Source organism: uncultured Sunxiuqinia sp., from assembly GCF_947495665.1.
Lineage (GTDB): Bacteria > Bacteroidota > Bacteroidia > Bacteroidales > Prolixibacteraceae > Sunxiuqinia > Sunxiuqinia rutila.
This window is the reverse complement of record NZ_CANLZV010000010.1, coordinates 57672-159991: the sequence shown is the minus strand read 5'-3', so window position 1 is coordinate 159991 and position 102320 is coordinate 57672. Positions and strand designations below refer to the sequence as shown.

General features: G+C 44.7%; 74 protein-coding genes and 1 tRNA gene (1 of these 75 only partly in view). 50 read left to right on the top strand and 25 right to left on the bottom strand.

The genetic code is table 11. From position 1 onward, the window contains the following. Both Q1A18_RS13355 and Q1A18_RS13350 read left to right on the top strand, forming a co-directional pair. Positions 1–4911, top strand: a 4911-nt coding sequence (locus Q1A18_RS13355; protein ID WP_299581062.1) for an HYR domain-containing protein, incomplete at its 5' end; no start/stop codon positions are given. A gap of 384 nt (positions 4912–5295) precedes the next feature. Next, positions 5296–6426, top strand: a complete 1131-nt coding sequence (locus Q1A18_RS13350; RefSeq protein WP_299581059.1) for a hypothetical protein — start codon at positions 5296–5298, stop codon at positions 6424–6426. 191 nt (positions 6427–6617) lie between these two features. Here Q1A18_RS13350 and Q1A18_RS13345 read toward each other — a convergent pair whose 3' ends face one another. Further along, positions 6618–6740 carry a hypothetical protein gene (locus tag Q1A18_RS13345; RefSeq protein WP_299581056.1) on the bottom strand — a complete coding sequence of 41 codons (123 nt, stop codon included), beginning with the start codon at positions 6738–6740 and terminating at the stop codon, positions 6618–6620. Between the two features lie 57 nt (positions 6741–6797). On the opposite strand from Q1A18_RS13345, the gene Q1A18_RS13340 reads away from it, so the two are divergent. The 6 genes from Q1A18_RS13340 to Q1A18_RS13315 all read left to right on the top strand — a co-directional run bounded on the left by Q1A18_RS13340 (position 6798) and on the right by Q1A18_RS13315 (position 13148). After that, on the top strand, positions 6798–7880 hold the full coding sequence (locus Q1A18_RS13340) for a hypothetical protein (protein ID WP_299581053.1): 1083 nt from the start codon (positions 6798–6800) through the stop codon (positions 7878–7880). Positions 7881–8079: 199 nt separating this feature from the next. Next, positions 8080–8286: a hypothetical protein gene (locus Q1A18_RS13335; protein ID WP_299581050.1), complete on the top strand. Its 207-nt coding sequence runs from the start codon at positions 8080–8082 to the stop codon at positions 8284–8286. A gap of 51 nt (positions 8287–8337) precedes the next feature. Beyond that, entirely contained in the window at positions 8338–8589 is a 252-nt protein-coding gene (locus Q1A18_RS13330; RefSeq protein WP_299581047.1) for a hypothetical protein, read from the top strand. Between the two features lie 332 nt (positions 8590–8921). Further along, positions 8922–9608, top strand: a complete 687-nt coding sequence (locus tag Q1A18_RS13325; RefSeq protein WP_299581044.1) for a hypothetical protein — start codon at positions 8922–8924, stop codon at positions 9606–9608. Between the two features lie 373 nt (positions 9609–9981). Continuing rightward, positions 9982–12156: an Ig-like domain-containing protein gene (locus tag Q1A18_RS13320; protein WP_299581041.1), complete on the top strand. Its 2175-nt coding sequence runs from the start codon at positions 9982–9984 to the stop codon at positions 12154–12156. Positions 12157–12179: 23 nt separating this feature from the next. Next, positions 12180–13148: a PorP/SprF family type IX secretion system membrane protein gene (locus Q1A18_RS13315; RefSeq protein WP_299581038.1), complete on the top strand. Its 969-nt coding sequence runs from the start codon at positions 12180–12182 to the stop codon at positions 13146–13148. A gap of 300 nt (positions 13149–13448) precedes the next feature. Here the strand turns inward: Q1A18_RS13315 and Q1A18_RS13310 are convergent, their stop codons facing one another. After that, complete coding sequence (locus tag Q1A18_RS13310) at positions 13449–23486, bottom strand: PKD-like domain-containing protein (RefSeq protein ID WP_299581035.1); 10038 nt, start codon at positions 23484–23486, stop codon at positions 13449–13451. 863 nt (positions 23487–24349) lie between these two features. Between Q1A18_RS13310 and Q1A18_RS13305 the strand changes: the two genes are divergently transcribed. From Q1A18_RS13305 to Q1A18_RS13280, 6 genes are all read left to right on the top strand, one after another. Continuing rightward, entirely contained in the window at positions 24350–25765 is a 1416-nt protein-coding gene (locus Q1A18_RS13305) for a Gfo/Idh/MocA family oxidoreductase (protein WP_299581032.1), read from the top strand. A gap of 432 nt (positions 25766–26197) precedes the next feature. Beyond that, positions 26198–27271, top strand: coding sequence for a DUF4855 domain-containing protein (locus Q1A18_RS13300; protein WP_299581029.1), 1074 nt, complete (start codon positions 26198–26200; stop codon positions 27269–27271). Further along, positions 27264–28307, top strand: a complete 1044-nt coding sequence (locus Q1A18_RS13295; RefSeq protein ID WP_133464624.1) for a DUF4434 domain-containing protein — start codon at positions 27264–27266, stop codon at positions 28305–28307. Before Q1A18_RS13300 ends, Q1A18_RS13295 begins: the two co-directional genes overlap by 8 nt. A gap of 10 nt (positions 28308–28317) precedes the next feature. Further along, positions 28318–29325, top strand: a complete 1008-nt coding sequence (locus Q1A18_RS13290; RefSeq protein WP_299581011.1) for a hypothetical protein — start codon at positions 28318–28320, stop codon at positions 29323–29325. A gap of 53 nt (positions 29326–29378) precedes the next feature. Further along, complete coding sequence (locus Q1A18_RS13285) at positions 29379–30788, top strand: sugar porter family MFS transporter (protein WP_299581008.1); 1410 nt, start codon at positions 29379–29381, stop codon at positions 30786–30788. Between the two features lie 9 nt (positions 30789–30797). Continuing rightward, positions 30798–31544 (top strand): GDSL-type esterase/lipase family protein, encoded by a 747-nt coding sequence (locus Q1A18_RS13280; RefSeq protein ID WP_299581005.1) that lies wholly within the window; start codon positions 30798–30800, stop codon positions 31542–31544. Between the two features lie 141 nt (positions 31545–31685). Here the strand turns inward: Q1A18_RS13280 and Q1A18_RS13275 are convergent. After that, positions 31686–31759: transfer RNA gene (locus Q1A18_RS13275), tRNA-Cys, on the bottom strand. Between the two features lie 367 nt (positions 31760–32126). On the opposite strand from Q1A18_RS13275, the gene Q1A18_RS13270 reads away from it, so the two are divergent. The 4 genes from Q1A18_RS13270 (at position 32127) to Q1A18_RS13255 (ending at position 39552) form a co-directional block, all read left to right on the top strand. Then, positions 32127–33203: a FecR domain-containing protein gene (locus Q1A18_RS13270; RefSeq protein WP_299581002.1), complete on the top strand. Its 1077-nt coding sequence runs from the start codon at positions 32127–32129 to the stop codon at positions 33201–33203. 193 nt (positions 33204–33396) lie between these two features. Further along, positions 33397–36771 carry a SusC/RagA family TonB-linked outer membrane protein gene (locus tag Q1A18_RS13265; protein ID WP_299580998.1) on the top strand — a complete coding sequence of 1125 codons (3375 nt, stop codon included), beginning with the start codon at positions 33397–33399 and terminating at the stop codon, positions 36769–36771. 13 nt (positions 36772–36784) lie between these two features. Beyond that, positions 36785–38305 carry a SusD/RagB family nutrient-binding outer membrane lipoprotein gene (locus Q1A18_RS13260; protein WP_299580995.1) on the top strand — a complete coding sequence of 507 codons (1521 nt, stop codon included), beginning with the start codon at positions 36785–36787 and terminating at the stop codon, positions 38303–38305. Positions 38306–38316: 11 nt separating this feature from the next. After that, positions 38317–39552, top strand: a complete 1236-nt coding sequence (locus tag Q1A18_RS13255; protein WP_299580992.1) for an alkaline phosphatase family protein — start codon at positions 38317–38319, stop codon at positions 39550–39552. Positions 39553–39812: 260 nt separating this feature from the next. Here the strand turns inward: Q1A18_RS13255 and Q1A18_RS13250 are convergent, their stop codons facing one another. After that, positions 39813–40454 carry a sigma-70 family RNA polymerase sigma factor gene (locus Q1A18_RS13250; RefSeq protein ID WP_299580989.1) on the bottom strand — a complete coding sequence of 214 codons (642 nt, stop codon included), beginning with the start codon at positions 40452–40454 and terminating at the stop codon, positions 39813–39815. 135 nt (positions 40455–40589) lie between these two features. Between Q1A18_RS13250 and Q1A18_RS13245 the strand changes: the two genes are divergently transcribed. Together Q1A18_RS13245 and Q1A18_RS13240 are read left to right on the top strand one after the other, a co-directional pair. After that, a complete protein-coding gene (locus tag Q1A18_RS13245; RefSeq protein ID WP_299580986.1) occupies positions 40590–40847 on the top strand; it encodes a hypothetical protein in 258 nt (85 codons plus the stop codon). Positions 40848–40994: 147 nt separating this feature from the next. Continuing rightward, positions 40995–42443: a GDSL-type esterase/lipase family protein gene (locus Q1A18_RS13240; protein WP_299580983.1), complete on the top strand. Its 1449-nt coding sequence runs from the start codon at positions 40995–40997 to the stop codon at positions 42441–42443. 22 nt (positions 42444–42465) lie between these two features. Here Q1A18_RS13240 and folB read toward each other — a convergent pair whose 3' ends face one another. Next, positions 42466–42816, bottom strand: a complete 351-nt coding sequence (gene folB / locus Q1A18_RS13235) for a dihydroneopterin aldolase (RefSeq protein ID WP_299580980.1) — start codon at positions 42814–42816, stop codon at positions 42466–42468. Positions 42817–43044: 228 nt separating this feature from the next. On the opposite strand from folB, the gene Q1A18_RS13230 reads away from it, so the two are divergent. From Q1A18_RS13230 to pulA, 7 genes are all read left to right on the top strand, one after another. Beyond that, positions 43045–44742, top strand: coding sequence for a glutamine--tRNA ligase/YqeY domain fusion protein (locus tag Q1A18_RS13230; protein WP_299580977.1), 1698 nt, complete (start codon positions 43045–43047; stop codon positions 44740–44742). A 162-nt stretch (positions 44743–44904) separates the two neighbouring features. Next, a complete protein-coding gene (locus tag Q1A18_RS13225; RefSeq protein WP_299580974.1) occupies positions 44905–45303 on the top strand; it encodes a hypothetical protein in 399 nt (132 codons plus the stop codon). 99 nt (positions 45304–45402) lie between these two features. Continuing rightward, complete coding sequence (locus tag Q1A18_RS13220) at positions 45403–46104, top strand: DUF5668 domain-containing protein (protein WP_299580971.1); 702 nt, start codon at positions 45403–45405, stop codon at positions 46102–46104. 41 nt (positions 46105–46145) lie between these two features. Beyond that, on the top strand, positions 46146–47162 hold the full coding sequence (locus Q1A18_RS13215; protein WP_299580968.1) for a histidine kinase: 1017 nt from the start codon (positions 46146–46148) through the stop codon (positions 47160–47162). Then, the gene (locus Q1A18_RS13210; RefSeq protein ID WP_299580965.1) at positions 47159–47908 is read left to right on the top strand and encodes a response regulator; all 750 of its coding nucleotides are present in this window, start codon (positions 47159–47161) and stop codon (positions 47906–47908) included. Before Q1A18_RS13215 ends, Q1A18_RS13210 begins: the two co-directional genes overlap by 4 nt. A gap of 207 nt (positions 47909–48115) precedes the next feature. Next, on the top strand, positions 48116–48661 hold the full coding sequence (locus tag Q1A18_RS13205; RefSeq protein WP_299580962.1) for a hypothetical protein: 546 nt from the start codon (positions 48116–48118) through the stop codon (positions 48659–48661). After that, positions 48662–50599 (top strand): type I pullulanase, encoded by a 1938-nt coding sequence (gene pulA, locus Q1A18_RS13200; protein ID WP_299580959.1) that lies wholly within the window; start codon positions 48662–48664, stop codon positions 50597–50599. Here pulA and Q1A18_RS13195 read toward each other — a convergent pair. Beyond that, positions 50596–51804, bottom strand: a complete 1209-nt coding sequence (locus Q1A18_RS13195; RefSeq protein ID WP_299580956.1) for an alanine dehydrogenase — start codon at positions 51802–51804, stop codon at positions 50596–50598. The genes pulA and Q1A18_RS13195 overlap by 4 nt on opposite strands. 55 nt (positions 51805–51859) lie before the next feature. After that, positions 51860–52282: a tRNA (adenosine(37)-N6)-threonylcarbamoyltransferase complex ATPase subunit type 1 TsaE gene (tsaE, locus tag Q1A18_RS13190; RefSeq protein WP_299580953.1), complete on the bottom strand. Its 423-nt coding sequence runs from the start codon at positions 52280–52282 to the stop codon at positions 51860–51862. Between the two features lie 130 nt (positions 52283–52412). Here tsaE and gcvH point away from each other — a divergent pair, with 130 nt between their 5' ends. Then, entirely contained in the window at positions 52413–52793 is a 381-nt protein-coding gene (gcvH, locus tag Q1A18_RS13185; protein ID WP_299580950.1) for a glycine cleavage system protein GcvH, read from the top strand. A 194-nt stretch (positions 52794–52987) separates the two neighbouring features. Here the strand turns inward: gcvH and infB are convergent, their stop codons facing one another. From infB to rimP, 3 genes are all read right to left on the bottom strand, one after another. Continuing rightward, positions 52988–56017: a translation initiation factor IF-2 gene (gene infB, locus Q1A18_RS13180; protein ID WP_299580947.1), complete on the bottom strand. Its 3030-nt coding sequence runs from the start codon at positions 56015–56017 to the stop codon at positions 52988–52990. 104 nt (positions 56018–56121) lie between these two features. Next, the gene (gene nusA, locus Q1A18_RS13175; protein WP_299580944.1) at positions 56122–57357 is read right to left on the bottom strand and encodes a transcription termination factor NusA; all 1236 of its coding nucleotides are present in this window, start codon (positions 57355–57357) and stop codon (positions 56122–56124) included. A 12-nt stretch (positions 57358–57369) separates the two neighbouring features. Continuing rightward, a complete protein-coding gene (rimP, locus tag Q1A18_RS13170) occupies positions 57370–57831 on the bottom strand; it encodes a ribosome assembly cofactor RimP (protein ID WP_299580941.1) in 462 nt (153 codons plus the stop codon). Positions 57832–58000: 169 nt separating this feature from the next. On the opposite strand from rimP, the gene Q1A18_RS13165 reads away from it, so the two are divergent. The 5 genes from Q1A18_RS13165 (at position 58001) to Q1A18_RS13145 (ending at position 63190) form a co-directional block, all read left to right on the top strand. Then, positions 58001–59308, top strand: a complete 1308-nt coding sequence (locus Q1A18_RS13165; RefSeq protein WP_299580938.1) for an HD domain-containing protein — start codon at positions 58001–58003, stop codon at positions 59306–59308. Positions 59309–59345: 37 nt separating this feature from the next. Continuing rightward, positions 59346–60392, top strand: coding sequence for a UDP-3-O-(3-hydroxymyristoyl)glucosamine N-acyltransferase (lpxD, locus tag Q1A18_RS13160; protein WP_299580935.1), 1047 nt, complete (start codon positions 59346–59348; stop codon positions 60390–60392). A 20-nt stretch (positions 60393–60412) separates the two neighbouring features. Continuing rightward, positions 60413–61801, top strand: coding sequence for a bifunctional UDP-3-O-[3-hydroxymyristoyl] N-acetylglucosamine deacetylase/3-hydroxyacyl-ACP dehydratase (locus tag Q1A18_RS13155; protein ID WP_299580932.1), 1389 nt, complete (start codon positions 60413–60415; stop codon positions 61799–61801). 27 nt (positions 61802–61828) lie between these two features. Beyond that, a complete protein-coding gene (lpxA, locus tag Q1A18_RS13150; RefSeq protein WP_299580929.1) occupies positions 61829–62611 on the top strand; it encodes an acyl-ACP--UDP-N-acetylglucosamine O-acyltransferase in 783 nt (260 codons plus the stop codon). A 108-nt stretch (positions 62612–62719) separates the two neighbouring features. Continuing rightward, entirely contained in the window at positions 62720–63190 is a 471-nt protein-coding gene (locus tag Q1A18_RS13145; protein ID WP_299580926.1) for a hypothetical protein, read from the top strand. Between the two features lie 98 nt (positions 63191–63288). Here Q1A18_RS13145 and Q1A18_RS13140 read toward each other — a convergent pair whose 3' ends face one another. Genes Q1A18_RS13140 through Q1A18_RS13130 form a run of 3 tightly spaced genes read right to left on the bottom strand, consistent with a single transcriptional unit; the run spans position 63289 to position 67862 of the window. After that, complete coding sequence (locus Q1A18_RS13140) at positions 63289–64257, bottom strand: glycoside hydrolase family 130 protein (protein WP_299580923.1); 969 nt, start codon at positions 64255–64257, stop codon at positions 63289–63291. A gap of 27 nt (positions 64258–64284) precedes the next feature. Then, positions 64285–65589: an MFS transporter gene (locus Q1A18_RS13135; protein ID WP_299580920.1), complete on the bottom strand. Its 1305-nt coding sequence runs from the start codon at positions 65587–65589 to the stop codon at positions 64285–64287. Positions 65590–65612: 23 nt separating this feature from the next. Then, a complete protein-coding gene (locus Q1A18_RS13130) occupies positions 65613–67862 on the bottom strand; it encodes a GH92 family glycosyl hydrolase (protein WP_299580917.1) in 2250 nt (749 codons plus the stop codon). Between the two features lie 316 nt (positions 67863–68178). Here Q1A18_RS13130 and Q1A18_RS13125 point away from each other — a divergent pair, with 316 nt between their 5' ends. The 9 genes from Q1A18_RS13125 (at position 68179) to Q1A18_RS13085 (ending at position 81494) form a co-directional block, all read left to right on the top strand. Beyond that, the gene (locus tag Q1A18_RS13125) at positions 68179–69111 is read left to right on the top strand and encodes a lytic transglycosylase domain-containing protein (RefSeq protein WP_299580914.1); all 933 of its coding nucleotides are present in this window, start codon (positions 68179–68181) and stop codon (positions 69109–69111) included. A gap of 5 nt (positions 69112–69116) precedes the next feature. Then, complete coding sequence (uvrA, locus tag Q1A18_RS13120) at positions 69117–71981, top strand: excinuclease ABC subunit UvrA (RefSeq protein WP_299580911.1); 2865 nt, start codon at positions 69117–69119, stop codon at positions 71979–71981. A gap of 452 nt (positions 71982–72433) precedes the next feature. Next, positions 72434–74098 (top strand): nucleoside kinase, encoded by a 1665-nt coding sequence (locus Q1A18_RS13115; protein ID WP_299580908.1) that lies wholly within the window; start codon positions 72434–72436, stop codon positions 74096–74098. Positions 74099–74342: 244 nt separating this feature from the next. After that, positions 74343–74942, top strand: coding sequence for a TetR/AcrR family transcriptional regulator (locus Q1A18_RS13110; protein ID WP_299580905.1), 600 nt, complete (start codon positions 74343–74345; stop codon positions 74940–74942). Between the two features lie 51 nt (positions 74943–74993). Further along, entirely contained in the window at positions 74994–75647 is a 654-nt protein-coding gene (locus Q1A18_RS13105) for a TetR/AcrR family transcriptional regulator (protein WP_299580902.1), read from the top strand. 12 nt (positions 75648–75659) lie between these two features. Next, complete coding sequence (locus Q1A18_RS13100; protein WP_299580899.1) at positions 75660–76958, top strand: TolC family protein; 1299 nt, start codon at positions 75660–75662, stop codon at positions 76956–76958. Positions 76959–76979: 21 nt separating this feature from the next. Beyond that, positions 76980–78029 (top strand): efflux RND transporter periplasmic adaptor subunit, encoded by a 1050-nt coding sequence (locus Q1A18_RS13095; protein WP_299580896.1) that lies wholly within the window; start codon positions 76980–76982, stop codon positions 78027–78029. A 39-nt stretch (positions 78030–78068) separates the two neighbouring features. Beyond that, positions 78069–81188 carry an efflux RND transporter permease subunit gene (locus tag Q1A18_RS13090; RefSeq protein ID WP_299580893.1) on the top strand — a complete coding sequence of 1040 codons (3120 nt, stop codon included), beginning with the start codon at positions 78069–78071 and terminating at the stop codon, positions 81186–81188. A gap of 12 nt (positions 81189–81200) precedes the next feature. Further along, entirely contained in the window at positions 81201–81494 is a 294-nt protein-coding gene (locus Q1A18_RS13085; RefSeq protein ID WP_299580890.1) for a PG0541 family transporter-associated protein, read from the top strand. A 92-nt stretch (positions 81495–81586) separates the two neighbouring features. Here the strand turns inward: Q1A18_RS13085 and Q1A18_RS13080 are convergent, their stop codons facing one another. After that, positions 81587–82894, bottom strand: a complete 1308-nt coding sequence (locus Q1A18_RS13080) for an MATE family efflux transporter (RefSeq protein ID WP_299580887.1) — start codon at positions 82892–82894, stop codon at positions 81587–81589. A 267-nt stretch (positions 82895–83161) separates the two neighbouring features. Between Q1A18_RS13080 and Q1A18_RS13075 the strand changes: the two genes are divergently transcribed. Next, entirely contained in the window at positions 83162–83761 is a 600-nt protein-coding gene (locus Q1A18_RS13075; RefSeq protein ID WP_299580884.1) for a superoxide dismutase, read from the top strand. 292 nt (positions 83762–84053) lie between these two features. Here the strand turns inward: Q1A18_RS13075 and Q1A18_RS13070 are convergent, their stop codons facing one another. Continuing rightward, complete coding sequence (locus tag Q1A18_RS13070; protein WP_299580881.1) at positions 84054–85313, bottom strand: metallophosphoesterase; 1260 nt, start codon at positions 85311–85313, stop codon at positions 84054–84056. Positions 85314–85701: 388 nt separating this feature from the next. Here Q1A18_RS13070 and Q1A18_RS13065 point away from each other — a divergent pair, with 388 nt between their 5' ends. Next, positions 85702–86280, top strand: coding sequence for a superoxide dismutase (locus Q1A18_RS13065; protein ID WP_363322891.1), 579 nt, complete (start codon positions 85702–85704; stop codon positions 86278–86280). Between the two features lie 10 nt (positions 86281–86290). After that, positions 86291–86467, top strand: a complete 177-nt coding sequence (locus Q1A18_RS13060) for a helix-turn-helix domain-containing protein (RefSeq protein ID WP_299580874.1) — start codon at positions 86291–86293, stop codon at positions 86465–86467. 106 nt (positions 86468–86573) lie between these two features. Here the strand turns inward: Q1A18_RS13060 and xylE are convergent, their stop codons facing one another. The 5 genes from xylE to Q1A18_RS13035 all read right to left on the bottom strand — a co-directional run bounded on the left by xylE (position 86574) and on the right by Q1A18_RS13035 (position 93353). Beyond that, the gene (gene xylE, locus Q1A18_RS13055) at positions 86574–87953 is read right to left on the bottom strand and encodes a D-xylose transporter XylE (protein ID WP_299580871.1); all 1380 of its coding nucleotides are present in this window, start codon (positions 87951–87953) and stop codon (positions 86574–86576) included. A 5-nt stretch (positions 87954–87958) separates the two neighbouring features. Next, on the bottom strand, positions 87959–89284 hold the full coding sequence (gene xylA, locus Q1A18_RS13050) for a xylose isomerase (RefSeq protein ID WP_299580868.1): 1326 nt from the start codon (positions 89282–89284) through the stop codon (positions 87959–87961). Between the two features lie 81 nt (positions 89285–89365). Beyond that, positions 89366–90718, bottom strand: coding sequence for a Gfo/Idh/MocA family oxidoreductase (locus Q1A18_RS13045; RefSeq protein ID WP_299580865.1), 1353 nt, complete (start codon positions 90716–90718; stop codon positions 89366–89368). A gap of 32 nt (positions 90719–90750) precedes the next feature. Continuing rightward, entirely contained in the window at positions 90751–92235 is a 1485-nt protein-coding gene (locus Q1A18_RS13040; RefSeq protein ID WP_299580862.1) for an FGGY family carbohydrate kinase, read from the bottom strand. A 122-nt stretch (positions 92236–92357) separates the two neighbouring features. Beyond that, positions 92358–93353, bottom strand: a complete 996-nt coding sequence (locus tag Q1A18_RS13035) for a GntR family transcriptional regulator (RefSeq protein WP_299580859.1) — start codon at positions 93351–93353, stop codon at positions 92358–92360. 213 nt (positions 93354–93566) lie between these two features. On the opposite strand from Q1A18_RS13035, the gene Q1A18_RS13030 reads away from it, so the two are divergent. Beyond that, positions 93567–94133, top strand: a complete 567-nt coding sequence (locus tag Q1A18_RS13030) for a nitroreductase family protein (protein ID WP_299580856.1) — start codon at positions 93567–93569, stop codon at positions 94131–94133. A 52-nt stretch (positions 94134–94185) separates the two neighbouring features. Here the strand turns inward: Q1A18_RS13030 and Q1A18_RS13025 are convergent, their stop codons facing one another. Next, positions 94186–95097 (bottom strand): proline dehydrogenase family protein, encoded by a 912-nt coding sequence (locus Q1A18_RS13025; RefSeq protein ID WP_299580853.1) that lies wholly within the window; start codon positions 95095–95097, stop codon positions 94186–94188. A 317-nt stretch (positions 95098–95414) separates the two neighbouring features. Here Q1A18_RS13025 and Q1A18_RS13020 point away from each other — a divergent pair, with 317 nt between their 5' ends. Then, positions 95415–96005 (top strand): OmpH family outer membrane protein, encoded by a 591-nt coding sequence (locus Q1A18_RS13020; protein ID WP_299580850.1) that lies wholly within the window; start codon positions 95415–95417, stop codon positions 96003–96005. Between the two features lie 74 nt (positions 96006–96079). After that, positions 96080–97261, top strand: coding sequence for a glycosyltransferase (locus Q1A18_RS13015; protein WP_299580847.1), 1182 nt, complete (start codon positions 96080–96082; stop codon positions 97259–97261). 49 nt (positions 97262–97310) lie between these two features. Here Q1A18_RS13015 and Q1A18_RS13010 read toward each other — a convergent pair whose 3' ends face one another. Genes Q1A18_RS13010 through Q1A18_RS13000 form a run of 3 tightly spaced genes read right to left on the bottom strand, consistent with a single transcriptional unit; the run spans position 97311 to position 99404 of the window. Next, on the bottom strand, positions 97311–98744 hold the full coding sequence (locus tag Q1A18_RS13010) for a pyridoxal-dependent decarboxylase (RefSeq protein WP_299580844.1): 1434 nt from the start codon (positions 98742–98744) through the stop codon (positions 97311–97313). 2 nt (positions 98745–98746) lie between these two features. Beyond that, a complete protein-coding gene (locus Q1A18_RS13005) occupies positions 98747–99025 on the bottom strand; it encodes an acylphosphatase (RefSeq protein ID WP_299580841.1) in 279 nt (92 codons plus the stop codon). After that, positions 99018–99404: a hypothetical protein gene (locus Q1A18_RS13000; RefSeq protein ID WP_299580838.1), complete on the bottom strand. Its 387-nt coding sequence runs from the start codon at positions 99402–99404 to the stop codon at positions 99018–99020. The genes Q1A18_RS13005 and Q1A18_RS13000 overlap by 8 nt, the downstream gene beginning before the upstream one ends. 485 nt (positions 99405–99889) lie before the next feature. Between Q1A18_RS13000 and Q1A18_RS12995 the strand changes: the two genes are divergently transcribed. Continuing rightward, positions 99890–100819, top strand: a complete 930-nt coding sequence (locus Q1A18_RS12995) for a hypothetical protein (protein WP_299580836.1) — start codon at positions 99890–99892, stop codon at positions 100817–100819. A gap of 765 nt (positions 100820–101584) precedes the next feature. After that, a complete protein-coding gene (locus Q1A18_RS12990; protein ID WP_299580833.1) occupies positions 101585–101833 on the top strand; it encodes a hypothetical protein in 249 nt (82 codons plus the stop codon). Positions 101834–102027: 194 nt separating this feature from the next. Here the strand turns inward: Q1A18_RS12990 and Q1A18_RS12985 are convergent, their stop codons facing one another. Further along, a protein-coding gene (locus tag Q1A18_RS12985; protein ID WP_299580830.1) for an FAD:protein FMN transferase crosses the window boundary here: on the bottom strand, positions 102028–102320 show its end. Its footprint extends 712 nt past the window's final position; the window shows 293 of its 1005 coding nt (coding positions 713–1005); the start codon falls outside the window, past its right edge — the gene reads right to left on this strand; the stop codon is at positions 102028–102030.

Sequence of the window (102320 nt, the reverse complement as noted above, 5' to 3'; positions counted from 1 at the left end):
ACCCTGCAAGCATTAACTGAACGATTTGAGGTAGGTACACATACGGTAAGCTGGACCATTGTTGATGCTTCGGATAATGTGTATACCTGCGATATTAATATTGCTGTAATTGATGATCAGTTGCCAACCATTACCTGTCCTCCGGATGTGGAAGATGAAATTACCGATGGTGGTTGTGATATGGTAAGCGATGAAATTGCTGAACCTGAATTCTACGATAATTGCCCTGATCCAAGCTTAAGTTATCAGTTAACGTTTGAGGATGGAACAACAAGTGCTATCATAGCTGGTTCGGCCAGTGGTTATGCGTTCCCGGTAGGAAAAACCCAGGTGCGGTATATTGTTACCGATGCTTCGGGTAACCAGAACGATTGCAGCTTCCAGGTATGGATTAAAAACATTGATGATCCTCGTTTTGAAGTTATTTGTCCTGATGCCGCAGCATCAACCATCAGTGTTTCTGCCGAAGCTGGTTTATGCGATGCCGAGGTAACGGTACCAGCTCCGGTAATCGACAATTTCTGTGTGGAAAGCTTCACTGTTTCTTACCAGATTGATGGAGGCGCTTCGGTTTCGGTTACTCCGCCTGCTGCGGTAGGAACGGTTACAACCCTGCAAGCATTAACTGAACGATTTGAGGTAGGTACACATACGGTAAGCTGGACCATTGTTGATGCTTCGGATAATGTGTATACCTGCGATATTAACATAGAGGTTACGGATCTTCCACCGTATGTTGAATGCCCTGATCCGTATACTTATCAGGCTGATTTTAACCTTCCATACAAAGAGGATATTACTGTCGCTGATCCAACTTTCGGGGATAACTGTCCGAATCCAGTTTTGGAATGGACATTGGTTGAACCGGATGGAACAACCTACACCAGTGCAAATACCGGAATCAATATTCTGCCAAATCCAAGGAGATATTTTATTGGTGTTACCACGATAAGCTATAAGATTACTGATTCTTCCGGATTGACAGACGAATGCTCTTTCACGGTTACCGTAACCGGTCCGCCGGTTATTAACTGTCCTGCGGATTATCCGACAAACACCGATCCGAATGTCTGTACAGCAACCAGAAGCTCCGACAATTTTGGATTGCCAACGCTTCAGGAAGGTATTCAACCCATAACCTGGACCTGGACTATTTTTGATCCGGATGGTTCAGTCGGTGCTACGAATAGTAGTAGTCCTTTTGTTGGAAGTGCTGCTAATCCAGGGCCGCCTGCAATTCCTGATTATGCTTTTGAACCTGGGACATCAATCATTATATGGCGTGCGCAGAATATTTCGGGCTTCGATGAATGTTCACATCAGGTCAATGTAACAGATATAGAACCACCCGTTGTGTCGAGTACTGTACGTAACCTTGAAAGTTGTGATACCGATGTCATTACGGGACCTGCTATTTCAACGACGACAGCAAGTTCATCTTATGCTGAATTTACCAATGCAACAAATCAGGGCACAGCTACCGACAATTGTGCGATTGATGCGGTTGAATATATTGATGTGGTGAACGGTAGCTGTCCGATCGTTGTTATCCGAACCTGGACGGTTTATGATGTCAGTGGAAACAGCGCAAGTTGTGATCAGGAGATAAGGATTGATGATACGACGCCCCCAACTGTGACGCCTCCAACCGCGATTACTCTGGAAGGCTGCGATGAGGCGGATATAACAGCAGACGGAACATCTGCATTGTCCTATAGTGTTAGCGAAGTAACCATCAACCTGGCTCAGTTTCAGGCAGAAGGCGGAGATGCTTCTGATAACTGCAATATTAAGTCAATTACTTACTTTGATGGAACTCCTACAGGTATATGTCCTGTTGTTGTTGAGCGCACCTTCACCGTAACCGACGATTGTGATAATAGCACGCAGGTGACTCAATCCATTACGATTGACGATACTACCAATCCGACAGCCAGCAACCCGGCACCAGTCACTGTTGAATGTGCCGGCGATGTACCTGCTGTTGATATTGCGGTTGTTACCGATGAAGCCGACAACTGTACTGCTAACCCGGTTGTGGCTTGGGTAAGCGATGTGTCGGATAACCAAAGATGTCCGGAAACGATTACCCGGACCTATAGTGTAACGGATGACTGCGGAAACTCAATTAACGTTACGCAGACCATTACCATTGACGATACTACCAATCCGACAGCCAGCAACCCGGCACCAGTTACTGTTGAATGTGCCGGTGATGTACCTGCTGTTGATATTACGGTTGTTACCGATGAAGCCGACAACTGCACCGCTAATCCGGTTGTGGCTTGGGTAGGTGATGTGTCGGATAACCAAACATGTCCGGAAACGATCACCCGAACCTATAGTCTAACGGATGACTGCGGAAACTCAATTAACGTTACACAGACCATTATCATTGACGATACTACTAATCCAACAGCCAGCAACCCGGCACCAGTTACTGTTGAATGTGCCGGCGATGTACCTGCTGTTGATATTGCGGTTGTTACCGACGAAGCCGACAACTGCACCGCTAACCCGGTTGTGGCTTGGGTAAGCGATGTGTCGGATAACCAAAGATGTCCGGAAACGATTACCCGGACGTACAGCGTGACGGATGACTGCGGAAACTCAATTAACGTTAATCAGACCATTACTATTGACGATACCACTAATCCAACAGCCAGCAACCCGGCACCAGTTACTGTTGAATGTGCCGGTGATGTACCTGCTGTTGATATTACGGTTGTTACCGATGAAGCCGACAACTGTACTGCTAATCCGGTTGTGGCTTGGGTAAGCGATGTGTCGGATAACCAAAGATGTCCGGAAACGATTACCCGGACCTATAGTGTAACGGATGACTGCGGAAACTCAATTAACGTTACGCAGACCATTACCATTGACGATATCACTAATCCAACAGCCAGCAACCCGGCACCAGTTACTGTTGAATGTGCCGGCGATGTACCTGCTGTTGATATTACGGTTGTTACCGATGAAGCCGACAACTGTACTGCTAATCCGGTTGTGGCTTGGGTAAGCGATGTGTCGGATAACCAAAGATGTCCGGAAACGATTACCCGGACGTACAGCGTGACGGATGACTGCGGAAACTCAATTAACGTTAATCAGACCATTACTATTGACGATACCACTAATCCAACAGCCAGCAACCCGGCACCAGTCACTGTTGAATGTGCCGGTGATGTACCTGCTGTTGATATTACGGTTGTTACCGATGAAGCCGACAACTGTACTGCTAATCCGGTTGTGGCTTGGGTAAGCGATGTGTCGGATAACCAAAGATGTCCGGAAACGATTACCCGGACCTATAGTGTAACGGATGACTGCGGAAACTCAATTAACGTTACGCAGACCATTACCATTGACGATATCACTAATCCAACAGCCAGCAACCCGGCACCAGTTACTGTTGAATGTGCCGGCGATGTACCTGCTGTTGATATTACGGTTGTTACCGATGAAGCCGACAACTGTACGGCTAATCCGGTTGTGGCTTGGGTAAGCGATGTGTCGGATAACCAAACATGTCCGGAAACGATCATCCGGACGTACAGCGTAACGGATGATTGTGATAACCAAATCCTGGTTACACAAACCATTACAATAGATGATACAGAACTTCCGACCATCAGTTGTCCGGGCAACATGAACGATATTACCTGTGATGTTTCAGGACTGGAAGCCTTGAGTGGCTTTGCATTTTCATCGATACCGCAACCAATTGACATAGATGCATTTATTACGGTGGGTGGAACGGCATCTGATAATTGTGGTATTCAATCGTTGAGTTATCAGGACAGCCAAAGTGGCCCTTGTCCAACAGTGGTGACCAGGACCTTTACGGTTGTTGATTTGTGTAATAATTCAAGTAGCTGTGTTCAGACGATGACATTAAACGCACCAGCGGTCACCTTTAACGAACCATCCGGCTTAACGGTCGATGCCTGCGACTTCGCCGATCAGTCGGCTCTTGACCAGGCCATTTCAAATTGGGTTGACACTCAGACTACCACGCTGACCAACAGCATTGGCAATGGCTGTGATCCACAGGTTGCTCACGACTATGTAGCACAAAGCATCACGCTATGCGATGGCGGTAGTGTAAGCATAAACTGGACGATCACTGACTTGTGTGAGACCATCAACACATCGGCAACATTTACGCTCACGGCAGCTGATGCGATTACCTTTACCTGCCCTGCGCCGGTTAACATCCCCGCCTGCGAAACCCAAACAAATATTGAAACAGCATACAATGCTTGGGTTGCCGGTTTCGGCTTCGCTGGGGGGTGCAGTCCTATGGATAATCTAGCATCCATGCCGGCGCTTCCGGCTGATGCTTACGACAACGGAGCAGATTTGACTTTTACCTATACGGTGAATGATTTGTGTGCTACGGAAAGCTGTACATCAACATTTAGCGTCGAGCCGGATCTTATTGCGCCCACCTTCACATCACAGCCTTACGAGAATTGTGTGGATCGGTTGCACTGGGCGATTTATGACGAAGCTAACCCAATTCCGGTTTACAATCATAAGGATCCGAACCTGGAAAAATCGCCGGTGGATTACCGGACCATGCTTGCGGGCGAAACGTTCCTGGATGTGCAGGATCTGGCGGATAATTGTTGTGATTCGGATGACCTGACGATATACTGGCGCATTGACTTTGCCGATACGCCTGATCCAATTGACGGAACTCCGGTTAGTCATCTTTCCATTAGCGGAACCGGGCAACCTTCAGCTTACGGAAGCGAGATCCTGCTGTGGGGCGATGGGGTGACCTTTACAACAATTGTGCATACGATAAGCTATTGGGTGGAAGATTGCAACGGTAATGTATCGGAAACCCAAACTCAAAATATTACGATAACACCTAGACCTAAAATTATAAAAATGAACTAAAACGAGTGCTTATGAGATAAAACCAATGAATGAATTCGCCGAAAAGGATTTCGGTTTTCTGCCCGTCTCTTTCACAACCAGAGACCACCCGACCATCAAGCCGCTTAGGACCCGGCTTGATGGCCAAGGCCGAAGACAGAAAACCAGATCCGGACCGGTAAACCAGAAGCTAACTTCCCAACCAGGTTGGGAAGTTAGCTTGGCCTAACGAACGATTTCTTTTTGGAATTTCAGAGGGCAAGAAAAATTAATGAACCAAACATCCGACGGGATCGGCCGCAAGGCGTTTTCCCGGGATTAATAAACATTTTCACGAATGAAAAACACACAAATTAACAAACAATTAGATCGTAAAACTTAGTATTCATTTTAAATTTTGATACGATGAAAAAGCAAATTTTATTTCTAACCTTTTTGGTGCTGGCAGTTTTTGCCGGAACTAATTCTTTTGGGCAGTTGGTGTTGAATACAGAAGAGGACTATCTTGACGCAGCACCTACATGTACTCCAGCTATTCCGCTTACCTGTCTTTCAACTACTGACGAGTTATCCCCGGTCGCTGGTGTGCCATATACTTATGAAATCACCGTTAGTTCATCCGAATCTATCCATTGGTTTGTTACAGATGATACTAATATTATGACAGGGCAGGAAACGTTCACCGGGCAAATTGATCTCGGTGATGCGTCAGGTAATTATCTTCTAAGCTCAGATGCCAGTTATAACGATCCTGCCAATACGAGTGCATCAGTCACTTTGACTTGGAAATCTTTCGACGCTGCGACAAATACGGTACTGCTGGTCGCTTATGCCGTTGATGCAGCCGGGTGTACTGATAATATTGAAGTATATCGTATTGTACCTCAATACTCATTTACGCTTGACATCGCGGGGTTACTTGATGATGGTACAATAGGTGCAACAGAATGTGTCGCTCCGGTTCAAGATGCAACATACGATGCTGCTAATGACTTGTTGACCGTCACATATGGTACCAACTACGTCTTCTTTACCGTTAATGCCGCAAACTGGCAGACTTCATGGATGCCTGATAATTTCATTGCAACATCAACAGATGCTAATAGTACTTTGGGGACTCCGGAATGGGCTTATCCTGATGAAGCTACTACAGGAGGAACTTGGCGTGCAACAGACGGAACAGCCCAAGTCGAGGCATCACATTATGACGAGACAACGGGTATTGGAGGGTCTGTAGATGGATTTGTAGGTCAGGATGGGGCTTGTATTGTCGTTAGGGTACAGGTTGATCATGGCTCTACAACTGAAACTCTTACCGATGAAACAATTAACCTGGTTGTGAATGGTGAAATGATTAACCCTGCGACCAGTGCTTATGACGGAGAGTATCCCGATCTGGAAGAGCTTAACGACGCTAATGTTGCGTGCGAAAGTGATTTAACTTCTGATAACGCGGACTATACGATTACTGCACGACCTGATATTGACGAGGTAGATCCTACTCCATTTGAAGATAAAACTCCGAATGGTGACTAATGATTTAATAGGTTTTGCTTTTTCATAAATCAAGATATCCTCGCTCCGGTCCTTTAGGGGGCCGGGGCAGAGGCTTCGGTAAAAATGGAAAGGCAAAAGCAACAAAGAAGCTTTTTAGACTGTTGCGATCTTTGTGGTTGAAACACGCTTAGGACTTTGGGGCATCCGGGAGGATACGCCAACTGAAGGTGTCAGCTGAAAAGAAGCTGGTAGAAGGCCAGTAATAGGAACGAGTCCTGATTGGACGACTGATCGAACTTGTTAAATAAGACAATGATTTGAATACCATACACACGAACTAAAATTTTACGCATGATTATGCAACGATTATTGACATGACTTTTTTTCTTAAAAATTAAAAACGATTCATTATGAAAAAGCAATTTTTAATTCAGACTTTTTTGGCACTGGCACTGTTGGCCGGTGTGAATGATGCACTTGGGCAGGCAGTAGCCGGTAGTGCTACACGAGGTATCGTCTGTACAGATGGGCCACTAAGCCCCATTGCGGGGAAAGAGTACACCTATCAGGCCACCTCAAACCAAACGGGGGATTATACCTTTTGGTCGACCCAGGATATGAGCTTCATATCCACTGATGCGGCAGGAGTAACCACGACGAATATTGCAACCATGTTTACTTCGCCACAAACGACTCCAACAGGGACTGACTTGATCGCCACCAGTGCCAACTACGGTGTGGCCAATGCTGCCGACAATGTTCAGATTACCTGGTCGGATGCCACCTTAGCCAAGGCCACCGCTGCGACCCCCATCTTTGTAGCGGTGAATCAGCAGGGTACTTGTACCAATAATTTTGAAGCCTGGGCTATCCAGCCAATTAAGGCTTTCATCGTGGATATCAAGAACATTGATCCTGCTGATGGTACAACATCACTGGATTATGATACCGATGCTGAGACTTGTTTCGATGAGGTGCGCGGGGCAACTTATAATCCGGCAACGGGGGGGATCGAATACGACTTTGGTACACAGGTGCTGTATTTTGAAGTTGTTGCGGCCAACTTTACCGGGCACTGGGTACCAACTTTTACCCTGTCGGCACTGGGCACTGGCCAAACGGCAACCATTGAATGGGACTATGATTTGAATTTTAATGCTCCCAATGTGGCAACCTCAGGTGTAGAAAGTACGGTAAATGTTACTACCAACGAGGGAAGTACAACGAACGGGGTTTCCATTTATGTGCGGGTTACGATTTCCAACAATACCTATGAAGGTTTAGTTGCAGAGGATATTACGCTTACAGTAGATGGTGTCAATTCAGTCGGTGACTGGGATATTGAAAACAACAACCTTGCTGATGCAGGTCCGTTATGTAATCCTGGAACTCTGAATGATGGTATGGATGCGGCTACGCAAACGCTGACTCCACGTCCGGATGTACAAGAAGTTGCTCCTACTCCGCTTGTTCCGGGTAACGAAACAAACTAGGAGGGATCTGTTTTTATAGTGCTTTTTCATAACCAAGATATCTCGTCCCGGTCCGCCTTAGGATCGGGGCAGAGACCCTGGGGTGGAAAATGAAAAGGCAAAAAGATTGAAGGATTGTGAGTAGTGAGTAGTGAGTAGTGAGAAAGATAGACGGATTGATGGATAGAAGGAGTATACGTATCAAGGAAAGGAGGACAACATGAGTCGTAAGGAACCAAAGAACTGTGACAAGGAACAGGAATTTGATGTTAAGGAACAGGAAAAGTATGGGAAGGAATGGCTCAGGCGTCAAAAGGAATCCGAATCCCGTGAGAAAGAACATGGAAGAAGTGAAAAGGATAGAAGAACTTTATACGAAGGCACGACTGGAGGAAAGAGTCGTGAGTTACGAGTATCTGATATCTGACAACTGTGAACTCTAAACTGATAACTGATTTAAAATGAAAAACAAATGCCTATGAAACCTTTAGGAGCCAGGCCTCCGGCACGGAACACCGGAGCTTCGAACAAAGATGGGCCGCCTGTCTTTCGGCCGCCAACCGGTTGGGCGCACATTCGGGGCAAACCGCGCACACGCGAACCCGTGGCAGACCATCTGCCGGACAGCAATCACCCGCCATCCCATTCCCGGACCAGCACCGCTGGCTACCGAACAGGAGAGGAATGGTTGAAGGGGAGAAGGCGAGGCAGGCAGAAGGCAGTAGTGTGAAGGATAGAAGGACTTTATACGAAGGCACGAACACACGAAGGCAGGAAGGCATGACAGGAGGAAAGAGTCGTGAGTTACGAGTCGTGAGTCGCGAGAATCCAAGAATCAGAAATTATGGAACATGGAGGAAGGATATGATTAGCGAGAAGTGAGAAGGTCCGAGCATCTGAAAATCTGAATAAAAATTGAAAAATGGTCAAAGAAAAACAACAGTTCACCACCTCCCCCTCGCACACTCGGGGACTCCTCCTCAACAAGGAGGAGAAATGGGCAAGGCAGAACTGTCAACTGATAACTGTAAACCGATAACTGACAATTGACAACTGATTGACGTGAAACGATTGATGTACCATATAATCCGTCTGGCGCTGGCACTCTTGCCGGTGATGCTGACTGTGGCTTCTGCTACGGCCCAGATGCGTACGGTATATCAAGGCGAAACCACGGAACTGAGTATCGAACAACAGGCTGGCGACAGCTACACCTGGGATTTGTATAACGATCCGAGTGTCAACTTTGCGACAGTGGACGGCAATGCGTTTGACTCCGAAGCGTTCTTTGTAGCAGGCAACACCGGGCCAACCGTAAATGTTACCTGGCTTAAACCCGGTATCTATTTCTACCGCGTACTGGCGGTGGATGAGGAAGGCTGTACCAACAACCTGAAAGTGGGGCGGATTGAAGTGCTGGAAGCGCTGCCAACCGCCGAGCTGGCAACCAACGAAATCTGTATTGGCGATGCCGGCTTTATCTCCGTTACCTTAACCGGAACACCGGTTTGGGAGATTACACTTGAAGCAACAAACGAAGCCGGCGATGTCACGGATGTTTTAACCTACACGGTAGGCGAAAATGATTCGAATCCGTTCGATATTCAAGTTAACCCGACTGAAACAACCATTTACCGGGTTACCGGACTTAAAGACAAGTATGGCAATAACCTGGATCCATCGGAAAGTGTCACTTTAACGGTGCATCCATTGCCAGTGAATTCAAAAATTTATCGGGTAACGCAGTAAGACGGAAGAACGAAGGCACGAGGGCACGAAGACAATAGGAAGAAGGAGAAAGGTTAAAGGATAAAGGATAAAGGATAAAGGATAAAGGGAGAAGGCAGAAGTAAGAAGGAGAGAGTGTGAGAATAGGAGAGTGCGAGAATTTGGGAAACTGTGAATTGATAACTGACAACTGATAATAAAGGTATGAAGAGCGAGAAGAAAAACAGGCAGAAGGAAAGACAGGGAGAAGCGAGAAGGATTGAGGGATTGAAAGAGTCGTGAGTAGCTGGAAATCCGAGTATCTGATAATTGACAACTGAAGACTGATAATGAAGACACGAAAACACAAAGGCACGACAACTGACAACTGTGAACTGATAACTGATAACTAAATATGAACAGGCTGAAATACATACTAATGCTGCTGATGCTGACTGCTACCGTCCAGGTAATGGCCCAGGGAAGCTATGTCATTGATGAAGTATGTATTGGAGCCGAACGAACCTACCGTATCGAAGGAGAAGAAGGTTCTACCTGGGAATGGCAACTAACTGCTGCGGATGGCACCAATCAGCCATTGAGCAATCCGTCAGGAACCGGCTTTGCCGATAAAGCACAGGATGGCAGCCCCGTTTATGGCAGCGAGGTCTCGATCGACTGGAACGTGGCTCCCGGTATTTACAGCCTGTGGGTTCAGCAAACCAGCATCTTTACTTGTCAGGATCATGAGCTGGGAACCATCGAAGTCTTTCCGATTCCTCTGGCGAATGCCGGAGAAGACCTCACGGCTTGTCCAAATGAAACCATTGAACTAAGCAATGCCACGGCCAGCCATTACAGCAGCCTGCAATGGAACACCTCGGGCGATGGTACATTCACCGATGCCACGATACTGAATCCGGGCTACACCCCAGGCCCTAACGACTTGCAAAGAGGAAGCGTACGGTTAACTTTAAGTGCTATGGGACTGGCAAGTACCTGTCCTTCACGCATGAATGACATCACCATCACAATTCTGCCTCAAAACCTGCCTCCGGTAGCTATGGCTGATCAGGCTTCAACAGAGCACGCCACAGAAGTCATGATTGATGTACTGGCCAACGACTCGGATCCGGAAGGCAGCCTGGACGGCACAAGCTTGCAGGTAACCGCCGAACCCGCACACGGAACCTGGCTGGTGAATGACGACCACACCATTACCTATATTCCGGAGACCGGCTACGTAGGAGACGACCAGTTTACCTACCGCATTTACGACACCGACCCTTGCGAACCGCTTTACGACGAGGCTGTGGTGAGCATCTCCATTGCTTCGCCCAACCAGGCGCCTATTGCTGATGTGGATCGGTTTGTGGGGGCCTGCGAAAGTATTTTTGGTGATCTGCTGCAAAATGACTACGATCCGGACGGCGACCAGCTGGTCATTAACACCACGCCAATCACACAACCCGTGAATGGAACAGTAACGCTGTATGAAGATGGAACCTTCCTGTACGAATTTACTCGCGGCACCGCCTTTACCGACAGTTTCAGCTATGGGGTTTGCGACGACCATATCCTCACCCTATGCGACCAGGCCATGGTTTACATTACCGTGGAACTGGATACCGACTGCGACGGCGTACCTGATAACATCGACATAGATAAGGACGACGATGGTATTGTAGACTGGGTAGAAGGCGATGATTCGGTGGATACCGATGGCGATGGTATTCCCGATTACCTCGACATTGATGCGGATGGCGATGGTATTCCGGATAATATTGAAGCGCAGGAGTTCTATCCGTACGTACCTCCTTCCGGCGTGGATGAAAATGGCAATGGACTGGATGATATTTATGAAACCGATGGCCGCCTGGGATTGGATCCAATCGATACAGACAAGGATGGTATTCCGGATTACAAAGATACTGACTCAGACAACGACAATGTGCCCGATTATATTGAAGGTTATGACATTGGTGCCAAGGGAATCGCTGAGGTTGATCCACACCACTCCGACATTGACCGGGACGGACTGGATGATGGTTACGACAGCTTCTACGGAGGCGTCGACTACAACAGCCCGGATAGTCCGTACGGATCGAACCCGCACTTGCAGGACTTTGACGGAGATGGTATTCCTGACTGGCGCGATACCGATGATGACGCTGATGGTATCCCAACCAAATTCGAGGACTTGAACCTGAACGGTATTTATTACGATGATGACCTGGATGGCGACGGACATCCGGAGTACCTTGATATTAATGCTGACTGCGTCATGTTCATTCCTGATGCCTTCTCGCCCAATGGTGACGGCATCCACGACTACTTCCAGATTTTCTGTATTGAGAAGTACCCGAATGCCAAACTGCTGATTTTTGACCGCTGGGGTAAAAAATTGTACGAGCACGAGCATTACGGAAACCTGGATTACTGGGATAGCTTCGAGAAAGCCTGGTGGGATGGTACACGCACCAACGATGGTGGATTGGATCAGCAGAAGCTGCGGCCGGGCAACTATTTGTATGTGCTGGTTCGGGGAGACGGAAACAAGGATAGCGGAACGGTCATGCTATCTTACTAAAATTGATTAATATCGTGAGCAAGATGAAACGAAGCATAACATATCCAACAACGCACCAACCATTAGCACGGATGCTTATCCTGTTGATACTGGCCGTGCTGTGGGCTGTGCCTTCGTTTTCGCAATCCGACCCCATCTTTACCCAATACATGAACAGTATCCAAACCGTAAACCCGGCCTATGCGGGTATGTGGGACAAGGTAGGAATGCAGGTATTTACCCGTCAATACTATGTAGGACACGATCGTGCCCCGCTCACCCGGTCGATCATGTTCTACAAACCCATCAAAAATGAAAACAATGCCATTGGTCTGGATATTATTGATGACCGGCTGGCTTACGAGAAGAAGCTCACCATTACGGCTGACTATGTGTATCAGGTACGGTTGGACTGGAAAACCAACTTGCGCCTGGGACTAAAAGCGGGAATTGTGAATTACGACAACCTCCTGACCAAATACGAGTTATACCCCGATGGCATTGAAGACCCCATGTTCCTGAATGATGTGGATATCCGGCTGATGCCTACCTGGGGAATTGGTGCAATGGTTTATACCAAGGACTACTTCATCAGTTTGTCTATTCCACAGATTATTGCCAACAGCTTCCAGGCTAATCGTACCAATTATTCCTCCCTGGCCGATGTGCAGTACGCTTACTTAATTGGAGGTTATCTGTTTGGCACCCAGCGCCAGATTCGCTTCAAACCCACCATCATGGTGAAAGGGGCCATCAACGCTCCGGTGCAGATGGACCTTTCGGCCAACATTATGCTGTACGATAAACTCTGGCTTGGAGCCATTTACCGAACTACGCACACCGTAGCCGGCGTATTGCAGCTGGAAGTGATGCGCAACCTAAAAATCGGGTACGCCTTTGACTATTCGTTGTCGCAGGAATTCAGCAAATACCACTACGGAACCCATGAACTCCGAATGATTTACGAGTATGATTTCTACCGGCGTCCCTACACCAAGAAACGGTATTTCTAGGAGGCGAGAGCAGAGGGCGAAGAGCATGGGAAGAAGGAGATGCAAGGTTAAAGGGAACAAGGATAAAGGTTAAAGGCAGAAGGCGCTCACGAAGGCACGAACCCAGGAACACACGATCGCACGAACTGTCAACTGATAATTTATCCTGTGAAATTTGCGGAGTGCGTATTTCATAGGACCGACAACTGAAAACTGACAACAGTCTGCTTAACCGCCAAGACGGAAAGCATCGCAACGAACAGAGCACATGAGCTTATGAACTTTGTACTTTTTATTATCCGAAAATTCTGAAGTACTTTATTAATTCATTTTGATGATTTGGGGTCTGGGAGTGATGATGATCTCCCGTGTTTGGGGAGCTGACTCATTGCCGGCACAATCCTTAATCCAATAAGTGATGGTGTGGATGACATTTTGAAACGTTACGCCGTCACCATAAAAACGGATATTGCTGCCGTAGTTAGAGGGCTGGCCGATACCGGTAATTGGAGCCTGTGTTACATAGGTGTAAGGGGCTTCCAAGTCAGTCGGGTCGGGGGTTGGCGCAAAATCAATGCGCCAGCGAATGCTATAATTTGTAGAGCTGGCACAATTGTCACTTACTTCATGGCTGTCATCGAAGTTAATATCCAGGCGGGTGTCCCCGCTGATAAAATTGTACCAGTCGGGTCGGATTGGTACAATATCGTTGGTTTCTGGATTGTAAACGGCCTTTTGAATATTTTCGACACATGCTGTCATTGCTTGCAGATTGCCAATGACAGGAGCAGTTACATCCTGAGCGGTGATGGTTTGCGTATTGGTCGCTTCATTACCACACTCATCGGTAGCGGTCCAGGTACGGACAATAGTGTAGTTGCCATCACAGCTGCCCGGTGTGCGCTCATCAGAATATGTCAGGGTAATGTTATCTTCCTCTGAGCAATTGTCAAATACATAAGGCCATCCGGTGTCGTCAGGGTGGGGCGAATCACCGCACTCGATAGCGGTAGAAGCCGGGGACACGATGGTTGGAGAAGTGCGATCTACTTCTGTAACAGTTTGGGTGTAGGTGTCACTCGTATTCCCGCACAGGTCGCTGATCGTCCAGGTGATTGTGTGGACTTTGGATTGCGGACAATCTCCGTTTGCAACCGTGTAGGTTCTAAGCAGTGTATTTGGATCTAAACCACAGTCGTCTGAGGCTAGGGGCTCCCGGCTGGTAGCAGCTGCCAGTCCAGCTGCATCATTGCATTCAACAATTGCGTCCAGTTCTCCTTCATACGATTGCCATACGGGAGCTTCGGTGTCTTCAACAGTAATTACTTGCGTGAACGCAGTGCTGGTGTTTCCGCAGTCATCGCTTACCGTCCAGCTGTTGGTAATCGTGCCGGTATTGGGGCATGAACCAGCCGTTAAGGTACCGGTGGTTTTGACAAGATTTGTCACGTTGCCATCGCAATTGTCTACAGCCGTTGGAAACAAGGCCTGAGCTGCGGCCAGTGCTGCCGGATCGTTGCACGAAATGGTTTGATCCAATGCACCTGTCGTGGTTGCCCAGGTAGGCGCTTCTGTATCTACAATGGTGATGGTTTGGGTGTAGAGATCGGAAACATTACCACAGGCATCAGTCACGGTCCAGGTGTTGGTATAGGTGCCGGATTGGGGGCAGCTTCCAGGTGTAAAAGATCCGCTGATTTTGATACTATTTGTCACATCGGTGTCGCAGTTGTCATCAGCAACCGGGAATAAAGCTTGTGCTGCATCTAATCCGGCCTGATCATCACAATTCACTGTCCGGTTCAGTGCATCGGCAGCAGTTGTCCAGACTGGGGCGGTATTGTCATCGAATGTTATTCGCTGAGTGCAAACAGCAGTTAAGCCACCTAGGTCTTCTACGGTAAAGGTGCGAATCACTTCAATCGGGCAGGTGCCACTTTGGGTATCGGCATAATAATAATGGGTGATGCCGCAATTGTCAACCGCACTGGCTCCGGTGGCAGTGAATTCGGCCTCGGTAATTTCAACTGTTGTTTCGCTGTAGAGCAGCCCGCTAATGGTAGCCGGAATGCTGCATCCCTCCACGTCAAAGCCGGCTGGACAGGTAATCTCCGGAGGTGTATTGACTTCAATGGTAATAGTCACATCAGCAGTTACAGTACAGCCGTTCTCATCCGCAACAGTTACCGTGTAGGTGCCCGAGGCCAGTAGTGTTGCTGTTGGGGTGTTTTGTACGGGCGAGGTGTTCCACGAGTAGGTGTAGTTGCCAGTGCCTCCCGAAGCGGTCACAGTCGCTTTTCCGTTATAAGTTTCCACGCAGGTTTCGTTGATCACATCCGAGATTGTGGCCCTGAGTGCCTGATCCGGCTCGGTTATCGTAACCGAAAGCTGGTCGGTACAACCCTTGGCATCGGTTACCGTCAGGGTATAAGTGCCAGCGGTCAGATTGGCAATATCCTGGGTGGTTGCACCGGTATTCCAGAAATAAGAATAGGGGGGTAATCCTCCGTTGACAGCCACATCAATGGCCCCGGTAGCATCGCCTTTACATTTGATATTGGTTTGAGAAACCAGGTTGACAAGGGGAGGTTCCGTTACCGTAATGTCAACGGTTGACGAGATGGGAGGGCAATCGCCTGTCGGGTCGTTGGTGGTCAGGGTTAGCGTCACCGTCCCACTCAAGATAGAAGGCGTATAAGTTGATGTTAACGAGTTCGTATTGGAGAAGGTTCCACTTGGTGCGCTCCAGGAGGCGCTGGAAGCAGCCCCGGAAATGGAGCCGTTCAGCGTGATGGTACCTCCTGCACAAACTTGTTGTGGTTCACCGGCATCAACCGTTGCAGCCGGGTCAATGCGGACATGGAGGGTAAACGTACTCCCCAGACACGGACCTGAGGTGGGGGTAACCAGGTAGGTCGCCGTAACCGGCGCTGTGGTGGTATTGATCAGCGTTTGGCTCACCGATGTTTGGGGAATGGTTTGCTCCGATCCTCCTGTGAATCCGCTACCTGTAGGTGCTGTCCAGGTATAGGTAGTCCCCGCAGGCATCCCCGGAGCCATAAAATCAAAGGCTGTACCGTTACAGGTGGAAGTCGTTTGTGGAGAAGTCGTAATTGGTATGGGGTTTATAGTGACATCCACTTGGGCGGTTATGGGGCAGTTGAAATAATCGACTAATTCCAAGGTGTAGGTTCCTGCCTGGGCTTGTGTTACATTGGCGATGGATGGGTTAACTTCGGTCGAGGTGAACCCATTAGGGCCGCTCCATTTGTAAATGATTGGTTCATTGCCTCCGGTAACATTGGCCGTTAGTTGCAGCGTTCCGCCCTCGCAGGGTGAATTGGCTGTTGGCAGGGCAACAAAGGGGGTGGCATCCAGCGTACCGAAGGAAATATCGTCGATCCCAAAGTCGTTACCACTTGGTTCTGTATTGAGGTTGATAATCCGGATAACGGCTTTGGTGTTTGTTCCTGAGTTCCAAAGCGGCTGACTGTAAAATCTTACCCAGTTGTTTTGGTTAACTTGAGCATCACTGGTTGGTTTAGGGGCGATATTCAAATCTGCAATGGTTCCTACTTGTATGCCATTTACTTCAAACCGAAGACGAGCTGGAGACGATGGATTTAGATTCATTCCCCAAGCGCTGAAATAGTAGTTTGTGTTGGGGGTTACAGTGACTGTCTGTTCCCAAATTGTTTTTACAGGTGTGGTGGTGCTCCCATTAATAATCATGAAATTACTGCTTCCACTTGTGTGATCTTTTCCATAGAAATTGGAGTGGTAGTTGTTGGCATTTGTTCCCACCGCATATAATCCTTCCTCCCACAACTCTGTTTGTCCGGCTCCATCAACGGCATAGCCATAGCCCGTAGTAAAGCCTGTATTGCCTGCTTCAAAATCTCCATTGACAACCAAATTGTTGGAAATCGTCGTATTGCCATTCCCCATACAACCATTGGCATCGGTAACGGTCACTTCGTAGTATCCGGCCAGGTCCACCTCAATACTTTGGGTCGTTTCGCCGGTGCTCCAGAGGTAGGATGAGAAGCCACCGGTAGCTGTTAACTGTATCTTCCCGTTTCCGGTGCAGTAGTTGGCGGTAATCTCTACCTGGGGTTCGGGTCGGACATTCACCGTAGTCGAGTTGGTTCCAGGACAATCAATTCCAGGATAGGAGTAAGTTACCGTATAGGTCGTTGTCTCTTTGGGAGATACTGTCTGGTTGGCACTGTTAGGAATAAAGGTTGTTCCTGTAGGGGCAGAAGTCCAGGTAATTGTTGGAGTTTCTGAGGTTCCTGAAAGTGTTACATTATCAATAGCCCAATACCATCCCCATGATGCTTCGTATCTAAACCGTATGTAGAATGTCGACTCATTAATATAATCTTTAAGATCTATGAAGGAATGGTCAAAAGCGTTGGCATCGCCTTGAGTAGAAGTATATGTGTTGACAGTGGTCCAGTTGACATCATCGATTGAAACTTCAACTTGTGCACTTGAGCCAGAGTAGTGGCGGTAGTAGTGGTGAAAGTTTAGTGTTAAACTTGTATATCCCATGGTATTTATAGCGGGTGACTGTAATATTGTTGAAGTTGTACCATTGCTTCCCTGTGCATCACTATTTGATAAATAGAATTGACTATTATCATTTGAAGATATTCTTGGCTCTCCCTGAGAAGGCCTGTATTTGTCATTGCGTAGCCGCCAAGTTGCATTTGAGGGGTTGCCATCATAGGAGTTATTTGTTATCACCCAGTTGTTGGTTGAGCTATTGAATTTCTCCTCCAATAGAATTGGAGGCATTGTAATCACACTGGAAGAAGAAGTTAGGTTGATACTTTCGCCTGGGCAGATAAGGAGTTGTTCTTGAGGACTAATGGTGACTGAGGGAGCCGGCAGCACATTCACAATAACTGGATAGGTAGCTAAATTGGCACAGCTGTTTGATATTAGCGTGTAGTAATAGGTGACCGGAATAATGACATCTGTTGTATTGATTAGAACTTCATTGGGGTTTCCGGACCCGGATTGTTCTGTATTGCTGATTCCTGTGACTTCCGGGCGCCTCCACTCAAAAGCAGTACCTCCAGTAGAACTGGTAGGGGTATATGAAAAGGTAGAACCACTGCAAATGTTTGGAGGAAACCATGAACTGGTCAATGTTGGAGTTGGAGTAACCATGACGGTTACGTTTTGCTGATTTGTACAGCCATTGGCTGTTAGGTTATATACATAAGTAACAGGAATTGGATCAAGTGTGGTATTGTCTAGAATTTCATCCGGATCGTCATTCCCAAAGCCTTCCGAGTTGCTGATTCCGGGCACCTCGGCTCTAGTCCATGTGAAGATTGTACCTGCTGTTTCACTTGTGGGGATATAATTAAAAGGTGTGTTACTACATATTCCTGGCGGACTTAGTACGCTGCTTAGTACTGGTTTCTCAATGATCGTCACCTCTGTCTTTCCGGTTTGTAGCTGTTCACACGCCGTGGAGCTGGCATCACGCACACTCACTAATTCGTAGCTAAATGTTCCGGGGATGTTGGTGGGAACATCGAGCGTGGCAAAATCATTGCTGCCTGTTGTCGTAATTGTTTGGTTGGTACCGCCATCAACCGAATAGGTAAAGGTGTACGGAGGTGTACCACCACTACTGGTAAAGGTAACCACTGGTTCCGAATCATCCTGACAAACCGAAGGAGTGCTGACGGCTATCGTAGCTGTAGGTAGCGGATTTACGGTAACGGTTGCATTTTCGCTTTGAACCTGAGAACAGCCGGTGGCACCCTGCACACGCAGCAGGTTATAGGTGAAATTGCCATCGCTTGAATTCGTAGCAATGACAGTTGCCGTGTTTCCCGATGTTGTTGTTACCGTTTCCTCTGCTCCTCCATTGATGGTGTAGGTAAAGGTATAGGGCGGTGTGCTTCCCGAGCCGGTAAAGCTGATTAGGCTGGCATTTCCCTGGCAAACGGTTGTTGTACCGCTAATAGTGGCTGTGGGCAGCGGATAAATGGTAACGGTTTCGCTTAGTGTGTATGGGGTTTGGCAGCCGTTGTCACTTTCAACGGATAGGAGGGAATATACGTAAGTGCCGGTAGTGTTGGTCGGTATGGTTAAGCTAAGTGTGTTTCCCGAAGTGGTTGTTTCTGTAAGGATGGGCCCTCCGTTTATTCGGTAACGGAACGTATATGGTTCGGTGCCTCCCGTGCCGGTGAAGGTGATTACGGGTTCAGTGTCGTTCAGGCAACCCGAATTGCTGGAAGCAGTAATTGTAGCCGTTGGTAAAGGCTTAACGGTGATGGTCAGCTCATCAGTCATCGGCTGGGAGCAAGCGGTCGAACTGGCATCCTTTACGCTAATTAACCGATAGGTGAAATCCCCGGCAACTGTTGTTGGCGGATTCACGATTCGACTATTTCCGGAAATTGTAGTCAGAGGAGCTTGCTCAATACCATTGATGGAATAGATAAAGGTGAAGGGTGCGGTTCCTGCTGTTCCGGTAAAAGTAAGGATTGGAGAAGTTCCGTTTTGACAAACTTCGGAGACATTGGCTGAAAGGTCGGCATCGGGGCTTGAATTTACGGTGATCGAAACCGAGCCGGATTGGTTTTGCCCACAGTCATCATTTCCGGCAACAGCTACCAAGTCATATTTGAATATCCCGGATGCGGAAGTTGACTGATTAATTGTTGCTTTGCCTGAAGCATCGGAAACAATCTGCTGATTTACCCCATTATTCACTTTGTAAGTGAACGTGTAAGGGGCCTCTCCACCGTTTCCGGTAAAGGTGATTGTCGGCGATTCAGCCCCCTGGCAAACGGCTGTGGTGCCGTTGATGGTGGCAGTTGGTAACGGACTTACGCTTACGGTAGCTGTCCCGTTTTGACTCTGGCCGCATGTATTGGCATCGGTTACCCGCAACAGTTCATAGGTGAAATCTCCACTTATTGAGGTCGGTACGGATACTGTTGCAACATCGCTGGATGAAGTTGTACTTACGGTTCTCTCGGTTCCTTCGTAATCGAGATAGGTAAACGTATAAGGCCTTGTCCCGTTATCGCCGGTAAAGGTGATCACCGGCGAACCAGCTCCCTGGCAAACGATTTGGTTACCCAATATGCTGGCGGTTGGCAACGGGTTAACTGTGATGGTAGTTGAACTGCTTTGGGTTTGCTCACAAGCCTTTGCGCTGGCATCCTTTACGCTGATCATTTGGTAGGTGAAACTACCGTCAGTTGATGTATCCATTGGAATACTGATACTATTCCCATTGGCGGTTTGCACCGTTTGTGGTGGGCTACTATTCAGCGAATAGGTAAAAGTGTAAGGCGCTGTTCCCTTGCTTCCTGTAAAAGTGATTGACGCTGCTTCACCCAAGCAAACCGAATTATTGGATGGCGTTATCGTAGCTGTTGGTAGTGGGTTGACTGTGATATTGTAAGTAAGGGGTGTGCCAGTGCATCCGTTGGCCGTTGGAATTACGGTAATGGTTGCTGTGATGGGAGCAGATGTTGAATTGGTGGCGGTAAAGGACGGAACACTCGTAGGGCCGGATCCGCTGGAAGGCAGGCCTATAGCAGTCTTGTTATTGGTCCAGCTGAAGCTTGTACCACTTACCGCTCCGGTAAGCAGGGTTGCCGGTACAAGATCTCCCTGACAATAGACCTGGTCGGCTATGGGATCGACCGTAGCAGTTGGCTTTACTTGCACCCGAACAATCCGGCTAGCGGTACAGCCATTGGCGGATAGTGTAAAGGTATAGGGTACTTCAATAATAGCGTTTGTGGTGTTTATCAGAGTTTCAGAGATGATATTGCTGCTAGCCTGTCCTTCGCCATTAGCAATCCCTTCAATCTCATTCCGGTGCCAGCTTACATCTGTTCCACTTACTGATGGTACAGCTGTGTAGTTGAACACAGAACCGCTGCAAACCGGTGGCGGTGCTAATGAACTAAGTAAGGCAGGTGCAGGGAATACTGTGACAGTTAAAGTCTGGGTGTTTGTACAACCATTGGCCGACATATCGATCACATAGGTTACCGTTTTATTAGCAGCAGTAAGATTGATCAGTGTTTCATTAATCACTCCGGTTCCGCTTTTTGTCACCTCCTCCTGAGAGTTCGTGATACCGGTAACAGCTTTTCGTGTCCAGGTGAAGCCAACGTTTTCGGTATTACTGGTTGGCGTGTAATTGAAGGGGCTTCCGCTGCAAGCGTCATCAACCAAAGGAGAAGACAATTGGGGAGTCGGATTGACGGTGATGGTAAAGGTTTCCGAAGGACCGATACAGTCCTTGGCTTTAGGGGTAATTGTAATGGTTGCCTCAATCGGAGCCGCTGTAATATTGGTAGCCGTAAATGACGGAATTGCGGTAACATTGGATTGGTCTTCCAAACCAATAGCAGTTCCACCTGAAATGTCAAATACCACTCCGGCAGGCGATCCGCTTAGTGCGATCTCTGATGCTAATTCTTCGTTGCAATAAGTTTGGTTGGACGGGATTGTAACCGTTGGTAAGGGGAGGACGTCAAGCTGGATTTGATCGTCAGCAGAAAAACCATTTCCATCGGTTACTTTCACGGTGTAGGTGGTCGTGACCGCTGGATTGACGGTTATTATGTCCTGGGTAGAAGAATTACTCCATTCGTAAGTAAGCGTTGGGTCTCCCGTTGCGTTTGCAGTCAATGTCGTCGATTCTCCTAAGCAAATTGGATTCACACTAGGGGTTATGACTACGGTTGGAGGAGCTGCAGTAATTCCTGAGATCGCAAACTCACTGCTTGGCAGATCATAAATTGTAAGGGCGTTAGCGTTTGCGGCGAGGGTTCCTCTTTTTTCCCAAGAGCCTTCAGAATATAGCCCCATCGCTATTGCTGACTCGTTCCCTTGAATGTCATCATTATCATAATTGGCAGTCAAACTCACTAAAGGGTCTGTTACTCCATTGACTTTGATGAACCAGTACCGTTTTAAAAAGTTGTCTGTGTTTTTGTTTTGCGGATGTTTTACCCCATCGGTTGTAACCTCAAGAAATGCATCAGAATTAATTGTCCCTTTGACTTCGATATTGAATAGAATTTGATCGCTGTTGCTGTCAGCCAGCGGGAAATCGATGGAGCCAAATGAAGCTGATAAAGGCATTTGAATTGTATTTCCATTTGGATCAAATTGGCTATTGCCATCAATCGCATCTGGATTTAGCAGGACGAGGGTGTGCCCCTGCTTTCTCTCTTTGATTGCAATGTTAAAAAGAGGGATTTCACTTTCTAAATGAAAAGTGCTGGCAACTGGCGTTTGACTATTGCCAAATTGAAATGTTCCGCCGGTGATGGCTTTTAATCCTGAACCCCTCGGAATAAGAACATCCGAAAAGTTTGCGTCATTAGCCTGGGAAAAGATAAGGGTTCCGCCAGTCATGTTGAATGTTGAAGCGGAACGAAGCTGAAAGGTGGCTTCTGTGTCGTTTGTGTGTCCAATTTTAGCGAGATTGATGATCCCGCCGGAAATACTAAGGCTGCCTTCCCGAATATCAAGGCTTCCGGCAATGTCAATAGATCCGCCGGTAATGTTCATCGTTCCTTCATGGTCTTGAAGCAGACTATTGTTGGAGGTGCTGCCTAGAATTGCAGTTCCGCTACTTACCTGGAATAAACCTTTGTTTTCGATGTAGATGGCATCGGATCTAAAGGTGCCACCATTCAAGATGAGTCCGGCATTTGGCTCAATGGTAAAACCCGCATTGGAGGTGCAGTTGATAGTTCCAGTCGCATTTACCTGAATAAGCCCGGAGGTAGGTATAATGGTTCCCTCCAGCTCGATGGGGGCATTTATTTGAAGCGTGCTTGCTGCCTGTTTATTGAGAACAAGATGTTTGAAGACAGTTGTCGATGTTCCGTTAATAGCCCCATCCATACTTCCGGTAAAACTAACAGTGCTATTGGTTTCTGCTGTAAACGTCCCGTTGTTGGTCCAGTTGCCTCTTACTTCCAGTGCGGCTCCATCTTCCAACGTCAAGGATGCTTGGATAAGGATATCTTCAGCAACCAGGCTAGCTCCGCTTGTAATTGTTACGACATCATCAGCGTTGGGAATAATTCCGCCCTCCCAGGTGGTAGCTTCGTTCCATGGTCCTCCGTTAGTTGTTGAGCGGATGTGTTGTCCAGCTGTTGATTGTACCCAATTGGTGGTTGGTGTTGTTGAATTAAAATCAGAAACTTCGTTTTTAGAAATAGCAAGGTTTTCCGGTTCTTCACTACTAGGTGGAGAATGGAGTTCAGAAGAGGCTTTCGCAAATAACATACAAACCAATAGCACTCCTCCCAATACAGCTGTAAGAATCTTATTTGTCTGGGGCATTAAAAAAAACGATTCTTGCGTGTTGTTCGCCCAGCCATTTAGTTGTTAGCTGTCTTAGCTCACAATCAGGAAGGGCGCTTATTTTATTATTTTCTTGAATCTACCGTTTCCGATATGGAATTTCGGGAGGGTAAATCTCTTAAGCTTAATACTGTCTTGGTTGAATTGATGGCAATAAGCTGAGTAATTTTAATCGGCATTTGTATGACTTCTATTAACCGGTGTTTATTATTGAGCTATAGCGATCAATTCATTTGTCAAATATAGATAAAGAATAAGTTTTAATACATTCTATTTAACCTTAATTCTTTTTTCTAAAGAAAGGTGACCCCTTGTATTCTATTTCTTCGCTGGTGCGTTTTTATTTAGAAGAATTCTTATCTTTATTTGTAGCTGCCTTTGAGTGAGTTGTTTCAGAAGCCTTGTGGACACAGTGAAATTCAGTTTTTTGATTCTTTCATAGAGGGCAAAAGCCGATTACTTATTTAAATTTTTTCTGAAAGCAAATTTGGATCTTCACGCTATGCCGCATTTCATTCAATTTAATGAAATGCAAGAGTGAAGTGATTCAATTTCTGTAGAAGATGTTCTTTCACTTGAATGAGTTAAGGATTGTGATTAATCTTGTTTTTATGTTCGAATTTTGTTCTTTCTATTTGGGAGAAAGTGAACTTTATTCCTATGAACCCTTTTCCAGAGCTTACCAGAAAAGGCAAATTTTTATTGGAGAATTACATATGCAATACGTGACCATGAAATTATAAGCCATACACTTTTACTATCTTAGGAACGCAATCGGCAAAAGTGTGTTGGTAAGTAACCAATTTGTCTCGCTTGCAACTAACGATAAAACAAATAAACTTATGAAACGAAGAGATTTTTTACGGACCGGGGGAACTGCTTTTGCTGCTGCTGCCGGAGTTACCATCATTCCATCAACGGTATTGGGAAAGGCTTTTGGAAGCGTTGCTCCCAGTGATAAGGTTAATTTGGCTTGTTTTGGAATTGGTCACCGGGGAGGAGCTATCATTAAAGCGCTTCATGATACGGGACTGGCTAACGTGGTCGCTTTGTGTGATGTGGACATGGGGGCTGAACATACCATGGAGGTGATCCGGAAATTTCCGGAGGCTGCCCGCTTTCAGGATTTTCGCGAACTGTTTGATAAAATGGGAAATCAGTTTGATGCCGTGAGTGTGGGAACGCCTGATTTTTCGCATTTCCCAATTACCATGCTGGCCATGTCGCAAGGGAAGCATGTATATGTGGAAAAGCCCATGGCCCGTACCTTTGGCGAAGTGGAGCTGATGATGAAAGGAGCTGAGAAATATAAGGTGGCCACGCAAATGGGGAATCAAGGCCATTCAGAAGCCAATTATTTTCAGTTTAAGGCCTGGAAGGAAGCCGGGGTCATTAAAGATGTAACTGCCATAACAGCCCACATGAATGGGAAACGGCGCTGGCATGGTTGGGATACCGGAATGACCAGATGGCCTGCAGGTGAGCCTGTTCCGGAAACGATGGACTGGGATGCCTGGTTGACGACAGCTCAACATCATGATTACCACAAAGATTTTGTGCATGGGCAGTGGCGCTGCTGGTACGATTTTGGAATGGGTGCTTTGGGCGACTGGGGTGCTCACATTATGGATACCGCCCATGAATTTTTAAACCTGGGCTTGCCCTACGAGATTGATCCATTGAAAATTGAAGGGCACAATCCGTTTTTCTTTCCGCAGGCTTCTACTTTGGCGTTTAAATTTCCGGCACGGGACAACATGCCTCCGGTAACCATTACTTGGTACGACGGGGTGAACAATGTGCCTGAAGTCCCGGAAGGCTATGGTGTTTCCGAGCTTGATCCAACTATTCCACCAGCCAGCAATGGCAAGCTTCAACCTTCGAAATTGAATCCGGGCAAGATTATTTACAGCAAGGAGTTGACTTTTAAAGGCAGCTCGCATGGTAGCACCTTATCCATTATTCCGGATGAAAAAGGCAAGGAGATGGTAGCGAAGCTTCCTGAAGTACCAGTGAGTCCGTCCAACCACTTTGCCAATTTTTTGCTGGCTTGCAAGGGGGAAGAGTCCTGTCGCTCCTCATTTGATGTAGCCGGTCCGTTAAGCCAGGTTTTTAGTTTGGGCGTGTTGGCGCAGCGGCTGAATACCAAGCTAATTTTTGACCGCGAGAAGAAACAAATTACGAATAACCCATTGGCCAATGCCTTGCTTGCAGGCGCTCGTCCCCGCGCAGGATGGGAGGAATTTTATCAACTTTAATGGGGCTCGGATCAGTCTAATGAATTTATGATTAGGCGGTGGAAAACAGTTGGTTCCGATTGTTTCTCATCGCCTTTCAACTTTATATGAGCATGTTGTTCTTCTATTGCATTTTGCAAGGATGAGATAGGCATAGTTAAATGATTTTCTCTTTGTAGGTGACTGTTCTTATTTTTTTTGCTCTTGCCCTTTGGTATGAGCGTTCGTAGCCCTTCATATTCGAATTTCCGCTTTTTAGCTAAAACGCATATGACCTGATTGCAATTGGATGCTTTTAAGCAGTAAGTCTATGGCCTTTTGCTTTTTAATGAGGTTTTTAGGGGATTGAAGAGTTATCTCTCATTAGGGTTAGTAAAAATATTTATTAAATAGTTCTTGAAAACTAAAATATTTTAATTTACTTAGCTCTCCTAAACCAATAAAACTTTAGTGATGAGCCTTTCGATATTGATTTATACCCTTTTTTTATCGTGGACTGTGCTCGCTACTTCCAATGATAGTGAGGCTTATGGGAAGACAGATATTGCTGATCTGGTATTGATTTACCAAGGTGGAACTCATCGTCCGATGGAGTGGACAAAGGATCAGTTCTTACCTTATGTGGTGCATGAGAATCAACAAGGGGAGAAAAACTGGTTGTTTGATGGCTTCTTGTTTTTGGAGTTCAAGGATGGACAAGGACGCAATTATGCCCCGGGCTACGATAAACTGAATGCGCGGAAGCCGGAATGGGAATGGTTACTCGATCGCCGGTTTGAAAAGGGTAAAGCTTTCTCTGCATTAAATCAATGCATTGAAGATCAAATTTCAGAAATCGGAGCTCCCGGTTTTAAGCATAAATTAATTTCAGGTATTCCTTCTCCCATATTGAATCAAGAAGATTGGGGTGAAATAAATGGGCAAAAGTTGGACTTTCGTAAGCAAGAAGATCGACTGACTGCCGGAAAATGGTATATCGATCGTTTTCTGGAACGCTACGAGCAAGAAAACTACCAGCACCTTGAGTTGAAAGGGTTCTATTGGGTGGATGAGGATGTGCGTGGTTGTGCCGATATTTTGATTCCATTAGGTGACTACATTCGATCCCAAGGGCTCCAATTTTACTGGATTCCTTACTGGACAGCCCCCGGACGGGGAGACTGGGCAGAATACAAATTTGACTTTGCCTGGATTCAGCCCAACCACTTTTTCAATAAAGACATTGCCGACGAACGCCTGGAGCAAACCTGTGCTTTTGCCCGCGAAAAAAATATGGGATTGGAAATGGAGTTTGATGGACGGGCCCTGGCAGATCATGAGTCTGGCTTCAGCACTCGTTTGGAAGCGTATATCGATGCCTATGATAAAAACGGGGTATTTGAACAGGCTTCAATTGCCTATTATGAGGGAGGTAATGGGGTTTGCCGCTTTTCGAAGTCGAACAATCCGAAGGATAAAGAGCTGATGGACCGGCTGGCGAAGCATATTATTGAACGAAAAAACAAACGATTTTTAAAACATGAATAGAAAGAATTTTTTATTGTCGATGGGTGCTGCTGCAATGGCGGGCCCTTTTTTTATGAATGAGCTGCAGGCTGCAGCTCGTAAAAAATCAAACATTAAACCCATTGTTGGTTCGTGGTTTGAATTTCAGCACCACAGTGCTGCCGAAGGGAAGTACTGGAATCCGACTTTGGAAAAATTTACGGCTGAGCAGTGGGATGCTAAAGTAAAAGAGATTGCCGATGCCGGCATGCGCTACTTGGTTTTGCTGGATGTGGCTATTTACGGCAAAAGCTTTTATCCAACTTCATTGCTGCCAAAGCATGAAATGGGCTGTGAAGATCCGCTGGAAGTCGTGCTGACTGCTGCCGATAAATATGGGATCCGCTTTTTTGTGAGCAATGGATTCTTTGGCGAATGGACCAAGCCAGCCATGTTGATGCAGGATCGGGAGGTGAATAAATTGCGCTTGAAAGCGATGAATGAACTGGCCGAAAAGTATGGTCATCACAAAAGTTTTTACGGATGGTATTATCCGAATGAAACCGGTATTTACGGGCATTACGACGACTTCTTTATCAATTATGTGAATGAATCTTCGGCGGAGGCAGCCCGGTTGATGCCTAAAGCAAAAACCTTGATTGCTCCGTACGGAACGCGCAATGTGAAGGCTGATGATCAATACGTACGCCAGTTGGAACAACTGGATGTCGATTTTATCGCTTACCAGGATGAAATTGGAGTAGAGAAGACTCAGGTCGAGGAAAGTGCCGGCTTCTTCGAGAATTTATACAAGATGCATAAAAAAGCCGCTAAATCACGTCTTTGGGCCGATGTTGAGGTATTCCGTTTTGAAGGGAAAGTCTACCAGAGTGCCCTTTTGCCAGCTCCTGCTGAACGCGTAATTCAGCAACTGGAAGCTGTGTCTCCTTATGTCGAAAAGATTTTGATTTACCAGTACATCGGAATGATGAACAAGCCAGGATCAGAAGCCTTTGCCGGGCATCCGGATTCAACAAAATTATATACGCAATTGCGCGAGCATAAAGCGATAAAATAAACCGGATAGCGTGACTCATTTTGGAATAAACGTTACTTTTTGTCGTCGGCTTTGGCAGCAGAAGCAGCAAGGCTTTTGGATGATTGGGCTGATTGTCGGGTTGTTTGCTTGTGGGCAGCGAAATAGTTCTCAGGAGCAACCCGACAAATTCAATGTGGTTTATTCTGAAGGTCATTTGAGCTGTGAATTACAGCTTCCGGATAAACAGTTGGAGGTAGCGTTTTTTCCTTGTGGTGTTAATCAAATTTTTGCCCTAGGAAAGCTTGCTTATGATACCTCGTCTGTAATATCTGAAGAAAAGCTGCCTACGCTTGAATTTCCGTCGGTGACAGATTGGGTTGGCCCGTATCAGGTAAGTTTGTTGGAGAATGCCACCAGCGATTTGCCCAAACAATTTACAGGTGGCTGGCACGGTTCGAATGGAGACGGGACTGGCGAGCCAACAGCCATGACGAAGCGTGTAGCTGTGACGGTTGATGGCGAGCCAAAGAGTTCCGGCTTCTCAGGAATGAGTGAGCTGGTAAGTTTGAATGTTGTGAATTTAATAGAAGGGTATGATTATTCTGGAACAGCCAGCTACTTGCTTCAGGAGTCTGTCAATTATCAGCTTTTGCCTAACTGTTCAATCGAGGTTCGTGTAACCATTATCGCGCTAAACGATGTGGTGATTCACCGTTATTATGGAATGCAAAGTCAGAACTTCGCTGTTTTTGATTCGGTGAGTTATGCCTCTCCAACGGAGATCATGAATACAGAGCCGGTACGAACCAACAACTCATGTCTGAAAAATGACGCAGTCAATCGAATCATTCTGAGTGGAGAACAGGGGGAATATGAATTAGAACTTATTTTGAATACCGAAAAAGGTCTCGGCACATTTGACTATTTAGCAGATGTTGCGCCGCGGGCTTTTTCTGCGGATTACGGGAAATCATACTTCAACCTGGTAAATGGGAAAAAACTGATACTAAAGAAAGGGGAGTCGGTTTTTTGGGAAGGAACTTATGTGTTTAAATGAGTTTATTTTAAGAGTCAGAAATTAACGTAACTAAAGAATAAATCTAAACGAAAATGAATAAGGTAAAATTGAAGGAATCATCAGTACCAGAAGGACGTAAGAGGAATATTTTGCTCGGCTTAACTTGCTTTGTTGCATCTCTTGGTGGCGTTTTATTTGGTTTTGATACTGCTGTTATATCGGGAACCTTCGGCATGGTAGAAACTCAGTTTGGATTGTCGAAATTGATGGTCGGTTGGTTCGGAAGCTCCGCATTGATCGGAGCCATTGTTGGTGCTTTTATTGCCGGAACGCTGAGTGATCGTTACGGGCGAAAACCGATTTTGATTTTGGCTGCCTTTCTCTTTTTTATGTCAGCTTTTTTCTCCTCCGTACCGCCAAGTTTTACGTTATTAATTGTTGCTCGTTTGGTAGGAGGACTGGGCGTTGGAATGGCTTCTGTGCTTTCTCCAATGTATATTTCCGAGTTTGCCCCCGCAAAAATACGCGGACGCTTGGTGGCTTTGTATCAGTTGTCCATCGTACTGGGGATTTTGCTGGCTTATTTTTCAAACTGGGCGTTGTTGCGCTATGCTGCTTCTCCTGACAATATTTTCACACACGGAATCTTGCAAAAAGTGTTTAATACTGAGATTTGGCGGGGAATGTTTGCGGCAGAAATGATTCCATGTGGACTGTTTATTGCGTTGTTGTTTTTAGTGCCTGAAAGTCCCCGTTGGTTGATTGATAAAGGCTTTGTTGAAAAAGGTGTGGCTCTGTTAAAACGGATTAATGGCGAATTGGACGAAAAACTTCTTCACCCTAAAAAAGAGGATAAGAAAAAGGATGTTGGAATCCGGGAGCTGTTAAAGCCCGGAATGCGGCGTGCGCTGGCAGTAGGTATTGGACTTTCGGTGTTTGGTCAGTTCACCGGGGTGAATATTGTGATTTACTATGGCCCGACCATCCTTGAAGGAGCTGGTTTTGCTTTGGATAATGCCGTTCAGTTTCAAGTGCTGATTGGAATTATTAACTTGATTTTTACGGTTATTGCACTGACAAAAATTGATAGCTGGGGACGTCGGCCTTTGCTCATTGGTGGTATGACAGCGGTTTTCTTTTCGTTGTGTGCCATCGGAACCTTGTTTGTTACCAACATTGCATCGGGCATTTGGACTGTGGTCTTGCTTTGTATTTACATCGGTAGTTTGGCGATTTCGATCAACGCCGTTATTTGGGTGATTATTGGCGAAATTTACCCGACCCATATTCGAGGACGAGCCATGTCGTTGGCCACCTTTGCCAACTGGGGAACCAACTTTGCAGCAGCCTTCCTTTTCCCTTGGTATGTGGCAAATGTTGGCATGGGAGCTGGCTTTTTCACCTTTGCAGCATTCTGTTTGGCGGGCACCATCTTCTTCTACAAGCTTATTCCTGAAACCAAAGGGAAAAGCCTTGAAGAAATTGAGCGGTTTTGGAAATAAAGAGTAAGGATGAGGGTAAATCGACAATTGGGAATCCGTTTATTTTGGAGTACTTGCATGTTGCTCCTAGGCTTGACTGCCGCTCAGGCGCAAGAGTTGGCTGATGTTCAAAACCGGGGAATTGCCGGAAACAGTTCTGCTGATCTTTTGAATCGGGTAGACGCTGACGTGTTAAGTTATCAGCCGGACCTGGTCGTTATTTTGGTGGGGACCAACGATCTGCTGAATACGAAAAAAATGGTTTCGGTGGCTGACTATTATCGCAATATGGATCAGTTGACTGATCGTTTGTTGCAGCATGATGTTCAGGTGGTTTTGGTGAGTCCGCCAACGGTGGACACGGTGTATCTGTTTGAACGGCATGATGCTTCGCGTTTTCCCCAGCCTCCCATGCAGCTACTGGCTTTGTGCAGAGACACTTTGCAGGTCATTTGTCGGGAAAAGGAATTGCCCTTTGTTGATTTATTCTCACACCTTCAGCAGGTCGGGATTCCCTGTCATGATCAGGATGATATCATTCTTAATGAAAAGAACAGTGGACGGAGAGATGGCGTTCACCTAACGCCCAAAGGCAACCGCTTGCTGGCGTGGCTGATTTATGAGCAACTGAAGGAATCGTTTACTGATTTAGCTGGTTTGAAGATTGTTTGCTTTGGCGACTCTATCACCTTTGGCGTGTTTCTGGACGGAGAGGGAACAACCGAAGGTGACACGTATCCGGCTGTACTCAAGCAATTTATTCAGGATGGGATATAAGGAGTGAGCTCAGGGGTAGTGGGACCAGATTAGTTTAGAAAAAATATTTCTGCAGAAATAAGGACTTTGGGAGAAAGGACTTGGCAGAGGAAACTGCAATAGCAAAAAAGAGGCTATCCAATAAGGATAGCCTCTTTTTTATGGAGGTCTCTGGCGGATTCGAACCGCCGTACGCGGTTTTGCAGACCGCTGCCTAGCCACTCGGCCAAGAGACCATTTCGTAATCGGACTGCAAATGTAATAAAATTTTCCACTTATGCACAACAAAATTTCATTAGAAGAATTTCGTCAGGTATAAAATTTAGCGGATTAATCATAGAGGGGAATAGTAGGAGTATTTGATTGTCTTTAAATTCAGTTTGATTGATAAAAAACTTTGTGAAATAACTTGGGATGCCTGTTTGTCGACAAGCATTCTTTTTTTTGTTGCGTTGCATCATCTCATAGGAGTTGTAGCTGAGGTTGTTCTGTGTCTTCGTTGTCGTCTGTTGATCCATGAGAAAGAAAAAGGTTTAAAATTTTCCCAGAAACATGAGTAGGTTTTTCTATTGACAAGGTATTAACAGAAACGAATGAGTAAGTATGACCAGTAAGAAAAAAAATACCTTGGCTTTATTTGATGAGATTGTTGACTTTATGAAAAAGCAAGAAGCGACTACGGACATTGATGAGAAAAAGCACTTGTGGAATAAAATAATTCTAACAGCAGCTTTTAAAAGGCGCCAGAGGCGGGCACGAATTTATGCCTCCTTAACTACTGCAGCAGCTGTTTTCGTGGGGCTAATGGTGTGGATTGAACCTGCAAGCCGGTTTGAAGATGATACGAAGCTAAACATGGTTTTTTCAGAGGTTTCCATCCCAAAGCAAGCTTCAGATATCATTCTTATGGTTTCTGATAGCAATGAAATTCGAATTGATAAGGATACGGCGGTTGTCAATTTCTCTGAAAAAGGAAAGATCACGGTAAATAGCAAGGCAATAGCAACCCAGAGCTCGTCAAAGGGGATGGAAGAAAAATATAATCAAATCATTGTCCCCGGTGGAAAACGTACCATGTTAACGTTATCGGATAGCACAAAAATCTGGATCAATGCGGGTACACGAGTTATTTTTCCAAAAGAATTTAAAGGAGTTAAGCGGAAAATTTTTGTTGATGGAGAGGCTTATCTGGAAGTAGCTAGAAATACTGAAAAGCCTTTTATTGTTGAAACTCCTGCCCAGTTTGAGATTGAAGTGTTAGGAACTTCGTTTAATGTTTGTACTTACGATGAATTAGAATTTGCCACAGTCGTTCTTGCTCATGGAAGCGTTGAGATCAAGGGAGTTGGACGGCAGAAGAGGATTATGAGCCCAAATCAACTCGTCCGAATTGATGAAAAAGGGGTATTGGATGAAACGATTTCAGTAAATGCTGAGGACTATACCAGTTGGACCAAAGGAATAATGGTTTTGAACTCCAGGCCTTTTTCTGAGGTGGTGAAAACGCTTCAAATTTATTTTGGTGTTTCGTTAGAGGTAGATCAATCGTTGGATGAAATCATTTCAGGACAGCTGGCTCTTAAAGACAATTTTGATGAAGTACTTTCCGGCTTGCAGCATATTGTTGCTTTCACTTATTCGAAGGATCAGAATGGAATATATAAAATTGAAAAGCATTGACTTTTTAAATAAAAGGATATAGAAAATTACAAACACGAACCTAAAATCTAAATGAATAAAAACGAATTGCCTATGAGGAAATGACAAGACAGAAAGAATAAAAAACAAATAAGCCGGTCGATACTGGTATTATCGTCCGGCTTTTAATGAGATTCAAAATGTAAATTTTAAAATCTATTACTTACACAAATATATGATTAAAATAGATGCAAATGGCTTAAATAAGCGGTCACTATTAAGGAATAATATTCGCAGAATGAAATTGTTAATGGTCTGCCTTATTTTAGGGTTACAATTAGGTTACGGCGAAAACAGTTATTCGCAAACGGTAACAATATCCGTCAATGCCGCAGGGAAGACGATAAAAAGTGTGTTAAAAGAAATCAGTCAGAAAACAGAGTTTGTTTTTATCTATCAAGATAATGCTCTGGATCTTAATCGGGAAGTTGAGGCTCAATTCGATCAGCAAGAGATAACGACTATTCTCGATGAGTTGTTTAAAAATTCAGAGAATGCTTATGTGATATCAGGAAGGCAAATCTATATTACCAAAAAAGCAAAAGCTACTCCGGAAACGAAATATCAGTCTCTTAAAATAGTTGTAACTGGTATTGTATCAGAGGATTCAGGAGAGTCTCTGCCTGGAGTAACTGTTCTTGAGAAAGGTACTGTAAATGGTACCATTACTGATTTTGAGGGACGGTATACTCTTGAGGTTAATCCTGATGCTGTGCTTGTATTCTCGTTTGTTGGAATGACGACCAAGGAGGTGAATATTGGTGATTCGAATGGTGCTGTTGATGTGACGTTAAGTTCCAGCGAGATAGGCATCGATGAAGTGGTTGTAACGGCACTGGGAATAAAAAAAGAAACCAAAGCTTTAGGTTATGCTGTTCAAAAAGTTTCGGGCGATAATGTTAGCAAGGTAAAAGGTGTTGACTTTGCCACTAGTTTAACGGGAAAAATTGCCGGTTTAAACGTTGCTAATAGTACTGAATTCAATAGTGCTCCTACCATTTCATTGCGCGGAGAATCTCCTTTATTGGTTGTAGATGGAGTTCCATATAACAACCTTTCATTAAGAGATATTGCTGCCGATGACATTGAATCGATCGATGTTTTGAAGGGAGCAACAGCTTCTGCTCTTTATGGTGCGCGTGGAGGAAGTGGTGCGATCATGATTGTGACTAAGCGTGGCAAGGAAGAAGGTCTTCAGGTCGAGATCAATAGTAGTACCATGATTAATGCCGGTTATTTGCGTAAACCGGAAGTTCAAACATCATACAGTACCGGGCAGGGAGGTAAATACCTTGCAGGTAGTTATGTATGGGGAGATAAAATGGATATTGGTCGTGAAGCGGTACAATACAATCCATTTACTTATGAATGGGAAACACAGCCCTTGGTGGCTAAAGGAAAAAATAACCTGAAAAATTTCCAGGAGTTTAGTTCCATTGTCAATACTAATGTGAGTGTCACACAAAAGGGAAAATATGGAAGTTTTCGTACTTCTTTAACTCACGTTTATAACAAGGGACAATGGCCCAATGAAAAGCTTAATAAAATTACATATTCTGTAGGTGGGGATATGAAATTTGGAAAGTTTAAATCAGATGCCGGATTGACCTATAATAAACGGTTTTATCCGAATAAAGGAGGTACCGGCTATGGAGGCAATGGCTACTTGTACAATTTATTAATCTGGTCGGGTGTCGATTTTGATATTCGTGATTATAAGGATTATTGGTACAAAAAAGACGAGTTATCAAACTGGATGGATCGCTCCTGGTACGAAAACCCATACTACATAGCTCATGAAATTACATCGGGCAATGATTATGATATAGTTAATGGGTTTATCAATACTTCCTATGATATTGCGCCATGGCTGACTGCGACGCTTCGATCAGGTATGGATATGGGCGTTAGTAAATCGGAATATAAGACGCCTATCGGCGCGACAGCTGGTTGGGGTGGTCGAAAAGGATACTATAGTGTTTCCAGAAATAATAACTTCAGCATTAATAACGATCTGATACTAATGGGGGATTATACCTTTAATGATTTTAATGTTAATGGCTTGCTGGGCGGATCTATTTATTACCTAAAGAATGATGGACTGAGTTCAAATACGGAAGGTGGTATTATTGTTCCCGGTTATTATTCTTTGAATGCTTCTGTGGATCCAGCCCAAACCAGCAAATGGTATTCACAAAAGCAAGTTAATTCATTCTACGGAAAATTTTCTGCCTCTTGGAAAAGTGCTGTTTTCTTAGATGTTACCGGGCGTAATGACTGGTCTTCAACTTTGCCGGAATCAACCCGTTCGTATTTTTATCCTTCAGTGGCATCAAGTTTGGTTCTGTCAGAATTCATTACGATGCCTGAGTTTTTTGATTTTTGGAAACTTAGGGGCTCATGGACAATGACTAAGCAAGACATGAGTATTTATGCCATTAATAAGGTTTTCAACATCAGTACCGATGTGTGGAATAACATGACGGCAGCTTACGCCCCAACTTCGATAAAAGATGCGATTATTTCGCCAGCCACTTCTCGTTCCTATGAAATTGGAACAGCTGCTCATTTCTTAAATAATCGGTTGCGATTAGATGTAACCTACTATAATAAGCTCAACTATAATAATTCTCGTTCTGCAAGAATTAGTTCGACGACAGGCTATTACAATACTCTTATTAATATTGAAGAAGAACAGGAGCGTAAAGGGTTCGAGGTAATTTTGTCCGGCGATATCATCAAAAGCAAAGAGCTAAACTGGAAGGCGACATTTAACTGGGCAAGAGATCGTTATTATTACGCGAATATCGATCCGGTTTATTCGACGCAAAAAGGTTGGGTTGCAAAAGGTAAACGTTGGGATTGGTTAAGTGTTTATGACTACCAAAGAGATCCTAATGGCAATATTATTCATGGAAATGATGGGATGCCATTAATTAACCAATATGAAAGTTTGCAAGGATATACTGCTCCTGACTGGATGTTTGGTTTGAGCACGCAAGTTTCGTACAAGAATTTGACACTTGATATAAGTGTTGACGGAAAAGTAGGAGGATTAGCTCATGCACAAATTGATCAGGCCATGTGGAACTCAGGTTCTCACATTGATAGTGATAATGATTATCGTTATGAGGAGGTGGTCAATGGAAATAAAACATTTATTGGAGAGGGAGTTAAAGTGGTCTCAGGAAGTGCCGAATGGGATGCCGATGGCAATATTATTCGGGATGATCGGGTATATGAACCAAACGATAAAGTGGTTTCTTATGAGACATATATGACACGTACAAATCCTTATATTGGAACTGTTCGGACTCAAAATTTACTGGATAAAACCTTTGTTAAGTTGCGAAATATTGCCATTAGTTACGCTTTGCCACCAACTTTTTATGAAAAGTTGAATTTGAAGCAGGCATCAATTGGAGTAGTGGGGCAAAATCTATTGATGTGGACCCGCGATTTTAAATTTTCAGATCCTGATGTCGGCGTTGAGAATATCAATTCTCCATCTATACGCTATGTTGGTTTTAATTTGAAACTTAATTTTTAATCTTTTTAAAACTATGAATTTAAATAAAATAATAATAGGGTTTGCAGCTTTAATCTTATTTGCCGCATGCAGTAAATTCGATGAGTTGAATACCAATAGCGATTCAGCTACGAAAGTAAACTCGAAACTTTTAGCTACCGGGGCTATTATGGGAATCATGAAACCGTCATCAGGTGTAGGTTTTGTAGATAGTCAATTTCTTCCCAAGTATTTGGCGTGGGGTGAAGGTTCGCGAGGAAATCAATATAACAACTTTGGAAGGGCGAGTTTTGATAGTTTTACGACATTGCGAAACTATCGACTTATGGCTGAACTGGCCGAAGAACGGGATCGTGATGCCTATGAGGCATTAGCTCTTTTCTTGGAAAGTTATTTGATTTACAATCAGACTATTGCCGTGGGCGATATTCCCTACTCCGAAATATTGAAAGGTAAAGAGAATTTGTTAACCCCTAAATACGATGCTCAGAAAGATATTTTTAAATCTTTGCTGACCAATTTGGATCGTTCTGTTGAGTTATTCGGTAACGCTTCAGATTTTGAAGGAGATCCTATTTTTGGAGGAAATGTCAATAAGTGGAGAAAGGTTGTTAATGCCTTTGAGTTAAGGGTACTTATCAATCTTTCCAAAAAAGAATCAGATACTGATCTTAATGTAAAGCAAAAATTTGCACAAGTTTATCAACGTGGTCTTTTAATGGAAGGGAACGGAGATAATCTCCAACTGGTATTCTCAAGTAAATCAGGTCAGTTGTATCCTTTTAATATTGCCTATAATAAGCACTTTGACTATCCGATGCTTTCGAATACGTTGATGGATATTTTGCAAGAGAATAACGATTATAGGATGTTTTATTTTGCGTCTCCTTCAAAAGCTAAACTTGCGGAGGGGAAGGTAGAAAGTGATTTTGACGCTTATGTTGGAGTTGAGGTTTCGGATCCTATTGAGGATATTAGAGCTAAATATGTGTCTGGAGAATATTGTGGGTTTAATAAACGATTCATTTACTATGAGCCGGGTGAGCCTTATATCCTAATTGGTTATGCTGAGCAAAACTTTATTCTTGCTGAAGCTGCATTGCGTGGCTGGATTACAGAAGATGCTTCATTGTTTTATACAAAGGGAATACGAGCACATTTTGATTTTCTTCGTGAATGGACTCCTGATGATGTCACTTATCATCATGGGCGAAAGATTACAGACGAAGTAATTGATGATTATTTGGTAAATCCTTCGGTTCAATTATCCGGAGAGTTTGAAGACAAACTGGAGATGCTTATGGAGCAAAAGTACGTAGCTTCATTCTTGCAACTCGCTTGGCAGCCGTATTATGATTACAGACGTACGGGATACCCGGTTTTACCAATAAATCCCGAAACGAATTTGAATTTTAAAGAGCCGTCTAAAATCCCGGTGCGTTGGTTGTATCCTCAGGTTGAATTTGATTATAATAAGGAACAGGTTCAGAAAGCACTAGATAGCCAATATGAAGGAGTTGATGAGGTGAATAAACTCATGTGGATATTAAAATAATGCGAAATTGAATGATGAGTATAAAAAAAGTGTTTTTGACAGTAGTCTTTGCTTGGATGGTATTTTTTACCATCCAGGCAAAAACTCGCAAAGTTGTTTATATTGTTCTTGATGGTATCCCAGCCGATTATGTGGAACGTGTTCGTCCCAAGACAGTATTTGATATTGCCGATAAAGGGGCTTATGCGCGAGCGTATACCGGCGGCGAAATAGGAGGATATTCGCAAACCCCAACTATCTCGGCTGTAGGATATACTAATATTCTAACCGGAACGTGGCTTAATAAGCATAATGTACCAGGCAATTCGAATTTGAAGCCTAACTATAATTATTGGAGTATTTTCCGAATAGCGAAAGAGCAACAACAGGATTTTAAGACGGCGCTTTTTTCCAGCTGGGTTGATAATCGAACCGTTCTTATTGGCGAAGGAAAAGAGGAAACGAATCAGCTTCAAATAGACTATGTATACGATGGCTATGAACTTGATAAAACGCGCTTCCCGGAGAAAAAAGACCATAAGCAGATTTTTGAAATTGACTCTGTTGTTTGCCAAAAAGCAGCAGCAAGTATTCGTCGTGATGCTCCGGATTTGAGTTGGGTTTATTTGTGGTATACCGATTCTGGTTTTCATCTTTATGGAGATGGAGCCTTTATGGATGACTATGTGAATAAAACAGATCAATTGATTGCTCAAATCTGGGAGGCTGTTCAATATCGTGAAAAAATGTTTGATGAAGATTGGCTGGTTATTGTTACCACTGATCATGGTCGTTCGGAAAGTGGACACGGCCATGGTGGGCAGTCGGAAAGAGAACGCTCTGTATGGATTTCAACCAATCAGAAAAAGGTTAATAACCATTTTGGTAGTGCTTCCCTGTCTTTAGTTGATATTTTACCTACAATTTGTCATTTTATGGATTTCGATGTGCCCCGTGATCTGGCCTTTGAGCAAGACGGAATCTCATTTTTGGGAAAGAACGATATTTCAGCTCTTAAGACCAGCCCCTATGATGATACTGTGGTTCTTAGCTGGAATAGCTCATCGACAAATAATAAGGCTATCATTTATATGGCTACTACTAACCATTTCAAAGAAGGTGGAGTTGAAGAATGGATAGAACTGGGGGAAGTTCCTGCTAAAGCAGGGGCTTTTACAGTAGACATATCGCAATATCCGGCATCGAAATTTTACAAATTTGTGGTGAGCACACCACACAATGCGCTTAACCGCTGGTTAAGAAAATAAGCTGTAGGTCTTCCGTTGCATTCGTTCACAAGGAGTGAAATGCGAGGAGCTACAAATGATATTTACGGTATTGATTTCCTGATCCACTGAACATCAGCGGGTCAGGAAATTTTATTTTGCGGTCAAAGTTCCTCTTTCGATCTATTTGTTTGACTGTGTTTTAGGGGGATTTACTCGGTTGCGAGAATGTGAACTATTTACAGGATATAACTTTTCTGCTTCCGATTATCGGATGAAAATCTTCGATACCTCGTCCATGCCTAAGTTGAATGATTTGCTTTATAAAAAGTTTGTCGATTCATAAGGAGTAACAGGATCAGATTCTTTTCCAGTGTTTCGCTATTGAAAAAAGATTGGTTGTTTTTGTCAAGTAATAATTTCCGTAGTTTGGCCAGCGCTCTTGAAGCCAGATTCATTGAGGATTGTTCGTTAATACCAAGAATCTCAGCAATTTCTCTGTGGGAAAGTTCTTGTATATACTTTAAATAGATAATTTGTCTCTGCTTGTCTGATAATTGATTGTAGCAGTTGATTAACTTTTTGACCAATAGTAGTTCTTCATCATTATTTGCCCCGAAATTTTTCTCCAACTCATCGTCATCAATAATCAGATGAAAAGGTGTCTCTTTTTCAGAAAGATAAAGCTTGTTTTTTGTCAGCTTATCAATGATAATATTACGAATCGATTTTAGCAGATACGAACGAACACAAGGAGTAGATTTTATATTCTTACCTGAGTACAGCTTTACAAACAAATCCTGTATACAATCTTTTATGAAATCTGTGTCAGGATATAACTTCAATCCATAGTTTAGTAAGTGGTCATAGTATTTGGTATATATGACTTCAAGAATTTGTTTTTGCCCATTAACAAAAATGTTCCAATATTCGGAATCTTTCATTACTCGTATTAGCTAGGTATGTTTGACATCTGATCCAATTGAACTGTTTCTCTACGAATGTCAGTTTTGGAATAAGATGTCAATCGTCAATTTTTTTAAAGTCAGGCTTTAGTGATTTTTTAAAAAAGGTAATTCATGGTGATAAAAATACAGAAAACTTTTATCAATGGGGGTGTTTCTTTGGTGGAATTTGAATCAGAAATCAGAAACACGGATTACGGAGTTGAGTGGGGAAAACCTTATTCTATAACCATTTCAGTGATTCTATATTTCAATAAACGTTTGGCATTTGAGAGTTTGACAGTTGACTTTAGTTATGGCCAATATGGGGAGCCTAAGTTTATTTTCTACTCTCCGTTTTTTATGGGTTTTGTCTGGAGGCTCTTCCGCTAGGTCTTATACCGATGATACTCAGGGACAATTTCTAACTTTCTGTATTGGAAGGCGGAAAACCTACTTATTTGTTTGTAACTTCACAAAAGCGAAGGGTGTATTTTTCGTTTCTTTTTGTTGCAAAGCTTGAATCAAAAAAATGAAATCATGATACGAATCGTAGTCTTTTTCCTGTTGATTAGTTTATTGAGTGGCTGCCAGGCTGACAAGGAGGAAGCACCGACCGGAAAACCGACTGTTTACCTTATTGGGGATTCCACCGTGAAAAACGGACGGGGCGATGGGGCCGACGGACTGTGGGGCTGGGGCGAACCTCTTGCCCTTTATTTTGATACAACCAGAATCCGGGTTGAAAATCATGCCTTGGGAGGAACCAGCAGCCGTACTTTCAGGACTCAGGGACATTGGGAGGAAGTTTTGCATAGCCTGCAAGCCGGCGACTATGTGTTGATTCAGTTTGGGCACAATGATGCCGGTCCTGTTAATGATAACTTTCGGGCACGCGGCACTTTTGAAGGCATCAGCGATAAAATGGAGGAGATCGACAACCTGCTCACAGGCGAGCGTGAAGTGGTTCATACCTACGGCTGGTATTTGCGTCAGTATATTGTTGAAGCGAAGGAAAAAGGAGCCATTCCTGTTGTATTGTCTCCTATTTCTCGCAACAATTGGGTGAATGGAGAGGTACTGAGGGATAATGCAAGCTATAGCGAATGGGCCCGCGAAGTGGCTACTTTTGAAGAGGTAGAGTTTATTGATCTGAATGAGAAGATGGCCCGCGCAATGGAAGCCTTGGGCGAAGATTCGGTTACCGGCACTTTTTTCTTTAAGAACGACCCAACACATACAACAGCCAAGGGAGCAATCTTCGCAGCCTCACTAGTGGTGGAAGGTTTGAATCAAGCCTCTAGTTGCAAGCTGAAGGATTACTTACAGGAGAATCCAACACTTAACTTTCCGGTGAAGCGCAATCTTTTTTTGGTATCAAACTCACCTGTGAAGTCATCCAATGAGAAAGCTGTTGACTGGAGCCGGGAGCTTCCGGCTTATCTGGACACCAGTCGGCTAAATATTTTTACCCCGACAGCCATTGCCAACAATGGTTTGAGTTATTATTCGGAGAGGTTTTGGAATGAGCTGATGGAACAGATGAAGGAAGATGATTTCTTGCTGATCCAGCTCGGCCGATCAAGTACAAAGAACAGCCCCAATGCACAAAGTTATTCTTACACCGAAGTTTTGAAAAAGCACCTTATAGAGGCAAAAGCCAAAGGTGTAGTGGTCATCCTTATTTCTCCGACTCCGCACAACAAATGGTCGGGTGGAAAATTGGAAAGCGTAAGTGACAGCAATTCCCTGTGGGCTCGTGATTTGGCTCAGTCCGGACAGGTTTTCTATATTGATTTAAACCACGTTATTACCTTGGAGTATGAGGCCATGGGGCCCCAAATAGCCCGGCAGCTTTTCACCAACGATCCGGTTCGTACCAATGCCGCTGGTGCCCGGTTAACTGCCCTGACACTAGCCAAAGAACTTAAAAAACTCCAATCCTGTGCGCTTTCAGGCTATGTCAATCTTAACAGAGGTAAACTGTAAGTGGGATGATACCCTGCAAACTTTAGCGGCTGATCGTCAGACTAACTTTTTCAATCTGCCCGCCCATGGGAGGATTCATTTTTGAGATTTTTACTTTGGCATGCTCAATTTGCGGGAAAGCATCGTAAAGGCGATCCACAATGCGGGTGGCTACATTTTCCAGCAAATCAGATGGAATGGCCATTTCCTCTTTAATCAGTTCATAGGCTCTCTGATAATTCAGGGCATCTTTCAGGCGGTCCGACTTGGCAGCTGCTTCGCAGTCGGTTTGAATGCTTACATTCAGGATAAACTTGTTGCCCACTTCTTTTTCAACCGGGTAATGCCCGTGATAGGCAAAAAACTCCAGTCCTTCCAAATCAATTTGTCCCATTTTTCGTGTGTTTTAAAGGGTAAACTTCCAGAGGACAAAATTAATTTTCTTTTTTAGAAATAGATTTTATTGGACTTAAAACCATTTGTGCAGAATCATTTTATATTTTTGTGGATTATTCAATCTTATGAATGGTCATTTTTGTATTTCGACCTGTTCATAAGCTGTTTTATAGACGATTCGGAAAGTAATAAATAGGTCCGTGACCGTAATTAATTGAAAACTTCTATGAGCGAAAAAACTCCTGAAAAAGAGCCGGTGGTTAAAAAGAATTTTATCCATCAAATTATTGAAGAAGAACTGAAAGAAGGGAAGAATGACGGAAGAGTGCATACGCGGTTTCCGCCTGAGCCCAATGGCTATTTGCATATCGGGCATGCGAAATCAATTTGTTTAAATTTTGGTACCGCTCAGAAGTTTAACGGGCTGACAAATCTTCGCTTTGATGATACCAATCCTTCCAAAGAAGAAACCGAATATGTGGATTCGATTAAGGAAGACGTACGTTGGCTGGGATTTGACTGGGGTGACCGTGAGTTTTATGCTTCCGATTACTTTGATAAACTGTTTGATTTTGCTGTTAAACTGATTCAGGAAGGTAAAGCCTATGTGGATGATCAGGATGCGGAAACCATCAGTAGCCAAAAAGGAACACCCACCCGTCCGGGAGTAGAGAGTCCATGCCGAAACCGTTCTGTAGAGGAGAATCTCGACTTGTTTATGCAGATGAAGGCTGGAGAATTTAAAGAAGGAGAGCACGTTTTGCGTGCCAAAATAGATATGGCTTCGCCGAATATGCACATGCGCGACCCGATTATCTACCGGGTGATGCATGCGCCACACCACCGCACTGGCACAAAATGGTGCATTTACCCGATGTACGATTTTGCTCACGGGCAAAGCGACTATTGGGAAGGCATTACGCATTCGGTTTGTACCCTGGAGTTTGAAGTACACCGCCCGCTTTACAACTGGTTTATCGATCAGCTGAAAGACGGCGAATACCGTCCGCGCCAAATTGAGTTTGCCCGCTTAAATCTGACTTACACGGTGATGAGTAAGCGCAAACTGCTGGAACTGGTGAAGGATAAGCATGTGAATGGCTGGGATGACCCACGGATGCCCACCATTTCGGGCTTGCGTCGTCGGGGATATACACCCGAGTCGATCCGGAATTTTGCCGAGCGCATCGGTGTAACTAAAGTTGATGGCATCATTGATGTCGCCTTGTTGGAACACAGTGTTCGCGAAGATCTGAATAAAAAAGCACAGCGGGTAATGGGAGTTTTGAACCCCTTGAAAGTGGTGATTACCAATTATCCGGAAGGACAGGTTGAAGAGATGGAAGCGATCAACAATCCGGAGAATCCGGATGCAGGTACACGCAGTGTTCCGTTTACCAAGGAGATTTACATTGAGCGCGATGACTTTATGGAAGAACCACCACGTAAGTTTTTCCGTTTGGCGCCTGGTCGTGAAGTTCGTCTGCGGTACGCTTACTACATCACTTGCAACGATGTGATCAAAGATGAGAATGGTGAAATTACCGAATTGCACTGTACGTATGATCCCGAAACCAAAGGTGGTAACTCGCCTGATGGCCGTAAAGTAAAAGCTACTTTGCACTGGGTGTCGGCTACTGAAAACGTTGAAGCAGAGGTACGTTTGTACGACCGCTTGTTTTTGGACGAAGAGCCGGATGGACATAAAGACCGCGACTTCAAGGAATTTATGAACCCGGATTCACTGACGGTGCTGAATACGTGCTACATCGAGCCATTTGTTAAGCAAGCCAAAGCCTTGGATTCGTTCCAGTTTGAGCGGCTGGGGTATTTCAACGTAGACCTGGATAGCACTGACCAGAAACTGGTATTCAACCGGACTGCGCAATTGCGCGACAACTGGTCAAAATTCAAAGGAAAATAATTTTAATTGATGATGATAGGAACGGGCGGGACAGATGATGTCTCGCCTTTTTTGTGAGTTTATCCTACTTCTTACCGATGAATCACTTCCATTAACCGATCAGCTTTTCAGCAGACAGCTTGGAATTCTTAGTTTTATCCTGGAAATTAAAGGTAGCTGGTTATGGAAAATAATTCTTACAGACAAGAACGAAAGTGTAGTAAAGAACGCAAGTCCGACGGATCATTTCTAGGCACAGTTTTAATCATTGTTGGGGTTCTTTGGATTTTGAAAGAATTTGGTTGGCATATTGGATTGCCGGGCTGGCATGCGGTTCGGGAGGGAATGTCAAACTTCTTCAACATTTTTCATGTCGGAGCAGTGAGTATTACCTGGCCGGTAATTCTGTTGATTGTTGGTGTTTTGCTGCTTGCAGGCCGCCGATTGGTTGGAGCTTTACTGCTTGTGCTGGCTGTTCTGTTTGTGTTGCCGCACGTCATTATTCCGGGAATACTGACCATTGTTTTCTTCCCGATCATTTTAGTGGTGGTCGGAATTATTCTGATCAGTAAAATTCTTTAGCGGGTTTGTTAACCGCATGCGGGCGAGCGTATTGAAGCAAGGTGAGTTTAGGTGAAGAATTTAACTATTTTAGAGGTGGGATTTTTGATATGAAAGATTATGGAGAATAAGAAGAATAAAGGGTTTTATTTTGGAGTTGTACTGATTGCCATTGGGGCATTTATGATACTTGAACGTATTGGTCTGATTCCATGGAGTGTCCTTGATGTGTTGATTTCCTGGCAAATGTTGCTGGTGGGTATTGGAATAATCTCGTGGATTGGAGGTAACCGTACCGGAGGATTAATCCTGATGGTTATTGGTGGCTTTTTTATGTTGCCCGAATTCATTGAGGTACCTCAGAAACTGCGACGTTTGTACTGGCCAATGATTTTGGTGGCAGCCGGCGTACTCCTTCTGATGCGTCAAAACAGTTCAAAGGGCAGATTGGAGGAGGGTACAGGCGACCGGGATTTTGATCAGTTTGATGACTTTGTCATTTTTGGTGGCCGCGAAATATTTATCAATTCCCAAAACCTAAAGGGCGGACGGGCCACCTCCATTTTTGGCGGTATCGATTATGATTTACGGCAATCTCGGCTGGCTCCGCAAGGCGCTTTTATTGATTCATTGGCCATTTTTGGCGGTTGCAGCATTAAGGTTCCGTTGGACTGGAATGTTCGGAATGAAGTGACCACCATGTTTGGCGCTTTTACCGATAAGCGGGGCGATACCTTTCAGCACCGTCAATACGATCCTTCCAAGACACTGGTTATTCGGGGATTTACGATTTTTGGAGGCTTTGAAGTCAAGCATGTATAAATCTTCGCATGAGGCATCCTTTTATCAATAACAAAAGATTAATGCTCTATTATGGAGTGTTTTGGCTGACCATTGGCTTGGTCAATATCGTGGTTCAAAACCTTTGGTTTGGCACCGATCTGACAACAGCCTTTTTGTCGGCTTTTCCCTTTTTTGCTTTGTACCCGATTTTAGGGGCTAGTATTTGGTTCATTATCAAATACAACAGTTTAGAGGAGAAGGATTTGTATTGGGTGTTGCTTTATCATCTTATTGCGGGAAGTTTGCTCAATGCCATCTGGTTGTACCTCGGCTTTATTTTCATCAAATTGGTTGATGAAAGCTACCTTCAGATTTTATACGATTCCCTGCCCAATAAGATTTTCTCGGGCTACGTGATGTACACCATTTATGTCATGTTTTTTTATACGATAAACTATTATCAAAGTCTGAAAGAAAAGATACAGAAAGAAGCCGAGCTGAAGGCCTTGATTCGGGAAGCCGAACTCAACGCACTAAAATCGCAGATTAATCCGCACTTTCTCTTCAACAGTCTCAACTCCATCGCTTCCTTAACGCTCAGTGCTCCGGAAAAAGCGCAGGAAATGGTGATCAACTTGTCGCGGTTTATGCGGTACTCTCTGCAGCACGATCAGGATGAGGCCGTCTCGCTGGCTGATGAGCTGGAAAACATCAAGCTTTACCTGAGTATTGAGAAAGTACGTTTTGGAAAAAAGCTAAACCCGGTTTTTGACATTGAAGAAGGTTGTCATCGATGCCAGATTCCGAACATGATTTTGCAACCTTTATTTGAAAATGCGATAAAATATGGTGTTTATGAGGCAACAAGCCCGGTGAGTATTACCACCACCTGTCGCATAAAAGAAAAGCACATTCTGATCTGCATTGAGAATGATTATGATCCGGAAGCGATTAGAAACAGGGGAGAGGGGATTGGTTTGCAGAACATCAGGCAACGGCTGAGTTTGATTTACGGATCGGCTGATTTGCTGAAACTGACAGATAATAAAACAAGTTTTAAAGTTGAATTATTATTACCAAAGACAATACCGGCATGAAACAGACATTGAAAGCATTAATCATCGAAGATGAGGAACTTGCCCGCAACCTGCTTAAAAGTTACCTGAAAGATCATCCAAGCCTGGAGCTGATTGGCGAATGTGAAAATGGTTTTGAAGGGGTTCAGAAAATTAATGAGCTGAAACCCGATGTGGTGTTTCTGGACATCCAAATGCCCAAAATTACGGGGTTTGAGATGTTGGAGTTGTTGGATCATAAACCAGAGATTATTTTCACAACAGCCTACGACCAATATGCAATTAAGGCTTTTGACTACAATGCCCAGGATTATTTGTTGAAACCCTTTTCGAAAGAACGTCTGCTAAAAGCCATTGATAAAGTGCAGGAACGTATTGATAAGGGTGAACGTTCGACCAACAGGCTGGAGCAGCTAAACACTTATGCCGTAGAGGAGTACCTTGACCGCATTGTGGTAAAAGACCGGCATAAGATCAATATTATTCCTGTTGATCAGGTTCGTTACATTGAGTCGCTGGATGATTATGTGCTGATTTACACCCAGGATGGCCGCCACATGAAGCAGAAAACCATGAAATATTTCGAGTCGAATCTGAATCCCCGGGATTTCATTCGCATTCACCGTTCATACATTGTGCACATCGAAGATATGGCCGAGATTCAGCAGTATGAAAAGGAATCTTATGTGGTTATTCTGAAAGATAAAACGAAGTTGAAGGTGAGTAAAACCGGGTATAAGAAAATTAAGGAAAGCCTGCACTTTTAACTTCAGCAATAGCCTTGGAGAATTAACATCAACCCCAAGAGAAGGAGGCGGTATGAAAAGGACTGATGCTGCTCTTCAACTTTTTGGGGGACACAAGCATCGAAACTGGGACAAAAGTATTTTTCGGTAGACAATTTAGTTGGTAAAACTTCTGAGTCCGTTATTAATTGCAGGACTTTGCTATTTTTACATACTTAAATTGAAAACATGAAGAAATTATTTTTTAGCATGCTTTTGTTACTTCCGGCTGGGGTGTTTGCTCAAAATGAAGTTCAACCGGCAGGGTATAAGTTGCTGTGGTTTATAGGAATTCTGGTGGCCTTGCCGATTGTCTATTACTTCATTCAAAAGTTCTTTTTTAAGGGCACGTCACAGAAAGGTAAGCCGGTTTCAGTTTCCCGGAGCAAATTGGAAATAAATTTATTGAAAGATCGTAAATACCGGCCCACGGTTCTTACCTTGAGAGTGGAAAATAGAAGCAAGAAGGATATTGACCTGGAAGCACCTGTTTTGAGTTTCCGCAAATTATGGTCGAAGCGGAAATTTAAATTGAAAGGCATCAACCGATACGAGATTTATCCGCTGTTTTTGGAAGCCGGAAAAACCCATGAGCTTCGAATTGACTTAAGTGTTTTCTACGATCATGACCGAAAGCTGAAGCGTTTTTTCTGGGCCAAAATTCAGCTTCAGGATACCAAAGGGAAAAGTTATTCATCCTCTTTCATCACCTTACGAAAAAGCTTGTTTTCATAAATGAGAAGCTGGAAGTTTAACCATATCGACTTTTCAACTTATCCTTACTACGGAGGAGATGATCTGGGAGTGCGGTATTCGGAAGAAAACTTGCAGGTGAAAGTATGGGCGCCAACTGCCCGACAGGTTGAGCTGAAACTGTATCAAAACAGCACTGGCGGACGGACGATCCGGCGCGAATTTCTGAGTCCGCAGGCCGATGGCGTTTGGCAACTGAGTTTGAAGGGAGCTTTTGAAGGGCTTTTTTACACCCTTAAGGTTAACGATGGTTCCTGGCTGAGTGAAACGCCCGGTATTGACGCCCGTGCAGTTGGCGTAAACGGGCGGCGAGGCTTGATCTTTGATCCGAAGAAAACAAACCCCCAAGGCTGGGAAAACGACCAGCCGATTGCTCCAATACCTGCCGTTGATGCCGTTTTGTACGAATTGCATGTCCGTGACTTTTCGATGTCCCCAGAGTCGGGCATGAAACATAGGGGAAAGTTTCTGGCTTTTACCGAAGAAAATACGAAAACGCCCGGAGGAGCAGCAACCGGGATTGATCATCTAAAAAGTTTGGGAATAACCCATGTCCATCTGTTGCCGGTATTCGATTTTTTCACTGTTGATGAGAATTATCCGGAAAAGAAGTACAACTGGGGCTACGATCCGCTTAATTTTAATGCTCCGGAAGGAAGTTATGCCAGCCAGCCAGATGATACTTCGCGCATTACTGAGTTTAAGCAGCTGGTGCAGGCTTTGCACAAAGCCGGAATTGGGGTGGTGATGGACGTGGTTTATAACCACACAGGCTATACCCGCAGGTCGTGGTTTAACCAAACCGTACCCGGCTATTATTACCGGCAAAAAAGCAACGGGAGCTTTTCGAATGCCAGCGGTTGTGGTAACGAGGTCGCGACAGAACGAGCCATGGTGCGCAAGTACATTGTTGACTCATTGAAATACTGGGCTTCGGAATTTCATATGGATGGGTTTCGGTTTGACCTGATGGGCATTTACGACCTGGAGACCATGAACGAAATTCGGAAGGCGCTGGATGAATTACGTCCGGGAATGCTGCTGTATGGCGAAGGTTGGGCTGCAGACTACAGTCCGATGGATGAAAAGCACCGGGCGGTAAAGCGCAAGGTTGCAAAGTTGAATGGAATTGCCTGTTTTAATGACGATATGCGTGATGCGATCAAGGGCAATAACTTTGATGCCAAAAGCCAGGGCTTCGTAAACGGACGCACGCTCAATGAGGAAGCGGTTAAGTTTGGTGTTGTGGCGGCTTGTCATCATCCACGGATTGTGTACAGTTATGTGGAAAGTTCGCATGAGGCTTGGGCTAAAGAGCCTTGGCAGTGCGTGAATTATGTGTCGTGTCACGACAACTTCACCCTGTTTGATAAGCTCACCCAAAGCTGTCCGGATGCCTCGGAAGAACAGTTGAAGAAAATGCAAAAGTTGGCCGCTGCCTTGATTTTTACCTCGCAGGGAATTCCATTTTTGCATGCCGGAAGTGAGTTTTGCCGAATTAAAGGCGGCAACCATAACTCGTATAAATCACCTGATGCAGTCAACCAAATTGACTGGAAACTCAAGGAGCGTTTTGGGGATGTCTTTGCCTATTTTCAAAAATTGCTAGCGCTTCGGAAGGCTGTTCCTGCTTTTCGCATGCGCTCGGCGGATGAAATTCGACGGCACCTGCACTTTTCGGAGAATTATGAACCGGGCGTTTTAGCTTATTCTATTCTGGATTATCCCAATCCGTTTGGCTGGAAAACGATTCAATTAATTTTTAATGCCAAGCGGGTTGCGACTAATATGGAGTTAGATCAGCATAACTGGGAGGTGATTGCCCGTGAAGACGAGATTGAACTGAATGGAATAGACTGCTTGCTGGACAAAAACGTATCTGTTCCGCCGCTGTCCATGCTTATTTTGGTGAAAGGCTAGAAAATAGCCAGCAGCAAATCAATATCCTTGCTCGGAATATTCAGCTTACTGCCCAGATCCTTATTGGTTAGTATGCCGTTGTAAATATATACCCCTCTTCGGATTCCGGTTGAGCTTTTAATGTAATTTTGCATGCCTCCAATTTCCCCAACGGTAATGATAATAGGAGTTAGTACATTGCTAAGCGCAATGGAAGCGGTTCGTGCCACCATTGAAGCCATGTTGTGTACGCAATAATGAATAACGCCGTGCTTGATGTAGGTCGGATTTTTGAGGGTGGTTGGCATGCTCGTTTCAAAACATCCGCCTTGGTCAATGTTGAGATCAATAATGACAGACCCATCCTTCATATCGCGGACCATTTCTTCAGAGACCTGAAACTTAGTGTTGGAGTTAAAAGACATGGCTCCTAGCACAACGTCAGCGGATCGCAGTGCTTTTTTTAGCACATTAGGATATAACACCGAAGTGAAAATTCGCTGACCAAGGCGGTCTTCAAGTTCCTGCAGATGGAACATGTTGTCGTCGAAAACCTTAACGGTAACACCGAGGCCCAGCGCTGCACGGGCAGCATATTCGGCTGCCGTTTTGGCTCCGAGAATGACCAGTTCGGTAGGAGAAATGCCGGTAACTGATCCGAGCAAAACCCCTTTACCATTCCTCGAGTTGCTTAAATATTCGCTGGCGATGGTGATGGCCGTTGAACCGGCAATCTGGCTCATTAAACGAACAACAGGTAAGCACTTATCCTCGTTTTCCATGTACTCGTAGGCAATGGTGGTTACTTTCTTCTTCATCAGTTTTTGCACCGTTTCCTGGCAATGGTTGCTCAGGTGCATGTTCGAAATCAGGGTTTGCTGACCACGGAGCAGGTCTATTTCATCTGAATCAAAAGGGGCTACCCGGATAATAATGTCGCACTGGAAAATTTCCTCTCGCTTGTCAAGCACCATGGCTCCGGCCTCGCGGTATTCTTTGTCAGAGTAACTGGCTGCCTTGCCGGCATCTTTTTCAATGTAAATTTCGTGGCCGTAGGAAACCAGGAGGGCAACAGCTTCGGGGGTGAGTGGTACCCGGTATTCAATTTTTGAAAAATCAGATGGAATGCCAATGGTAATCCGTTTGCCTTTGCGTCGTATTTCCAACATTTCTTCTTTGGGCAGAAGTAAGGATTTAATCTCCGATTGTTGCTCTTTTTCAGTCATCCCGACAAAGTTAATGGCTCAATTTACTCTTTTATATGTAATAATTCAAAAAGAATCAGAGCTTATTCGTTGTGATCTTTCGTGCGTCCGTGTCCAGCACTTCAATATTGACCGCTATAACCTGATCAGGAAGCAGTGCTTCAATATTTTCCGGCCATTCCATAAAACAGTATTTACCACTGTAAATGTAATCATCAAAGCCAATATCCAGTGCTTCTTCAATATTTTTTATGCGGTAAAAGTCGAAGTGAAAAATGCGCTCATTTTGGGCGGTACTGTATTCGTTAACCAAAGCAAAGGTTGGACTGGTAATCGGGTCGGTTGAGCCCAGTGCCCGACACAGGGCCTTGATTAAGGTTGTTTTTCCGGCTCCCATTTTTCCGTAAAAGGCGAATAGCCGTTCTTCGGGGAAATGCTTGAGAAATGCTTCGGCCGCCTGGGGAAGCTCTTGAACTGAGTTAATTTGGATTGAAAACATGGTTTTAATTTCTTGATTGCAGCAAATTTAAATAAACTTCATTTTAAAAAACACGAAGGCTGATTTTTGTTCGATTTCTGTTTGCAAAAAATGTATTACTTTTGAAGAAATCACAATTGAAGTTAGCATTATGAATCTGCCAGAAAACTTAAAGTACACCAAAGAACACGAATGGGTTCGTGTTGAAGAAAACGTTGTTTACGTAGGTATCACTGACTTTGCTCAGGGAGAACTGGGTGATATCGTGTTTGTTGAAATAGAGACAGAAGGAGAAGAGCTGGATAAAGCGGAAACTTTTGGAACCGTTGAAGCCGTAAAAACTGTTTCAGACTTGTTTATGCCCGTTGCCGGTAAAGTTCTTGAATTCAATACCGAATTGGAGGATGAGCCCGAGCTGATTAACAAGGATCCTTATGGAAAAGGCTGGTTGATTAAAGTGGAGATTAAGGATGCGGCTGAATTGGACGAGCTGATGGATGCTGCTGCTTACCAGGCTATGCTGGAAGCATAATTCATTTTTTACAAAAACAGTTGTGCCTGACGGCGCAATCAAGATAGTACCGATCCCCGGAGAATAATTTCTTCGGGGATTTTTTTGTGGTATTATTTCGGCTATTTTAATTACAATCAGGGCAGCTTCCGAGAATTTAAGCCAAAAAAAATCCGGCTGGAAGGCCGGATTTTTAATTCTTTTCAATCGATTATTTATAGCGACTTGGCAACTTCAATTTCGTGGAAAGCTTCCACCATATCGCCAATTTTAATGTCATTGTATCCTTCAATGTTCAATCCGCACTCATAGCCTTTTGAAACTTCTTTCGCATCGTCTTTAAAACGTTTCAATGATCCGAGTGTTCCGGTGTAAATCACAATTCCATCGCGGATAAGTCGTACTTTGTTGTTGCGTTGAATTTTCCCATCGCGGACAATACAACCGGCAATTGTACCAACTTTGGTGATTTTGAAGGTCTCCAGAATTTCTGCGGTCCCCAAAATTTCTTCTTTGATCTCAGGCGAAAGCATGCCTTCCATCGCTGATTTAATTTCGCTAATCGCATCGTAAATAATGGAGTACAAGCGGATATCCACTTCTTCTTTCTCGGCCAGCTTACGGGCTTGTACGCTCGGACGCACCTGGAAGCCAATTACAATGGCATCGGATGCCGTAGCCAACATGATGTCTGATTCAGAAATGGCACCTACTGCCTTGTGAATAACATTGATCTGAATTTCTTCAGTTGACAGTTTGATCAATGAATCAGAAAGTGCTTCAATAGAACCATCCACGTCACCTTTTACAATCAGGTTCAATTCCTGGAAGTTTCCAATCGCAATCCGGCGACCAATTTCATCCAGCGTAATGTGTTTCTGCGTACGTAATCCTTGCTCACGTGCAAGTTGCTCGCGCTTGGTAGCAATTTGACGGGCTTCACGTTCGTTTTCAAAAACGTTGAATTTATCACCTGCCTGTGGCGCTCCGTCCAGTCCCAGAATAATAACCGGTTCTGATGGGCCAGCGGATTCAATTCGCTGGTTACGCTCGTTAAACATGGCTTTGATGTGTCCGTAATATTTACCGGCCAGCATGATGTCTCCCTGGTGCAAGGTTCCGTTTTGAACAAGCACAGTGGCCACATAACCGCGTCCGCGGTCCAGTGATGATTCCACGATGGTTCCGGTAGCTCGTTTGTCTTTATTTCCTTTTAGTTCCAGCATTTCAGCTTCCAGCAATACTTTTTCCAGAAGTTCGTCCATGTTGGTACCATGCTTGGCTGAAATGTCCTGACTTTGGTATTTCCCACCCCATTCTTCAACCAGGTAGTTCAGGTTTGCCAACCCTTCTTTGATTTTATCCGGATTAGCTCCCGGCTTGTCAATCTTGTTAATGGCAAAAACAATGGGTACTCCCGCTGCCTGGGCGTGGTTAATGGCTTCTTTGGTTTGGGGCATGATGTCGTCATCAGCCGCAACAATAATGATGGCAATGTCGGTAACCTGCGCACCACGTGCACGCATGGCGGTAAAGGCCTCGTGACCCGGTGTATCCAGGAAGGTAATTACCCGACCATCTTTTAAGGTAACGTGGTAAGCGCCGATGTGCTGGGTAATACCCCCGGCCTCTCCGGCAATTACGTTGGCGTTACGAATGTGGTCAAGCAATGAGGTTTTACCGTGGTCAACGTGTCCCATTACGGTAACAATCGGAGCCCTTGGGTGTACTTCGTTGGGTTCGTCGTCTTCTTCAACGCCATCCAGAATGTCGGCGCTGACAAATTCAACTTCAAAGCCAAATTCTTCAGCAACGATGGACATGGTTTCAGCATCCAGACGCTGGTTGATCGAAACAAACAAACCAAGGCTCATGCATGAAGAAATAACGTCGGTAACGCTTACATCCATCATGGTAGCCAGTTCTGAAACCGATACAAACTCGGTTACTTTCAGAATGTTTTGTTCTGCGCTTTCGCGTTCAAATGCAGCTGTGGCTTTTTCACTGGCCGCTTGTCGTTTGTCGCGACGGTATTTCGCTCCTTTGGATTTTTGTTTTCCTGAAGTCAGGCGGGCCAATGTATCTTTAATTTGCTTTTGTACATCTTCCTCGCTAACCTCTTTTTTAATGATTTTGCGCTTTCCTTTTCCACCTTGTTGTGACAGGCGTCCACGCTGTTGTTGTCCTTGTGGAGCTTGTCCGGGTTTGTTAACGGTAATGCGCGAGTCAGAGTCTTTCTGAATGCGTCTGCGTTTTTTCTTGGCGTTTTGCGCGTTGGAGTCACTGGAGGAAGCGACTGGCTTCTTCTTTTTAATTTCAATTCGACCAACAACATTGGGGCCTGCAAGTTTTTCAACGCGGGTTTTAATTTCATTATCCGAATTGCTGCCTTGCTCCTGGCTGCCCTGACGCTTTTGCTTTTCTCTTTCCTTGCGTTCCTCTTCTTTTTGCTTTTTCGTCTTCTTCGTAGGACGTGTTTTTTGGTTGATGGACGAAAGGTCGATTTTACCGACTACTTTAATTTCATCAACTTTAGGAACATTTGTCTGAACTTCTTCTGTCGGTTCAGCTTTTTTCTCTTCTTTTTCTATCTTTTCAGTCTTTGGTTCTGTTTTCTTCTCTTGCTCAACAGGCTTGGGTTCAACCGGAGTGCTTTTCTGAGCCTTGGGCGCTTCAACTGGTTTTTCTTCCTTTTGTGGCTCAGCTGGCTTTTCCTTTTCTTCTTCTTTTTCTTGCTTCAGATCTGCTTTCTTGATGACGGTAGGTTTTCCTTCCCGTTTCTTAGGCTGCATGCTTTCCAGGTCAATCTTACCAAGGACCTTAGGATGTTCCACTTCCGGTTTTGCCTGTTCTTCTTCTTTTTCTTCCTTGGGCTGTGGTTTTTCTTTGGCTTTCGGAATTTCCTTTTTAGGCGGATTCATATCCTTAATCCGAACTTCTTCCACTTCCTCTTCGTCCTCATCAAGATCATTATCGTCTGAAGAGGCATCGGTATTTTCAAGCGAAATAGATTCGTTTTTACTACGGTGACTCATCAGGTTGATCTTTTCTGACTCTTTTTTCAGCGTGATGTCACTCTTATACTCTTTTTCGAGCATCTGGTATGCATCTTCCGAAATTTTAGAGTTCGGGTTTGAATCAATTTCAAATCCTTTCTTATGCAGAAACTCTACAATGGTATTAATTCCTACATTAAACTCTCGTGCTACCTTACTAAGTCGCGTACTTTTTTTGCCAATTGCCATATACCCAATCTGTTTTTTTGTCTTTTTTTTAATTTTGCGCAAAAACTATGCAATTCTATATCCAATTTGATTAACTGCCAATCGTATGAAACGATTGATCTTGACTATTCAAACTCGGAACGCAAAATCTTTAATATGTGATCAATTGTTTCTTCTTCCAGATCTGTTCGTTTAATCAGATCATTGCGGCTAAGACTCAACACGTTTTTCGCGGTGTCGCAGCCAATGGATTTCAACTGATCCAAAATCCAGGCGTCAATTTCGTCTGCAAATTCTTCCAGGTTCACGTCTTCATCATCGGTCTCCATTTCCCGGTAAACATCAATTTCGTAACCGGTCAGTTGGCTTGCTAAACGAATGTTTAAACCACCTTTACCAATGGCCAGAGAAACTTCATCGGGCTTAAGGTAAACATCGGCACGTTTGATGTCTTCGTGTAATTTGATCGACGTTATTTTTGCCGGATTTAATGCCCGTTGAATAAACAACTGGACATTGGCTGAATAATTGATCACATCAATATTTTCATTTCTCAGTTCACGAACAATGCCGTGAATACGGGATCCCTTCATGCCGACGCAAGCGCCAACCGGGTCAACCCGTTCATCATAGGATTCAACTGCTACTTTCGCACGTTCGCCAGGTACCCGAACAATTTTCTTAATGGTAATCAGTCCATCAAAAATTTCAGGTACTTCTAACTCGAACAATCGCTCGAGGAATACAGGAGAAGTGCGGGACAAGATAATTAAGGGGTTGTTATTTCTAAGCTCCACCTTGTAAACCACAGCCCTCAGGTTATCTCCCTTGCGGAAATAATCGGAAGGAATTTGTTCCGTTTTGGGCAGGATCAACTCATTACCTTCGTCATCTAAAACAAGAATTTCTTTTTTCCAAACCTGGTAAACTTCTCCGGTAACAATATCGCCAATTTTGCTTTTGTACTTGCCGAAGATGTGGTCTTTTTCCAATTCCAGAATCCGACTGGCCAGGTTTTGACGCAGGTTCAGAATCGCACGACGACCAAAGTCTTTCATCTTAACTTCGTCCGTAACTTCTTCGCCTACTTCGTAGTCATCATCAATTTTCTTGGCTTCAGTAAGTGTGATCTGAGTATTTGGATCTTCGATGTCGTCATCTTCCACAACCTCACGGTTGCGCCAAATCTCAAAGTCACCCTTATCGATATTGATAATGATGTCGAAATTCTCATCTGTTCCGTATGTTTTTTGCAAAACATTCCGGAAAACGTCTTCAAGAACGCTCATCATGGTGACCCGGTCAATATTTTTCAGGTCCTTAAATTCAGAAAAGGTATCGATAAGATTAATCGTATCCATTTTGCGTTCGTTTTAGAATTTTATAATGTTTTTAACTGTTTTTGCTTCATCAAACGCTATACGGTGAAGGCGGGTGATAAGTTGCTTTTTTTTATGGCCTTCTACTTTTTCACGTTTAACTGTTTCAAGTTCAAATCCATCCTGATCGACCGATTTTAACTCTCCGCTTAGTTTTTCGCCTGTTTTCAGGACGACTTCCATTTCCTGCCCGATGTTTTTGACATACTGACGGTAAACTTTAAGCGGTTGTCCTAAACCGGCAGAAGCGACTTGTAATTCAAAATCTTCTTCTTCACGATCTAAGCTACCTTCAACTAAACGGCTAATTTGAACACAGTGATCAATTGTAATACCGTTCTCGCTATCCAACGATACCTTGATTTGGTTACTTGGAGTCACTTCCAGGTCAACGATAAACTGGTCTTCACTTAGTTTATCTTCAATGAGTTGTGTTATTTTACTTTTATCAATCATAAATTCCGACTAATAAAACAGGGGACTTTTGGTCCCCTGCAAACGGTCTATCTTCCAATTGTCAGCGCAAAATTAGCAAAAGGAATTCAAAACTCAAAATGTGGAAGTTAATGAATGTCAGTTATTACGTGTTTGCGAAGTATGTCGTGAGGCTTGCTTAGGCGCAGGAATGAAAAAGTTTTTTACTTTTGTTGAAGACACATTTAATGAAAACGTAATTATTGGATTGAAAACAAATAAAAAGAAGATTATCAATGATCCGGTTTTCGGATTCATTACCCTTCAGTCTGAATTTATCTACGATTTAGTCGAGCATCCTTTTCTTCAGCGTTTGCGGCGCATTAAGCAATTAGGCCTTTCAAATATCGTTTTCCCCGGTGTGAATCATACCCGGTTTGAGCATGCCATCGGTGCGGTACACCTTATGGGGATGGCCATTTCCAGTTTGAAGATGAAAGATGTTGACATTAGCGATGACGAAGCTGAAGCCGTGACGGCAGCTATTTTGCTGCACGACATTGGTCACGGTCCGTTTTCGCATGCCTTGGAGCACTCGTTGGTGGAGGGAATTTCGCACGAAAGCCTTTCGCTGATGTTGATGGAAGAAATGAACCGGCAATTTGGAGGGCGACTGGACATGGCGATTCAGATTTTCAAAAATGAATATCCTAAAAAGTTTTTGCACCAGTTGGTGGCAAGCCAGTTGGATATTGACCGCCTGGATTATCTTCGCAGGGACAGCTTTTTTTCTGGTGTTACGGAAGGAACCATTGGCTCAGACCGGATCATTAAAATGTTGAATGTGCGCAATGACGGCTTAGTGGTTGAGTACAAAGGGATTTATTCCATTGAAAAGTTTTTGATTTCGCGCAGACTGATGTATTGGCAGGTGTACTTACATAAAACGGTTTTGTCGGCCGAGCAAATGTTGGTGAAAGTGCTGCGCCGGGCAAAGGAGTTGATGATGAATGGGGTGGAGGTTTTTGCAACCCCCGCTCTGAAAGTTTTTCTTCAGCATAAAATTACCAGCCACTGTTTTGATCAGGCACAATTTGTAGACGGTAAAAGTTTGCTGGACTTGTTTGTCGAACTGGATGACAGTGATTTAATTTTGGCTATGAAACAGTGGCGGCATCATGATGACCAAATTTTAGCCTACTTGGCCGGAGCTGTCATTAATCGGAAGCTTTTTCGGATTAAAATTAAAAGTTCGGCTTTTTCAACGGAAACGATTTCGGGTTTGAAGGAGCAGATCATGAGGCGCTGGGCGATTACGGAAGATGAGGTGCATTACTTTCTGATCAGTGATTCCATCAGCAATTATGGTTACATTTCGGGAAGCGATAAAATAAATATATTAATGAAAGACGGGAGTGTAAAGGAGATCAATGATGCATCAGATGTGAACATTTCAAGCTTGCTGCAAACGGTAAGGAAATATTTTGTGTGTTACCCGAAAGAATTGGACGTTAAGTAATTTAAACCTATTTTTGCACCGCGCCAAGAAAAAAAATATGGAATTTAAAGCACTAAATATCGCTGATTTCCTTCAAGGTACGGTTGAGGGAGATGAGCAAGTAAGCGTTAACAATGTATCGAAAATTGAAGATGGAAAGCCCGGTACGCTGGCTTTTTTGGCTAACCCCAAATACGAACGATACATTTACGAAACCGAGGCCTCAATTGTGTTGGTCCGTCAGGATTTTAAACCGGAAGAGCCTGTTAAAGCCACTCTGATTCGAGTAGAAGATCCTTATGAGGCCTTCGCCTCTTTACTTGAGTTGTACGAGCAAGCCAAGAAATTGAAGCAAGGCATTGAGCAGCCCTCTTTTATCGATCCTTCAGCGAAGGTTGGTGAGGAGGTTTATTTTGGAGCCTTCGCTTACCTCGGACAAAATTCAACCCTTGGAGATAACGTCAAGGTCTATCCTCAAACATTTATTGGTTCCGGAGTAACCATTGGTGAGAATACCATCATTTACGCCGGAGCAAAAATATATGATGGCACTGTCATTGGTGCCAACTGTGTAATTCATGCGGGGGCGGTTATTGGCTCTGATGGCTTTGGATTTGCTCCTAAACCGGATGGATCATACAGGAAAATTCCGCAGGTTGGAAATGTTATATTGGAAGATGATGTGGAGATTGGAGCCAATACAACAATTGACTGCTCCACCATGGGATCAACCATTATTCGCAAAGGAGCCAAGCTGGATAACCTGATTCAGATAGCCCATAACTGCGAGGTAGGAGAAAATACCGTCATGGCAGCTTTGGTCGGGATTGCCGGATCAAGCAAAGTGGGTAAAAACTGTATGTTTGGTGGACAAGTCGGAATTGCCGGACACTTGAACATTGGTGATGAGGTGAAAATTGGAGCCATGTCAGGGGTAACCAACAATATTAAATCGGGACGTACCGTGCTCGGAGCTCCTGCTATGGATCATGAACAAGCCCTGAAAACCTATGTGGTTTACAGGCGTTTGCCTCAATTGCGAAGTCAATTGATTGATTTGCAGAAGGAAGTAGCGGAACTAAAATCGAAGTTAAACGAACAATAAGTTTTAGAAAACGACTGGTAATGACAATAATGCAAAAAACTTTAGCCCGGGAATTTTCATTAAGTGGCAAAGGATTACATACGGGAGTAGAGGTTAATATGACCTTTAAACCAGCTCCCGAAAATCATGGATTTAAATTTCAACGAATTGATTTGGAAGGTGCTCCAGTTTTGGAGGCCGATGCCAGCCTGGTGGGAGATACCTCACGGGGAACGGTAATTGGTAAAGACAATGTACGCTTGAGTACAATTGAGCACGCTCTGGCAGCACTTATCGGTATGGACCTGGATAACGTGTTGATTGAGATTGATAATGAGGAAGTACCTATTTTGGACGGAAGCGCGAAATTATTCGTTGAAGCCATTTCCGAAGTGGGAATCGTGGAGCAAAGTGCTGAACGGGAATATTTGGAAATCACGGAAAAGATTGTGTATAAAGATCCAGAGTCGGGCTCTGAAATTGTTGCTTTGCCGGATACGGATTACAGCCTGAACGTGATGATCTCTTTCAACTCAAGTGTGCTGAACAACCAATTTGCGACCTTGGAGAATCTTGCTGACTTTAAGCAGGAAGTGGCTCCTTGCCGCACCTTTGTTTTTGTGCGTGAGCTGGAGTTTTTGTTGAAAAACAACTTGGTTAAAGGAGGTGATCTGGATAATGCCATTGTTATTATGGATAAGGACATTACTCAGGACGAACTGGACCGTTTAGCCGATTTGTTCAACCACGAGCATATTGAAGTTCGTAAAGAACAGGGGATCTTAAATAACCTGGATCTTCAGTTTGAAAATGAATGCGCCCGTCATAAACTGCTTGATGTTATCGGTGACTTGGCTCTGGCTGGTCGTCGTATTAAGGGGCGCATTATTGCAACCAAACCTGGTCATAAAGCCAATACCGAGTTTGCTAAGTTGCTGAAAAAAGAAATCAGAAAACAAGAAGTCGCTAAAATCATCCCGCAATACGATCCACTTCAGGAGCCTTTATTGGATATCAACGATATTCGCTCGTTCCTTCCGCATCGTTTTCCGTTTTTGTTGGTTGATAAAGTCATTGAAATTAAAGATGACTATATTGTAGGCGTGAAAAATGTTACGGTTAACGAACCATTCTTTCAGGGGCATTTCCCTGACGAACCGGTAATGCCGGGCGTGCTGTTGATTGAGGCAATGGCTCAGTGTGGAGGTTTGTATGTGTTGCATGATAAAGAAGAAAAATATTCTACCTATTTCATACGTGTTGATAATGTTAAGTTCAGGAAGAAAGTAGTTCCGGGTGACACCTTGTTGTTTCGGATTGAGCTGGTTTCTCCTATCCGTCGCGGAATTGCTAATATGAAAGGGCTTTGTTATGTCGGAGAGACCGTAGTGGCCGAAGGCGATTTTATGGCGCAGATTGTAAAGGCTTAAAAAATTACTGAAAACAATTATTATAAGATGAAACAACCGTTAGCTTACGTGCATTCAGAGTCACAGGTGGCAGAAAACGTGGTGATTGAGCCATTTGTCACAATCGACAAGGATGTCATTATCGGGGAAGGTACTCGTATTGGTTCAAACGTAACCATTATGCCCGGAACCCGAATAGGTAAAAATTGCCGTATTTTCCCTGGAGCAATTATTGGAGCTGTTCCGCAGGATTTAAAATTTAAAGGTGAATATACAACAGTTGAAATTGGTGATAACACCACCATTCGCGAGTGTGTTACCATTAATCGGGGAACTTCAGCAAGGGGAAAAACAGTAGTTGGTAACAACTGCTTGATTATGGCTTATGTGCATATTGCCCATGACTGTCTTGTAGGAAATAATGTGATTCTGGTTAATAGCACGCAGTTAGCTGGCGAAGTCGTGGTTGATGACTGGGCAATCATTGGTGGAATGACAGCGATTCATCAGTTTTGCCACATTGGCTCTCATGTTATGATTTCCGGCGGATCGCTGGTTCGTAAAGATGTTCCTCCGTACATTAAAGCTGGTCGTGAGCCGCTTTCTTACGTTGGAATCAACTCCATTGGGTTGAGACGTCGCAGTTATGGCAACGAAAAAATACGGGAAATCCAGGAGATTTACCGGTATATCTATCAAAAAGGATTGAATATTGCTCAGGCAGTTGAAATTATCGAAGCAGAGATGTCAGCCACTCCCGAGCGTGATGAAATCCTTCTTTTTGTGAAAGATTCTAAGCGTGGAGTTATTCGTGGTTATTTCCCCGATTGATTTGTACCTGAAAATATTGAAGAAGAAGCCCGGTTTATACCGGGTTTTTTTGTGCAACTTTTTATGAAAACCATTGTTTCTATACCAACATTTTAACAAGATATTCGCATGAAAATTCAATTATTAGCCTTTATTCTTTTATTGTCGAATGCAGCGTTGGCGCAAGAGCATGAACACGACCACCATCGTCACCATATTGGCATTGGAGTTGGAGGATCGAGCCTGCTTTCGGAGTATGACCTGGCTTTAGGTACGCACCTGCACTACTTGTATCGAATTCGCCCGCACAGTCCTTTATCGGTTGGGCTTGGGTTTGAATCGGTATGGGACGAACATACACACAATACAATTACGGCGTTACTGAACTACCGTATTCTTCCGCGTTTGTCCGTTAATATTGGGCCGGGCTATAGTTTTGCCAAGGAAGAGGATGAAACGCACAAAGCCTTGTCCGGTCACTTGGAAGTTTTGTATGAATTTACGGTTGGGGAGTTTCATATTGGGCCCATGCTGGGCTTTGGCTTCGAAAAGGAAGAATCGCATGCCTCTTTGGGCCTTCACCTGGGCCTGGGCTTTTAGTGCCTGAAGCAATCTAAGAGATATAAAAAAATCCGGCTGATTGCAGCCGGATTTTTTATTGCTCCAACACCAGATGGGTGGAGTGTTTCTTCAGTAAGCTATAACGAGTTATTCTTGATAAAATCGATGATTTCCTGTTGATAACCGAAAGCCATTCCCACGACCGTGTCAGCAGCTCCGTAGTAAACAGCAATTTTCTCGCCATCGTTTAGGGCAGCGCATGGGAAAACCACGTTAGGCACATCGCCAGCCAATTCGTATGGCGCAGCTGGAGCCAACAAGTAAGGTTGTGTGCGGTAAAGTACCTTGGATGGATCTTCCAGGTCAAGCAAAGCTGCTCCCATGGAGTAACGGAAGCCGTTGCAGGTGTTGATTACCCCGTGGTAAAACTCCAACCATCCGTCTTTGGTTTTAATTGGCACTGATCCAGCTCCAATTTTAGTACACTGCCAGGCACTGTTTTCAAATGGGCTAACTTTCATCACACAGCGGTGCTCTCCCCAGTATTTCATATCCGGGCTGTAGCTGATGTAGATGTCACCAAAAGGCGTGTGTCCGTTATCACTTGGGCGGCTCAGCATGGCGTAGCGACCATTGATTTTTTCAGGGAAAAGCACGCCGTTGCGGTTGAAAGGCAAGAAGGCATTTTCGCACTGGTGGAATGTTTTAAAATCGAAGGTGTAAGCGATTCCGATTGTTGGTCCGTGGTAGCCATTACACCAAGTTACCCAGTAACGATCTTCGATAAAAACGACCCGTGGATCGTATTTGTAATCGGAGTCAATCATTTCTGTGTTTCCAGCAACCATTTCAATTGGTTCGTGGTTGATGTCCCAGTTGATACCGTCTTTACTGAATCCAGCAAAAATGTTCATCTGAACCGCTTTGTTGTCGCAACGAAAAACGCCGGCAAAGCCATCTTCAAAAGGAACAACGGCGCTGTTGAAAATACTGTTTGAGCTTGGAATGTGGTAGCGTCCAATAACTGGATTTGCAGAATATCTCCACATGACCTCGGTTGACCCTTCCGGTCTGTTTTCCCATGGAATTGCAGGTTGTGTAGTCATCGTCTTGTATTTTTTAATTGATTAAAATTATGCGTTATTTTCGATCTCTTGAGGTTCTGCTTCTTTGTTGTCGGGATGGGTGAACGGAACAAAACGGGCAGCAAAGAAGGACGGAATCATGGCCACTAAAATAAACAGAAAGAATGATTTGTACCCAATTGAATCACTTAAAAAGCCACTAAGCATACCAGGCAGCATAACACCCAGGTTCATAATGCCTGAAGCAAAAGCATAATGAGCCATTTTGTATTTTCCCGGAGCCACTTGCTGCATCATAAATAAGGTTAGTCCGACAAACCCAAAGCCGTAGGCAAAATATTCAACAATAACAGCAGAACTGATTAAATAAATGTTTGACGGGCGAAAAACAGCCAGTAAGGCATATACGACAAACTGAAAGTTAAAGATGCAGATGAGGGTAAAAAGCGATCTCCGCAATCCTTTGCCAGCAATGAAATAGCCAGCCAGCAAGGACCCCAGAACAAATGCTCCGGACCCAAATACCCCGTACAGAAGCCCAATTTTCGAAGTGCTTAATCCAAGTCCTCCATCAGCAATGGATGCTTTAAAGAACAGGGGTGCAATTTTTACGGCAAAGCCTTCGGCAAACCGGTAGATGATGATGAAGGCGATGTACCAGCCAATGTATTTCTTTTGGAAAAATGTTCGCAATACATCCCACAGGGTTTGAAAGCCTTCTTTCAATGAATCGACTTGCCCTGTGGCAGCCCCTCCTGAGGGCAACATCCGGGTGTGGTAAAGGGCAAGCAGGATCATGGTTGCTCCATAAATTACCATGATAATCATCCAGCCATGAACAGCCCCAATTGTGTTTTCCAATATTCCGGCCAAGTAGACCAAGCCACCGGCTGTTAAAACTTTGGCGATGTTGTAGGCAGCTCCCTGCCAGCCAATATACCGGGCCTGGTTTTGCGATGATAAAACATTCATGTACACCCCATCGGTGGCGATGTCGTGCGTTGACCCACTCAGGGCAATCACGGCCAGCAGTGCAATGGAGTAAGTGAAGAACTCATTCAATTGTAACGAAAAGGCTACCAGAGCAAAGGTGGCACCGGTTACAAACTGGGTCGCTACCACAAAATGTTTCTTTGTTTTGAACATTTCCAGTACCGGGCTCCATAAAAATTTCAAGGTGTAAGGCAGAAGAAGCAACGACGTCCAAAAGGCAATCATCGCATCGCTAATGCCCAGGCTTTCATACATCAATGGCGAAGCCTGATTAATAGCAGCAAAGGGAAGTCCCATGCCAAAGTAGACGGTAGGGATCCAGGCTGCAGGGTGGATTTTTTTCAGTTGATTAAAACGCATGTTCGTTGGTATTTTGTATTCTTTTATTTCTCAATTTCCAGTACACCACCTGAAACAAGCTCTTTGTGGTTGATGAAATAACGATTCAGCTTTTTCCCGTCTTTGCTAATCTTTTGAATGTACTCTCCATCTCCTTTGGTGCGGATGATGAGTTCTTTGCCTGGATAGAAATTTTGATCCAGACGAATTTTAACTTCGTCAAAAACGGGTTGAGCAATGCTGTAGTCGGTATTACCCGGGCAAACAGGGTAAAAGCCCATCATACTGTAGACGGCCCAGGCTGAAAGTGTTCCGCAGTCGTCGTTCCCCGGAATTCCTCCCGGCGCATTTTTATAATGCTCGTTTAGCAAGCGGCTCACTTCTTTTTGGGTGCGCCATTCTTCTCCTTTCACGTAGTTGAACAACCACGGGTAATGGATGTCGGGCTCGTTGGCCACATCGTAGTGTCCATCGTCAAAAATACCCTGCAGTTTTTTTGTGAATTTTTTCTTTCCACCCATCAATTTCATGAGTCCATTGATGTCATGAGGAACGCAAAAGGTGTATTGATAGGCGTTTCCTTCGTGGAAACCAGGGCTTGGCTCAAAGTTCTCTCCTTGTTTTGGATCGAAATCTTGATAGAATGAGCCATCGGCCATTCTGGGTCGAATCATCTGGAATTCATCCTTGTCGTAATATTCTTTGTAACGCAGCGACTGAGCCAGGAAGCGTTTGTAGTCTGCATCTTTGCCCAAAGCTTTCGCAAACTGAGCTAGGTTCCAGTCTGCAATGTAGTATTCTAAGGCATGCGATACCGAGTTGTCGAAAGGTGTTGTGTAAGGCACATAACCTTTGGCCAGGTAATCGTCAATATCCGGGCGCAACTTGTTTTTGGCTCCTTCGGTGGTTGCCGACTTATACATGGCTTCATAAACAGATTCTGTATCAAAATCAGTTAGTCCGCGAAGGTAAGTGTCAACGATTACCGGAATGGCAGGGTCGCCTTCCATCACATGCGTTTCGGTGCTGTTAAGTTCCCATTTCGGAAGCCAGCCACTTTCTTCGTACATGGCAATCATCGAACGCACCATGTCCAGCTGTTGCTCGGGGTAAATCAGGCTCATCAGTGGATGAAAGTTCCGGTAAGTATCCCAAAGTGAGAAAACAGTGTAACGATCGCCTTTTTTAACTTCGCCAATTCCATAGGACTCCATCAAAGGGTATTGACCGTTGACGTCATTAATTACGTTGGGGTGAATGTGCATGTGGTACAACGCCGTGTAGAAAATGGTTTTCTGATCGTCCGTTCCACCTTTTACCGATACGCGTGATAGCGCTTCTTCCCATTGGGCTTTGGCTGCTGTGCGTGTTTGGTCAAAGTTGAAGTCGGGCATTTCCACCTCCATATTCTGTCGGGCATTTTCAATGCTGACATACGAAACAGCCACTTTTACCAATACTTCTTCGTTACTTTCGGTATCAAATGTCATGTAAGCACCGATGCTGTCGCCGGCCATCTGTGCTTGAAATTCAGGATAGAACTTGAAGGCACCATCGGTTGAAGACCAAGCTGATTCGGCTGTCATTTGTGGCATCTTTTTCCAAGCTCCGAATGATTTGGCCGGCTTGCTAAAACGGGCTACAAAATAAACCGGGCGTTCAGTTCCATCGTTGTAACAAAATGTGCCGGTCATGCGCCAGCCTTCAATTTCACGATTGTTTACAATCCGCAGTGCTGCTCCGCTTTCGTTGGTTAATCCCGTTCCCAAGTCCAACAGTATGTTGGATTGGCCTTCGGGGAATTTGAACTTACTCAGTCCTACGCGGGCGCTGGCGGTTACTTCTGTGGTAATGTCATATTTTTCCAGGTGGTTGGAGTAAAAGCCGGGCGACGCTTTTTGCTCCGTCATTCGAGAGCCATAAACTTTATTGCTGGCTTCCACTTTGCCGGTGGTTGGCATCAAGAGGATCACACCAAGCTCGGGACATCCAACACCACTTAAGTTGACGTGAGAATAGCCGGTGAAAAAGTGATTGTCCCACGAATAAGGCGTTGACCACCACTGGTTATCTTTGTCCCATTTGTTGCTTGCCGATCCACTAACATTGAAGGGCACTACTGAAACCATGCCTTGCGGAACAATGGCTCCGGGGTTTGTTGTTCCATAGTTGGTACTTCCGATGAATGGGTTTACCCAATCCGTCGATTTTTTTTCTTGCGAATAAGCGGTGTCCAGACCACTCAAAGCTAAAATGAAAGTCAGGATAGCTAAGCGTAAAACGTTATTAGACATCGTAGTAGAATTTGAGAGTTTTAAGTCGCAAAGTTAATTAATTCGCTTCTTAATGAGTCGTTTTATGTGGAATATGGCCTTGGTGGCGAATTCTTTAAAAAGTCGGTCAGCTGTAAGCTGTTGTCCGGTAAATGTTTGAGGACTCGGTTTGGAATTACTTTTTTTATCTAATTGTCGTGCTAAATGCTTTGTTGCTGTGTAATTTAAGCCATCGCGGCGATTTGATTCAAAATCTTGTTTTTTCAGATTAATTAAGTTGAAAGCCAGCTACAAATGCATTATTTTTGCCGTTTAGTAAATTTTGAATAGTAAGATTATGAAGCGGATTGTAAGTCAATTGTTGTATAGTTTGATCTTAGTTGTTGTGGTGTTGGTAGCTTACCAGTTTTTGGAATCTTCAACCTATCCGGAGGAGGCTGCGGAGCCTGAGGCCCGGCATTATTATAGCGCTGTTCAGGTGCCGGATTCGCTCACGTTCTGCGGCGAAAAAGTGCCGTTGGAACTTTTTGACATCTACGAAAGTCTGGATCGGGAACTGCTGGTCAATTCGTATTTTCATTCGCAAACCTTACGCTTTATAAAAATGGCTCCTCGGTTTTTCTCTATTATTGAGCCCATTTTGGAAGCCGATAGTATTCCCGAAGATTTTAAATACCTGGCCCTGGCTGAAAGTGGCTTTAACCCTAAGGCGGTATCTCCGGCAGGAGCTGTTGGCTTTTGGCAGTTTATGAAAGGAACGGCACGGGATTATGGGCTGGAGGTGAGCGGTGAGGTGGATGAGCGTTACCACATTGAAAAAGCGACGCATGCAGCTTGTGCCTACTTGCACGAGAGCTATGCCAAATATGGCAGTTGGACGACTGTTGCAGCCACCTACAATGCCGGACGTAGTTTTGTGGGACGCCAAATTGAAAGGCAAAAGGAAAACAACTACTACGATTTGTTGTTAGGAGAAGAGACCAGCCGTTACGTATTTCGGATTCTGGCGTTGAAATTGGTGATGGAGAATCCTTTGGCCTATGGATTTGAGGTGAGTGAGGATGACTACTACCCCGTCTGGAACACCAAAACCATTCAGGTTTCGGGACCTGTAGCCAACTTTGCTGATTTTGCCCGGGAACACCAAACCAATTATAAAATACTGAAAATGCTGAATCCGTGGTTACGCGAAGCCTACCTGACGAATACCTCCGGTAAAACCTATGAAATCAAATTGCCGGCTGAAGGATTCAGAACACTTACAAAGTAATGCACATGCAGAAAACAGAAACAGCGGTTCTGGAAGAAGAACGCTTAGAGAATGAAGAAAAGGTTGTGGTGCTCGGTGCCCGGGTTCACAACCTCCAAAATATAAATGTGGAGATTCCGCGAAACCAGCTCACGGTGATTACCGGCCTGAGTGGCAGTGGGAAATCTTCACTCGCTTTCGATACCATTTATGCAGAAGGACAGCGGCGTTACGTTGAAACATTTTCAGCGTATGCCCGGTCGTTTTTGGGTAATATGGAGCGCCCCGATGTTGATAAGATTACCGGTCTTAGTCCGGTAATTTCCATTGAGCAGAAAACCACCAACAAAAATCCCCGCTCCACAGTAGGTACGGTTACCGAAATTTATGACTTCCTGCGTTTGCTGTATGCGCGTGCCGGCGAGGCTTTCTCCTACGAAACCGGAGAGAAGATGGTGAAATATACCGATGACCAAATATTGAAACTGATTCAGGAGAATTTTGCCGGCAAGCGAATTTTGGTGATGGCGCCCTTGGTGCGCGGTCGGAAAGGGCATTACCGCGAGCTGTTTGAGCAGTTCAGGCGCAAGGGTTTTTTGTATGCTCGAATTGATGGCGAGGTGAAAGAGCTGGTGCCCAATATGAAAGTGGATCGCTATAAAAATCACTTCATCGAGGTGGTAGTCGATCGGCTGGAAGTGGAGCCGGAAAGCATGAAAAGACTGAAAGAGTCGGTTCAAACGGCCATGACCCAGGGACATGGGATTATTTTGGTGATGGAGCACAACTCCGACCACATGAAATATTACAGCCGACAGCTGATGTGTCCCACTTCTGGGATTTCCTATGCCGAGCCAGCACCGCATAACTTTTCATTCAACTCGCCGCAGGGCGCGTGTTCCCGGTGCAATGGTCTGGGGCAGGTGGCCGAGATTGATCTGGAAAAGATCATCCCTGAGCCGGATAAAAGTATTGCTAAAGGCGGAATTGCTCCGCTTGGTGCGCAAAAAAACACCCTGATTTTTTGGCAGATTGAAGCCTTGGGCGAAAAGTACGGCTTTACGCTGAAAACTCCCGTGAAAGACATTCCGGAAGATGGATTGAATGTCGTGCTTTACGGAACCAATGAACGCATTCAGTTGAAGAATTCCCCGCTCGGAAGTTCGGTCAATTATATGATGAGCTATGAAGGGGTTATTAAATACATTAACAGCCAGCGCGATGATAACCCATCGAAAAAGGCGAAAAAGTGGGCCGATCAATTTGTCAAGGAACAAACCTGTCCGGATTGTGGCGGGCTGCGCTTGAAAAAAGAGTCGCTTCATTTTAAAATTGACAACCGGAACATTTCAGATGTGGCCAAACTGGATATCAGTGAGCTGGGTATTTGGTTGCAGGATTTGGAAGAGCGATTGACTGACCGGCAGCAAAAAATCGGTACCGAAGTCATTAAGGAAATTCGTGACCGGGTGGGCTTCTTGGTCGATGTTGGCTTGGAGTACCTGTCGCTGGATCGAACTTCACGTACCTTGTCGGGTGGTGAATCGCAACGAATCCGGCTGGCGACCCAAATCGGTTCCCAGCTGGTTAATGTCTTGTATATTCTGGATGAACCCAGTATCGGACTGCACCACCGCGATAACCTGCGGCTGATTCATTCGTTGCAAAAATTGCGCGACACTGGTAACTCGGTTATCGTGGTTGAGCACGATAAAGACATGATGCTTACGGCCGACTATATTGTGGATATGGGGCCGTTTGCCGGAAGGCATGGGGGCGAAGTTGTGGCCGCGGGTACGCCCGATCATTTGCTGAAAGCCGGTACGTTAACCTCCAAATACCTGAACGGCGAACATCAAATTGCTGTTCCGGAGTCGCGTCGGGCAGGAAGTGGAAAATCCATCAAGTTAAAAGGCTGCTCGGGGAATAACCTGAAAACGGTGAATGTTGAATTTCCCTTGGGGAAACTGATCTGTATTACTGGGGTTTCGGGTAGCGGAAAGTCCAGCCTGATCAACGGGACGCTGCAGCCAATATTAAGTCAGCATTTCTACAAATCGGTGAAGGATCCTTTGCCTTATAAGAAGTTGGAAGGGCTGGAAAATATTGATAAAGTGGTGCAGGTTGACCAATCGCCTCTGGGGCGCACACCACGTTCTAATCCGGTTACTTACACCGGCGTGTTTTCCGACATTCGGGCGTTGTTTGCCCAGCTGCCCGAAGCCAAAATCAGGGCTTATAAGCCGGGACGCTTTTCCTTTAATGTAAAGGGCGGACGATGCGAAGACTGCCAGGGCGGAGGCTTGAAACTGATTGAGATGAACTTCCTGCCGGACGTTTATGTGCACTGCGACAGCTGCAACGGGAAGCGTTATAACCGCGAAACGCTGGAGGTTCGGTATAAAGGCAAATCCATTGGCGATGTGCTGGATATGACGATAAACCAGGGTGTGGAGTTTTTCGAAAACTTGCCGTCCATTGCGCACAAACTGAAAACCCTGCAAGAAGTTGGTTTGGGCTATATCACCTTGGGGCAATCATCCACAACCCTATCGGGTGGCGAGTCGCAGCGGGTAAAACTGGCGACCGAGCTGGCCAAGAAAGACACCGGGAAAACGCTTTACATCTTGGATGAGCCAACCACAGGCTTGCATTTTGAAGACATCCGCGTGTTGCTGGAAGTCTTAAACAGGCTGGTTGACCGGGGAAACACGGTGATTGTAATTGAGCACAACATGGATGTCATCAAGGTGGCCGATCATATTATTGATATGGGACCCGAGGGCGGAAAAGGGGGCGGACAACTGTTGTGTGCCGGAACGCCCGAAGAAGTGGTAAAGAACCGGAAGTCATATACGGCCAGGTATCTAAAAAAAGAGTTAGCTTTATAGCAAAATCATCTCATGTCCGAAGGAAAACGGAATTGTGATTCTTATAATTGAAGGACAATGCCGGAGAAATGTTAAGCCAGAAATGGACGTCTACCTTGAATAACCAGTAATGTAACTGGAAGCAACGGAGATGCAGGTCGATGCAGCGCATTTTTAGGTCGAAGCAGAATATGCGGGCATAAACCTTGAATTGAAAAACGAACTGAACCAAGGGAAACGGGCTTGCATCGCGCAAATTATGTCTTGGAAACGCAGGTGTTCCTTTGATGAAGCCTGTACTGGCAGGTCCGGCTACCGACCATCGGTGTTATGAACCTGCTATGGTTCAGTGAATATCTCTTTTCCCGGAGATGATGAAAATGACATAAGTCCCGGCTTTTTTCAGATTTGGTCTGGGAATTGTTGAGGGGTGAGCTTATGTCAGATGTCTAAAAAACTAAAAAGAAGAGCTGATGAAAACCATTGAAATTTATTGTGAGAATAACCAAACAACAAAAGCATATCCTTTAGGAACCACGCTGGAAGAGATCAAGGATGATCTTCAGATAAAGTTGCAAAACCCGGTTTGCGGGGCTTTGGTGAACCACAAAGTGAAGGAACTGTCCTTTGCGGTTGTGAAATCCAAGCGCATTCGCTTCATCGATTACTCGCATCCGGATGGACGACGTTTGTACACGCGTTCTTTGCTTTTCCTGCTTTATGTGGCGGTAAAGGAAACCTTTCCCCAGGTGAAACTAAAAATCATGAATGGAATTTCGCAAGGTTACTATTGCGAACTGGTTGGCCTGGAGCGCCCCATTACAGAATCGGATATTTTTGAATTGAAAAGCGAAATGCGACTGTGGGTTGAGCGTAACCTACCCATTGAAAAACGCGGCATGCCTACCACTGAGGCTGTCGATATTCTGCTTCAGCAAGGGCTGGAGGAAAAAGCCCGTTTGTTTGAGCAACAAGGAACATTGTTTAGCTACCTCTATTTTGTGAATGGGTTGGCCAATTATTTCTACGGACACCATGTCCCCGCAACGGGCTACCTGACCAACTTTGGCCTGGAAAGCTATTTTGATGGCTTGTTGTTGCAGGTTCCGCAACCCGATAACTTTGACACGCTTTATCCGGTTGTCAAACAGGAAAAGCTTTTTGGTGTGTTCAAAGAACATAAACAACGGGCCAGCATTCTGGATGTGCCTGATTTAGGAAAGTTGAATGAATATACGGCGCGAGGGAAAAGTGGAGATATCATTAAAATATCGGAAGCCCTGCATGAAAAGAAGATTGCCGAAATTGCCAACCAAATTGATGCCTTGCACGATAAGATTAAGGTGATCCTGATTGCCGGACCTTCGGCCTCGGGGAAAACCACCTTTACCAAGCGGTTGGCGGTACAACTTGCCGTTAATGGCTTGGTGCCGCATATGATTTCGCTGGATGACTACTTTGTCGATCGCGAGAAAACACCGCTCGATGCCAACGGGGAGTACGATTTTGAAGCCTTGGAAGCCATCGATATTGAGTTTTTCAACGAGCAGTTACTTCAGCTGTTTAATGGTGAAGAGGTGGAGCTGCCCAAGTTTAACTTTTCGCTTGGCAAGCGCCTGAACTCCGGCGAAAAGCTCCGTTTAGGAAACGGTCATTTGCTGTTGGTGGAAGGAATTCACGGCAATAACCCGGGATTGACACCGCATGTGGATGAAGGGCAGAGTTTCCGGATCTTCTTATCGGCGCTTACCCAAATTTCGTTTGATGACCACAACCATATTTCCACGACGGATAATCGCTTAATCCGGCGAATGATTCGCGATAGTATGTATCGGGGCTATTCTGCTGCAGAGACAATCCGGCGCTGGCCGAGTGTGAAAAACGGCGAAGAGAAAAATATTTTCCCATACCAGGAAAATGCGGACGTGATGTTCAATTCGGCCATGGTTTATGAGCTGGCCGTGTTGAAAAAGTACGCTGAGCCCTTGTTGAAGAATGTGCCGGAGAACCAGGTGGAATACAGCGAAGCCAATCGCTTGCTGAAATTCTTCAGCTACATTCAGAGCATTGACGACACGGAAATTCCACCAACCTCACTTATCCGGGAGTTTTTGGGAGGCAGTAGTTTTATGTATTAACCCAGATTCGGTATCGCTTCAAAGGTCGGTCTGCTTAGCTGTAGAATGACCTTGCTGTAATTGATAAAGTCCTTCAAAAGGCTGAGTTTTAGATTGAACTCAGCCTTTTTTTATGCAGCGTGATGAGCCGATGTCCACTCCTGGGGCAAGGAGCAGTGCGGGATAGGTCATTTAACTTTTTTTTGGTTAGAAAACTTTGGTGGTTTTTATAGTTTTCTCTACTTTTGGCCGAAATTGAATTAAAATGGAAGTACGCGATCGAATAATAGAAGAGGCCACCTGCTTGTTTTTCAAATTTGGTATCCGAAGTGTTACCATGGATGATATTGCTGTTGGTATTGGTATCTCGAAGCGGACGGTTTACGAGAATTTTAAGGATAAGACGGAGCTGGTTTATACCTGTATGAAGGTTTTAATGCAGAAGCAAGAGCAAAAAAATCAGGAGGTGATGAGCCGTTCGGGCAATGTGATAGAAATTCTTTTGACTTCAATGAGGGAGGGAATTAAAGCCATTAATAGCATTAGTCCGTTGTTTTTTCATGACCTGAAGAAATACTATCCGGAAATCTGGAAACCGTTGCATGAGGAAAATCAAAAAAAGAATTACAACCAGATTTACACCCAGCTCCGAAAGGGGATTAATGAGGGATTGTTTCGAAAGGAAATTCATGTGGATATTGTATCCAAGTTGTTCTACGAACAAATTAACCTGATTTCGGATGAAACCATTTTCCCTCATGATGAATACATGTTTGCTGATGTATTTCAAAGCATGATGATTAATTTTATTCGCGGTATTTCAACGCGCAAGGGAATTGATTTGGTGGATGAAATGTTAGCGTAAATTTTTTTAGCCCATTAAAAACTTTTAAAAACGCCAGAGTTTTCGAGGTTTATGATCGATAATCAAAAAATAATAGAAAAGACCTATCAGCTTTACTTAAAATATGGGATTAAAAGTGTTAGTGTGAACGAAATTTCGGCCATGCTCGGTATTTCCAAAAAGACACTTTATCTCCATATCCGAAGTAGAAATGAGTTGTTGGAGCAGGTTGTGGACTATGGCAGGCATAAGTTTCTGACAGGCTTACGCCTAGCTATTGATGCTGAGGTAGAGGTGCTTCCGCAATTGGCTCAGTTTTTTCATTATGTGATCAAGAATGTCCGAAAAACAAACCCTTCTTTCCTGCTTGATCTGAAGAAGGTGAGTCCAGTCCAGTACCAGAAGGTGGAAGATCTTCGAAACAACCAGTTGTACCGGCTGATTCGTCCGATTATTGAGCGGGGAGTTGAGCAGGGGCTGTTTCGTTCTAATCTGGATCTTCGTTTGGTCTATCTCAACCTGATTTCGAAAATGTCGGAACGCGCAGCACGTGTGTCACCGGCTTATAGTCAGGCTATTTTGGGAGATACCATGTACCGGCTAATTCTAAATGATTTGATTGGAATAAGCACGGTGAGCGGACATCAGAAAATTGAAAGACAGTATAGTGATTTGCTCCAGCTTGTTCAGCCGGAGTTGTATATAACTAATTCAGAAAACAATTAAGACCAATTAACAATGAGTAGAAAACAGATTATGCTGTTTGTTCTGGCGTCGCTCCTTTTTCAGGGAGCGATTGCTCAGGACAAGCTTTCCATCGACTTAAACGAGGCGAAGCAACATGCTTTGCAGTTCAATAAAAATATCCAGAACTCAGCGCTTTCGGTGCAGCTTTCGCAAGAGCAGCTGAAGCAGACAATTGCTGCTGGATTACCACAGGTTGATGCTACGGCGGATTATAACAATGCTTTGGGAGCCGAAATTTCCATTCAGTTTGCCGAGGGACAACCAGCCTCACAAATTCCGATTGACCCGACCAGTAGTTTCAATTTAACGGTAGGGCAGTTGATTTTCAGCGCCAACTACTGGGTGGGTGTTCAAACGGCCAAGTTGTATCAAAAGCTTTCGGAGAAGAGTCAGACCAAGACTGAGCGCAATGTCCTTAGCCAGGTTGTTGAAAGTTATTACCTGGTTTTGGTTTCTGGCGAGACCCTGGAAATTCTGCAGGGAAACGTCAAAAACCTGCAAGCCATCTATGACAAAACGGCCCCTTTGGTGGAGTTCGGAATGACCGAAAAGGTGGAGTTGGACCAATTGTCGGTTCAGCTGAACTCGCTTAAAAATGCAGTGAAATCGGCAGAGAGACAACACCTGATGGCGGAGAATATGTTGCGCTTGCAGTTGGGAGTTGAAGCCGATACGGAGTTGGAATTGACCGAAGAACTGGATGGATTGCTGGCTGATGATCCGTTTGAACAAAGCCTGATGGAGGGATTTGAACTAACTGAGAACATCGACTACCAGCTGATGACGGCTCAGGGAGAAGTGCAGGAAAATCAAGTGGACATGCAAAAAGCCAATTACCTGCCTACCTTGTCCAGCTACTATTCGTTCAACCACAAAATTCTAAAGCCGGCTTTTGATATGGCTCCTACGCACATGGTTGGTCTGCAAATGAATATTCCGATTTTCTCAAGTGGCGAGCGCAGGGCAAAAGTGCGGGCAGCTAAGATTGATCTGGAAACTTATCGTAATGAGCAAGCCCTGTTGGAAGACCAACTTGCCATTCAATATAAACAGTTGAGCTTTAACCTGAAAAGTGCATTGGAGAACTTTAAAAATCAACAAACAAACATTGAAGTTTCGCGCGAGGTGTACCAAAACCTTAAACAGAAATATGAGCAAGGCATGATATCGAGTCTGGAGTTAACCAGTGCCGATAACAACTACCTCAAAGCCGAATCGGACTACCTGCAGGCTGCATTGGAGCTACTGCAGGCCCAAAATCAATTAAACACGTTAACCGGAAAACTTTAAAAAACAATGAAACAAATAAACATGAAACGATTCAATTACAGTATAGCTCTGGGAGCATTGGTGTTGTTTGGCCTGGGGGCTTGCTCTTCTGATCAGGAGAAAAAAGTGAAGGAAACTCCTGATGTGGTTACCGAAAGGGTACGTGTAACAACATTGGGAGCTGAAGAAATTACCCGAACCGTGGAATATACAGCGACTCTGGAGCCCTTTAAGGAAGTGCATATGGCACCGACTTCGCCAGGACGTATTGAAACTATTCGGGTTGAGCTTGGCGACCGCGTGAAAGCAGGACAGGAGTTAGTTCGGATGAACGACACCCAACTGATTCAGGCTGAAATTCAGCTGAATAATTTGAAGGCAGACTATACGCGTCTGGATACCCTGAAAAAACTGGGAAGTATTGCTCAGCAACAATACGAACAATTGCAGGCACAATACGAAGCAGCTCAGGAAAATGTTGACTTTTTAAGAAAAAATACCATTCTGAAGGCGCCTTTCAACGCGGTTATTTCAGGGAAGTATTTTGAATCGGGCGAGATGTATTCCGGAACACCGGTGGCAACGGTGGGTAAAGCAGCCATCCTTTCGGTCATTCAGGTAGATAAGTTGAAAGCCATTGTGAGTGTTTCCGAAAAATACTTTCCTAAAGTGGAACTGGGAATGCCGGTGAGCTTGCGCTTTGATGTTTTTCCGGGAGAGTCTTTTGAAGGCAAAATCTTCCGTATTGCACCGACCATTGACTCACAAAGCCGCTCTTTTGAAGTGGAAGTAAGTATTGACAATCCCAAAGGGCAGCTTCGTCCGGGAATGTTTGGTCGCGTAACCATTGGTCTGGAGAAAACCGAGGCAGTTGTACTTCCGGCCTTAGCTATTCTGAAAATGCAGGGATCGAACATCCGCTACCTGTTTGTTGAGGAAAATGGCCGAGCAAAACGGATTGACGTTCAGCTGGGAAAACGTTTCGATGACAAGGTGGAAGTTATATCTGATCAGTTAACAATTGGCGATCAGGTGATTGTTGAAGGTCAGGCCCGCTTGTTGGACGGTGGTCTGGTTGAAGTGGTAAACTAGTCTGATCAGAAATAATGTAGAATTTAAGAAACAACAATTATGAGTATATATAAAAGTGCGGTTGACAAACCGGTTACTACCTTCATGATTTTTGTTGCCATCATGGTGATGGGGGCGTTCTCGCTCATCAACATTCCGGTTGATTTGTACCCGGAAATGGAGCCGCCCTATGTCTCGGTGATGACAACTTACTCCGGAGCCAACGCGGCGGATATTGAAACCAACGTGACCAAGGTGCTCGAAGATGCCTTGAACTCCGTAGATAAATTGAAGGAGATTTCGTCCACCTCGTCGGACAACATTTCGGTTATTTCTTTGGAATTTGAGTGGGATGCCAACCTGGATGAAGCAACCAATGATATTCGGGATGTGATTGACCGGATGCTGGACAACCTGCCGGATGGGGTAGATCGTCCCACTATTTTCAAGTTCAATACCAGTATGTTCCCCATCCTGTTTTATGCCATCACGGCAGAGGAATCCTATCCGGGACTGGAGAAACTGATTGACGAAAAAGTGATTAACCCCTTGAACCGGGTTGATGGTGTTGGTTCGGTAGCCATGGTGGGAACGCCCCAGCGGATGGTTTATGTGGATGTGGATCCGAAACGACTGGATGCTTACGACCTGACGCTGGAACAAATTGGTTCGGTCATCTCGGGCGAAAACCGGAACCTTCCCTTGGGGAATCTGAAAATGGGTAAGATCGATTACCAAATTCGGGTTCAGGGAGAGTTCTCCGAAAGTGAACGAATCAACAACCTGGTGGTGGCCAGTAGAGATGGCAAGCAGGTTTTTGTGAAGGATGTTGCCACGGTGCGCGATACCTTGAAAGATGTTACGCTGGAAGAACGGATTAACGGAGAAACCGGGGTGCGGCTGTTTGTCATGAAGCAGTCGGGTGCCAATACCGTAAAAGTTGCCCGTCAAATCAAAGACCGACTGGAAGAGTTGAAAGTAACACTGCCTCCGGATGTCAAAATTCAGGAGATTTTTGACTCTTCGACCTTTATTAAAGGATCAATCAGCAACCTGTCGTCCACCCTGATGTACGCCATGATCTTTGTGGTGCTGGTGGTGCTGTTCTTCTTAGGACGTTGGCGGGCCACCTTCATTATTGTGCTTACGATTCCAATTTCGCTGATTGTTTCGTTTGTTTACCTCTACCTGACGGGCAGTTCGCTTAACGTTATTTCATTGACCTCGCTGTCGATTGCCATTGGAATGGTGGTGGACGATGCCATTGTGGTCTTGGAGAACATTACCCGGCATGTGGAGCGGGGAAGTAGCCCACGGGAAGCTGCCATTTATGCGACCAACGAAGTGTGGATGTCCGTTATCATTACCACTTTGGTGGTGGTGGCTGTGTTCTTCCCGCTGACCTTGGTGTCGGGAATGACCGGCGTATTGTTCAACCAGTTGGGATGGATTGTGACCATTACCGTTGTTACTTCTACCCTGGCCGCTATTTCGCTGACACCGATGTTGGCCTCGCGGATGTTGAAGCTGAGTCAAAAGAAAAAACCTCGCCGGTTCTCCTGGGAGAATACCATTGAAAAATGGCTCTATAAATTTGACTTGATGTATGAGAACTTATTGCGTCGTTTGTTACATTACAAGTCCATGGTTATTATCAGTACCTTCCTGGTGTTCTTTGGATCCTTATTCCTGATGAAATACATTGGAAGTGATTTTATGCCGGAATCGGATGAAAGCCAGATTCAGGCCAATATTGAACTTCAAACTGGTTTGCGGGTGGAAGAAACTGCAAAGGTTACGCGCCAGCTGGAGGCAACCATTCGTGACCGGTATCCGGAAGTGGAATTGATTTCATCTTCTTCGGGAGCCGATGATGAGGGCGGATTCATTTCGATGTTCAGCACCACCGGGTCCAACATCATTAACCTCACTCTTCGCTTGAGCGATATTGACGAGCGTGAACGGACGGTTTGGCAGATTGCGGATGATTTCAGGGCGCAGGTTGCCTTGCTGCCTGAAGTTGTAAGTTCCACCATTTCAACATCAACACAAGGACTTGGAGGGTCAGGAAATACCGTGGATTATGAAATCTATGGTTACAACTTCGATGTAACGAACCTGTATGCCGAGCAAGTTTTGGACCGGCTGAAAAGAATGGATGGAGCACAGGATGTGACCATTAGCCGGAAGAATGACAAGCCCGAACTGCAGATTGTCTTGGATCGGAACAAGTTGTCGGAACATGGGCTGACAACCGCTCAGGTATCAATGTTTATTCGTAACCGCATCAATGGTCTGGTTCCTTCTTACTATAAAGAAGAAGGGGAAGAGTATGACATCAAAATCCGTTTGGAAGAAAAATACCGGAACTCCATTTCTGATATTCAGGAAATGACAATTGTGACTCCGGCCGGACAAAAAATCAAGCTAAAAGAACTGGGTAAAATTGAAGAATACTGGTCGCCGCCAAGCATTGAGCATAAACGTCGCGAACGCTTGGTTACCATTTCGGCATCACCCGACGGCATTTCATTGGGTGAGCTGGCTAACCGTATTAAAACCGAGACCGCTCAGCTTGATACGCCTCCTGAAATTGTGGTTTCGGTTGGTGGAGCCTATGAAGATCAGCAAGAATCGTTTATGGATTTGGCCATGCTTTTTGGCTTGAGTTTGATCCTGGTGTTTATTGTGATGGCTTCTCAGTTTGAATCGTTGCGGATGCCGCTGATTATCATGTTCTCCATACCGTTTGCTTTTACCGGGGTGATTTTGGCCTTGGTGATTACCGGAACCACCCTGAGTGTTGTGGCTGCCTTGGGAGCGGTGCTTTTGGTGGGTATTGTTGTGAAAAACGGTATTGTATTGGTCGACTTCATTAACCTGATGCGGGATCGTGGAGTGGAGTTGTATGAAGCCATTGCCCTTTCCGGAAGGTCGCGTTTGCGTCCGGTACTGATGACCGCTGCCACGACCATTCTGGGAATGCTGCCCTTGGCCATGAGTACCGGTGAAGGAGCTGAAATCTGGCGCCCCATGGGAATTACAGTTATCGGTGGTTTGATATTCTCAACACTGGTTACCATGGTTATTGTGCCCGTGATGTATGCTGTTTTGGCCAGCCGTGGCGAACGCCGCAAGAAGGAAAAAGTGAGACAGCAGTTCGTATTTATGGATAAGTAAAACTGAAAAGAAATGAAAGCCGTATTTATAATTTTTAATCAGGCGAATACCGAACGTGTAGAGTACATGTTGGATCGCCTGGATGTTAGAGGATATACCTGGTGGAACAATGTACTTGGACGGGGCTCGGTGGATGGCGAACCTCGGATGGGTACTCACACCTGGCCTGAAATTAACTCAGCAGTCATGACGATTGTGCCCGACGAGAAAGTTGATGTTCTTCTGGGAAAAGTGCAGAAACTGGATGAGGTCAACAAAGAAGTTGGCGTGCGGGCCTTTGTTTGGGACGTTCTAAAATCAGTATAAATCACTCTTTGTCATGGCCCTTCCCAATCGCAGTTTTGTTGATAGGGGGAGGGCCTTTTTTTGTCCGAATGATTGGGGCCGGACTTCAAAAGCTATTGTTTGATGAAGTTGTGGCGCATCACCCGGGGAAACAAAAACGTTTGAAATACACCACGGCTAAGCATAAACAACATCATGGCCAGCCAAAGTGCATGTTCGCCTAAAATGGGCTGCATCAGAAAGTACCCCGGCAAAAAGACCAGTAGACTGGCGCCAAGCATGCTGTTGCGCATTTCTTTGGAGGCTGTGGCACCAATGTAAATTCCATCCCAAATAAATGAGGCAAACGAAAGCAAAGGAAGCAGTACCAGCCAAAAACGAAAGTTAAGCGCTGTTTCAATCAACTCTTGCTGATTGGTGAGCAGGCCTAAAATGAGCTGGTTGGCAAACAGGTAAGTTAGTGCAAAAGCAAAGGCCAGCAGGCTGCCCCAATAAAAGAGCAGACGGGTTAGCCGCAGGAATAAACCCCGGTTTTGTTCGCCTTTGTAGCGACCGGCCAGTGCTTCGCCGGCATAGGCAAAGCCGTCAATAAAAAAGGCAAAAAACAGTAAAAACTGTATAAGAATGGAATTGACAGCCAGCATGTGGTTGTTAATACTGGCCGATTTTGAGGTGAAAAAGGTAAAAACAAAAATGACACAGAAGGTGCGGATGAAGATATCGGAGTTGACCCGAAAAAAGTTTTTCATGGCCTTGGCATCGATAATGGCGGTCCAGTTCCAAGGCTGAATCAATTGACGATAGGATCTGAAAAACAAGAACAGCCCCAGCACAACACCCAGGTACTGGGCCAGCACCGTGCCCAGAGCTACCCCAGCCGAATTCAGGTGAAATGTTTTAACAAATAGAAAACTTAACACGATGTTGAAAACATTGGCAGCAATCGATGTAATCATAGGTAGTCGGGCATTTTGCATGCCTAAAAACCAACCGTTGAGAACATACAGCCCGAGTGTGGCCGGAGCTGCCCAAATTCGAATGCGGAAATATTCGCGAGCCAGTGATTCGACTTCATCTGTTCCGTTAATCAATTGAAAGCTCAGCCATTCAATCGGAAACTGCAGAAAAAGGATGAGTAGCCCGATAACGCTTGAAATCAGCATGGCGCGCAGCAAAATATGGTAACTTTCTGGTTTGTTTTTTTCGCCGTAAGCCTGTGCGGTAAACCCACTGGTGCCCATACGCAAAAAGCTAAAGCCCCAATAGATGAAGTTAAAGATTACGGTCCCCAACGAAACAGCGCCAATGAAGACTTCAGAATCCAGATGCCCCATTAGTGCCAGATCGACCAGTCCCAATAATGGAATGGTGACGTTGGCAACAATGTTTGGAATAGCTAAACGGAGAATATTTCGGTTCACAATTTTTTTTGTGCAAAGGAACAAAAAATAGTTTAGGCCACTAAATTCACTTTACGCCAGTCTTATGTAAGCAACGAAGAATGACAGAAAGCCTGTAAACAAAGGAGCTTTTCAAAGGAGGAGCCGCATTTCCTCTCATTGGCAGATCCTATTTGGGATAGATATTTTCAATAAAAATAGATCGAAACTAATTTGGTTGAAAACAATTTACCCCTTAGTTTTGTATATAAAGATAAAGAAATCTGAAAATCATAAAATAAGATTAATATGGCATTTGAATTACCAAAATTAAGTTACGCATACGACGCTCTTGAACCATTAATTGATGCGCGCACAATGGAAATCCACCATAGCAAGCACCACGCAGCTTACACCAGTAAGTTGAATGACGCGGTTAATGGAACCGAGCTCGAAGGAAAATCAATTGAAGAGTTGCTGGCCAATGTGTCATCGCACTCAACAGCCGTTCGTAATAACGGTGGTGGTTTCTATAACCACAATTTGTATTGGGAAATCATGACCCCCGGTGGGGCATCCCAACCTGAAGGAGATTTATTAAAAGCTATAACTGATTCGTTAGGATCAGTCGATAAATTTAAAGAAGCTTTTGCCAATGCAGCTGCAACCCGATTTGGTTCTGGTTGGGCTTGGTTGGTAAAGCAGGGTGATAGTTTGGTTGTTTCATCAACACCCAATCAGGATAATCCTTTAATGGATGTTGCTGATGTGAAAGGGACTCCAATTCTTGGAATTGACGTTTGGGAACATGCTTATTATTTAAAGTATCAGAACAAACGTCCCGATTACATTGAGGCTTTTTGGAAAGTCATCAACTGGGATGAAGTAGCCAAACGGTTTAAAGGTTAGTTGATTTTTGGTTTTTTTCCCCGAAGCAGAGGCTTCGGGGTTTTTATTGCCCTAAAGTTTGTGTTTTGTAGTTTATCCTGAAATTTTGAATGTCGTGGAAATCCCCGGTATTACTTCTGTTTTAAGGTGCAGAAGTTGTTTCATTCGGAAATTCTGGACTTACCTTACTCGAAAATTCTAATCTTTTATTAAGCTCGGATCGGGCAGTTAAAGCTGACCGTTTAACATCGCTTTCAATATTCTCCTTATTATTTCTCCCACCAATATTCGATCTTCACTCGATTTGTAAAAATTAAGTCAATTCAATCATTGTAATTTCAGGTAAGATGCCTAAACGACCTTGGTAACCAATAAACCCAAAGCCACGATTTACATACAGATATTGGTTTTGTTGTTGGTATAGCCCTGCCCATTGGTCGTACACGTATTGAACCGGACTCCACTTAAAGCCAGGAATGTCAATGCCAAACTGCATACCATGCGTATGTCCGCTGAGGGTGAGTGTAATGTCTGTGAAATTTTGACGAACTTCAGCATCCCAATGCGAGGGATCATGGCTCAATAATATTTTTAGCGGAATATCTTTGTTTTCCAATCCGACTATTGCTTGACTCAGATTTCCATATTTGGGAAAGCCAACTTTTGCTCCCCAGTTTTCAATACCAATTAAGGCCAGTTGTTGCTTATCCCGCTCCAGGAGCACGTGTTCGTTGAGCAGTAACCGCCAGCCCATGGTTTCATGGTGTTGCTTGAGCGTTTCCAAATTTTGCTTTTTGGCTTCTTCAGAAGGCCAGGATACATAATCACCATAGTCGTGGTTTCCCAGTACAGAATATACGCCTAAAGGGGCTTTTAACTCTTTGAAAACATCCAGGTAGGGTTCTAGTTCCTCCGCTTTATCATTGACCAGGTCTCCGGTAAAAACAATCAAATCGGGTCTTGTTTCCATGATGGCAGCGACTCCTTCAGCCACGGCCTCCCGGTCATCAAAACTCCCCGAATGAATATCTGAAATTTGAATAATACGCAAGCCTTTAAAGGCATCCGGAATGGAGGGATTGTTTAGCCGGACACGCCTGATTTGGTACCGGTACCGATTGGTCATACCATAAAGCAAGCCTGAGGTAAGTGCAGCCCCCATCAGCAACGCTGTTTGAGAGATAAAGGTAAACCGGCTGATTAAGCGTGAGCCTTCAGCAGGAACATCAGCAGGGCTATTCTTAAATGACAGGAAAAACTTGACCGCATTGGGAAGCAGCAGTAGCAGATCGCCAAGTAACATGATCGCCGCAATTAGTACTTTTCCTAAAAACACGCCAATAAGCCCGTTGACCAGGTACTTAAGAGCAACCGATGGCCATGCCGTTTTGCCCCAGTGTGGAAAGGCCCACAAACTCCACAAGGTAGCGAGCGAAAGCAGGACATAAAGTAAAAATACCCCCCATTGCGTGCTATTGTTTGCAGGGCGCAGAACGGTTCGTAAAGCTACAAAAGAATAATACTCAACGGCCAGGATAAAAAGGCCAAATATTAGAAATTGTTTGCTAATCATCTTCTTGTTTTCTGGTTTGCTGCTTCTTTCGCTGACTGTTTTGACTTACTGGAGAATCATTAGAAAAGAAACGGTCAAATAATAACAAGTGGATCCGTGATATGGTTGTGGTTGCAACTTGAAACTGAAATATGACAGTGGGAATAGCGAACATTGAGTTTATGTCAGAGATATTGGATTTTTGGGAAGCTATTTTGAAAGGATGCTCAAATACTTGTTCTCATCTTGTAAGCACTTCATTGTTAGCATTCGGGCTTTAACCCCTTGCTTGGCGGGTTATCTGGAATCCTTTTAAATAGCTGGCGGCAGGTTTTTTCTTCAAACTTTTTAGACTTACTTCATGTTAGAATGAAAAAAATCAACCAAAAGTCTAACTTTTAAATTAAAGATTATGTCATTTGAATTACCGGTGTTACCCTACGCTAAAAATGCGTTGGAACCCTACATTAGTGAGCAAACATTGGAGTTTCATTACGGAAAACACCATCAAGCTTATGTTAACAACTTGAATAATCTGGTGCCTGGAACGGCGTTTGAAAATGCTGATCTTGAAACGATTGTTAAAGAAGCCGAAGGCGGCATTTTTAATAACGGAGCACAGGTTTGGAACCACACGTTCTACTTCTTCCAGTTTTCAGCTACGCCGGTTTTAGAACCTGCCGGAGCATTAAAAACAGCCATCGAAGAATCATTTGGTTCAGTTGACGCCTTCAAAGAAGCTTTCAATAAAGCGGCGGCTACTCTGTTTGGTTCAGGCTGGGCCTGGTTGGTTAAAGATGAGCAAGGGAAATTGAGCATCGTTCAAACCAGCAATGCGGCCAATCCTCTGCGCGATGGCTTAACGCCATTGATGACTTGCGACGTGTGGGAGCATGCGTATTACCTGGATAAGCAAAATGCCCGTCCGAAATACATTGAGGATTTCTGGAAAGTATTGGACTGGAAAGTCATTTCAGAACGTTTCTAAAAACAATAGGATGAGTACAGAGAAAGTATTGGAGGCTTTGGCTGGCGCAGGCAAGCCATTAAAAGCCGGAGAAATTGCCGAGGCTTCAGGTCTGGATAAGAAAGAGGTGGAAAAAGCCATGAAAGAACTGAAAGCCAGTGGGCAGATCGTTTCTCCCAAACGTTGCTATTGGGAGCCTCAAAAATAGAAGAAGGGACCTTTAAGGTCCCTTTCTTCGTTTGCGAGTATTAACTATTAATCAGCCAGAAAATAATTTTCAACTTTATTACACCTAAATTAAAATCAACCAAAAATTATTTTTGAAGCAGGTTTTCCATTTCTTCCAGCGTTTTTCCCTTGGTTTCCGGAACCATCTTCCACACAAAGAAGAACGATAGCACACTCATCGCTCCGTAAAAACAGTAAGTCACGCCACTGCTAAATTCCATCATGGCCGGGTAGGTGGATGAAATGAAATAGTTGGCGGCCCATTGGGCAGCCACTGCGATGGCCACAGCTTTCCCTCGAATCTTATTGGGGAAAATCTCTGAGATTAAAACCCAGGTGATTGGACCCCACGACATCATGAACGAGGCGGTATAAATGATGATGAATACCAGCGTGCTGATGCCAATGATTTGCATAAAAGCCAGTGTTCCGATGGCAAACATGCCAATGGCCATACCAATGGATCCAACCATCAGCAAGGGCTTGCGTCCCCATTTGTCAACCGTAACAATGGCCACAACGGTGAAAATCACGTTCACCAGTCCCATAACCACGGTTTGCAGCATCGAAGCATCTTTTTCAGCCCCCATGCTTTCGAAAATGCGCGGAGCGTAATACAAGGCCACATTGATGCCTACAAACTGCTGAAACACAGAAAGCAGGATCCCGATGATAATGATCACTTTGCCATAGGCGAATAACCGGGCTGAGGATTTTTCAACGGTATTTTTGATCTCCTGAAGAATTTGCTGTGCCCGTTCCTGTCCATTTATTTTTGACAGAATAGCCAAGGCTTCTTCATCTTTATGATTTAACGCCAGGTAACGTGGTGTTTCCGGAACGAAAAAAAGCAAGATCCCAAAGATACCTGCCGGAATCGCTTCCGAGGTAAACATTCGTCGCCAGCCAATGGTGTTGATCCATTCCAAAGATTGGCCATTCGCAATTCCCCAGTTTACAAAATACACCACCAACATTCCGAAGATAATGGCAAACTGGTTGATTGATACCAAGCGTCCGCGAATGTCAGCCGGGGCAATTTCGCCAATATACATGGGGCAAACAGCAGAGGCTAAGCCAACGCCAATGCCGCCAATGATGCGGTAAAAGTTGAAAGTATAAAGCAGACCCATGGTAGGCTCGCCTTTGGTGAAAAAGAGAAATTCCGGATTTCCGGAGCCCAGCGCACTTAGGAAAAAGAGCAAGGCCGCGAGCATCAGTGACTTTTTTCGTCCAAGGTGTTTGGCTAACAAGCCTGATAATCCGCCCCCGATGATACAGCCAATCAGCGCGCTGGATATGGTAGCACCATGCACCCAGGAGCTTAGGCCGAGTCCGTTGATCAGATAGGCTTGAACCGATTTTTCGGCTCCGGAAATAACCGCCGTGTCATATCCAAAAAGCAAACCTCCAAGCGTTGCCACCAAGGTGATGGCAACGATATAGAGTGAATTTTGTCCTTTCATATTGCTTAAATGTAGCAGTTTATAAGCTGCTCGAACATTTCTTGTTTTCCACTACGTTGTTTCGGTTCGCCAATTTCTTGGGCTGCAGCATACAAGTCTTCCAGACTTAATTTACCGGCATCAAATTCGGCTCCCTTGCCTGAGTCGAAAGAGGCATAGCGCTCTTTGCGCAATTTCAGATAATCTGATTCTTTCAGAATTTTATCGGCAATAATCAGACCGCGGGCAAAGGTGTCCATTCCGGAAACATGAGCAATGAAAATATCTTCCAGGTCCGTAGAGTTACGGCGGACTTTGGCATCGAAGTTAATGCCTCCGTGGGTGAAGCCTCCTGCACTGATAATTTCCAACATGGCTTCCGTTGTTTCGTAAATGTTGGTTGGAAACTCATCCGTATCCCAGCCATTTTGGTAGTCGCCTTTGTTGGCGTCAATTGATCCGAGCATACCGGCATCAGCAGCCATGCGCAGTTCATGGGCAAAGGAGTGTCCTGCCAGGGTGGCGTGGTTCACTTCAATATTAATTTTGAAGTCGTCTGCTAAACCATTCTTTTCCAGGAAACCTAAAATGGTTTGTGTGTCGTAATCGTACTGGTGTTTGGTGGGCTCCATGGGTTTGGGCTCAATCAGGAAAGTCCCTTTAAAACCTTGCTTTCGACCATAATCGCGTGCCATGCGCAGGAATTGTCCCATGTGCTCCAACTCCTTCTTTGTATTGGTGTTTAGCAAGCTCATGTAGCCTTCGCGGCCGCCCCAAAAGACATAACCGGTTCCGCCCAATGCAATGGTGGCATCAATGGCATTTTTAACCTGAACTGCAGCCTGGGCAACAACATCGAAATCAGGGTTGGTAGAGGCACCATTCATGTAACGGGGATTGGAAAACACATTGGCTGTTCCCCAAAGCAGTTGAATGCCAGTTGCCTGCTGACGGGCTTTGACGTCATCAGTCATTTTAACCAGGCGTTTTTCAATTTCGAAAACCGAAGCGTCACCAACCAAATCCACATCGTGGAAGCAATAAAAAGGAGCCCCAATTTTTGAAATGAACTCAAAGGCGGCGTCCAAACGGTGCTGGGCTAAATCCATTGGGTTTGAAGCACCATCCCATGGGAAAACCTGTGTTCCTGGTCCAAATGGGTCTCCGCCATGATCACAGAAGGTATGCCAGTAGGCTACTGCAAAACGCAGGTATTCTTTCATGGTTTTGCCACCCACAACACGGTTTTCATCGTACCATCTGAATGCCAGCGGATTTTTTGATTCCGGTCCCTCGTATTTGATCTTATCAATACCCGGGAAATACTCTTTGTTACCTTTAAATACAGTCATGTCCTATTGTTTTATGGTTATTTATCTTTTATATCCAGCGCAAATAATTGGGGCTGCAACCAGTCGCATGATTCGTACAGACTACCAGAGGTTTTCGCCATAAGACCATCCCTCCCGAACAGGTTCTTTGATGTAGTCATCTAATTCAGGGCGGTTTGTGATCTTCATATTTTGAGCATCGTAGTCCAGTCGTCCTCCAAATCGTTGAGCCAAAACACCCACCTGCGCCATTTCCATCAGGCTAGCTGAATAGTCAAAGTTTGAACCGGGCAAGGTTCCGTTTTTGATGGCATCAACCCATTCTTGTACCGGTTTTTCTTCACCTACTCGGGGGATCGTTTGTGCTGGTGGATTTTTCAGGAATTCCTTCATTTCTACCTCAGGAACCAACAGGCGTGCGTCATTGGGTCTGCCACCTGTGATCAGTGTCTTTTTGTCTCCAATCATGATCATGCCACTTCCCGGCAGTTCATCGACGCCCCATTCGGGTCTGACGACTGGTTTTTCAAAACCTTCGTACCATTTCATGGTCACCGGAGCTTTGTTGCCACGCGCTGCAAACTGCCAGGTAACTAAAGATTCTTCGGCAACAAAACTGTGGTCGGGAACCGGGTCTGTGACAATGGCCTCCACAGTATGGGGTAATCCTAAATCTAAAGCCCAAAAAGGAGCATCGAGCGTGTGGCAGCACCAGTCGCCTAATTTCCCGTTTCCATAGTCGTAAAAGCCCCTCCATGTTCTTGGAGCGTATAAGTTGTTGAATGGACGTTCAGGAACCGGTCCTTGCCAGAGATTCCAGTCTAGTCCTTCGGGTACTTTTTGTTCTTGCGGCGGAAAAGTTGTTGGTTTGCCAAAATAGCCATCCTTTTCAAAGTTAATTTTGCCTTGCCAGGCAATCACTTCCTTGACTTCTCCAAGTACACCTGCTTCGTACCACTCTTTTGTCAAGCGAATGCCGTTGGTCGTATGTCCTTGGTTACCCATCTGTGAGACAACACCATAATGTTTGGCTGCTTTTTGCAAGGTGCGTAATTGCCAAATATTGTGGGCCAATGGTTTTTCAACAAACACGTGTTTACCTAACTCCATGGCGGCCATTGCTGCCGGAAAGTGAGTGTGGTCGGGTGTGGCGATGATGACGGCATCAATGTCGTTTGCCATTTCGTCAAACATCACTCGAAAGTCTTTGTATTTTTTCGCATTGGGGCGTGCTTCAAATCCTTTTGCTGACATCCGGTCGTCAACATCGCACATGGCGACAATGCTTTCTGCCGGAACCTGGGTCCAAGATGCGGCACCCCGGCCTCCAACACCAATTACGGCAAAATTCAAACGGTCGCTTGGAGAACAGCGAATCATGTTGGGAATGAATACAATGCCAGCTGTTGCTGCAGAGGCTGATTTCATAAATGATCTTCTCGAAAAGTTTTTCATAGGTATTTGGTTTAGGTTTAAAGTCGTTCGGATTAAATCACTTTTTCAAGTTCTGCTTTCCATGTTCTGTAGGCTTGCTGATAAGCTTCAGACTGGCTCATGGCAGGTTCAATGGTTTCCAGTTTGGTCAGGTTCTCAAAGGCTTCTGCAGCGGATTTATAATAGCCTGATCCAATCCCGGCACCCCGGGCGGCACCAATTGAACCATCTGTGTTGTATAGTTCGATGGTTGCTCCGGTAACGCCAGCCAGCGTTTCCCGGAATATGGGGCTCAGGAACATGTTGGCTTTTCCGGCGCGAATGACTTTGGCATCGATGCCAATGGTTTTCATCACCTCCATGCCGTACTTAAACGAAAACACAATACCTTCCTGGGCTGCACGGAAAACATGAGCCTGAGAGTGAATGTTGAAGTTGATTCCGGCAAAGGAGGCACCCGGATTCTGGTTTTCCAGCACACGTTCGGCGCCATTGCCAAAGGGCAGAATACTTAGGCCTTCAGCTCCAATGGGGACTGTGGCAGCCAATTCATTCATTTCGGCATAGGATAAAGCACGATTGCCAACCTGGTGGTTAAGCCATGAATTCAGAATTCCGGTTCCGTTGATGCAAAGCAATACGCCCAAGCGGTTGGTTGCCGACGAATGATTGACATGGGCAAAGGTATTGACCCGGGATTTTGGATCGTAAGCAACTTGCTCGCTCACCCCATAAACTACGCCTGAGGTGCCCGCTGTTGTGGCAACTTCTCCCGGATTCAGTACATTTAGCGAGAGCGCATTGTTGGGCTGATCGCCTGCCCGGTAACTTATTTTTGTGCCTTTAGCCAGGCCCAGTTCACGGGCAACTACTTCGCTTACTTCACTCTGAACGGAAAAAGTGGGTACAATTTCGGGAATGAAGGAAGCTTCGAATCCGTAATAGTCCATCACCAGTTTGGAAACTTCGCTTTTTTGAAAATCCCATAAGATTCCTTCAGATAAACCGCTGGCTGTTGTATTGATTTGCCCGCTCAGTTTCATGGCAATATAATCACCCGGCAGCATGATTTTATGAATCCGGTTATAGTTTTCCGGTTCATGGTCTTTCACCCATTTTAGCTTGGAGGCTGTGAAGTTGCCTGGCGAGTTTAACAGGCTTTGCAGGCACTGTTCTTCTCCAATTTCAAGAAGTGCTTGATGCCCGATGCTGGTTGCCCGGCTGTCGCACCAAATGATGGACGGGCGAATAACTTGCTGCTGCCTGTCCACCATGACTAAGCCGTGCATTTGGTAGGATATGCCAATTGCATCGATTTGGTGTGGTTCAACCTTCGATTGGTTGAGAATGTCTTTCAAAGCCAGTTTAAGGTTTTCCCACCATTGTTCGGGGTCTTGTTCGGCCCATCCGGCTTGTTGTGCCACAATTTTCATTTCCTGTTTGGGATGGAACGAAGAGGCGAGACAGGCGCCATTTTCGCCCGCAATAAGGGAAACCTTGACAGATGAGCTGCCGATATCAAAGCCGAGTAGGTACATAGTTTTGTGCTTATTGTTAGGTTTTCTTCCAGATTAATCCGTTCTGTTCTGGTATGGTTGCAAATTTAGAGATCGCTTGTTCGATTTCAAAGCACCCAAAAGATGTTGTAAAGCAGATTTCGTTAGAGTGATTGCCTTACCGTCAGTTTAGTTGGAACACAAAAGTGAATCGGTTGGCTGTTGGTGACAAATTCAGCAGCCTTTCGGCCCATCAATTCAAAGTCGGTTGAAAGGACCGTTATGCCGTTTTTGACATACTTTTTCATGGGGGTTTCGTTGTAGGAAATTACCCCCACCTCTTGTCCCGGTGTGAGTTCCTTTTGATCACATTGGTCCAGAAAACGAGCCAGCATGCGGTCGCTGACCATCAGGTATAAATCTCCGGACTGAATATCCAGCTTTTTCGAATCCTTCAGTACCTCACCCGGAATCTGATGATCTTGACAAAACTGATTGAAGTAGGTGATGGACTCTTGTGGATGATAAGTGAATTCAGGATATAAATAAATGAATCGTTTGTATTTGCTAATGAGTGCGATGTTGCTTTTGAACGAAGTGTATAGAGTTTCTCCAAAATCCTGGTAAACGGCTGAGTTCGCTTCGTTGGCATGAATCCGCCAGTCAATGATCAGCAGTTTGTTTTTGGGAATCCGGTTGATGATTTCCGGTACTCGTTCATGGTCAAAGTTCATCACAATGTAGTTGGTGTATTTGCCAATGCTTTCTTTCAAAATAGTTTCAAATACATTGATGTTGTAGTGATGAAAATGCAAGTCGACAGTAACATTCGGGGGCAAATTCTCTAAGAAGGAGCCGTACAAAACTTCTTTGTAGGCTTTAAAGGTGTCTAAAAACAGAAAGACTTTGGTGGTGGCTTTGGCCACAAAATAGCCCTTGTTCGGCACCGATTCAATGGTTCCCCTGTTTTTTAGCTCAGCATAAGCTTTAAAAACGGTATCACGCGACAATTCACTTTCCTTGCACAGCTGGTTTACTGACGGCAGAATATCGCCTACTTTCAGCAGGTTTTTGCTGATGGCTTCGGTTACTGCGTCAATCAGTTGTTGAAATTTCAATTGGTTCGAAGTTGGATCAATCCGGAAATGGAATTTACTCATGATTTTCAGTTCTTAAGGTGTTCTGTTCTGGTATGCAAACTTACAAAACAAATTCAAAAAAGGGCGGTGTTTTTTCTGTTTTTGAGCAGAAGGCTCCGATTCCGATAGCTAGGGTGATCGGGCTGACCATTAGAAAAGCAAGCTTTGAACTCTTTGGGATGAGCTGAATTTTTTATCTTGTTGCTTGCTTTGCACAACTAAAAATCAAAGATCATGTTGAAAGAATTGATTCTGAAGAACAGAAGTTTTCGTCGTTTTAAGGAAGGGGAGCGAATCAGCCCCGAACAGTTGCGGAATTGGATTGATTTGGCGCGCTGTTCAGCAAGTGCACGCAATGCGCAGTCGCTCAAATATGTTTTGGTGACCGAAGAGGCTGACTGTGAAAAGCTGTTTCCTTTGCTGGCCTGGGCGGGCTATCTGAAGGATTGGTCGGGCCCGGCAGAAGGTGAGCGCCCGGCTGCTTACCTGATCATGCTGAATGACCGTGAAATCAGTGATAACTATTTTTGTGACCATGGCATTGCCGCTCAGAGCCTATTGCTTGGAGCTGTTGAGGAAGGCTATGGAGGCTGCATCATCGCTGCGGTGAATCGTAAAAAGCTGAGTACGCTTTTCAATTTAAGCGACCGGTATGAAGTGGTGCAAGTGTTGGCCTTTGGAAAACCGGACGAGGAAGTTGTTTTGGAAGAAATGGATGGTGATGACTACAAATACTGGCGTGATGAGCAAGGCGTTCATCATGTGCCTAAACGTTCGTTGGATGATCTGATTGTAAGCTAACAACTCACCAGGCGATCGCTTTTAAAACCGCCTTGTGAGTTGTTGCCCGTTTTTAACTCCTGATAAACAAAGCCTTGATGATGTGGCTGGCTATTTGGGGATTTTCTTTCAACCGACGGGTGGAGTAGTTAAACCATTGTTCGCCAAAAGGAACATAAACCCGCATTTTATGGCCGGCCTGCACCACGGTGTTGCGCAACTCCGGGGTTACTCCATATAGCATCTGAAATTCATACATGGATGGAGGAACCTGATAGCGCTCAATGAGTCTGATGGCTTCTTTTACCAGGAACTTGTCGTGGGTAGCAATGCCGGCATACATCTTGTTTTTGAACATGAACTCCAGGTCTTCCAGAAAATGGGTTCGAACTTCCTGATAGTCTTTGAAGGCAATTTCTTTCGGCTCAACATAAATTCCTTTGCACAAGCGGAAGTTCAGGGGATAACCATTGCTCGGAAACTTACTGAAATCGGTTAGATCATCGAGGGTGCGCCTCAGGTAAGCTTGAACGACCAGCCCTACATGCCCGCTGAATTCCTTTTTTAGCTTTTTGAAAAGCTGCAATTCAATGTCGACACATTGCGAGTCTTCCATGTCTATTCGGACGAAATTGTTCTTTTCAGCGGCTTTGGCTACAATTTCGCGCAGGTGTTGGTAGCAAACTTCCTGGTCAATGAGTAAGCCAAACATGGTTGGCTTCAACGAGAAGTTGCCTTTGATGTTTTCACGGGTAAAGCGATCAATAATCTCGAGGTACTGATTTTTGTTTTCTTCGGCTTGTTCCAGGTTCGAAATAAATTCGCCCAACAAATCGATCGTTACTTCAATATTTTGTGCATTAAGTTTGCGTGAAACCTCCAGCCCATCTTCAATTCTTGTCCCGGCGATGTATCGCTTGCTGAACTGCCAAATCAAGGTTTTTGGCATGTACGGGAGCAAGTTTGCAATCATCTTGTTCAACATGTTCTTTTGATTAGTTTAGTTTATACGGTTTTCAACTAACCTAAAATACGTATTCAGGGGCCTCTGTGTCAATGATGTTTGTCAGCGAAAAGGCATGACTTTGCGCATGTTTTTCCCTTGATGCCTTTCCAAAAAAATATTGGCTGAAAGCTGCAATCCTAATTTTAAATTTTTATTTTTGGCTCAAATTATTTTGAGAGTGAAAATTAGTTGAAAAGGGCCTGATTTGTTCTTTGCCGGATACTACGCTAACAAATACTGCTCGTTTCAATTGGTTTTGTCGTCTTTCTGAAAAAATAAAATCTAATTTGAACAAAATGAAAAATTCTTCATTGATCCTGAACTTGGTTTTGGCTGCTGCAGTCATTGTGATTTATGTGTTACATTTTAGTGGAAAAAGTGCCGGAGATGCTAGTTTGAGTAATTCTACGGATGTGGGTTCAACTTCCGGGTTGAAAATTGCCTATATCAAAGTTGATTCTCTGATTTTGAATTATGACCTGGCTGAAGAATTGCATGATGAGTTCACCAAAAATCAGGAAGCCTATACCAAGGAATACACCGATAAGCGCTCGTCTTTTGAAAAACGTGCTGCTGCTTTCCAGGAAAAAGTACAACGGGGTGGTTTCCTGACTCAGGATCGTGCCATTCAGGAACGTGATCGTTTGGTTGGAGAAGAACAAGAGATTTTAACCTTGGATCAGGAACTTTCTACAAAACTATCAGAAATGCAGGCTGCCAACAATAAAGAATTAATTGATAGCCTGATGAACTACCTGGAAGAGTTTAACAAAGACAAAAAATACAACTACATTTTGAACGCTGGAAACGTGTTGATTGGCGATGATGCCCACAACATTACCAAAGAAGTTTTGGATGAGATGAACCTGCGTTACAAAAATAAGTAAGCAACAAAATACGCTTAAGCTTAGCGACTGAATCCGGACTTTGTCCGGATTTTTTTTATCCCTAACTTTCCTGCATGACTTTTGCCAATCGCTACATTCAACGCAATATTAACTACCCCGCATGGGTTTCAGAGATGCCCGCAGCAGACCTGGGCATGATTGTAGTAATCCCCTGTTTTGACGAGCCGGATATCCTGCGAACCATTCGTTCGCTGGCTGCTTGTCAGCCGCCCAGGCAACAGGTTGAAGTGATCGTTGTGGTGAACCAGTCGGAACATAGCCCGGAGACGGTGACCCTTCAAAATCAACAAAGTATTCAGGAGCTGGAAGCCTGGCAGCAAAGCGAGAAACCGGCTTTCTTTCAGCTTCATGTTTTGGTTCCGCCACCTTTTCGGAAAAAGCATGCCGGGGCCGGGCTGGCCCGCAAAACCGGCATGGATGAAGCCATCCGACGCTTTGCTGCAATCCATAATGCCGATGGATTGCTGATTTCGCTGGATGCGGACACGCTGGTTGCCCCCAATTACTTGGTAGCCCTTGAGGAGCATTTTCAAAAGGCTCCCAGGGATGTTGCAGCAACTCTGAAATTTGAACATCGGATTTCGGAATTGGAAGAAGAGCGGCACCGGCAAGGCATGCAACTGTACGAAACCTACTTGCATTATTACAAGCAGGCGATGGCCTTCACAGGCTTTCCGCATGCGATTTACACCATCGGTTCAGCCTTTGCTGTGCGCGCCGAAGCATATGTGAAGCAGGGTGGGATGAACCGTAAACAGGCGGGCGAGGATTTCTATTTCTTGCATAAACTGGCGCAGGCGGGGCACATTGGCGAAATTAACCAAACCTGCGTTTATCCTTCGGCACGCATCTCGCACCGGGTTCCTTTTGGTACCGGGCCGGTGCTTAGGAAGTGGCTTGAGGGGGACGAAAGTCTGACGCAAACCTACAACTTTCAGGCTTTTCAAGATTTAAAGCAATTGTTCGACCTGTTGCCAGCGCTTTATGCCGGAAACAATACCCTGGCACTGTTGAACCAACTGCCAGCGCCTTTAAAGGCTTTCCTGACAGAAGATGGGTTTCTGGCCTCGCTGGAAGAAGTCCGCGCCAATGCTGCACGTTATAGCAGTTTTCAAAAACGTTTTTTTGCGAATTTCAATGCGTTTAAAATGCTGAAATTTCTGAACTTCACCCATCCTCACTGCTATCCTTTGCAGGATTTGGATGAAGCTTACCGGCAACTCAAGCAAACTTGAATGGCCTGATAAGCGTGTGATGTTTATTTCATTGCTATTCCTCGGGCGTTTAAGCCAGCTGTGCAGCTGTTTGCTGAATCAAGGCCCAGGCTCGTTCTACATGTTCTTGCCGGGTTTGTGTTTGCCCCACACTCATGCGCAGCCAGAATTGCCCATTCAGAACGGTATGTGTCAGAAAGATTTTACCACTTTTATTTAGCGTGTTCATCAGCTCCTTATTGAAAGCGTCTTCTTTCTTGTGCCGGAAACAAACCAGGTTGAATGGCGGTTGGTTCAGCAATTCGAAGTCTTCCGATTTATCAACCCAACTGGCCAGCTCTTGTGCCAGGCGGATGTGCTCGCTGATGTGGTAACGCAGTCCTTCTACGCCATAATGCCGAATAACAAACCACAGTTTTAACGCCCGAAAACGACGCCCTAGCTGAATGTGCCAGTCGCGGTAATCAATCACGGCTCCTTTTTCGCTTGCTTCATTTTTAAGGTATTCCGGCAGAATGCTTAAGGTTTTGATCAGTACCGCTTTGTCGGTAACATAAAAGCAGTCGCAGTCAAAGTTGGTAAATAGCCATTTATGCGGATTGAAGGCGTAACTCTTGGCCAATTCTAGGCCATCGAATGCGGCGCGGTACTCGGGGCAAACAGCGGCTGATCCGGCCATAGCGGCATCAATATGAAGCCAGATGTCGTAACGGCGGCAGATTTCTCCTATGGCCCGAATCGGGTCAACAGCGTTGGAGGAAGTGGTGCCAATGGTTGCGCAGGCAAAAAACGGGATAAAGCCTTCCTCCAGGTCCTGCTTGATCTGCTGTTCCATTTTCTCCGGATCCAGGGCGAAGTTTTCATCCACCTCCACAATGCGCAGGTTACGTTCGCCAACGCCAATCACTTTAATGCCTTTCTCCAGCGAAGAGTGCGTTTGCGACGAGGCATAGGCTACAATCTTGGGGCAGCCTCCCAACTTGTTGGTTCCGAAATTGGTTTTCATTTCGCGGGCACAAAGCAAGGCGGTAATCAGTGCGTTGGAGGCGGTGTCCTGAATAACCCCGCCACCGTTGTTGGTGGTTTTAAACGCCTGTGGCAAGCCCATCATGTCAACCAGCCAATCCATTACATGACTTTCCAGCTCGGTGCAGGCGGGGCTGGTGGCCCACAGCATGCCTTGAACGCCCAGTCCGGCCGAAAGCAGCTCGCCCAGAATGGATGGTCCGGAGGTGTTGGACTGGAAGTAGGCAAAGAAATTGGGGGATTGCCAGTGGGTGATTCCGGGCATAATGAATTGTTCCACATCCTTCATCATGGCATCAAAGCTTTCGCCTTTTTCCGGCGCATTGGGCGGCAGGTTCTTGCGAACATCACCGGGGCTTACCTGCGATAAAACCGGATAATTTTCGACTTGCTCATAGTAGTCGGCGATCCAGTCAATAAGTTTTTTGCCCTCCTCGCGAAATTGCGCCGGGCTCATATGGTAGTTTTGTGTTGTCATGGTTAATATCGGATGCTAAAATCGCTGTAATTGGCGTTTGGTTCTAGTTTACTTTGGTTTAATTGGTCGGTTCGGCTATAGCCGTTTCCTAGTTTCAGGTAATCGATAAAACAATTCAAATCCTTTTCCCGGCCTTCTACTTCCAGTTCCACTTTCCCGTTGGGCAGGTTTTTTACCCAGCCATTCAGCTGGCATTCCTTGGCTTTTTGATGAACAAAATGCCGGAATCCAACACCTTGAACCCTTCCGGAAAGTAAGATATGACGTCTGGATTTAGCCATGATTGACCGGTGCTTCTTCGGGAGCTTTCCCAAATTCAGTCACCACATCCGGATGTACCAGTGCCCAAATGGAATAGATGCCGACACCTGTTCCAACCGGGAAATTGAAAATAGCCAGAACCGACAGGATTAAAACCAGGATGCGGGCCCATTCTTTTCGTTTAATTAAGCCAAGTCCGCCAATAATGCCAGGGATAGCCACCAGGATGAAAAGAACGGCAATGACATTGGCCACAATCGATAGGACGAGGTTGGCTTCCGCGTCGTCGGAGAAATCTCCAACCAAATGCAGAATGGTATAAATTAAGAGGGCGAAAAGTATTCCGAAGATGCTGTAGCCAATTTGCAGGGCTGCAACAATATTGATGTGTTTTTGCATGATGTGATTTTTGCTTTAAAATTAGCAAGAATGTTTGAGATTTGCATGCGGTTTACAAGTACTTCTTGCTTTAGGCCTGATTAGCTCGAAAGAATTGGTGCCCTGATGGTTAATTGCACCCTTGAAGAAGGCTTAAGCACGCTGATATTTTGAGCTATCAAAGCTGCTTCATAACATAAATGTTTTCAGGCAACCTTTTTATACCTTCAATCATCTATTAGTCAATTGTGATTTTTAAGGAACCCAGGGCACTATGATCTAATTACTTTTCCTAAGTTATAGAACTTTGGAAAAGGTATACACCGACAATTTGCAAGACCTTAAGATGTAAAAGCGATGGATTTACACCCGCCTTAGTACGATTCGCCCCCCCTTACGCCTGATTCTGAAAAATAGTAATCAAAAACTTAAAATGATGAAAACAAAGTATCAGGCTTCTGCTGCTCCTTCTTTTAATTAGGAATGTAAAAATATGAAATAAGAGTATGGTTTTTAATTTAGAATTCGCTATGCAACAAAAACCTTTATCAAGCTTTAAACTCTGGTTAAATATATTGATATTAATCTTCCTTGTCTCATGTTATAAAGAGGATGACTATCCATCACCGATAAATTACATTATCGAAGGCCCGCAGGACCAGTTCCCGGCTTTTTCACCGGATGGCGAACATATCGCCTATTATCATTTTGCTTGGGGAAACTCTGGCGATTATCCCACAGGGCTTTACATTATTGATAAGAACGGGGGTAATCGTAAATTAGTTTTGCGAGGGGATCATTTTTCACCGTCCTGGTCTCCCGATGGGCAGTGGCTTGTTTTTAGCTCTGGGGGAGTAATTCAAAAATGTAAAATAAACGGAGACAGTCTTACCACTTTTTCAGGCCTGAACTATCTGGATAATCCTGAATTTTATTTTCCGGATTGGTCGTCAGATGGCAAATATATATTATTTGACAAACCATTAGGCGATGAGAGGGGGGTGTATTTTACGACACATAAATTCCAGAATCCAAATGTAATTTTTGGGTTAAATATTACTTCAGGTCGGGATCCCGAATTATCTCCTAATGGGAATGAATTCATTTACTATGACTGGATGGATGGTAAAACCCCAAGCGAAATCTTTAAGCAAGATACAGATGATAAAATAAAAATCAGGCTAACAAATAATGAAAGAGATGATCGTGCTCCCACCTGGTCTCCGGATGGCCAAATGATAGCCTGGAGCAGCAGCCTTCGCTTATGCGTAATGAATGTAGATGGAAGTAATTACCGAGAAATTACTTACGGCAAAGATCCTTCATGGTCGGTAAGTGATGAAATCGTATTCAGCCATGCTAATGCAGACTATTCTAAAGAGGTATTGTATATCGTAAATTCAGATGGGACTAAACAAAGACAAATTACATTTTAAGATTAGCTTCTATTAACCGTGGCTGGATCGGATTTGGAATCCGATCCCTACTAACAATGGATTTGGAATCCATAAGGTTTAACTGTACAATAGCCCATCTCCCCCTTGTTTGAGCGAAGCGGTAACAAGGGGTTCGCTTGGTGTCGTTTTTAACGACCATTAAAAAATCGGCTGGCTTTTACTTCTCGCGTTGTAGAAATAAAAATCAACAGCTAACTTTTATTTCTCGCGCTGTAGAGATGAAAATCGACAGCCAGCTTTTACTTCTCGCGCCATAGAAATGAAAATCGGCAGCCAGCTTTTGCTTCTCGCGTTGTAGAAATGAAAACTGACAGCCAGCTTTTACTTCTCGCGTTGTAGAAATGAAAATCAGCGGCTAACTTTTATTTCTCGCGCTGTAGAAATGAAAACTGATAGCTAACTTTTACTTCTCGTGCTGTAGACGTGAAAATCGGCAGCCAGCTTTTATTTCTCGCGTTGTAGAAATGAAAATCAGCGGCCAGCTTTTATTTCTCGCGTTGTAGAGATGAAAACTGACAGCTAACTTTTACTTCTCGCGCTGTAGAGATGAAAATCGACAGCCAACTTTTACTTCTCGCGTTGTAGCAATGAAAATCAGCGGCTAACTTTTATTTCCGTAACACAACGAAAGAATTCAGCAACTATACGGCCCATCAGACTGTTATTGAAAATAGACCAGTAGTCATTACGATTAAACTGGATTTTTAAGTATTTTTGCAGCACTTATAAAGAAAGGAGAGAACCATGGAATTTTTGCTAGTATTTGGCGTTGCTGTAGCCTTGGTGGCCCTTGCTTTTGTCGGGTTGGCCATCCGCATTTTAGTTCAGAAAAGGGGGAAATTCCCGAACCTGCATATTGGAGCCAACAAACACATGAAGGAGCGCGGCATTACCTGTGCCCAGACTTTTGATAAGATGGAGCAGGCAAAAGCCAAACGTCAATTAACATTTAAACAACTTTCACTGATTGAGGATAGCCCCGGTGGATGTTGATAAGTTGCAGCTCAACCGAGCTTAGGGTGCAATCAGCCGTCTTTTTATCATTAAAGGACGGCTGATTGTTTTTTTGTCGAGTTCTAAGTAGTCGGTTGTCAGTTATCGGTTTTCAGTTATCGGTTGTCCGATACTCACGACTTCTTTCCCCGTTCTCCTGTTTCCTTACTCCTTCCTCCCTTTTCCCTTCTTCGCTACTCGTATTCCTTTTTCAGCAGCTTTTTAAATCCCGGGCTTACATAGGTTTGGTAGTTCCCGTTTGGGTCTGAATAAATAAAGTACACATCAATCTCCGGGTCAGCTTCGGCTATGGCGATGGATTTTTCCAACCCACTCACCATAAATGCCGTGGCATAGGCGTCGGCCGTCATGCAATTGTCGGCCAGTACCGTTGTGCTCAGCAGGCTGTGCTGGACGGGGTAGCCGGTTTTCGGATCGATGGTGTGGGCGTATTTTATGCCATCTTCCACATAGAAATTGCGGTAAT

Excerpts from the sequence above, each read along its gene's own strand:
- Q1A18_RS13255 (WP_299580992.1), top strand. The coding sequence starts at position 38,317 with ATGATGAGTATAAAAAAAGTGTTTTTGACAGTAGTCTTTGCTTGGATG.
- xylA (WP_299580868.1), bottom strand. The coding sequence starts at position 89,284 with ATGACTGTATTTAAAGGTAACAAAGAGTATTTCCCGGGTATTGATAAG.
- Q1A18_RS13000 (WP_299580838.1), bottom strand. The coding sequence starts at position 99,404 with ATGCAAAAACACATCAATATTGTTGCAGCCCTGCAAATTGGCTACAGC.
- tsaE (WP_299580953.1), bottom strand. The coding sequence starts at position 52,282 with ATGTTTTCAATCCAAATTAACTCAGTTCAAGAGCTTCCCCAGGCGGCC.
- Q1A18_RS13085 (WP_299580890.1), top strand. The coding sequence starts at position 81,201 with ATGAAAGCCGTATTTATAATTTTTAATCAGGCGAATACCGAACGTGTA.
- Q1A18_RS13225 (WP_299580974.1), top strand. The coding sequence starts at position 44,905 with ATGGAAAATAATTCTTACAGACAAGAACGAAAGTGTAGTAAAGAACGC.
- folB (WP_299580980.1), bottom strand. The coding sequence starts at position 42,816 with ATGGGACAAATTGATTTGGAAGGACTGGAGTTTTTTGCCTATCACGGG.
- Q1A18_RS12995 (WP_299580836.1), top strand. The coding sequence starts at position 99,890 with ATGGTTTTTAATTTAGAATTCGCTATGCAACAAAAACCTTTATCAAGC.
- Q1A18_RS13270 (WP_299581002.1), top strand. The coding sequence starts at position 32,127 with ATGACCAGTAAGAAAAAAAATACCTTGGCTTTATTTGATGAGATTGTT.
- Q1A18_RS13125 (WP_299580914.1), top strand. The coding sequence starts at position 68,179 with ATGAAGCGGATTGTAAGTCAATTGTTGTATAGTTTGATCTTAGTTGTT.
- Q1A18_RS13340 (WP_299581053.1), top strand. The coding sequence starts at position 6,798 with ATGAAAAAGCAATTTTTAATTCAGACTTTTTTGGCACTGGCACTGTTG.
- Q1A18_RS13315 (WP_299581038.1), top strand. The coding sequence starts at position 12,180 with ATGAAACGAAGCATAACATATCCAACAACGCACCAACCATTAGCACGG.
- Q1A18_RS12990 (WP_299580833.1), top strand. The coding sequence starts at position 101,585 with ATGGAATTTTTGCTAGTATTTGGCGTTGCTGTAGCCTTGGTGGCCCTT.
- Q1A18_RS13060 (WP_299580874.1), top strand. The coding sequence starts at position 86,291 with ATGAGTACAGAGAAAGTATTGGAGGCTTTGGCTGGCGCAGGCAAGCCA.
- Q1A18_RS13335 (WP_299581050.1), top strand. The coding sequence starts at position 8,080 with ATGAGTCGTAAGGAACCAAAGAACTGTGACAAGGAACAGGAATTTGAT.
- Q1A18_RS13300 (WP_299581029.1), top strand. The coding sequence starts at position 26,198 with ATGAGCCTTTCGATATTGATTTATACCCTTTTTTTATCGTGGACTGTG.
- Q1A18_RS13240 (WP_299580983.1), top strand. The coding sequence starts at position 40,995 with ATGATACGAATCGTAGTCTTTTTCCTGTTGATTAGTTTATTGAGTGGC.
- Q1A18_RS13010 (WP_299580844.1), bottom strand. The coding sequence starts at position 98,744 with ATGACAACACAAAACTACCATATGAGCCCGGCGCAATTTCGCGAGGAG.
- Q1A18_RS13330 (WP_299581047.1), top strand. The coding sequence starts at position 8,338 with ATGAAACCTTTAGGAGCCAGGCCTCCGGCACGGAACACCGGAGCTTCG.
- pulA (WP_299580959.1), top strand. The coding sequence starts at position 48,662 with ATGAGAAGCTGGAAGTTTAACCATATCGACTTTTCAACTTATCCTTAC.
- Q1A18_RS13035 (WP_299580859.1), bottom strand. The coding sequence starts at position 93,353 with ATGAGTAAATTCCATTTCCGGATTGATCCAACTTCGAACCAATTGAAA.
- infB (WP_299580947.1), bottom strand. The coding sequence starts at position 56,017 with ATGGCAATTGGCAAAAAAAGTACGCGACTTAGTAAGGTAGCACGAGAG.
- Q1A18_RS13130 (WP_299580917.1), bottom strand. The coding sequence starts at position 67,862 with ATGTCTAATAACGTTTTACGCTTAGCTATCCTGACTTTCATTTTAGCT.
- Q1A18_RS13195 (WP_299580956.1), bottom strand. The coding sequence starts at position 51,804 with ATGACTGAAAAAGAGCAACAATCGGAGATTAAATCCTTACTTCTGCCC.
- Q1A18_RS13305 (WP_299581032.1), top strand. The coding sequence starts at position 24,350 with ATGAAACGAAGAGATTTTTTACGGACCGGGGGAACTGCTTTTGCTGCT.
- Q1A18_RS13070 (WP_299580881.1), bottom strand. The coding sequence starts at position 85,313 with ATGATTAGCAAACAATTTCTAATATTTGGCCTTTTTATCCTGGCCGTT.
- Q1A18_RS13280 (WP_299581005.1), top strand. The coding sequence starts at position 30,798 with ATGAGGGTAAATCGACAATTGGGAATCCGTTTATTTTGGAGTACTTGC.
- Q1A18_RS13090 (WP_299580893.1), top strand. The coding sequence starts at position 78,069 with ATGAGTATATATAAAAGTGCGGTTGACAAACCGGTTACTACCTTCATG.
- rimP (WP_299580941.1), bottom strand. The coding sequence starts at position 57,831 with ATGATTGATAAAAGTAAAATAACACAACTCATTGAAGATAAACTAAGT.
- Q1A18_RS13140 (WP_299580923.1), bottom strand. The coding sequence starts at position 64,257 with ATGACTACACAACCTGCAATTCCATGGGAAAACAGACCGGAAGGGTCA.
- Q1A18_RS13265 (WP_299580998.1), top strand. The coding sequence starts at position 33,397 with ATGATTAAAATAGATGCAAATGGCTTAAATAAGCGGTCACTATTAAGG.
- Q1A18_RS13210 (WP_299580965.1), top strand. The coding sequence starts at position 47,159 with ATGAAACAGACATTGAAAGCATTAATCATCGAAGATGAGGAACTTGCC.
- Q1A18_RS13040 (WP_299580862.1), bottom strand. The coding sequence starts at position 92,235 with ATGTACCTACTCGGCTTTGATATCGGCAGCTCATCTGTCAAGGTTTCC.
- Q1A18_RS13310 (WP_299581035.1), bottom strand. The coding sequence starts at position 23,486 with ATGCCCCAGACAAATAAGATTCTTACAGCTGTATTGGGAGGAGTGCTA.
- Q1A18_RS13155 (WP_299580932.1), top strand. The coding sequence starts at position 60,413 with ATGACAATAATGCAAAAAACTTTAGCCCGGGAATTTTCATTAAGTGGC.
- Q1A18_RS13250 (WP_299580989.1), bottom strand. The coding sequence starts at position 40,454 with ATGAAAGATTCCGAATATTGGAACATTTTTGTTAATGGGCAAAAACAA.
- Q1A18_RS13245 (WP_299580986.1), top strand. The coding sequence starts at position 40,590 with ATGGTGATAAAAATACAGAAAACTTTTATCAATGGGGGTGTTTCTTTG.
- Q1A18_RS13020 (WP_299580850.1), top strand. The coding sequence starts at position 95,415 with ATGAAAAATTCTTCATTGATCCTGAACTTGGTTTTGGCTGCTGCAGTC.
- Q1A18_RS13285 (WP_299581008.1), top strand. The coding sequence starts at position 29,379 with ATGAATAAGGTAAAATTGAAGGAATCATCAGTACCAGAAGGACGTAAG.
- Q1A18_RS13215 (WP_299580968.1), top strand. The coding sequence starts at position 46,146 with ATGCTCTATTATGGAGTGTTTTGGCTGACCATTGGCTTGGTCAATATC.
- nusA (WP_299580944.1), bottom strand. The coding sequence starts at position 57,357 with ATGGATACGATTAATCTTATCGATACCTTTTCTGAATTTAAGGACCTG.
- Q1A18_RS13015 (WP_299580847.1), top strand. The coding sequence starts at position 96,080 with ATGACTTTTGCCAATCGCTACATTCAACGCAATATTAACTACCCCGCA.
- Q1A18_RS13030 (WP_299580856.1), top strand. The coding sequence starts at position 93,567 with ATGTTGAAAGAATTGATTCTGAAGAACAGAAGTTTTCGTCGTTTTAAG.
- lpxA (WP_299580929.1), top strand. The coding sequence starts at position 61,829 with ATGAAACAACCGTTAGCTTACGTGCATTCAGAGTCACAGGTGGCAGAA.
- gcvH (WP_299580950.1), top strand. The coding sequence starts at position 52,413 with ATGAATCTGCCAGAAAACTTAAAGTACACCAAAGAACACGAATGGGTT.
- Q1A18_RS13100 (WP_299580899.1), top strand. The coding sequence starts at position 75,660 with ATGAGTAGAAAACAGATTATGCTGTTTGTTCTGGCGTCGCTCCTTTTT.
- Q1A18_RS13025 (WP_299580853.1), bottom strand. The coding sequence starts at position 95,097 with ATGTTGAACAAGATGATTGCAAACTTGCTCCCGTACATGCCAAAAACC.
- Q1A18_RS13075 (WP_299580884.1), top strand. The coding sequence starts at position 83,162 with ATGGCATTTGAATTACCAAAATTAAGTTACGCATACGACGCTCTTGAA.
- xylE (WP_299580871.1), bottom strand. The coding sequence starts at position 87,953 with ATGAAAGGACAAAATTCACTCTATATCGTTGCCATCACCTTGGTGGCA.
- uvrA (WP_299580911.1), top strand. The coding sequence starts at position 69,117 with ATGCAGAAAACAGAAACAGCGGTTCTGGAAGAAGAACGCTTAGAGAAT.
- Q1A18_RS13045 (WP_299580865.1), bottom strand. The coding sequence starts at position 90,718 with ATGAAAAACTTTTCGAGAAGATCATTTATGAAATCAGCCTCTGCAGCA.
- Q1A18_RS13165 (WP_299580938.1), top strand. The coding sequence starts at position 58,001 with ATGAAAAAGTTTTTTACTTTTGTTGAAGACACATTTAATGAAAACGTA.
- Q1A18_RS13105 (WP_299580902.1), top strand. The coding sequence starts at position 74,994 with ATGATCGATAATCAAAAAATAATAGAAAAGACCTATCAGCTTTACTTA.
- Q1A18_RS13110 (WP_299580905.1), top strand. The coding sequence starts at position 74,343 with ATGGAAGTACGCGATCGAATAATAGAAGAGGCCACCTGCTTGTTTTTC.
- Q1A18_RS13345 (WP_299581056.1), bottom strand. The coding sequence starts at position 6,740 with ATGCGTAAAATTTTAGTTCGTGTGTATGGTATTCAAATCATTGTCTTA.
- lpxD (WP_299580935.1), top strand. The coding sequence starts at position 59,346 with ATGGAATTTAAAGCACTAAATATCGCTGATTTCCTTCAAGGTACGGTT.
- Q1A18_RS13145 (WP_299580926.1), top strand. The coding sequence starts at position 62,720 with ATGAAAATTCAATTATTAGCCTTTATTCTTTTATTGTCGAATGCAGCG.
- Q1A18_RS13220 (WP_299580971.1), top strand. The coding sequence starts at position 45,403 with ATGGAGAATAAGAAGAATAAAGGGTTTTATTTTGGAGTTGTACTGATT.
- Q1A18_RS13350 (WP_299581059.1), top strand. The coding sequence starts at position 5,296 with ATGAAAAAGCAAATTTTATTTCTAACCTTTTTGGTGCTGGCAGTTTTT.
- Q1A18_RS13320 (WP_299581041.1), top strand. The coding sequence starts at position 9,982 with ATGAACAGGCTGAAATACATACTAATGCTGCTGATGCTGACTGCTACC.
- Q1A18_RS13260 (WP_299580995.1), top strand. The coding sequence starts at position 36,785 with ATGAATTTAAATAAAATAATAATAGGGTTTGCAGCTTTAATCTTATTT.
- Q1A18_RS13230 (WP_299580977.1), top strand. The coding sequence starts at position 43,045 with ATGAGCGAAAAAACTCCTGAAAAAGAGCCGGTGGTTAAAAAGAATTTT.
- Q1A18_RS13115 (WP_299580908.1), top strand. The coding sequence starts at position 72,434 with ATGAAAACCATTGAAATTTATTGTGAGAATAACCAAACAACAAAAGCA.
- Q1A18_RS13295 (WP_133464624.1), top strand. The coding sequence starts at position 27,264 with ATGAATAGAAAGAATTTTTTATTGTCGATGGGTGCTGCTGCAATGGCG.
- Q1A18_RS13135 (WP_299580920.1), bottom strand. The coding sequence starts at position 65,589 with ATGCGTTTTAATCAACTGAAAAAAATCCACCCTGCAGCCTGGATCCCT.
- Q1A18_RS13095 (WP_299580896.1), top strand. The coding sequence starts at position 76,980 with ATGAAACGATTCAATTACAGTATAGCTCTGGGAGCATTGGTGTTGTTT.
- Q1A18_RS13205 (WP_299580962.1), top strand. The coding sequence starts at position 48,116 with ATGAAGAAATTATTTTTTAGCATGCTTTTGTTACTTCCGGCTGGGGTG.
- Q1A18_RS13005 (WP_299580841.1), bottom strand. The coding sequence starts at position 99,025 with ATGGCTAAATCCAGACGTCATATCTTACTTTCCGGAAGGGTTCAAGGT.